This is a genomic window from Nitrosomonas sp. Is79A3 (genome assembly GCF_000219585.1).
Taxonomy (GTDB): Bacteria; Pseudomonadota; Gammaproteobacteria; order Burkholderiales; family Nitrosomonadaceae; genus Nitrosomonas.
This window is the reverse complement of record NC_015731.1, coordinates 230,687-346,029: the sequence shown is the minus strand read 5'-3', so window position 1 is coordinate 346,029 and position 115,343 is coordinate 230,687. Positions and strand designations below refer to the sequence as shown.

102 protein-coding genes, 2 tRNA genes, 11 pseudogenes and 1 other annotated feature (2 of these 116 running past the window's edge) are annotated in these 115,343 nt (G+C 44.2%); of the genes and pseudogenes, 39 read left to right on the top strand and 76 right to left on the bottom strand.

Annotated features, from left to right (window positions below; translation table 11 throughout):
* On the bottom strand, nt 1–27 hold the beginning of the coding sequence (locus tag NIT79A3_RS01555) for a peroxiredoxin (protein WP_013964508.1). It extends 576 nt beyond the left edge of the window; the window shows 27 of its 603 coding nt (coding positions 1–27); it begins with the start codon at nt 25–27; the stop codon falls past the left edge of the window.
* 189 nt (nt 28–216) lie between these two features.
* On the opposite strand from NIT79A3_RS01555, the gene NIT79A3_RS01550 reads away from it, so the two are divergent.
* The gene (locus tag NIT79A3_RS01550) at nt 217–849 is read left to right on the top strand and encodes a phosphoadenosine phosphosulfate reductase family protein (protein WP_013964507.1); all 633 of its coding nucleotides are present in this window, start codon (nt 217–219) and stop codon (nt 847–849) included.
* A 132-nt stretch (nt 850–981) separates the two neighbouring features.
* Here the strand turns inward: NIT79A3_RS01550 and NIT79A3_RS01545 are convergent, their stop codons facing one another.
* Nucleotides 982–1,662, bottom strand: coding sequence for a phosphoenolpyruvate carboxylase (locus tag NIT79A3_RS01545; RefSeq protein ID WP_041360052.1), 681 nt, complete (start codon nt 1,660–1,662; stop codon nt 982–984).
* On the bottom strand, nt 1,646–1,885 hold the full coding sequence (locus tag NIT79A3_RS19250; RefSeq protein WP_348225779.1) for a phosphoenolpyruvate carboxylase: 240 nt from the start codon (nt 1,883–1,885) through the stop codon (nt 1,646–1,648). Before NIT79A3_RS19250 ends, NIT79A3_RS01545 begins: the two co-directional genes overlap by 17 nt.
* A 269-nt stretch (nt 1,886–2,154) precedes the next feature.
* Here NIT79A3_RS19250 and NIT79A3_RS01540 point away from each other — a divergent pair, with 269 nt between their 5' ends.
* The 3 genes from NIT79A3_RS01540 to NIT79A3_RS01530 all read left to right on the top strand — a co-directional run bounded on the left by NIT79A3_RS01540 (nt 2,155) and on the right by NIT79A3_RS01530 (nt 7,019).
* A complete protein-coding gene (locus NIT79A3_RS01540; RefSeq protein WP_013964506.1) occupies nt 2,155–3,498 on the top strand; it encodes a dicarboxylate/amino acid:cation symporter in 1,344 nt (447 codons plus the stop codon).
* Nucleotides 3,499–3,927: 429 nt separating this feature from the next.
* Entirely contained in the window at nt 3,928–5,196 is a 1,269-nt protein-coding gene (locus NIT79A3_RS01535; RefSeq protein WP_013964505.1) for a cache domain-containing protein, read from the top strand.
* 20 nt (nt 5,197–5,216) lie between these two features.
* Nucleotides 5,217–7,019, top strand: a complete 1,803-nt coding sequence (locus NIT79A3_RS01530) for a response regulator (protein ID WP_013964504.1) — start codon at nt 5,217–5,219, stop codon at nt 7,017–7,019.
* A gap of 419 nt (nt 7,020–7,438) precedes the next feature.
* On the opposite strand, the gene NIT79A3_RS01525 is transcribed toward NIT79A3_RS01530, so the two are convergent.
* The 4 genes from NIT79A3_RS01525 to NIT79A3_RS18490 all read right to left on the bottom strand — a co-directional run bounded on the left by NIT79A3_RS01525 (nt 7,439) and on the right by NIT79A3_RS18490 (nt 9,248).
* Nucleotides 7,439–7,633, bottom strand: coding sequence for a hypothetical protein (locus NIT79A3_RS01525; RefSeq protein WP_013964503.1), 195 nt, complete (start codon nt 7,631–7,633; stop codon nt 7,439–7,441).
* 50 nt (nt 7,634–7,683) lie between these two features.
* On the bottom strand, nt 7,684–8,355 hold the full coding sequence (locus NIT79A3_RS01520) for a hypothetical protein (protein ID WP_013964502.1): 672 nt from the start codon (nt 8,353–8,355) through the stop codon (nt 7,684–7,686).
* A 211-nt stretch (nt 8,356–8,566) separates the two neighbouring features.
* Nucleotides 8,567–8,953: a hypothetical protein gene (locus NIT79A3_RS01515; protein ID WP_013964501.1), complete on the bottom strand. Its 387-nt coding sequence runs from the start codon at nt 8,951–8,953 to the stop codon at nt 8,567–8,569.
* 130 nt (nt 8,954–9,083) lie between these two features.
* Nucleotides 9,084–9,248 carry a hypothetical protein gene (locus tag NIT79A3_RS18490; protein ID WP_156796973.1) on the bottom strand — a complete coding sequence of 55 codons (165 nt, stop codon included), beginning with the start codon at nt 9,246–9,248 and terminating at the stop codon, nt 9,084–9,086.
* A 289-nt stretch (nt 9,249–9,537) separates the two neighbouring features.
* Here NIT79A3_RS18490 and NIT79A3_RS01510 point away from each other — a divergent pair.
* Nucleotides 9,538–9,866 (top strand): annotated as a pseudogene (locus NIT79A3_RS01510) (transposase); the annotation flags it as partial.
* 174 nt (nt 9,867–10,040) lie between these two features.
* On the opposite strand, the pseudogene NIT79A3_RS01505 reads toward NIT79A3_RS01510, so the two are convergent.
* The 12 genes and pseudogenes from NIT79A3_RS01505 to NIT79A3_RS01450 form a co-directional block, all read right to left on the bottom strand.
* A pseudogene (locus tag NIT79A3_RS01505) lies at nt 10,041–11,080 on the bottom strand (IS481 family transposase).
* A 194-nt stretch (nt 11,081–11,274) separates the two neighbouring features.
* Nucleotides 11,275–12,096 (bottom strand): IS21-like element helper ATPase IstB, encoded by an 822-nt coding sequence (istB, locus tag NIT79A3_RS01500; RefSeq protein WP_013964499.1) that lies wholly within the window; start codon nt 12,094–12,096, stop codon nt 11,275–11,277.
* Nucleotides 12,089–13,189, bottom strand: a pseudogene (locus NIT79A3_RS01495) (IS21 family transposase); the annotation flags it as partial. The gene istB and the pseudogene NIT79A3_RS01495, both read right to left, overlap by 8 nt.
* Before the next feature lie 159 nt (nt 13,190–13,348).
* A complete protein-coding gene (locus NIT79A3_RS01490; protein WP_013964369.1) occupies nt 13,349–14,311 on the bottom strand; it encodes an IS5 family transposase in 963 nt (320 codons plus the stop codon).
* A gap of 64 nt (nt 14,312–14,375) precedes the next feature.
* A pseudogene (locus tag NIT79A3_RS01485) lies at nt 14,376–14,813 on the bottom strand (IS21 family transposase); the annotation flags it as partial.
* A gap of 354 nt (nt 14,814–15,167) precedes the next feature.
* The gene (locus NIT79A3_RS01480; protein WP_013964498.1) at nt 15,168–16,208 is read right to left on the bottom strand and encodes an IS110 family transposase; all 1,041 of its coding nucleotides are present in this window, start codon (nt 16,206–16,208) and stop codon (nt 15,168–15,170) included.
* Nucleotides 16,209–16,445: 237 nt separating this feature from the next.
* Nucleotides 16,446–16,898: pseudogene (locus tag NIT79A3_RS01475) on the bottom strand (IS5/IS1182 family transposase); the annotation flags it as partial.
* Nucleotides 16,899–17,074: 176 nt separating this feature from the next.
* Nucleotides 17,075–18,130, bottom strand: coding sequence for a hypothetical protein (locus NIT79A3_RS01470; RefSeq protein ID WP_013964497.1), 1,056 nt, complete (start codon nt 18,128–18,130; stop codon nt 17,075–17,077).
* A gap of 169 nt (nt 18,131–18,299) precedes the next feature.
* Nucleotides 18,300–19,478 (bottom strand): trypsin-like serine protease, encoded by a 1,179-nt coding sequence (locus tag NIT79A3_RS01465; RefSeq protein ID WP_013964496.1) that lies wholly within the window; start codon nt 19,476–19,478, stop codon nt 18,300–18,302.
* Nucleotides 19,479–19,729: 251 nt separating this feature from the next.
* Nucleotides 19,730–20,662 (bottom strand): response regulator transcription factor, encoded by a 933-nt coding sequence (locus tag NIT79A3_RS01460; protein WP_013964495.1) that lies wholly within the window; start codon nt 20,660–20,662, stop codon nt 19,730–19,732.
* Nucleotides 20,641–21,933, bottom strand: a complete 1,293-nt coding sequence (locus tag NIT79A3_RS01455) for a cache domain-containing protein (RefSeq protein WP_013964494.1) — start codon at nt 21,931–21,933, stop codon at nt 20,641–20,643. Before NIT79A3_RS01455 ends, NIT79A3_RS01460 begins: the two co-directional genes overlap by 22 nt.
* Before the next feature lie 106 nt (nt 21,934–22,039).
* A complete protein-coding gene (locus NIT79A3_RS01450; protein ID WP_013964493.1) occupies nt 22,040–23,659 on the bottom strand; it encodes a response regulator transcription factor in 1,620 nt (539 codons plus the stop codon).
* A 551-nt stretch (nt 23,660–24,210) separates the two neighbouring features.
* Here NIT79A3_RS01450 and NIT79A3_RS01445 point away from each other — a divergent pair.
* The 5 genes from NIT79A3_RS01445 (at nt 24,211) to NIT79A3_RS18485 (ending at nt 28,798) form a co-directional block, all read left to right on the top strand.
* Nucleotides 24,211–24,960 carry a hypothetical protein gene (locus tag NIT79A3_RS01445; protein WP_013964492.1) on the top strand — a complete coding sequence of 250 codons (750 nt, stop codon included), beginning with the start codon at nt 24,211–24,213 and terminating at the stop codon, nt 24,958–24,960.
* 167 nt (nt 24,961–25,127) lie between these two features.
* Nucleotides 25,128–25,556 carry a hypothetical protein gene (locus NIT79A3_RS01440; RefSeq protein WP_013964491.1) on the top strand — a complete coding sequence of 143 codons (429 nt, stop codon included), beginning with the start codon at nt 25,128–25,130 and terminating at the stop codon, nt 25,554–25,556.
* A gap of 281 nt (nt 25,557–25,837) precedes the next feature.
* On the top strand, nt 25,838–27,877 hold the full coding sequence (locus tag NIT79A3_RS01435; RefSeq protein ID WP_013964489.1) for a carbon starvation protein A: 2,040 nt from the start codon (nt 25,838–25,840) through the stop codon (nt 27,875–27,877).
* 48 nt (nt 27,878–27,925) lie between these two features.
* Nucleotides 27,926–28,126, top strand: coding sequence for a YbdD/YjiX family protein (locus NIT79A3_RS01430; protein ID WP_013964488.1), 201 nt, complete (start codon nt 27,926–27,928; stop codon nt 28,124–28,126).
* Between the two features lie 396 nt (nt 28,127–28,522).
* Nucleotides 28,523–28,798, top strand: coding sequence for a hypothetical protein (locus NIT79A3_RS18485; protein WP_348225683.1), 276 nt, complete (start codon nt 28,523–28,525; stop codon nt 28,796–28,798).
* Here the strand turns inward: NIT79A3_RS18485 and NIT79A3_RS01420 are convergent.
* A protein-coding gene (locus NIT79A3_RS01420) for an IS3 family transposase (RefSeq protein ID WP_156796972.1) occupies nt 28,766–29,994 on the bottom strand; the annotation gives its coding sequence in 2 pieces (ribosomal slippage) (nt 28,766–29,706 and nt 29,706–29,994; 1,230 coding nt in all). The two genes, NIT79A3_RS18485 and NIT79A3_RS01420, sit on opposite strands and share 33 nt — an antisense overlap.
* Nucleotides 29,600–29,716, bottom strand: a sequence feature (AL1L pseudoknot). Its footprint overlaps the gene before it by 117 nt.
* On the opposite strand from NIT79A3_RS01420, the gene NIT79A3_RS01410 reads away from it, so the two are divergent.
* Both NIT79A3_RS01410 and NIT79A3_RS01405 read left to right on the top strand, forming a co-directional pair.
* A complete protein-coding gene (locus NIT79A3_RS01410; RefSeq protein ID WP_348225682.1) occupies nt 29,987–30,616 on the top strand; it encodes a tetratricopeptide repeat protein in 630 nt (209 codons plus the stop codon). The genes NIT79A3_RS01420 and NIT79A3_RS01410 overlap by 8 nt on opposite strands.
* A 171-nt stretch (nt 30,617–30,787) precedes the next feature.
* A complete protein-coding gene (locus NIT79A3_RS01405) occupies nt 30,788–31,225 on the top strand; it encodes a DUF2846 domain-containing protein (protein WP_013964484.1) in 438 nt (145 codons plus the stop codon).
* A 178-nt stretch (nt 31,226–31,403) separates the two neighbouring features.
* Here the strand turns inward: NIT79A3_RS01405 and NIT79A3_RS01400 are convergent.
* Nucleotides 31,404–32,354: pseudogene (locus NIT79A3_RS01400) on the bottom strand (IS1595 family transposase).
* A 164-nt stretch (nt 32,355–32,518) separates the two neighbouring features.
* Here NIT79A3_RS01400 and NIT79A3_RS18480 point away from each other — a divergent pair.
* Nucleotides 32,519–32,956 (top strand): annotated as a pseudogene (locus tag NIT79A3_RS18480) (IS1595 family transposase); the annotation flags it as partial.
* Between the two features lie 198 nt (nt 32,957–33,154).
* Nucleotides 33,155–33,334 (top strand): hypothetical protein, encoded by a 180-nt coding sequence (locus NIT79A3_RS01390; RefSeq protein WP_156796970.1) that lies wholly within the window; start codon nt 33,155–33,157, stop codon nt 33,332–33,334.
* Nucleotides 33,335–33,592: 258 nt separating this feature from the next.
* Here the strand turns inward: NIT79A3_RS01390 and NIT79A3_RS18970 are convergent.
* Nucleotides 33,593–33,764 (bottom strand): annotated as a pseudogene (locus tag NIT79A3_RS18970) (integrase core domain-containing protein); the annotation flags it as partial.
* A 64-nt stretch (nt 33,765–33,828) separates the two neighbouring features.
* On the opposite strand from NIT79A3_RS18970, the pseudogene NIT79A3_RS01385 reads away from it, so the two are divergent.
* A pseudogene (locus NIT79A3_RS01385) lies at nt 33,829–35,055 on the top strand (IS256 family transposase).
* Nucleotides 35,056–35,289: 234 nt separating this feature from the next.
* On the opposite strand, the gene NIT79A3_RS01380 reads toward NIT79A3_RS01385, so the two are convergent.
* Nucleotides 35,290–35,817, bottom strand: a complete 528-nt coding sequence (locus NIT79A3_RS01380; protein ID WP_013964481.1) for a hypothetical protein — start codon at nt 35,815–35,817, stop codon at nt 35,290–35,292.
* Nucleotides 35,818–36,866: 1,049 nt separating this feature from the next.
* On the opposite strand from NIT79A3_RS01380, the gene NIT79A3_RS01375 reads away from it, so the two are divergent.
* The 4 genes and pseudogenes from NIT79A3_RS01375 to NIT79A3_RS01365 all read left to right on the top strand — a co-directional run.
* The gene (locus tag NIT79A3_RS01375; RefSeq protein ID WP_013964480.1) at nt 36,867–37,127 is read left to right on the top strand and encodes a type II toxin-antitoxin system ParD family antitoxin; all 261 of its coding nucleotides are present in this window, start codon (nt 36,867–36,869) and stop codon (nt 37,125–37,127) included.
* Nucleotides 37,127–37,447 (top strand): type II toxin-antitoxin system RelE/ParE family toxin, encoded by a 321-nt coding sequence (locus NIT79A3_RS01370; RefSeq protein ID WP_013964479.1) that lies wholly within the window; start codon nt 37,127–37,129, stop codon nt 37,445–37,447. The genes NIT79A3_RS01375 and NIT79A3_RS01370 overlap by 1 nt, the downstream gene beginning before the upstream one ends.
* 215 nt (nt 37,448–37,662) lie before the next feature.
* Nucleotides 37,663–37,915: pseudogene (locus NIT79A3_RS18090) on the top strand (hypothetical protein); the annotation flags it as partial.
* Nucleotides 37,916–37,964: 49 nt separating this feature from the next.
* Nucleotides 37,965–38,314, top strand: a pseudogene (locus tag NIT79A3_RS01365) (transposase); the annotation flags it as partial.
* Here NIT79A3_RS01365 and NIT79A3_RS17650 read toward each other — a convergent pair.
* A complete protein-coding gene (locus tag NIT79A3_RS17650) occupies nt 38,278–38,685 on the bottom strand; it encodes an IS30 family transposase (RefSeq protein ID WP_049785323.1) in 408 nt (135 codons plus the stop codon). The pseudogene NIT79A3_RS01365 and the gene NIT79A3_RS17650 sit on opposite strands and share 37 nt — an antisense overlap.
* A 93-nt stretch (nt 38,686–38,778) precedes the next feature.
* Nucleotides 38,779–39,009, bottom strand: a complete 231-nt coding sequence (locus NIT79A3_RS17645; protein ID WP_049785322.1) for a helix-turn-helix domain-containing protein — start codon at nt 39,007–39,009, stop codon at nt 38,779–38,781.
* A 380-nt stretch (nt 39,010–39,389) separates the two neighbouring features.
* Between NIT79A3_RS17645 and NIT79A3_RS01355 the strand changes: the two genes are divergently transcribed.
* Both NIT79A3_RS01355 and NIT79A3_RS01345 read left to right on the top strand, forming a co-directional pair.
* The gene (locus tag NIT79A3_RS01355; RefSeq protein ID WP_013964476.1) at nt 39,390–39,851 is read left to right on the top strand and encodes a PA2169 family four-helix-bundle protein; all 462 of its coding nucleotides are present in this window, start codon (nt 39,390–39,392) and stop codon (nt 39,849–39,851) included.
* Between the two features lie 195 nt (nt 39,852–40,046).
* A protein-coding gene (locus NIT79A3_RS01345) for an IS3 family transposase (protein ID WP_156796968.1) occupies nt 40,047–41,215 on the top strand; the annotation gives its coding sequence in 2 pieces (ribosomal slippage) (nt 40,047–40,299 and nt 40,299–41,215; 1,170 coding nt in all).
* Between the two features lie 242 nt (nt 41,216–41,457).
* Here NIT79A3_RS01345 and NIT79A3_RS01340 read toward each other — a convergent pair.
* From NIT79A3_RS01340 to NIT79A3_RS01315, 6 genes are all read right to left on the bottom strand, one after another.
* Nucleotides 41,458–41,817, bottom strand: a complete 360-nt coding sequence (locus NIT79A3_RS01340) for a hypothetical protein (protein WP_013964474.1) — start codon at nt 41,815–41,817, stop codon at nt 41,458–41,460.
* Nucleotides 41,818–41,956: 139 nt separating this feature from the next.
* Nucleotides 41,957–42,265, bottom strand: coding sequence for a helix-turn-helix domain-containing protein (locus NIT79A3_RS01335; RefSeq protein WP_013964473.1), 309 nt, complete (start codon nt 42,263–42,265; stop codon nt 41,957–41,959).
* A 112-nt stretch (nt 42,266–42,377) separates the two neighbouring features.
* Entirely contained in the window at nt 42,378–42,569 is a 192-nt protein-coding gene (locus NIT79A3_RS19245; protein ID WP_348225681.1) for a hypothetical protein, read from the bottom strand.
* Between the two features lie 36 nt (nt 42,570–42,605).
* On the bottom strand, nt 42,606–43,847 hold the full coding sequence (locus NIT79A3_RS01325) for an integrase family protein (protein WP_013964472.1): 1,242 nt from the start codon (nt 43,845–43,847) through the stop codon (nt 42,606–42,608).
* Nucleotides 43,848–44,378: 531 nt separating this feature from the next.
* Nucleotides 44,379–44,978: an FxDxF family PEP-CTERM protein gene (locus tag NIT79A3_RS01320; protein WP_013964471.1), complete on the bottom strand. Its 600-nt coding sequence runs from the start codon at nt 44,976–44,978 to the stop codon at nt 44,379–44,381.
* Nucleotides 44,979–45,235: 257 nt separating this feature from the next.
* Nucleotides 45,236–46,401, bottom strand: a protein-coding gene (locus NIT79A3_RS01315) for an IS3 family transposase (RefSeq protein WP_156796967.1) whose coding sequence is annotated in 2 segments (ribosomal slippage) — nt 45,236–46,149 and nt 46,149–46,401 — 1,167 coding nt in all. Because the reading frame shifts where the segments join, the coding sequence is not laid out codon by codon here.
* A 1,139-nt stretch (nt 46,402–47,540) separates the two neighbouring features.
* Here NIT79A3_RS01315 and rpsU point away from each other — a divergent pair.
* The 7 genes from rpsU to NIT79A3_RS01275 all read left to right on the top strand — a co-directional run bounded on the left by rpsU (nt 47,541) and on the right by NIT79A3_RS01275 (nt 53,952).
* Entirely contained in the window at nt 47,541–47,753 is a 213-nt protein-coding gene (gene rpsU / locus NIT79A3_RS01305) for a 30S ribosomal protein S21 (protein ID WP_013964468.1), read from the top strand.
* A gap of 99 nt (nt 47,754–47,852) precedes the next feature.
* Entirely contained in the window at nt 47,853–48,299 is a 447-nt protein-coding gene (locus tag NIT79A3_RS01300) for a GatB/YqeY domain-containing protein (RefSeq protein ID WP_013964467.1), read from the top strand.
* A gap of 98 nt (nt 48,300–48,397) precedes the next feature.
* Nucleotides 48,398–50,197: a DNA primase gene (gene dnaG / locus NIT79A3_RS01295; protein ID WP_013964466.1), complete on the top strand. Its 1,800-nt coding sequence runs from the start codon at nt 48,398–48,400 to the stop codon at nt 50,195–50,197.
* An 88-nt stretch (nt 50,198–50,285) separates the two neighbouring features.
* Complete coding sequence (gene rpoD / locus NIT79A3_RS01290; RefSeq protein ID WP_013964465.1) at nt 50,286–52,526, top strand: RNA polymerase sigma factor RpoD; 2,241 nt, start codon at nt 50,286–50,288, stop codon at nt 52,524–52,526.
* Between the two features lie 12 nt (nt 52,527–52,538).
* Nucleotides 52,539–52,615, top strand: a tRNA-Ile gene (locus NIT79A3_RS01285).
* Between the two features lie 473 nt (nt 52,616–53,088).
* The gene (locus NIT79A3_RS01280) at nt 53,089–53,307 is read left to right on the top strand and encodes a hypothetical protein (RefSeq protein WP_013964464.1); all 219 of its coding nucleotides are present in this window, start codon (nt 53,089–53,091) and stop codon (nt 53,305–53,307) included.
* 36 nt (nt 53,308–53,343) lie between these two features.
* The gene (locus tag NIT79A3_RS01275; protein ID WP_013964463.1) at nt 53,344–53,952 is read left to right on the top strand and encodes a hypothetical protein; all 609 of its coding nucleotides are present in this window, start codon (nt 53,344–53,346) and stop codon (nt 53,950–53,952) included.
* Between the two features lie 60 nt (nt 53,953–54,012).
* Here the strand turns inward: NIT79A3_RS01275 and NIT79A3_RS01270 are convergent, their stop codons facing one another.
* The 18 genes from NIT79A3_RS01270 to recA form a co-directional block, all read right to left on the bottom strand.
* Nucleotides 54,013–54,210, bottom strand: a complete 198-nt coding sequence (locus tag NIT79A3_RS01270; RefSeq protein ID WP_013964462.1) for a hypothetical protein — start codon at nt 54,208–54,210, stop codon at nt 54,013–54,015.
* A 113-nt stretch (nt 54,211–54,323) separates the two neighbouring features.
* Nucleotides 54,324–54,848: a hypothetical protein gene (locus NIT79A3_RS01265; protein ID WP_013964461.1), complete on the bottom strand. Its 525-nt coding sequence runs from the start codon at nt 54,846–54,848 to the stop codon at nt 54,324–54,326.
* 154 nt (nt 54,849–55,002) lie between these two features.
* On the bottom strand, nt 55,003–55,404 hold the full coding sequence (locus NIT79A3_RS01260; RefSeq protein WP_013964460.1) for a hypothetical protein: 402 nt from the start codon (nt 55,402–55,404) through the stop codon (nt 55,003–55,005).
* A complete protein-coding gene (locus NIT79A3_RS01255) occupies nt 55,401–56,384 on the bottom strand; it encodes an AAA family ATPase (RefSeq protein WP_013964459.1) in 984 nt (327 codons plus the stop codon). The genes NIT79A3_RS01260 and NIT79A3_RS01255 overlap by 4 nt, the downstream gene beginning before the upstream one ends.
* Complete coding sequence (locus NIT79A3_RS17640) at nt 56,381–56,848, bottom strand: hypothetical protein (protein WP_013964458.1); 468 nt, start codon at nt 56,846–56,848, stop codon at nt 56,381–56,383. The genes NIT79A3_RS01255 and NIT79A3_RS17640 overlap by 4 nt, the downstream gene beginning before the upstream one ends.
* Nucleotides 56,849–56,921: 73 nt before the next feature.
* A complete protein-coding gene (locus NIT79A3_RS01245) occupies nt 56,922–57,491 on the bottom strand; it encodes a hypothetical protein (RefSeq protein ID WP_013964457.1) in 570 nt (189 codons plus the stop codon).
* Nucleotides 57,491–57,712 carry a hypothetical protein gene (locus NIT79A3_RS01240; protein WP_156796966.1) on the bottom strand — a complete coding sequence of 74 codons (222 nt, stop codon included), beginning with the start codon at nt 57,710–57,712 and terminating at the stop codon, nt 57,491–57,493. The genes NIT79A3_RS01245 and NIT79A3_RS01240 overlap by 1 nt, the downstream gene beginning before the upstream one ends.
* 138 nt (nt 57,713–57,850) lie before the next feature.
* A complete protein-coding gene (locus tag NIT79A3_RS01235) occupies nt 57,851–58,537 on the bottom strand; it encodes a hypothetical protein (protein ID WP_013964455.1) in 687 nt (228 codons plus the stop codon).
* Nucleotides 58,538–58,583: 46 nt separating this feature from the next.
* Nucleotides 58,584–58,886, bottom strand: coding sequence for an addiction module antidote protein (locus NIT79A3_RS01230; protein WP_013964454.1), 303 nt, complete (start codon nt 58,884–58,886; stop codon nt 58,584–58,586).
* Nucleotides 58,883–59,209: a type II toxin-antitoxin system RelE/ParE family toxin gene (locus tag NIT79A3_RS01225; protein WP_013964453.1), complete on the bottom strand. Its 327-nt coding sequence runs from the start codon at nt 59,207–59,209 to the stop codon at nt 58,883–58,885. The genes NIT79A3_RS01230 and NIT79A3_RS01225 overlap by 4 nt, the downstream gene beginning before the upstream one ends.
* Nucleotides 59,210–59,250: 41 nt before the next feature.
* Nucleotides 59,251–60,549, bottom strand: coding sequence for an integrase family protein (locus tag NIT79A3_RS01220; protein WP_013964452.1), 1,299 nt, complete (start codon nt 60,547–60,549; stop codon nt 59,251–59,253).
* Between the two features lie 442 nt (nt 60,550–60,991).
* Nucleotides 60,992–61,330, bottom strand: coding sequence for an SRPBCC family protein (locus NIT79A3_RS01215; RefSeq protein ID WP_013964451.1), 339 nt, complete (start codon nt 61,328–61,330; stop codon nt 60,992–60,994).
* A gap of 30 nt (nt 61,331–61,360) precedes the next feature.
* Nucleotides 61,361–62,296, bottom strand: coding sequence for a hypothetical protein (locus NIT79A3_RS01210; RefSeq protein WP_041360037.1), 936 nt, complete (start codon nt 62,294–62,296; stop codon nt 61,361–61,363).
* A gap of 257 nt (nt 62,297–62,553) precedes the next feature.
* Nucleotides 62,554–65,196 carry an SIR2 family protein gene (locus NIT79A3_RS01205; protein WP_041360035.1) on the bottom strand — a complete coding sequence of 881 codons (2,643 nt, stop codon included), beginning with the start codon at nt 65,194–65,196 and terminating at the stop codon, nt 62,554–62,556.
* Nucleotides 65,197–65,323: 127 nt separating this feature from the next.
* On the bottom strand, nt 65,324–67,921 hold the full coding sequence (gene alaS, locus NIT79A3_RS01200) for an alanine--tRNA ligase (RefSeq protein ID WP_013964450.1): 2,598 nt from the start codon (nt 67,919–67,921) through the stop codon (nt 65,324–65,326).
* Complete coding sequence (locus tag NIT79A3_RS01195; RefSeq protein ID WP_013964449.1) at nt 67,918–68,283, bottom strand: hypothetical protein; 366 nt, start codon at nt 68,281–68,283, stop codon at nt 67,918–67,920. The genes alaS and NIT79A3_RS01195 overlap by 4 nt, the downstream gene beginning before the upstream one ends.
* Entirely contained in the window at nt 68,280–68,738 is a 459-nt protein-coding gene (recX, locus tag NIT79A3_RS01190; RefSeq protein ID WP_013964448.1) for a recombination regulator RecX, read from the bottom strand. The genes NIT79A3_RS01195 and recX overlap by 4 nt, the downstream gene beginning before the upstream one ends.
* Nucleotides 68,739–68,743: 5 nt before the next feature.
* Nucleotides 68,744–69,808, bottom strand: a complete 1,065-nt coding sequence (recA, locus tag NIT79A3_RS01185; protein ID WP_013964447.1) for a recombinase RecA — start codon at nt 69,806–69,808, stop codon at nt 68,744–68,746.
* Between the two features lie 216 nt (nt 69,809–70,024).
* Here recA and adk point away from each other — a divergent pair, with 216 nt between their 5' ends.
* The 3 genes from adk (at nt 70,025) to NIT79A3_RS01170 (ending at nt 74,377) form a co-directional block, all read left to right on the top strand.
* Nucleotides 70,025–70,678 carry an adenylate kinase gene (gene adk, locus NIT79A3_RS01180; protein WP_041360033.1) on the top strand — a complete coding sequence of 218 codons (654 nt, stop codon included), beginning with the start codon at nt 70,025–70,027 and terminating at the stop codon, nt 70,676–70,678.
* 148 nt (nt 70,679–70,826) lie between these two features.
* Nucleotides 70,827–72,086, top strand: coding sequence for a 6-phosphofructokinase (locus NIT79A3_RS01175; protein WP_013964445.1), 1,260 nt, complete (start codon nt 70,827–70,829; stop codon nt 72,084–72,086).
* A 233-nt stretch (nt 72,087–72,319) separates the two neighbouring features.
* On the top strand, nt 72,320–74,377 hold the full coding sequence (locus NIT79A3_RS01170; RefSeq protein ID WP_013964444.1) for a sodium-translocating pyrophosphatase: 2,058 nt from the start codon (nt 72,320–72,322) through the stop codon (nt 74,375–74,377).
* Between the two features lie 184 nt (nt 74,378–74,561).
* Here NIT79A3_RS01170 and NIT79A3_RS01165 read toward each other — a convergent pair whose 3' ends face one another.
* From NIT79A3_RS01165 to NIT79A3_RS01075, 19 genes are all read right to left on the bottom strand, one after another.
* Nucleotides 74,562–74,888 (bottom strand): hypothetical protein, encoded by a 327-nt coding sequence (locus tag NIT79A3_RS01165; protein WP_013964443.1) that lies wholly within the window; start codon nt 74,886–74,888, stop codon nt 74,562–74,564.
* Nucleotides 74,889–74,901: 13 nt separating this feature from the next.
* Nucleotides 74,902–78,267 carry a TonB-dependent receptor gene (locus NIT79A3_RS01160; RefSeq protein WP_013964442.1) on the bottom strand — a complete coding sequence of 1,122 codons (3,366 nt, stop codon included), beginning with the start codon at nt 78,265–78,267 and terminating at the stop codon, nt 74,902–74,904.
* A 317-nt stretch (nt 78,268–78,584) separates the two neighbouring features.
* Complete coding sequence (locus NIT79A3_RS01155; protein WP_013964441.1) at nt 78,585–80,846, bottom strand: adenylate/guanylate cyclase domain-containing protein; 2,262 nt, start codon at nt 80,844–80,846, stop codon at nt 78,585–78,587.
* 114 nt (nt 80,847–80,960) lie between these two features.
* Nucleotides 80,961–83,012: a TonB-dependent receptor gene (locus tag NIT79A3_RS01150; protein WP_013964440.1), complete on the bottom strand. Its 2,052-nt coding sequence runs from the start codon at nt 83,010–83,012 to the stop codon at nt 80,961–80,963.
* Nucleotides 83,013–83,135: 123 nt separating this feature from the next.
* Nucleotides 83,136–83,459: a hypothetical protein gene (locus NIT79A3_RS01145; RefSeq protein ID WP_013964439.1), complete on the bottom strand. Its 324-nt coding sequence runs from the start codon at nt 83,457–83,459 to the stop codon at nt 83,136–83,138.
* Between the two features lie 69 nt (nt 83,460–83,528).
* A complete protein-coding gene (locus NIT79A3_RS01140) occupies nt 83,529–83,951 on the bottom strand; it encodes a transcriptional repressor (RefSeq protein WP_041360031.1) in 423 nt (140 codons plus the stop codon).
* Between the two features lie 754 nt (nt 83,952–84,705).
* The gene (gene queC, locus NIT79A3_RS01135) at nt 84,706–85,386 is read right to left on the bottom strand and encodes a 7-cyano-7-deazaguanine synthase QueC (RefSeq protein WP_013964437.1); all 681 of its coding nucleotides are present in this window, start codon (nt 85,384–85,386) and stop codon (nt 84,706–84,708) included.
* Between the two features lie 17 nt (nt 85,387–85,403).
* Nucleotides 85,404–86,060 (bottom strand): 7-carboxy-7-deazaguanine synthase QueE, encoded by a 657-nt coding sequence (gene queE / locus NIT79A3_RS01130; RefSeq protein WP_013964436.1) that lies wholly within the window; start codon nt 86,058–86,060, stop codon nt 85,404–85,406.
* Between the two features lie 100 nt (nt 86,061–86,160).
* Complete coding sequence (gene ybgF, locus NIT79A3_RS01125; protein ID WP_013964435.1) at nt 86,161–87,066, bottom strand: tol-pal system protein YbgF; 906 nt, start codon at nt 87,064–87,066, stop codon at nt 86,161–86,163.
* A 2-nt stretch (nt 87,067–87,068) separates the two neighbouring features.
* Complete coding sequence (gene pal, locus NIT79A3_RS01120) at nt 87,069–87,587, bottom strand: peptidoglycan-associated lipoprotein Pal (RefSeq protein ID WP_013964434.1); 519 nt, start codon at nt 87,585–87,587, stop codon at nt 87,069–87,071.
* 29 nt (nt 87,588–87,616) lie between these two features.
* On the bottom strand, nt 87,617–88,915 hold the full coding sequence (tolB, locus tag NIT79A3_RS01115) for a Tol-Pal system beta propeller repeat protein TolB (RefSeq protein WP_041360443.1): 1,299 nt from the start codon (nt 88,913–88,915) through the stop codon (nt 87,617–87,619).
* Between the two features lie 47 nt (nt 88,916–88,962).
* The gene (tolA, locus tag NIT79A3_RS01110) at nt 88,963–90,003 is read right to left on the bottom strand and encodes a cell envelope integrity protein TolA (RefSeq protein ID WP_013964432.1); all 1,041 of its coding nucleotides are present in this window, start codon (nt 90,001–90,003) and stop codon (nt 88,963–88,965) included.
* A gap of 10 nt (nt 90,004–90,013) precedes the next feature.
* Nucleotides 90,014–90,427 (bottom strand): protein TolR, encoded by a 414-nt coding sequence (gene tolR / locus NIT79A3_RS01105; protein ID WP_013964431.1) that lies wholly within the window; start codon nt 90,425–90,427, stop codon nt 90,014–90,016.
* 19 nt (nt 90,428–90,446) lie between these two features.
* Nucleotides 90,447–91,127 (bottom strand): protein TolQ, encoded by a 681-nt coding sequence (gene tolQ / locus NIT79A3_RS01100; RefSeq protein ID WP_013964430.1) that lies wholly within the window; start codon nt 91,125–91,127, stop codon nt 90,447–90,449.
* A complete protein-coding gene (gene ybgC, locus NIT79A3_RS01095; protein ID WP_013964429.1) occupies nt 91,124–91,534 on the bottom strand; it encodes a tol-pal system-associated acyl-CoA thioesterase in 411 nt (136 codons plus the stop codon). Before ybgC ends, tolQ begins: the two co-directional genes overlap by 4 nt.
* Before the next feature lie 308 nt (nt 91,535–91,842).
* Nucleotides 91,843–92,730 (bottom strand): cysteine synthase CysM, encoded by an 888-nt coding sequence (cysM, locus tag NIT79A3_RS01090; protein ID WP_013964428.1) that lies wholly within the window; start codon nt 92,728–92,730, stop codon nt 91,843–91,845.
* Nucleotides 92,731–92,860: 130 nt separating this feature from the next.
* A complete protein-coding gene (locus tag NIT79A3_RS01085; RefSeq protein WP_013964427.1) occupies nt 92,861–93,148 on the bottom strand; it encodes a helix-hairpin-helix domain-containing protein in 288 nt (95 codons plus the stop codon).
* 222 nt (nt 93,149–93,370) lie between these two features.
* A complete protein-coding gene (locus NIT79A3_RS01080) occupies nt 93,371–95,023 on the bottom strand; it encodes a membrane protein (protein WP_013964426.1) in 1,653 nt (550 codons plus the stop codon).
* A 40-nt stretch (nt 95,024–95,063) separates the two neighbouring features.
* Complete coding sequence (locus NIT79A3_RS01075) at nt 95,064–96,206, bottom strand: Do family serine endopeptidase (RefSeq protein ID WP_013964425.1); 1,143 nt, start codon at nt 96,204–96,206, stop codon at nt 95,064–95,066.
* A gap of 74 nt (nt 96,207–96,280) precedes the next feature.
* On the opposite strand from NIT79A3_RS01075, the gene NIT79A3_RS01070 reads away from it, so the two are divergent.
* Nucleotides 96,281–97,027 carry a Nif3-like dinuclear metal center hexameric protein gene (locus NIT79A3_RS01070; RefSeq protein WP_013964424.1) on the top strand — a complete coding sequence of 249 codons (747 nt, stop codon included), beginning with the start codon at nt 96,281–96,283 and terminating at the stop codon, nt 97,025–97,027.
* Between the two features lie 228 nt (nt 97,028–97,255).
* Nucleotides 97,256–98,458, top strand: coding sequence for a murein transglycosylase A (locus NIT79A3_RS01065; RefSeq protein ID WP_013964423.1), 1,203 nt, complete (start codon nt 97,256–97,258; stop codon nt 98,456–98,458).
* A gap of 15 nt (nt 98,459–98,473) precedes the next feature.
* Here NIT79A3_RS01065 and NIT79A3_RS18085 read toward each other — a convergent pair whose 3' ends face one another.
* The 3 genes from NIT79A3_RS18085 to NIT79A3_RS01045 form a co-directional block, all read right to left on the bottom strand.
* Entirely contained in the window at nt 98,474–100,108 is a 1,635-nt protein-coding gene (locus NIT79A3_RS18085) for a transposase (RefSeq protein ID WP_013964422.1), read from the bottom strand.
* Nucleotides 100,109–100,248: 140 nt separating this feature from the next.
* Nucleotides 100,249–100,965 (bottom strand): thioredoxin fold domain-containing protein, encoded by a 717-nt coding sequence (locus NIT79A3_RS01050; RefSeq protein ID WP_041360440.1) that lies wholly within the window; start codon nt 100,963–100,965, stop codon nt 100,249–100,251.
* Nucleotides 100,966–100,997: 32 nt separating this feature from the next.
* On the bottom strand, nt 100,998–102,167 hold the full coding sequence (locus tag NIT79A3_RS01045) for a UbiH/UbiF family hydroxylase (RefSeq protein WP_013964420.1): 1,170 nt from the start codon (nt 102,165–102,167) through the stop codon (nt 100,998–101,000).
* A gap of 268 nt (nt 102,168–102,435) precedes the next feature.
* Here NIT79A3_RS01045 and NIT79A3_RS01040 point away from each other — a divergent pair.
* From NIT79A3_RS01040 to NIT79A3_RS01030, 3 genes are all read left to right on the top strand, one after another.
* Nucleotides 102,436–102,511 (top strand) — tRNA-Met (locus tag NIT79A3_RS01040).
* Nucleotides 102,512–102,860: 349 nt separating this feature from the next.
* A complete protein-coding gene (locus NIT79A3_RS01035; protein WP_013964419.1) occupies nt 102,861–103,457 on the top strand; it encodes a PEP-CTERM sorting domain-containing protein in 597 nt (198 codons plus the stop codon).
* 318 nt (nt 103,458–103,775) lie between these two features.
* Nucleotides 103,776–104,147, top strand: coding sequence for a hypothetical protein (locus NIT79A3_RS01030; protein ID WP_013964418.1), 372 nt, complete (start codon nt 103,776–103,778; stop codon nt 104,145–104,147).
* 145 nt (nt 104,148–104,292) lie between these two features.
* On the opposite strand, the gene NIT79A3_RS01025 is transcribed toward NIT79A3_RS01030, so the two are convergent.
* From NIT79A3_RS01025 to NIT79A3_RS01005, 5 genes are all read right to left on the bottom strand, one after another.
* Nucleotides 104,293–105,774 (bottom strand): class I SAM-dependent DNA methyltransferase, encoded by a 1,482-nt coding sequence (locus tag NIT79A3_RS01025; protein ID WP_013964417.1) that lies wholly within the window; start codon nt 105,772–105,774, stop codon nt 104,293–104,295.
* A 314-nt stretch (nt 105,775–106,088) separates the two neighbouring features.
* The gene (locus NIT79A3_RS01020) at nt 106,089–107,147 is read right to left on the bottom strand and encodes a macro domain-containing protein (protein ID WP_013964416.1); all 1,059 of its coding nucleotides are present in this window, start codon (nt 107,145–107,147) and stop codon (nt 106,089–106,091) included.
* A gap of 15 nt (nt 107,148–107,162) precedes the next feature.
* A complete protein-coding gene (locus NIT79A3_RS01015) occupies nt 107,163–107,804 on the bottom strand; it encodes a DUF4433 domain-containing protein (protein WP_013964415.1) in 642 nt (213 codons plus the stop codon).
* Nucleotides 107,805–107,888: 84 nt separating this feature from the next.
* Nucleotides 107,889–109,565 carry a restriction endonuclease subunit S gene (locus NIT79A3_RS18965; RefSeq protein ID WP_013964414.1) on the bottom strand — a complete coding sequence of 559 codons (1,677 nt, stop codon included), beginning with the start codon at nt 109,563–109,565 and terminating at the stop codon, nt 107,889–107,891.
* The gene (locus NIT79A3_RS01005; RefSeq protein WP_013964413.1) at nt 109,565–112,378 is read right to left on the bottom strand and encodes a DEAD/DEAH box helicase family protein; all 2,814 of its coding nucleotides are present in this window, start codon (nt 112,376–112,378) and stop codon (nt 109,565–109,567) included. Before NIT79A3_RS01005 ends, NIT79A3_RS18965 begins: the two co-directional genes overlap by 1 nt.
* Nucleotides 112,379–112,729: 351 nt before the next feature.
* On the opposite strand from NIT79A3_RS01005, the gene NIT79A3_RS01000 reads away from it, so the two are divergent.
* The 3 genes from NIT79A3_RS01000 to NIT79A3_RS00990 form a co-directional block, all read left to right on the top strand.
* Nucleotides 112,730–113,098 carry a hypothetical protein gene (locus tag NIT79A3_RS01000; protein WP_013964412.1) on the top strand — a complete coding sequence of 123 codons (369 nt, stop codon included), beginning with the start codon at nt 112,730–112,732 and terminating at the stop codon, nt 113,096–113,098.
* Nucleotides 113,099–113,116: 18 nt separating this feature from the next.
* Nucleotides 113,117–114,445 (top strand): tRNA (N6-isopentenyl adenosine(37)-C2)-methylthiotransferase MiaB, encoded by a 1,329-nt coding sequence (gene miaB, locus NIT79A3_RS00995; protein WP_013964411.1) that lies wholly within the window; start codon nt 113,117–113,119, stop codon nt 114,443–114,445.
* Nucleotides 114,446–114,526: 81 nt separating this feature from the next.
* Nucleotides 114,527–115,343, top strand: partial view of a PhoH family protein gene (locus tag NIT79A3_RS00990; RefSeq protein WP_041360437.1) — the 5' portion only. It continues 173 nt past the right edge of the window; only the first 817 of its 990 coding nucleotides appear in the window; the start codon lies at nt 114,527–114,529; its stop codon lies beyond the right edge, outside the window.

Below are 115,343 nucleotides of genomic sequence, written 5' to 3'. Positions count from 1 at the left end.
AGCAAGATGCGTGACGAGTGTAGACATTATTTCTCCATTCTGGTTATGTTAAGGAATCTTTGAGTATTGAGTAAATCTAATTACATAATTACAAGCATGAAGACAAGAAAGTAACCTTTCTTTTTGCTTTTTTAGAATGATGTTCAACATGACTGTGTAACGATACAAGCAAAGAATTTGACAAGGTTTTTGCATGAAAGATCTGAAGTAATAGAAATGACAAATAATCAAATTGCAGCTTACAATGCGGTGTTAAAAAATGAATCTCCGCTAGAAGTAGTGCGGTGGGGCATTGAACGGGCAAACGGTCATGCCATAGTGTCAACGAATTTCCGTCCTTTTGAAGCAGTTGTTCTGCATCACTGCGTTCAGGTGCAACCGGATATTCCCGTGCTTTGGGTAGATCACGGTTACAATCGGGCAGCCACTTACCGGTATGCCGAGAAGCTCCGCGATATGCTCCATCTCAATCTCAAAATCTATGTACCCAAGCTAACGGCAGCCTATCGTGATGCAATTTATGGCCCCATTCCAGACATTGACGATGAGACTGAGCTGAAGAAATTCAGCGCGATGATGAAATTAGAGCCCTTTCAACGTGGTATGGAGGAACTTGCACCCACAGTATGGTTCACTGCATTACGCAAAGTACAAAATCCGCAACGCGCCAGACTGGATATCATTTCCGAGGATTTGACTTATAACACAATCAAAATCAGCCCTGTCTTTTACTGGACGGATGCCGACATGGAAAATTATCTGGAACAACATAACCTGCCTAATGAGTGGGATTACTTCGATCCCGCAAAAGCGGACGAGAAGCGCGAATGCGGGATTCATGTTAAATGAGTAAGCTTGTGCTATCAAATTCAGTTTTGAGCATGGGCTTAATTTATTACATTAAAGTGCATACTTAACGAACAGATTCTCTCGCTGCATAACCATTAAGTGGTCTGTTATAACTAACTTTAGTAAAATGAATTAGCCACTATTGCGTAATCCAGCAGCAATTCCATTAATGCTTAGATAAATTCCATGTTTAATCCAATCATCTTGTTGCCCGCTTCGATATCGCTTCATTAGTTCAAGTTGCAGATGGTTAAGGGGATCAAGATAAGCAAGGCGGTAATGAATCATCCTCGCCAGAACAGGACTATTCTCAAGCAAAGTGGTTTGTCCTGTAATGGCAAGTATTGCATTAAACGCGGCTTGCCATTCTTTTTCAATTTGTGGAAAAATTTGTTGACGCAGTTTCTCGTCATTAACTAAGTCTGCATAGCGTGAGGCGATAGCAATGTCACTTTTCGCCATAACCATATCCATATTTGAGAGTAGCGTATGGAAAAATGGCCATTCACGATACATCTCTTGTAGTAATACTAATCCAGTGTTGGGGTGCAACATATTCCAAGTCTCAATTGCACAGCCAAATCCATACCAAGCTGGCAGCATCAGTCGACATTGCGACCAACTAAATACCCACGGTATCGCACGCAAGTCTTCTATTCGTCGCGAGTTGGTACGGGAAGCGGGTCGACTACCAATGTTGAGCTCACTAATTTCAGAAATAACCGTAGATTGCCAAAAATAATCCTCGAAGCCAGGAGTTTCATATACAAGCTTTCGATATGCTGTGTAAGCAATCTCAGAGAGTTCTTCCATTGCAGCCGGCCTCCTTATTGCTGTCAGAATAACCAAGCATTACTTCCTGCGTGTGTTGTCGCGAGGCTAATAATTCTCGATACATTGGTTGGCTGAAAAGATTGTTCATTATCTCACTGCTACGGAGCAAATCATTGATGGTTTCAAATAAAGACGGAATCTCATGTATTCCATCTCCAACGTTATGTTTCGATAATAATTCTTCAAATAATCCATTATTAATTCATCAACAACTGCTGGCTTTGTAGACGGACGGTGTGTGTTTGCCATAATGTCAGGATAGTACGCCGCAGGGCTTCTTCTCAACCAGTAATACAATTCATTGATAAATAATAAGTTTATTTCAGGTATAACTACTTATATAGTCTTCTGCTGGGAATCCATATCATGCAATCGTCATATTTTAGAACAGTATGGCTTATGTACCGCACCTGATAGGTATTCAGAACCGGTACTCGAACTAGACAATTTAATTTTTTATTGGAGAAAAATATGATTACAGACATTCAAGCAGAAAGGCCACGGCAAGTATTGAAAAAAAAACGCCCCCAATGGATAGATATTCTAATCGCCATGGTATTGGGAATCGGTATCGGTTACATAGTTTTCTTAAATTATTCTACTGAAGAAGCAACGGAGATTTCAGAATATATTTCTTTGGTTTCTGATGTTTTTCTTCGTCTTATCAAGATGATAATTGGCCCATTAGTATTCTCCACTTTAGTCGTCGGTATTGCACACATGGGTGATGCGAAATCAGTCGGTCAAGTTTTTTTTAAGGCTTTCGGCTGGTTTGCAATTGCTTCGGTAGTGTCATTGTTACTTGGCTTGTTTATGGCAAATCTTTTACAACCAGGGCATAACCTTGGAATACCTCTGCCAAGTACCGATGCGGTAGCCAGTGTACAAACCTCATCATTTACGTTGAAAAATTTTGTAACTCATCTCGTGCCAAAATCATTTGTTGAGGCGATGGCGAATAATGAGATTTTACAAATAGTTGTCTTCTCTATGTTTTTCGGGGTAGCGTTGGCAACTTTAGGAGATATCGGGAAAACCTTAACTAAAGCAATTGACGAATTAAGTCATGTAATGCTAAAAATTACAGGCTATGTCATGAAGCTGGCACCGGCTGCTGTGTTTGCAGCGATGGCCGCCACTGTTGCTACTAATGGATTGGGAATATTGACGAAATTCGCTATATTCATGGTCGGATTTTATGGCTCTCTACTAATCCTGTTGTGCTTACTCGTACTGGCTGGTTTCATTTTCTTGGGGCCACGCATAATAAAATTACTGAAACTGATCAGAGAAGCCTTTCTGTTATCTTTCGCGACAGCAAGCTCAGAAGCCGCTTATCCGAAGATTCTCAGCGCGCTGGACCGCTTCGGTGTTAAGAGAAAGATTTCCAGTTTTGTGATGCCGATAGGCTATTCATTTAACCTTGATGGAAGTATGGTTTATTGCACCTTTGCTACGCTTTTTATTGCACAAGCGTATGAAATCCAAATCCCAATCGCCACACAGTTAACAATGATGGGAATCCTTATGCTAACAAGCAAGGGCATGGCAGGTGTTCCAAGGGCTTCGCTCGTGGTTATAGCTGCAACTCTTGGTCACTTCAATATTCCCGAAGCAGGTCTCTTGCTTATAGTCGCGATCGACGCGTTTTTAGATTCTGGGCGCTCGGCCACTAATGCAGTAGGGAATTCTATAGCTACCGCCGTCGTTGCCAAATGGGAAGGTGAGCTGTTGTCAGAGGCCGATGCTGCGGCCAATGAGAAAGTGCTTGATGCTGAATTGGCACTAAAACTTGATCCCAATCATAAGGACTGATTCAGAGTTTCTATAGTAGCAAAAGGCAGATTAAAGTATCAATCATAACCGATGTTCTGCACAAACTTTATTGTTTCCTAAGGGTTGAATCCCTTTGTTTTCTTCTCAAAGGGGATTCAATTTCCAATAAAAAGCGGAAGGAGAAATAAAAAAGAATAATATTATCTCTGTTTCTACAGAATTTCTAGAAAATGCTTACAGGCAGTGCCATATAAGGAGGGGGAACTGATACCCATAACATGCCTATCAGCAGCACTCCTAACGATGCCACAGTGTTAATAACAGATGAAAAAGGGGCGAGATTTTTGAAAGAAGAACGGCAACGAAATAAATACGTAGAAGTACCTACTGATTAGATATTGCAATACAGAGACAATGACCTTCTGGAACGGGAATAACATAAATCCTATCAAGAAAGAGGCTTCTATTATGAAAGAAAAAAGAAACTCAAAACTAATCTTCGCCGTTTTATCTTTTGCTGCAATAATTTTCATCATAATTTTGATGGCGGTACATCAAACAAAACAATTACGGCAGCAACAAGACGAAGTGATTAAGACTGCTTATCTTGCAAGTAAGCAAAATGAACTCATAAACTATATGAGACTAGCAGAGATCTCAATTGAGCATCTTTATTCAGCCGAATTAGATCCAATAGAAGCTCGAGAAGAAGCTATGAGGATTCTTGCAAAACTAAATTTTGATGGGGGCATGGACGGATATTTCTTTGCTTATACCGGGGATGGTATCAATGAAGCTGTCAATTTACTTCAACCGAATCAGCCTGAAAGAGTAGGAAAAAATGAAATAGACCGTACCGATGCAAGCGGAAAACATCATATTAAGGAATTAATTGATGTTGCTAAAAAAAATGGAAGGGGTTTTGTCAATTACACTGCCATAAAACCTTCCAATGAAGTAATTACTCCTAAACTTGCCTATGTAGTAGCAATACCTGAATTTCAATCCACAGTAATTGGCACGGGGTTGTATCTTGACAATGTCGATAATGTATTAGATAAGATTCACAAACAGTTATCTCAGCATATTTTTGAGTCCGTGTCATTGCTGATCATTACCGCCCTTCTCGGTTTAATAATAATCGGTTGGCAACAAAAACGTGTTGGTGAAGCCCTGGCACGATTTTCCTTTACAGTAAATTTGCATAATAAAATTTGTCATCGGCTCTCTCGCATTATTCGATCCCTAAAGGAAAATAAAACGCCAGATGTCTCTGCTACCAAAGATATATTGTCAGAGTTATATGAAACACTGCGGGAAGTGAGAATTTTAATGGGCAGAAAAAGGGATATAAACGCACTGTTTGATAGAGTGCGGGAGATTGCAGCAAGTTTCACAAATCGATTATTTATTGATTTGAAATGCGAAGGCAACGAAACAGATTTATTGGATAGTACGATTGACGCTCTGTGTAATATTGTTGAAGAAGCGCTCAATAATATCGAGAGATTCGCAGCAGCGGAAAAGGTCACGATATATCTTCTAGGTGAACCAACTAGCATCAAGTTGATTATCCAAGATAATGGCACGGGGTTTGACTTAACTAATATACAGCCACCGGAAGATAGTGGTCTCTATTTCATGAAAACGATCATATCCGACATTGGTGGAAAACTTACGATTGCCTCGTTACCGAACGAAGGAACAGTCATCACAGTTATTGCACCAAGAAAATAAATTACTAGGAAACATAAAAAATGAACACAAATCTAATATTCAAAAATATCTTGATTGTTGATGATCAAATGGGAGAGCGGCAAGAATTTAAAGAGAAATTGTTAAAACTTAATCCAAGTTTTCATATCACTGAAGCTGCTAACGATAGAGAAGCAGTAAACTGTTTAAAAACTCTAGCTAATAGTGAGGAAGGAATTGAATTGATTTTCATGGATTATTTATTACCCGGAAGTAATTCAGATGGAATTGGATTGGCGAGAAAAATTAGAACAAGGTATCCAAAAATAATGCTTTATTTCAGGACTGCTTATTACTTTACTGGAAATATTGAAATGATGAAAGAAGTCGCCGATGGTATTTTTTACAAGGATCTGACTGCTCTCGAAATCATGAATAGAGTCGGAAAAAATTTAAATGATGATATCAATCACAAAAAATTGACCGATCGGGAAGAAGAAATCATGAGATTACTAGCTGATGGAAATACGAATCAGACCATTGCAGATATTTTCTGGACTAATAATCAAATCGAGGATTATTTTAAGAAAAATTATGACTACCTATCTAAAAAAACCAACAATACATTGGAGTTATCCAATAATTTTAATTTTTGGCCAGATGACTTGGAGATACAATATTACTTAAGATTGGCAATTAAAAGAAAATCAGAACTTCTAGAAGAATTTAGTAATGAAGTTGGGCTTACAGTCAATGAAAAGGCTGTTGTATTCAGAAAAGCAGTTAGGTCACTGGGCTATAAATATAAGCAGAAATATCAAACTGTGCAATCAGAGTATTCTTTAGTCGACGAATTGCCGTCCCGAAGTGATGCGATTAAATTTTTATTTAATGAAGTGGATCTATGGGTTAAAGAACAGATTGAAAAAGAGTCGTACAATAAAAAAAATATTCTTAAAGAGGATCATCTAATTAAAAGATTTTATGAAGAAAACTATGGTGACAAAATAGTAATAGAATTCTATGAAAATATTCAAAAAATTGAAACCAGTCTGGACAAGCAAACTATTGAAAAAAATGCAGACAAATTTCTTAATAAAGTTAGGGATTCTGGATACTTATATCCAGAATCCCTAACGAAGCTCACCGAGAAATTAAGTGATTACATCAAATGTAATAGTTCTGAACTCGACAAACAACTCAAGGATAAAAAAATTGATAATAAAGTTATCAAAAAATTGAGAACAGAACTAGACAAAATCATAGTCTGGAAAGCTTCGCTTAGAACTGTAGAAAGGCACTGTTGTAATATCATAAAAGTTCTTGGCCTTGCCGGTAGAACAGAATTGGTCAATTATGCGACTGAAAATTACAAACCTATTAGAAAGTTCGTTAATCTACCTGACATTCTTCCAGTAATTCCTGATCATGTTTCTTTGGAGCAAGCGTTTGACAAATATATCAAATATGAAAGAGCAAATGAAAGGATCCCAGTCAAATTGAAGGTCAGAAATATTGACAAATATGAAGAATGCGATACTGAAGAATTTAACGAAAAGCTTACTGATTTGACTAAGTCAATGTTATTGCATATTGGATGTAAAATCCTGTCATATATTGAAAGACAAGGTGCTCATCAGACCGATAAAATTGATATATGTATCCAATTTGATACTTCCACAAGTGAGATTACACTGCTAATTACCGCCACAAAAAAAATTCCTATAAACTGTAGTTATCCCGATGCTACTGAGCTGGATCAGCTAATGAAAAAAATTGGTGGTGGTTTTCATTTAACACTTTTGCCTGAAGTAGTTACTTTTAAAGCTTTTGCACCTTTACATCCTACTAAAATATATTGTTAGAATAGCATACTCAGAACGCTATTAAATAACGTGTATCCCATCCTTTCTCATTGCTTCAATTGGATATTCAACTTTTACCAGCATTCTGATCGCTATACTTTGTATGGCACATCCGAAAATTGCATCAGGTCACATTGTTAGGGTGTTCAAAAGCATAACAGCGGCATAACAGCGCGGGAATTGGTTAAGTGGAAGCCGGATTTGAACGAGGTCTGTGGGGTGGCGAGTTTTAGACGGATGGCTATTATGTTGCAACTGTAGAGGAAAGAGTGGATTGGGGTGTGGTTGAGCGGTATGTAAAGAATCAAGATAAACCAAAAGAAGAACTGCGTCAACTTGAGCTTTTCTAATACCCGGTCTTGTCACGTGGTTGTTTATTCATTTTATGAAACTTCGGACTCCAAGAAAATCAGCAAATCTTAGTCATACCTACGCAACTGATCGTTGATTTGCCCACCCGGCACACCAAAATTGGTCAGCTTATTAAGTTTGAAAACGATTTTTAGTGAGTATGCGCTCAACAATGCTGGATTGTTGAGCGTAAAACAATGATAGCTCGCAATTCCAAGCTGTCGATCAATCGGCACACAGGCACGATTACGGTTCTGTGGCATTAACTAGTCTTTTATTATTCGCTGAATGCACATACACTCGTGTAGATATTTCAGAATCCTGCCGCGCTAGCTACTGAGTAGTAACTGTCAACTGATCCGACGAGTTCTATGGGACCATCACTGAAAGCAACATATATATTGCCATCTTTTTCGCCTACAGCGAATCCATCAGAGTACATTCTGGCGTAATATCCAGAAATATTATGGGACGGTTGGTGTTCAGAAAAATAGCTAGGAAGACGGTTTTCTGCCCAATTAAATACACTATCATCCTTAGATTCAAAAGGATTGACGGGTACAATACTTATAGAATTATCGGAGTATGCTTGAAAAATATTATTATAATCAGTTGATTTTGCATCAAGTACGTAGCCGTTATCACTAGATAAGTTATTTCCTGTGTACTCCGTTACTGCAAGAGTTACATAGTATGCTCCAGCAGGAGGATGGTTTAAATAACTTACAGTGTTATTTATATTGCTGAAAAATTGGTTTGGGCCAAGAGTGCCATTAGTTGGTCCAGTTAATTGGTCAACCGCTATTTCATAACCAATATTTGCAGCATAATCATTCCAAGGAGAAGTCGTTAGCCATAATTCAAGCTTTATAGTTCCTGTTGAATCAAAATACGAATTATTCTGTATATTACTTACACTAAGATTGACAGTATTAGCAGATGGCGTCACTGAATAGCTCCAGGAACCAAAAGATATATTGCTCATGATCTATCTCCTAAATTTAATGATTAATTTTTTCAAAACAGCCAAAGCATCATTACAAGCTAGTCTGTTACATAACGCGGACTGGACAAACCATTCGTACTCATACTCTTTAATAGTAAGTTTATGGCAATTTATCAGCGCTTTATCCTTGTGCACGACAAAATTCGAAACCCATTGAAGCTTAAACGTTATAAATGACGTGTAATAGTTTTCAATGTGCCATTCCAGATTTGACCACTACCTCTGATTCTTTCATTGTATATTCAGAAACAACATGTTCCTTATTGAACATAATCACCAACTCTTTCTTGGCTACGTCAGCACCGCTGCTAACTAAGCGAACAAATGGAATAAAACTAATGGCATGGGGGGTTGAGCGCGCGTAATTGTACCTCCATATTTCATTCCCAGAATCAGTAAAGCTGGTGCTTGTGGCAATTCCGAAACGTGCAGTAACTTCTAATTTTGTTGTTTTTCCTTTTACAATAAATTGTGAAATCGAGCCTTCGGTCTGGTTTTCCATTTGTTTATTGCCCACAGTTGTGCAGGCTGTAAGTATGGCAACCATAAATAATGACACTGCATGACTTATCTTCATTTCTATTCCTCTTCTAAATTAATAAGTTTCAGGTTAAAAGAACCCTTCCGACTAGTGGACACTTTGATCTCCATCTAATATTAAAGTGCACCGACATAAATACATAAACTCAGACGGTGCGCCAATTTTTTCAGTCAATTCCAGATTCCACGATTGAAATTTTGTTGTCTGTTTGTGGAATCAAATAAATACTTGATGAGCACGAAAACAACCAAGGTTGTTGTTGTGGTTCAATAAAGCTGGATAATCCCAATCCACCGGCATTGCTGGTGGTAATTAGAATAACTTTGTGCATGGACTGTACTTTCCCAGGTCAGTCTTATAGCTGCGGCTACGATAAATAGGTTTTTCATTAAGTGGTTCCTTCGTAATTAGTTCATAGAGTTACAATCATGGGCTTATACAAGATTCATGTACAAGCTGAATGCATTGTAAGCAATCATGCTGGCAACTCTAATGCGTAGTTCTACTTATTGCCTATCGCTTATCATTCAAAGAGAGGGGGAATAATGCAATCACTATGACGTGGTCTAATAGATCCGGACACTCCAGTTAAGAGAAAATAATCTTAATGGGAGGAAGAAATGGAAACGAGGAAACAATATACAAAGGAATTCAAACTGGATGCAGTCAGTCTGGTACTGGATCAGGGGTTTACGATAGCGGAAGCGGCTAGAAGCTTAGAAATTAGGGCTAACATACTTGGGCGATGGATCAAAGAAAGCCAGGCGGATAATAATGGTCAGGCATTCCGAGGTAATGGGAAACTGACGCCGGATCAGGAAGAAATTCGACGGCTTAAGATAGAAAACAAACAATTAAAGCTTGAGCGACAAATATTAAAGGAGGTGGCGGTCTTCTTTGCGAAAGAAACGAAGTGAAGTATTCGTTTATCACCCAAAAGAAGAAGACCATCCTTCTTACTCCGCCATTGACAACTCAAAAAAAAAAATTTGTGCGATTTTGCAAAGATCTCGAAGGATATGGCCATCATAGGGATTACCGAGGAAAATTTTTGCACCAACCATCAGGTGTACTAGCTCAGATCAGATCGTACAGTTACCGAATTGATTGGATGCCTGTCAGATTAGATTTGGTTCAGATTTTTGCTGTTCCAAATCGTTTTCCCACTGAACAAAGTCTCCATAGGAGTTTTTCCATTGCAGATTTTGCCCTGATGAGTTCTTTCATTATTATAATAATCGATCCAGCTGTCTAGGTCCTTTTGCAGTGACTCCAAATCGTGATACAGCTTCTTGCGGAAAGTCACTTGATAGAATTCCTGTAAGATGGTTTTGTGGAATCGCTCACAGATACCGTTGGTCTGGGGTGACATGGCTTTTGTTTTGGTATGGTCGATATCATTGATGCCAGGTATAGCTGGTAATCATGCTGTTCAACCCGCCCGCAATACTCCGTACCCCTGTCCGTTAATATCCGCAACATGGGTAAACCCTGTGTCGCATAGAATGGCAGTACCTTGTCATTTAGGATATCGGCTGCAGTAATCGGTGTTTTGGCCGTATAGAGCTTGCAATGCACTACCTTGGAGTAAGTATCAATAAAAGTTTGCTGATAAATACGACCAACACCTTTTAGATTTCCCACATAGAAGGTATCCTGTGCGCCCAAATAACCAGGATGCATCGTTTCTATTTCACCGCTGGCAATATCATCCTGTTTCTTTTTCTCCAATGCTGCGATTTGTGCGTCATTCAAAATGATGCCTTCACTGGCGATCTTGGTTTCCAGTGCAGCAAGGCGATCTTTGAAGTTTGCTAGCTGGTGGCGTAACCAGATTGAGCGCACGCCACTACCTGATACATAAATACCGCTTTTGCGTAATTCGTTGCTGGTTCGATGCTGGCCATGTGCTGGATACTCTACTGCATAGGCCACCACCGCCTGTTCAGTGGCTTCATCCACCCGATTCTTAAAATTAGGAACACGACGATCCTGATTGATCAATGCTTCCAGACCGTTTGTCTCAACTAATTCCTGGTAGCGATAAAATGTATCTCTCGAAACTCCCATTATCTTGCAGGCTTTTGAGACATTCTGGAGTTCTTCGGCAAGATTGAGCAATCCTGCTTTATGTTTAATGATTGGATTGTTAGTATGCAACATGAGCGTTACCTCCATTTATGTTTGATTTTAAATTTCAACACCCACTGTCAATGGCGGAGTAAAAGGGTACCAAATAGCGCGCGAAGAGTGTACCAGTTAGGTTAATAAAAAGAGGGCTTTAACCTCTGGTTTTGCGCCTCTGATTTTTTATTTCTTGGGTTTCAGTAAAGGCGCAGTGTTTTCCCTAAAATCTTTTATATTGGTCTGGCATCCTCCTTTTCTATAGGCTTGGCTGGTACTGTCTGCTTTTGCCGTTTCTTGCTTTCAGCCAGGCGATACGATTCCCCATTCATTTCCAGAATATGCACATGATGGGTTAAGCGATCCAGCAACGCACCGGTCAATCGTTCTGATCCCAGCACACTCGTCCATTCATCAAACGGCAGATTTGATGTGACTAGAGTGGATCCATGTTCATATCGTCGGCTGAATACCTCGAACAAGAGCTCTGAACCCACTGCAGTAAATGGCACATAACCGAGCTCGTCTATAATCAGCAACTTGACGTTAGCCAACTGCTTTTGCAAGGTACGCAGTCGCTTCTCATCACGGGCTTCCATTAACTCATGCACCAGGGCTGCAGCTGTCGTAAATGTTACACTTATGCCTTTCTGGCAAGCACCCAACCCTAAGGCCAAAGCCACATGAGTCTTGCCAACACCTGAAGGCCCCAGCGCAATAATGTTCTCGCGCTTGTCGATCCATTCGCAGCGCATCAACTCTAGTACCAACGATTTGTTCAATTCAGGAATTGCAGCAAAGTCGAACGTATCCAGGCTTTTAGTCACTGGGAACTTTGCCTGACGTATGCGCCGTTCGGTATTGCGTCGTTCACGATCGATACATTCCAGTTCGCATAGCCGCAATAAGTAACGTGCATAATCGATACCTTCACGTGCGCATTCGAGTCCCACTTTCTCATATTCTCGTGCAAAGGTCGGCAATTTTAGGGTCTTGAAGTGATTGACCAGCAAAACCTGTGGCGCAACCGTGGTAGGTATAGACGTGTCAGTCATAACGCACCTCCATAGGCTGCTGATTTGCCTGAGGTCTTTGCAGCAAGCTTAAGTACGCTCGTGGTTCGGTGGATTTTACACTGGCATTCGGTAGATACGGATAAAGCGCCAAGTCTAGCTTGGCAGGTCGTTGTTCGATCGCACATAGGATCAAATGTTTAATAGCATCAAAACCCACTACACCCAAACCCATCGCTTGTTTGATCGCCTGTTCAACCTGCGCTTGACTGAAATTCTCCAGCAACCGCAAAACCTGGATATATTCCTTGCGACCGCGCCGTTCCATGCGGACTTCCAGCAGTCGACGCAGGCGATCGAATGCTTCGGGCAGTACCCAATCGTGCAAGGGCGCTGCTTGATCAAGCGCACGCGGTTTCTGTTCCAGCAACGCCAGGTAGTGTAATGGGTTGTATATGAATTCTTCCTGACCGTAGCTGCGCACATGGCGTGCAATCGTATCAGCACCCAGGCAAATATCGACGTGATCTACATAGCCTTTGACCAATACTTCCCGGTGGCCGTATTGGGTAGGTACTGAGTAGTCGTTGGTCCGATAACGCACGAGCGATAGTGAAGATACACGCGTGGAAATCTTGTGGCAGGCATCAAAAGCAACCGCAGGTAAAGCCATCAGCGCAGCGGCATCGCGTTTCATACGCTCAGCGATGGTTTCTGTTTGACCCCGTAGTTTCGCTTGGCTTCGTTTGATGCATCCATCCAGCAGTTTGGCATTTAAAGCATCAAAGTCAGTGGCAATGGGTAGCGGCACCATGAAGTGCCGGCGACTATAACCGACCATGCCTTCAACATTGCCCTTGTCGTTACCTTTAGCCGGTCGCCCAAACTTGTCTTCAAACAGGTAGTGACTCTGCAACTCACTAAATGCCTTGGTACGTTGGCGCTTACCATCACCCAATATCTTCGCTACTGCAATCTTGGTGTTGTCATACAAGATCGATTGCGGCACTCCACCAAGAAACGCAAATGCAGCGACGTGCCCATCCAGAAAGGATTCAGTATCTTCAGTCGGGTAAGCTTTGACAAAACAACCATCTGAATGCGGCAAATCAAGGCAGAAATAATGGAATCTAATTAGGGAAGCTCTGATTAAGTTATTTATTCCAGTTTTGTCGACAAAGCTATCGGTAAAGTAGCTAATATAGGCATTATTGTGCGATTAATAACTGTAATTTTTAGCAGATTGCATACTATTCTGTCCCCTGATGCTGATTTTCAGGGATATTGGACGGAATTATCCCGTGGTTGGCATCCACACCTTACGGACATGGTAAAGATTAGCCAAGGCAAACAACAGATAAAGCTGTTGTGCATTCTTGAACAATCCTCGGTAACGGACTTTGGTATAACCAAATTGTCTTTTGACAATACGAAACGGATGTTCAACCTTTGCGCGTAGTGAAGCTAGCATACGATTGAGCACGGCATGTTCTGCTGGCAATTCCTCACCGCGCTTGCGTTTGAATGGCATACCCCAGACCGGCTCTTCCGGCTGTCGTTGCGCTTCCAGATTGCGATCATTACGAGTATAAGCCCGATCACCCAATACAATTGCCTCTTCGCCATGTACCAGCGCATCAATCATGTTGCCATCGGCCACTTTGGCCGTGGTAATTTCCAGGCTATGCACCAGGCCGGAATCGGCATCTACGCCTATGTGTGCTTTTAATCCAAAGTAATAGTTGTTGCCTTTCTTAGTCGAACTCATCTCGCCATCACGTTTGCGTTGCCGGTTCTTGGTCGATGGCGCAGCCGCTATCAGCGTGGCGTCAACTATCGTGCCCTGACGCAGCAATAATCCCTGTTGCGCTAACCGCCCAGTTGTTTCAGCAAACAGGCTTTGTGCCAAGTGATGCTTCTCCAGCAGGTGGCGAAACTTGAGGATCGTCGTCTCATCAGGCATAACATCTTCTCCCGCATCTAGTCCTGCAAATTCACGTAGCATCGGCACATCATGTAACGCTTCTTCCATTGCCGGATCTGAATAACCAAACCATTGCTGCATCATATGAATCCGCAGCATCGCTTCCAACGCAAATGGCTTGCGTCCCAAACCTGCTACCGGATAGTGCGGCGCGATCCGATTCGTCCAGTCTACCCATGGAACCACTTGCTCCATTTCTTCGAGAAACTTTTGCCGGCGAGTTACTTTTGGTTTCTTGATAAATAATGGAATCGACAATACTAATTGTTTCATCAATGCATTCCCTTGCAGTGGTTACAATCTACCGCGTATTTTACAAGTTTTTGGGACTTAATCAGAGTTTCCTTAGCTTGCCGCCAATATAGCCATCAGCTTCTCCAAAATCTACCTGGGCATGACCAGGTAGATGTACCAACGGCATAAACATTTCTTTCTGCCGAATCGCAGCCTTGTAGACATAGTTACGTACGATGGTATAACCACCGGTAAAACCATTTTCATCGCGTAACCGCTCCAATATCCGCACTGCAGTATGGCGTTGTTTGGCATGAACTTGCTTATCAGCTTCCAGAATGGCATCAATAATGCCAGTGAAAGGGGCAAGCTTGGGAGATACGGGTTCGCTCTTGCGCCGGTAACCCGGCGGTGCTGCGTATTGGCACATCTTCTTCACAGTCTTGCGGTGAATACCAAAATAACGCGCAACTTCGCGTTCGCTTCGGCCTTCTACCATAACCGCTCGTCGAATCTTTACATATAGTTCCACTGTATACATCCTCATCGCCTTTCACTTGATGCTAATTGCATCAGCTTACAGGCTTCAGACTGGTATACATGGACGCCCACGTTATGCCAAGCTTTCAGTCGATGATTTTGAGAAGGTAAAGATTGCAGCCATACATCCGGACTTTATGTGAAGCTCATTGCCTCTGTCCCTGATGGAATACGCTGATTGGGGCTCTATCACTTTTACGCACTTGGTGTGCTTGTACCAGAACGAGCTTTCCCAACCACGGTCTGACCTATCTTGCCATCATGTCATGATTGCCTGTGCAATCGGTGAAAGTTTTTCTCCTTAAATTCCTTTTTGTTGCAACATTACCGATACGTTTCTATTCAGCCGCCTCGATCAGGCTCCGGTAGCAGGCGCTGCCGAAGTGTGTTTGGGGTGGAATGTAGTGCCTTTAGCGAGTAGCGCCCAGATGATTCGTGCGTTCTTGTTCGCCAGAGCAACGGCGGCAACGTTCTTATTGCGCCGTGCCATTAGCTTGCGCACCCAGCTCTCCGGTTCAGTCTTGTTCTCAGCAAAACGAATGACCGCTCGTGCTCCGTGGATCATTAAAGTGCGCAAGTAAGTGTCGCCACGTTTACTGATACCAAGCAATATCTGCTTACCACCACTGGATCGTTGCTTTGGGACCAATCCAAACCATGCCGCGAGTTGCCTGCCGTTCTTGAATTCCGCGGCACCTCCCACGGTTGCCACAATGGCACTTGCTGTGATCGGGCCCACACCGGGAATGGCTTCCAGTTTCTGGCTGGCTTCGTTCTGTTTATGCCACAGCTTGATCTGAAGCTCCAACTCTTCCACCTGGCGATTCAATTCCTTGAGGTGGTCGTTCAGTCTTTCCAACAGCTTGCGCAGGGTACCTGGTAAACCATTCTCGGCATCTTCCAGTATATCCGACATACGTTTGTTGATGGATCGGATCCCCTGAGGCATCACGATACCAAACTCAGAGAGCAAACCACGCATCTGATTTGCCTGCGCGGTTCTGGCTTTAACAAAACCCTGTCTGGCGCGATGTATCGAGAGGATTGCTTGTTGTTCAACGTTCTTGATCGGTACAAAGCGCATATTCGGTCGGTTAACTGCTTCGCAAATCGCTTCTGCATCCGCCATATCATTCTTATTGGTCTTCACATAGGGCTTTACGAACTGGGGCGACATGAGTTTGACGGTATGCCCAAATTCGCCCAACTTTCTCGCCCAGTGGTGCGAGCTACCGCATGCCTCCATACCAATCAGGCAAGGCTCAAGATTGGCAAAGAACCTCGCCATTTCGCTGCGGCGCAGTTGCTTACGCAACACGGCCTTACCATGTACATCCACACCGTGAATCTGAAATACTTCTTTTGCCAAATCAATGCCTATCGTTGTAATCTTCATGTCGGACGCTCCTCTCTTGTTTAGTGGGCTTTACTGCACCACTACTTTGGCACTTCGATGCCGTTTAGGGTAGTGGGCGTCCATTCCATTACTTTTATTCCGAGATTCCCGCGAAATTCAGTGCGCCTCAGTGGTACATTTTTACACCGCTATTTACAACCCACATCAAACTCGGTAATGCTCTCGATTTCAAGCGCTTTGTACGATTAGATCTGAACTAATACACATCAGGCTGTTTTTGTGCGTGACCACAATGCTGGTCTTGACACCGAATTCATATGGTTTACGCGCCTTGCCCTTGCCGATGCATTCGACTTCCGGGGCATGCAGTGCGTAGAGTTTGTGTTTGTTTTTCGGTTGCCGCTGGTGAATCCGTTGTGCTCGCCCCAGCAGCGTGTTCAGATATTGTAGCAATGCGGAACACTCCAGTTCCGCCGTTGCCAGTTTTCTCTTGATCTCTCGCAGCACGATACCAAGGATCGTGCGTTGGTGTTTAAAGCTTTTGCGCATGTGACGAAATTGCTTGGCATGGGCATAACCACCGGCTTTGCGGCGCACTTCCTTGCCTTCCTTGGCATAACTCTGTTTCAAGGGAATGCCGCTTCGCTTGGAAGCCTGTACGATTTTACTACGCGCAATTTCCAGGAAGCGACTATCCACTGGATGCGCGAACGCTTTTTCTTGGACTGTAAGCATATGAAGCAAATGTGATGCTTTCTTATGTCTACAACTCTAATGTTCAAATTTTAGAGCAAGCTATCCGAATAGCCTTTAAGAAACCAGGAATGCGAAAATTAAGTGATGTACTTTTGTGAGGTATTCAGGGTTTGTAAGTAAGTGAGTTATTTTCCAACCTAAACAATCTCTCAAGAAAATCCAGCATATGTGTCAGTCCTTCTCATTGCTTCAATTGGATCTTCATCTTTTACTAGCATTCTGATCGCATCAATGTTCGGAAGTACGGCTATTGTCCTTGAATATATCGCTGCTCTGATTACAATCTCGTTTCTTCTTATATCATCAGCAAGATCACAACCATATACCGTAATTGGTGGCAAATCATTTCCGGATTCCTTTACTTGTTCTCTTAAGAAATGATCAATTTCATATGTAGATGTTATTACATCTGGTGTCACAAATATTCGGGGGGTGTCCATAAGTATTTTTCTAATATTTTTTTTAGTCACTTTCTCCTTTAGTACCAGATGTAATGACATACTATAATAGTCTAGACTTGGAACTTGGTAAAGATCAGATAATCTTATGTTTTTATAAGGAAACAGAGATCCCAGCTCCTCATTCATCTGTAAAAATAGTTCGTCAGCTAAATATGTTGAATGAATTCTTTGGTTTGTCGGTATGTCCACTAATAATTTTCCCGTATATTGCATTATCACGTTTATTTTTGCACTCTCTATCATTTCATCTAATGCATAAAATATGGGTGATAATGCTGAGATTATGCAGTTCCCTTGACGAAAAAACTTTTCTCTCTTATCTTTAATAAGATAAGGTGGCGTAATTAGTGATCCATCTGGGAATGCTCCTGACTGAAAGACTACATATTTGCCAAAAGCTGCATATCTATCTCGCCATGCCTTTCCATTTCCAGATGGCGTTGTATCTATAACTATATCGCAAACATCGGACAGATTAAGTTGCTCGATATGTTCAAATTTCACTCTTGATTGCGATTTGTTAAGTGACTTTACAACGTCTTTCCCAGCATCAAGATATATGTGTTCAGGTAATCTATTGGTAGATGCAAAACCATTTAATATTTTATCTAGATGTACACCATTCCTGACTATCCCGGCGGTAAGCGTCATATCTTTCTGTTTATCTAGACAAATTGCCAGCCTGTTTCCTAGCATTCCTGACATTCCACGTATACATATACGTATTGGTTCTCCAGTATGCATTTTCCCATTTCTCCCTATTTAATTTGATTTCCAGATTTAACCGCGATCAGAATTTTTATTCTTCTGCCGTGACAATTGTCAGATGACGATTAATGGAATGGACATACATGGCAATAAAGCAAGATAATCCCAATCCACCGGCATTGCCGGTGGTGGTTAGGATAGACTATTAACAATTACCCACTTTATGAGCGCATGCCACATCAAGAATTCCGGTTTTTGAACTATTAGTAAACTGATTATCTAGAATACTAGAGCCCGAATAACGTAAGGTAGTATCAACGGGACCATAAGATGTCAAACCCACGATAGCAAGCCAGTAACCAGGTGATACGGATTGACCATTGGCAAGAGTTCCGAAGTTTTCAACCCATGGGCCTCCGCTGGCACCATTGGTCATTTCGGATCCATATTCCACAGTGTTATAGAGTGTAGTTTTATATGACTGAGAATCGACTCTATGCATCCAATCACCACTATCAAAAGCACTAGGATAGCCAAGCATGGTGACATGGTTAGGACTTAAAGCAAATGTTCTGTATCCATAATAACCCGTAATACTTCCAATTTTCTGACCAATGGAATTATCCTGAATTTCTATTACGGCGTAATCTCCTGAATTAGGAACTTTCCCACCGCCATTTGCCCAATTGTTAGTAGTAGTCGCCCAACTCCAGCTCCACTGCCCATAGGGAGCGCTTCCATTATGGTAAGCAGGAATAAATATAAAATTTGTGTTCCATTGTTTTTTTACAGCATCATAAACGCAGTGACCTGCCGTAAGAATAATACGAGGCTTAATAACAGAGGCAGAGCATGTATAGTGATTTCCGGATACATCACTAAAATATAATCTACCTGTTGCTGTAAACGGCCAGAAAGGAGTAGCCGGGGTAGCCCTTGAGCCGGTGAAAGAGGCGCCGACCGTTCCAGAAGCGTAAGGAGTAACATCCTGTACGTTATAGGACTGTATTTCATTCTCACTGTCCTGATTAATTTCGTTTTTAATCGGTTCAAATAGCTTGGTTTTATTACGTTTAACTTTGATAGTAGGAGCTTGGCCTGGCTCACTAATTCGTTCCCCATAATCATAAGAATCAAGAATCTCAGAACTTGAGTTAGATTCCGTTGCTCTTGGTAGATCGATTTGTTTAGCATTTCTTAAACGCTCCGCAGTCCAATATTCAGATGTATGCTGTCCCTGCATTGCTGAATTTGGGGTAGGGGCCATAACTGCAATCGGTTGTCCTTGCGCTTGATTCGATGCGGCCCATGAATAACTTTGTGCATTGACTGTACTTCCCCAGGTCAGACTTATAGCTACGGCTATGATAAGGTGGTTTTTCATTAAGTGGTTCCTCCGTAATTTGTTCATAGAGTTACAATCATTGGCTTATTAAAGATACATGTATAAGCTGGATGCATTGTAAGCAATCATGCTAGCAACTCTAATGCGTAGTCCTACTTATTGCCTATCGCTTATCATTCAAAGAAAGGGGAATAATGCAATCACGATGTCATATTTAAATACATCGTTTTATTCATATTTTCAGGCTTAACGGGGAAATGACATGTAGATTATGTCGAGACCAATACAGACTAGTTTTGGGTGTTGCAGCGGTGAGCTATCGCCTCTTCGGTTAATTCAGCTCGCGAACTAAGTTTTAGCTTAGCCATTATGTTTGCATAGTGTCGTTCTACTTTTCTAAGCTTATTATCAATCACATATTTAGTTACATCCTTACTATCACAGTGCTTTGCATTTTCATATTGTTCCTCGATCCAGTAATCCAGTTCAGCAGAAATCTGCGCCATACCATCACCTATTGAGGATGGTTGTATACTTTGAAGGTCTTGTACTTCGAGTCTGACAGGGCATTCTTTTTTGAATTGATAGCCTGAGGATCTAATTTCTTTTTTGAATAGATCAGCTTCCTTTCTTGTGTTTCTTATATCCTCATTCAGTGCTTTTATTTGATTTATCTTCCTTCTATTTTCTAGATAGAAATCTATAATCTGATCGTCTATCCAGAGAATCCAGGCAATTTCCCTATTTGTTTTCCCTTCAGCTAAGAATTTCATTATTTCCTCTTCCTGGTCTGTCAATTCTCCAAAGTCAATCCGAGTTTTAGGCGTAGGAGTTCCGTCGCTCATAACACTAGTTATTGCAGATAGAACTTCTTCCTTATATGCTTCTTTGAGTAAATAACCATTTGCACCAGCTTCTATTGATTTTTTCACGTCTATTGAACTATCGCGTATGCTCCAAAATAAAATTTTGGTTTGCTCGCCATATTGTTTTCGAATTATTTTTGTAAGATCGACTCCATCGAGATCATCTCTTTCTAATTCGTAATCCATGATAATCAAATCAAAGTCTTGTTTTTGCAAATGATCAAGTGCTTGCTGGGAGTTCTCAGCTTCCGCAGTGATTTGCAAATCATGGTTATCTCTTAAATGTGCATGAAAAATTATGTGATTTCTTGGATTATCATCGACCAGAAGAATATTCACAGGAGATTTCGCACCCATTGTATACATTTCCATAATTTATTTTTTCTGGGCATTGTTGCTGTGATAGTTGTTCCCTTGTCTGGTGCAGTAACGATGCCGAATGTACCACCCAGTATTTCCATGCGTTCTCGCATGTTCTTAATTCCACTGCCTAGTTCGAATGAATCCAGGTCAAATCCTATCCCATCATCTTGGACAGTCAACCTGATATTATCTGCTTCCACCCGAAGGTGGAGATACACTTGACTTGCAGCCGCATGCTCGCCAATATTGTTCAGCGCATCCTCTGTTAACGAGCACAGTTCTTCATTGGCAACTTTAGGCAAATCATCTGTTTTGCCTTCCAGTGTAAAAAGAACAGGTGTGCGATAGCTTCTTTCGAAACTCTTTTTAATCTCGCGTAGCTCATCTTCCAATAAGCCCATAAGCTCATACCTTTTCCTTATCTTTCGCACTAAATCAAGTGCTCCTTTCGTTTCTACTGATATGGATTTAAGCAGATTCCGAGTCGGAAGATCATATATTCTCGCTCTTTGATACATTACGTCACGCAATAAATTCATAATGAGAACCAATTTTGGACCAACAGATCTATGCAATTCATCGTCTATTTCTTTGCTCGCACTTGCTTGGCCTAACCGTTTATGTGCTACCGCTATAACTATAAGGCCGATTAATGCAATAATGCTAATCCAACGCATGGTTTCAAAGATAAGATGAGATATTTGCCTATCAATCGTGCCTAGCACACGATCAACATCATTCATATAAATTCCTGTGCCAATCACCCATCCCCAGTTTGGCAGTACCGTGACATAAGAGCGTTTACGCTCTATTTTGCCGTTAGAAGGTTTTGGCCACATATAATCGACATATCCTCCCCCTTCGAGTGCTCGACTGATTAACATTTGAATTATTGGGTCTCCGTTAGCATCTTTTAGTTTCCAGAGATTCTCTCCAATCAATTCAGGTTGACGAGGGTGCATCAACAGTGTCCCATCAAGATTATACAAAAAGAAATAACCATCTGATCCGAAACTCAAATTCTTCAGAGTGCGTTTGGCTTGACTTCTTTTGCCAGTTTTATAGAAACTTTCAATGGATTGCACAGCTAAATCAGCATACCCTTTTAATTCAGTATCCTTACTTTCCTTATATGCTTGTTCCACTAAAGCGTGTTGCGATATTTTCAATTGTATTATCTGAAAATACATCGTTAGTGCAATTGCACCTATTACAGAAAACAAAAGCCCTAAAGAAAAAAAGAATATCTTTCGTCGTGAATTCAAAATAGCCTCTTAGGCGGTGAGTTGATCTTGTATGATTGTGCCGAGCAAATACTGGAGGAGCCGGGTGGGGTAACCTTCTCTCGTTTGAGTATTGATTTCCTTGGTTTCAAATATCCGGTGATTCGTCGTTTTCCCCTGAATTTAAGAAAGTTTGATAAGCGCTGAAGCTATCTAACAATTGCTGAGCTATTCTTGCCTGTTCAACCCCGGGGGATCCAAAGAAAATCTGCGATGCTCTAATCAATTCTGAATGATTAAGGTTCAATTTTTTTCCTAGATTTAGCAAATCTCTGTTTATTTTATCATTTCTTATTACTGGATCGATCTCAGTCTCAGTTATTTCTTTAATTTCACCATCATAGTCATCAGCATCTTTATACTGTTTCGCTTCTTCTTCAAACGATACATTGTTATTGCTCTCTTTATTCTTAATTTGTTTCTCGATCCAGGAATCCAAATCTTTTAGCTTCAAATCTCTTACGTCCGCTCTTTCTAGTCTTTCTATGTAACTTTCATTTTTATATTTATAGCCTTTTGATCTGATATCTTTTAAGTGACCCTCTGCTTCTTCCAAATCATCTTTTGAAGCGTCATTAGGGTCTTTTTTAAGAAAATCCTCTATATAGAAATTAATGATTTGATCATTAATCCAAACTTGCATTTCGTAATAGATATTTTGTTTTTCTTTATAACTATTCTTAGATTCAATCCATTCAGCTAAGGCTTTAAACTCATGTTTATCTGGGCAAGTTTTTACCCACCCACTCAGGGTAACTGGATCAGTTGATTCGTTGTTGCAATTCTTCTCGTACTTCTTATATTTAAGATACTCCTGCAGATTTTTTTCTGCGCATTCTTTTGCTTCTTTCCTGGGCCTTGAAAATTGTTTTGTATAAAACTCGGTCAGTAGCGATTTGATGTATGTCTTTTCCTGCTCATCCTCATACCGTTTTTGAATCCATTGATTCAGCTCAGCGAATGTCTTTGACATGCCATCATTTGTTAATGAGATTAGTACTTCTGGTGAGTATCGTACTGCTAAGTTTTTAGTACACTCTCTTTTGAAGAGATAGCCTGAATATCTAATATCTTTTCTAAAAGATTCTGCCGCTTTTTTTGCATAGCTTGTCTCTTCTCTCGATACTTTCTTTAGGTCTATATTTAATCGTTTTTCGATATAAAAACTTTCAATTTGCTCATTGACCCAGAAAATCACATTTATTTCTTTACTTGATTTTGCTTCTCCTACCAGTTTAAATACTTCCCCTTCCCGTATTGTTAGCTTATCCATAATAGAATCAGGAACTTCGAGTTGAGTCGATGGGAGGCCCATAATTTTTCTGATCTCGGCTATAATTATTTCAGGCTCAGTCTCTTTGGCAAAATAGCCATTTGCACCTGCCTCTAATGCCCTTTTCTTGGTTAGTGGGTAATTATATATACTCCAAAAAACAATCTTTATTTCAGGATACTGTTTGCGAATTGATCTTGTTAGATCGGGGCCGTCGACGAAATAGCTAAAATCGATTAAAACATAATCCATGATGATCAAATCAAAGTCTTGTTTCTGTAAATGATCAAGTGCTTCCTGAGAACTCTTGGCTTCCGCAATAACTTGAAGATCAGGGCTATTTTTCAATATGTCATTACGCATCATTTTTCTTGACGGAGGCTCATCGTCAATCAGCAGAATTTTTACGGGTGTTACAGATGATTTCGTATCCATTGTGTGCATCTCAAAAATTTATTTTTTCGGGGCATTGCTGCTGTGATAGTCGTTTCCTAATCTGGCACAGTAATGCTGTTGAATGTGCCACCCATTATTTTCGTGCGTTCTCGCATGTTCTGTTTCGTATTAATCCATGTCAAATCCTATCATGGGCAATTAACTTGATATAGTTTTGAAGCCCCACCTCTTTGCTGGCTAGATAAGCTGAATCAACAGCTTTTCTTCAATCTGCCTGTTGTAGATTCATCCAGATAATGACAGACGACATTGCCAGAACATGTGGCTTCGCGACAAAAGTTATCCTTCCATTTATTAACTTAATGATATTAATGATAATTATTGCTATATGACTAGATCAGCACAAGGTCTAGTCATATAGCGCCACCCAATGTGTTCACATTGTACCGGGTACAGCATCCAATCCTAAGACGCGTAGCTCTACGCAAAAAAACGCTGGGAAAATTTAGGCATACTCAAATGCAGTTTGATAATGAAAATTACGTTAATAATTAATTTCTGAATTAGCGCCTAATCTGAGGAGGGATGAAATGAATGATCATGAAAAGTTAAATACAAATGCAGCAATTCTATTAGACCCGTATTTGCTCAAACCTAAGATGGTTTCGTTCTATGAAACAGGCTTATGTAAGTTCATGGATTTTTATCTCATATTCATTGTCTTCGCGCTTCCTTATGCATACCTTGAAAAAAGTCTGGCAGCTTTTTTAATATGTATCTTACTTACCGCTCTGTTTTTCTGGTGTAACAAGGTGAGGATTAAACAAAACAAGCAAATTGATTTCATTGAGCAGTATAAGTTTCCTCCGACAGTCAAGGAATGTGTCAGTAAACATTATCCTTGGTTATCTGAGGATCAATTGTCACTGGTCATGCAAGGGCTTCGGCAATACTTTCAATTATGCAGAATCACTCCTAATTTTATTTCAATGCCATCACAAGTGATAGATGTAGCCTGGCATGAATTCATCGTATATACAAAATCATACGCTACATTCTGCCAATACGGAGCCGGTCATTTCGTTCACCACACACCCAAACAGGAAATGATAGACGTATCCGTACTTGAAGAAGGCATGAAAGAAGCATGGTATCTGGCTTGTGAATGGGAAGGAATAGACCAAAAATCACCTTCCAGACTACCCTTCATTTTTGCTCTAGATGCGGCATTAACTATCCCAGATGGATTTTATCACCAGTTAAAAAATGACTACGCAAAAAACATTATTACAGGAGGAGGTTGTGGTGGAAATGGCTGTGGCGGATGTGGAGGTTGTTAATAAACACAATTGAGAAACCTAAAATGGAGCTACTGATGTAGCTGCACCTTATAGAAAATAGCTTAAGTAATTTAATCCGAACAGGATCCAAATTCTTCGGATCAATAAGAACAGTGCCTTACCGCAGGGTTGCGTTTACCTGAAACGCGTTTGAAAAAGGAATGAAAATGGAAACCACTAAGACCGCAAGAACCATCATATGGCTGGCTATGGTTGCTGTATTGAGCGCTTGCACAACTGCGGGACATATAAGCATAGCGAAACAGACCAAATCCTCGGTTTCTAAACAGATTACCGAGGGGAAAACGACAAAAGCTCAGATTATCTCTGAATTCGGAAATACTGGAAGTATCAACTTCACTGATTCTGGCGATGAGGTATGGACTTATAAATTTAGTCGAGTAGTCCCTTATTTTACAAATTTTATTCCACCTTTTGGTTGGTTCTTTAGAGGCGCCAATGTAACCACTAAAGAAATTGTGGTGATATTTAATCAGGATGGGGTTGTTTTGAAATATGCGATGGATGAAACGAAAAATAGAGTCAAATATGATTTTAAATTCCCGAATGACATGCCAAAAGAGGGCGATTATTGATGAAATTTCAAACGACAGCAATGAATGGAACGAAAAATAGAGTCAAATATGGCTCCGTGAAATGATCATCATTCAACAAATTCTTACACAGTTAAATTTTGTTTATTCAATTTAACCTAATGGAGCAAATGGTATGTCATCAAAATTCTTATTAATAGTCACTTCATCTTGCATCATTGCCGGAATCGAGAGTGCTTCACCTGAAGTAATCAGAACATCGCAGCCTACCGAGCGAGCTAGGAATGATCGTGAGAAAAAGCATTTTATCTTAGGAGAAAATAATGACTAGCTTCCTCTCCAAGCTCGGCTGGCTGATGCTCTCTCTCTCTGGCGCTTGTGCTTTTGGTGTCATTGCATTGCAGCAGGGTGATTCAATCGGTGCAATCTGGATCGTCATTGCGGCGGTCTGCGTTTATATTATCGCTTATCGTTTTTACAGTCTGTTCATTGCAAATAGAGTATTAAAATTAGACGCCACTCGCATGACACCTGCCTACAAACTCAATGATGGCATGGATTATGTGCCTACCAATAAGTATGTTTTGTTCGGTCACCACTTTGCCGCAATTGCCGGAGCAGGCCCCCTGGTTGGGCCAATCCTGGCTGCTCAGATGGGTTACATGCCTGGTATGTTGTGGCTGCTAGCTGGTGTTGTGTTTGCCGGGGCAGTCCAGGATTTCATCGTACTATTCATATCCATCCGACGTGATGGCCGCTCATTAGGTGATTTGATCAAGTCCGAACTCGGGCAATTGCCTGGCATGATCGCGATGTTTGGCGCGTTCTTTATTATGCTGATCTTGCTAGCGGTATTGGCATTAATTGTCGTTAAAGCCTTGGCCGAGTCACCCTGGGGAACTTTTACGGTTGCCGCTACGATACCTATTGCTTTATTCATGGGGATTTATTCGCGCTATTTGCGTCCTGGTTCCATTGGTGAAGTATCACTCATTGGCTTTGTTCTACTCATGCTGTCGATAATCGGCGGGCAGTATGTACAAGAGATTCCCGCGCTAGCGGCTATTTTCACCCTGACAGGCGAACAATTGACTTGGCTGCTCATTGCTTATGGTTTTATTGCTTCCGTCTTGCCGGTTTGGTTATTACTGGCACCCCGAGATTATTTATCCACTTTCTTAAAGATCGGTACTATTGTTGGGTTAGCTATCGGTGTGATCTTCATTTCGCCTGAACTTAAAATGCCGACTTTCACACAATTCGTGGATGGTTCCGGTCCAGTTTGGTCGGGTAGTCTGTTCCCTTTTCTGTTTATTACCATCGCTTGTGGTGCGATATCCGGTTTTCATTCGCTGATCGCTTCTGGTACCACACCGAAAATGATTCAAAATGAAACCGATGCGCGTTTCATCGGTTATGGTGCGATGTTGATGGAATCATTTGTCGCGATTATGGCGCTGGTAGCCGCGTCAACGCTTGAGCCAGGTATCTATTTTGCTATGAATAGTCCTGCGGCAATCATCGGCACAACGGCTGAATCGGCTGCACAAACTATCTCGCAATGGGGTTTTTATGTCACGCCTGAGATGATTACCCAGACTGCGCAGAATGTAGGAGAACATAGCATCATTTCCAGAACAGGAGGCGCCCCAACCTTGGCAGTTGGCATGGCACAAATTCTATCGGAATTTACCGGTGGTACCGCAATGATGGCTTTTTGGTACCATTTTGCGATTCTGTTTGAAGCACTGTTCATTTTGACAGCCGTAGATGCCGGAACCCGCGCCGGGCGTTTTATGTTGCAGGATTTGCTAGGTTCTTTTATCCCTGGGATGAAACACACAGATTCGTTGGTTGCTAACCTGGTTGCAACAGGTCTTTGTGTCGCTGGGTGGGGATATTTTCTCTACCAAGGGGTGGTTGACCCATTAGGTGGTATAAATACGCTTTGGCCGTTATTTGGTATTTCCAACCAGATGTTGGCGGGTATTGCGCTGATTTTGTGTACCTGTGTACTGTTTAAAATGAAGCTTGGTCGCTTTGCCTGGGTGACCATTATTCCACTAACGTTAGTTCTCGTCTGCACGCTTACCGCCGCGTGGCAAAAGATTTTTGATGCTAATCCGCGTATCGGATTCCTGGCACACGCGAACCAATATAAAGATTCAGTCGTGGAAGGCATTGTTCTGGCACCAGCTAAATCACTTGAGCAAATGCAGCAGGTTATTTTTAATGACTATATGAATGCATCGCTAGCTGGCCTGTTCATGGCAGTACTCATCAGCATGCTATTTTTTGGTATTAGAACAGTACTGCAAGTACGTACCATAAACCACCCGACTGATAGAGAAGGACCCTTTTAGTATTGCCAGCCCATGCCACATCAGAAAAATGAACAATGGAGAATAGCTATGTATTACAAAATTACACAAACCATACGCCATATTTCAAAAACCATGCGATTGATGGTTGGTATGCCTGACTATGGCACGTATGTGGAACACATGAAAAATACGCATCCGGATCGTCCCGTCATGTCTTATTCGCAGTTTTTTCGGGAGCGTCAGGAATCGCGTTACAGCGGTAATGGAAAAATCAGTCGGTGCTGTTAGGAAATAATGAAGAAATTGTATTCTGTGAACTCATAGCTTTTGTTATGAGTTGAACATATCTCGGCGATGGAAAATTCCCATTGCCATTAATCTAGCGTACTTCACACGGCATCTATCGCGAAGTATGCCATTGCATTTTTAGGATTTTACTACTCCACTTTAAGCCGTACGTTCTCAGCACGTAACTTGATAGATTAGATGCACGGGCTATTACACCCAATGTCAAAATATAGTCAGTTAAAAAAACAAAAACTGAGAGACAATAAGCAATTGAGTTTACGCATATATATTTTAGAATAAATCAAAAGGAGATTAATGATGCAGAAATGACTAGTATTATTGGTTCTTACTACATTGGGTTGTGCAGCGCCTAATGTAAATACAGATCCCAACGTTGTGGCTAATAAAGACTATTATTTGACTGCGCTAAAATTCGCAAAACAGGGAGACGCTTCAGCTCAATACAATTTAGCGATGATGTATCAACTCGGTAAGAGTGTTCCTCAGGACTCTGCACAAGCTAGATCATGGTATCGTAAAGCAGCTGAGCAAGGACATACCAGTGCACAATTTACTTTAGGAAACATATATTACCTAGGCAATGGTGAATCACCCCGGGTTCTCTGGAGGCTGTTTGGTTTAAGTAACTTTGGCAGAATCCAAGTTGGCTAACTGCCGGTAGTATTGTGCCTCAGCTTCCGCCGGCGGTATATAGCCGATGGGTCCAAGCAAACGCTGGTGATTGAACCAGAACACCCAGTTCAACGTCGCCAATTCAACGGATTCCCTGTTTTTCCATGGCCCCTGCTTGTGAATCAATTCAGCTTTGTAAAGCCCGTTGATCGTTTCGGCTAGTGCGTTATCGTAGCTATCTCCTTTACTGCCAACCGACGGTTCTATTCCAGCCTCGGCAAGCCGCTCCGTATAACGGATAGAGACATACTGGGAACCCCGGTCGCTGTGGTGAATCAAGGCACCCAGCTCCGGTTGCCGGGCGTATAAAGCCTGCTCCAGCGCATCCAGTACGAAGTCCGTGTGCATGCTGGAACTGACCCGCCAACCCACGATGCACCGGGCAAACACGTCGATGACGAACGCGACATATAGCCAGCCCTGCCAGGTGGAAACATAGGTGAAATCCGACACCCATAACTGGTTTGGGCGATCCGCCTTGAATTGCCGGTTTACGCGATCCAGCGGGCACGGCAGCGCCTTGTCCGGAACCGTGGTTCGCACAACCTTGCCGCGCCGCACACCTTCCAGCCCCAACCGTTTCATGAGCCGTTCAACAGTGCAGCGAGCTACCTGCATTCCTTCGCGCTTAAGTTGCCGCCATACCTTGTCGGCACCATACACCTGCAGGTTAGCCTGCCACACACGCTGAATTTCTGGCATCAAAACCTCATCGCGTTGGGCACGAGTGCAACGCAATGCCGGATTGCGCCGCTCGGCCGCGTGACGCCGATACCCTGACGGGGCGACCTGCAATACCTTGCAGATCGGCTCGACCCCGTGGGTGTCACGATACCGGTCGATGAACGACCTCAGGATTTGAGTTTGCGGTCGAGCTCCGCCTGGGCGAAAAAAGCACTGGCCAGTTTCAGAATTTCATTGGCGCGACGTAATTCCTTGACCTCACGCTCCAGTGCTTTGATGCGTTCGCGCTCTTCACTGGTGATGCCATCTCGTAGGCCTGTGTCGATCTCGTGCTTCTTTACCCAATCATGCAATGTCGGCGGCGCGCAGCCGATCTTGGGCGCAATCGATTCTATCGTCGCCCACAGCGAAGGGTACTCACTGCGATGCTCTTGCACCAGGCGGACTGCTCGTTCTTTTACTTCGGGGGAATATTTGTTTGTTTTGTTCATCGCTCCATTCTCTCAAGATTTGGAGCCTCCTCAAAACCCGGGGCGATTCAATGGTGTCTCCAAGGACTACGCACAAGCAGCTTCGTGGTATCGTAAAGCAGCTGAGCAAGGACATACCGGTGCACAATTTAATTTAGGAAACGCATACTATAAAGGTGAAGGCGTATCCAAGGACTACGCACAAGCAGTTTCGTGGTATCGCAAAGCAGCTGAGCAAGGACTTGCCGTTGCTCAGTATAGTTTAGGAAATGAGTACTATCGGGGTAAAGCTGTCCCCAAAGACTATGTTCAAGCAGCTTCGTGGTTTCGTAAAGCAGCTGAGCAAGGATATGACAGAGCTCAATATGATTTAGGAATGTTGTATGTCAGCGGTGAGGGTGTTCCTCAGGACGATGCAAAAGCAGCTTCGTGGTTTCGTGAAGCAGCTGAGCAAGGACATGCCGGTGCTCAATATGATTTAGGGTTGTTTTATGAAAGCGGTAAGGGTGTTCCTTATGACTTAGTACAAGCTAAATCATGGTATCGCAAAGCAGCTGATCAAGGGCATGTAAAAGCTAAGGGAATTTTAGAAATATTAGGAAGATTGGAGAAGTTATCCCGAGAGACAAAGGGAAAGTTCTAAGAAGAAGCATGAGATGCATTAATCAATTAATCTCTGCGGGTTTAATTCCCCGTCTATTTGAACGAAACTTGTTAAAAGTCAGCTGCTTTATTTTTAAAAACTCAGAATTGGTTCTGATGATAATTCAAAACTCAAAATATAAATTTCAAATACAACTAATAGGGAAAGAAGATGAAAACTAGAGTACTTAAAATGATTGCTGTATCTTTGCTTGTCGCAATATCAGCGGGCTGTGCGACTTCAGTAAAAACAACAGGAAATTATGAAGGTCTAACAAACACCGACAAGAGTAGAGCGGCAATATATGTTTATCGCGAGAGCGCAATGGCTGGTATGATAAATCAATATGATGTATTAATTGACGAAAAATTAGTCGGCTCCCTACCTAATGGGTCTTTCTTTGTAGTAAATACTGATGCCGGTAATAAAATGATAAGAGCAAATACCGGGATGGGCGAGGGCAGCAAGATTGCGGTTAAAAGCGGAGATATTTACTGCATGAAACTTGATCTAAATTTCAATGTTTTAATGAAAAGTGCAAATATTAATCCCGTTAGCAAAGAGCAATGCGAAAAAGAAATACGGTCTCTTCGAGAAGTACAGCTATAATAATTTCTATTCTTTAAAGAATAGTAAAGATATTTAATGCATAAGCAACTTTATAAAAATATTACTCTTATGCAATTATTTCTCTTTCTATTGAGAATAAACAACCCGTGGCAAGACCACGGGGAATTGCAAGTTCATTCAAATAAGTAAGGCATCCCTGTTCCATTTATCATCCTGATTAGAAAGATTCTTTAGCTTGCCGAAGCCAACGTTCTGGGCGAGGCCCGATAGTGGCTGCGGCGACGAACAGACGCAGAGGAAGCACTTCAAGATGGAAGCGTCGGTTGAAACGGTAAACAAATGCACCGAGGTAACGGGTTCCATATTTGGCGAAATCGAATGCATGATAAGCGCCGCCCAGGCTGGTTTTGAGGTTGCCAAAAACCGTATTGATCCAGTTGAATTCTGGCAAATCCCTAGGATTGCGATCGTCCGCGATGATTGCCCGGTGCTGGCTGCCAGCATCAGTAACCCCGACAAAACAACCCAATCCATCGGAAGTGACTATACAACCTGGCGCGAGGTCAGCGGTAGCCCAGTCAAAAACCGCTTTGCGCGTAAAACCAGGGACCAGTACCATTTATATACAAGGGACGGCCTTCGGCGCCGAGCGAAATGGCCGCCACAAAAGGCACCTTGTTCTCGGAACCCCGGCCTGCATTGCCGCCAGCCAATCTCCGCCAAGGTAAGCGTCATCCGCCTGGACATTACCACTCAGCGTATACTTGGCATCCCGTTCGACCATCGCCTGCATCAACTTCTGCTGAATCAGCCAAGCCGTGGGCTAGTTCACGCCCAGCTGCCGCTTAAGGTCGAGTGCCGACAAGCCGGGCTTGGCTTGGCTGATCAGATAAATTGCTAAGAACCAAATGCTTAGCGCCAAGTGGGTGCTTTGGAACAAGGTGCCTGCGATCAGATATGTCTGCAACCGGCAGCACTTGCATTGGAAGGTCTTATGTTTTCCTACCTTGAGCATATAATAATCCGTGGTGTTGAAGCCTGGGCAGCAGAATCCTTGCGGCCAACGGGACACTTCCAGCGCATCCGCGCATTGCTCATCTGTGCCAAACTGCGTAAGGAATGCAGGTAAGGACAAGCCTGCTTGGAATTGGGTACGGTTCATGGCCATGGCAATTTGTCTTTGATGGGTTTGTTTGGGTCAGTATGCGCCATATAATAGAAAAAATCGGGTTTGGCTGAACAATCTTCTAATCAAGTTTATCATTGGAATCAGTTTCCAGAAATATTTATAACAAATGGTAAATTCTGAGCGCTGATTAACATATCACAACCAATAATAAAATAAATGGCATTGCTGAAGCTGACGAAATGTATTTTCTAGAATCTTTTAAGGGACAACATTATTTGCCGAGAGTCGCACGCAAACTAGGCGGCAAAGCTGCCATTCTTTGCACAGATGGAATGTCCGCCTACAAACAGATCACCAGGAATGCAAAAATTGTTCATCGCCCAGTCAACATTGCCGCAGGTCAATGAGTTATCAACGATGCTTACCACATTCAGAATGCTAATGTTTATGGTAGCCGCTTCAGACAATGGATGGGGAAATTCCATTATATAGCAACACGTTATCTTGCGAGTTAACTGGGGTGGCTTAGAATGATTGATCATCTCGGTCAGAACGTTACACCAACCTTTTGTTTCCTAATGTCACTTGGAAAAACAAGACAATTTAAACAGTTAATTACTACATGGCCATTATTAACTTAACCGGCGCACCTTTGGCGCACTACTGGTGTTTTCCTCACTCTCTTCATTGATACTAATTTTAGCACTAACACAATTATCTGCAGAAAAATTCATTGTTGCATATGATTCTTTTTTTCTTAGTAGAAGAGGTGCTAAATGTTGGATAGACACACAATCATGATTCCTTGCCAGGAATGTAAACGTACGGGGGTTGAATACTTGGTAGAAGCCGATGTTCAAGATGACGTGTTAGAGGAATACAAAGTGGAACGTGCTGATGAACTTGAACTATCTGACGGAGAACTAAATTTACTTCTTGCAGAGGAACGTATCTCTCCAGAACATACATGCAGTCATTGTGGTAGCGACAGCAACAGGGAAGGTGAAGAGGACGACTAAAGTTAAAATTCCGAGAAATACAACCTTTAGTTCACATTCTTTCACCATGCATTTTACAGCCAAATATGCACATGCCAGATGAACCGAAAATTTAGCTGAGACTGGAACTGTCGAAGAAGAAAAATCTGGAACTAATGGCTTGGGTAACAAAAAACCATCCAGAAATGAACCAAGAATGGATACCTGGTTAGTAAAATTGCTCGGCATCGCCGTCGATCAAACCGCAGAAGACGATGGCTGGCAGTATCTAGGGCAACCACCGCAGACAAATATCTTACCTTGGTGAGTTCGCTCGTTGTTGTAATACGTCATCCAGATCGACTTGTAACTCTTCAATGGACCTGTAAATCTTGCACCGGAATGCCATCTAGTAGAACTCCTGCAGGATGGTTTTGTGGAAAAGTTCGCAAATACCGTTAGTCTGTGAGGGTGTAAGAAATTTTGTGTAAGTGGTCATTTTGCAGGAAACTGCTACTTTCAGAAATGGATAAGAAATGACGACAACAAGAACTTTACCCAACGATTTAATTGACCAACTGTTATCAGGCTATAAAAAGCCAGAAGACCTAATTGGAGAGAATGGCTTACTTAAGCAACTCACCAAGGCGCTGATTGAACGTGCGTTACAAGCGGAAATGACTGAGCACTTGGGTCATGACAAACATGCTACTGTCAGCAACCTCACTGGCAATGCCCGCAACGGCAAAAGCAGCAAGACCCTTAAGGGTGAATTTGGTGAGTTGCCGATTGAAATCCCTCGTGATCGCGAGGGCGGCTTTGAACCACAACTGATCTCTAAGCACCAAACACGCTGGACTGGCTTTGATGGCAAGATCATATCACTGTACTCGCGTGGTATGACGGTACGCGAAATCCAGAGTCACCTGATCGAGATGTATGGTGCGGAGGTTTCGCCTACACTGATCTCATCCGTTACCGATGCAGTGATGGAAGATGTGAAGCAATGGCAGTCCCGCCCGCTGGATGCAGTCTATCCCGTCATTTATCTGGATTGCATCCACGTCAAAGTCCGTGATGCCGGTGCGGTGCGTACCAAAGCCGTATACCTTGCCATTGGCATAAACATGCAAGGCGAAAAAGAAGTGCTGGGTTTATGGGTCTCACAGACTGAAGGTGCTAAATTCTGGCTGGGCGTTGTCACTGAACTTAAGAACCGTGGCATACAAGACATCTTCATCGCCTGTGTGGATGGCTTAAAAGGCTTTCCTGAAGCCATTGAGGCGGTCTAACCGCAAGCCACGGTACAGCTTTGCATTGTGCATATGGTGCGTAATAGTTTAAATTACGTGGGCTGGAATAAACGCGGTCTGGTTGCAACTGATTTGAAGCGCGTTTACAGCGCATCAACAGCAGACGAGGCAGAGCAATATCTCACTGAATTTGAAGTGAAATGGGATGATGCTTATCCGCCAATTGCTAAATCCTGGCGTAACAATTGGATGCGTATTATTCCGTTCTTCGATTACCCCCCTGAAATACGCAAAATCATTTACACCACCAATGCCATTGAGTCGGTGAACATGAGTTTACGTAAAGTTAGTAAAAATAGGAGCTCATTTCCAAATGATGAAGCTGTTACTAAATTGTTCTATTTGGCACTGATCAATATCAGCAAGAAATGGACGATGCCACTGCGCGATTGGAAACCTGCGTTAAACAGGTTTACTATTCAGTTTGAGGAAAGGATGCCTCAGCAGTAATTACCGCCACTTACACAAAATTTAGGATACCCTCTAGTCTGTGGATGATTGGCCTTGGTTCTGGAATGCTCAATATCGTTTAGTGCCAAGTAAAGCTGGTAATCGTGATTCTCCGGCTTGCCACAGTGCTTCATTAAAATCAGTCTGATCCGATGATAACTTTTCCTCGATTAAATGATTCCCAGGGCTATGTCACAATTAACGGTGACATAGTTCTTTCCGAATGTTAATTAATTAATTGATTGGCTGCATCTTCTCACGCAGATGAGCAGGTACTTGCTCGATGGACATGACCGTAAGGCCCCCGTCAATTGACTTGTTATTATGAGAAGTATTCTTTGCTGAAGCATTTAACGTTACGCTGATTTCCTGTTTATCCAACTTCCACATGGCTCCAGTTGCAGGATCAATAATTAGGTATCCAAGCAATCCTCCAAACACTAGATTCCCACCGACATACCAACCATTCACCTCTGTATCTACGATGACAGTTTGCTCTACATGGCCTTCTTTTTTGATATTTACAAAATATTTCTTACCGCTAAAAAAGCTTTTCTTTTTCTCCAAAGGCAACGAAGTAGGGGTTTTCCCTTCAAATACTTTGACTCCTGCTTCATCAGTAATTACAACATTTGCTTGATCAGGGGCACTTCTAACATTTAAAGTTTCAGCGGCACTTTGACCCATAATGGTGGCGCAACCAGTAAGAATCCCTAGAGATGACGTTGTAACAATCATCAAGGCAATATTTTTTGCTTTCATTTTTTCTCCATCTACTGTGTTATTGAGAATTGGATTTCTTTGAGAAGAAAACAAGGAAAACCAATTATTAATAGCAATAACTTTTTGAAGAAAATGTATTTAAGACATATTCTCCGGTTTATTGCCGTGGATGAAATTTACCACTATATGAAAATTCATTAAGTACGTAAAAATACGTGGGTATTAATAGTATTGAGTTGGAGGGTTATTTGAAGCCGATCAGGGAAGTCGAGTAGGACAATCGAGACTAGATCGTGAGCGGCTCAAGCAACTGGAACGAGAATATCTAGAAACAAGTATGCAACGAGATATCGCGCAATGCATAGGCATATTTTATGCAAGCGGAGCTCGGTAATTACGTGAAATGATGGTAGTATTTGTCGATCGAAACAGAGCAGAACACGGGGTCGAGTCAATACGCAAGGAAATTCGGATTGCTTTGTCGAGCTACTACGAACACGAAAACTGAGCACGAGATCCCGATCGATTATCTGTTTGCATTGCTAAATGCATCTAACCACAAGAATGTGGCCGATATAAATAGCTGCCTATTTTAGAAAATTTGCTACGTATTTCTAGATTCGAATCCGTACTTAAGCTATTTCTTCTATTCGATGGGCCATAGGTTAAGGAATTTTTAAAGGAAAGACGGAAGGAAAGACGGATTTGATTTATTTATGATATAATTATTATTAATCAAAAACTTCAATATTATTATCGTCAGACATCCTCTCCGCCAAAGATCCATTATCCACGCGGATTTGCAGTATATAAAGTTGAAATTACCATCAATTATCCCATCAAAAAGATTTTGATTTAATCATCTGATTTTGGCGATAGTTACAAGTAATCGCTCGATCCAAGCCTGATATCAGTAATATCATTTAGGTGTGCCACATTTAATTTGCAACCATTTATATTTACAAATTCCAGATATCCAGTGTCAATAACAATTTCATTTAATTTCAATTGACATCCTTGTTATGGCAATAATTGCCATTTTGTGTTATTAATTACACATTATGCGGCAAGATAAGGAGGATTTACCTATGCAAAGTATGAATATTTCTCTGCCTGATCCCTTGAAACAATTCGTGGATGGGCAGATCGCCCAGGGTCGTTACAGTAGTGCCAGCGAATATGTGCGCGAATTGATCCGCGCTGATGAGAAACGCAAAGCGGAAGAACAGCTTGAAGCTAAGTTGCTGGAAGGATTGAGTGGCCCAGAAAGCGAACTAACATCGGCGGATTGGAGTGATATTCGCAAAGAAGCCTTAGCCAAGCTGGAAGCACGAAAGAAACAACGCTGATGCCTAAAATCTATCAACGCGCAGCAGCCAGGCGCGATCTGGTAGAGCATTTCGTTTATCTTGCGGAAAATGCGAACCTAGAGACAGCTGAACGCTTTCTGGCACAGACAGAAGCCAGCTTCAATGTTCTGGCTGAACAACCCCTGATCGGTGCACCATTAACGCTACGCGATCCAACATTAGCGGGTATGCGCAAGTGGCGAGTTAAAGACTTCGACAATCACCTGATCTTCTATCTACCACATCATGAAGGTATATCGATCGTGCGTGTATTGCATGCGGCACGTAACTGGTGGAGTTTGTTGGGGATCGAACCTTAGTCGAGTAGTGGTGCGATACATAAAACCGCTGTCGACCATGCATCAAGAATTAGAAGGGCTCTAGACTAGCAGAAACAATTTTTTAGTTTAGTAAGATGTTAAGAAACAGCAAATTAGGTGATTATTACATTAGAAAAATAATTCAATGCTTTTGCATTGATATACCTGCCAGCAAAACAGCTCTGTTATTATAGAGTCGGCCATTAAATAGTTCGATTTGTCATAGCGGCGAAAGCCGGAATACGGAGATTCTAATCAATCTTTTTAATGGCCGGATCAATAGGTAAAAATCGTAACACGATTAATCGTTGGTATAGCATTTTCAGGCAAGTAATATATCGCCATCAGACTGCCCTTAAAGACAAGTTGGTAGGTAGAGTGGAAGTTGATGAAAGCTATTTTGGTGCGAAACGGCATCGTGGTTATCATGGCAAACTCAAACGCGGTCGCGGCACATTAAAACAACCTGAATCGCCCCGGGTTTTGATGAGGCTCCAAATCTTGAGAGAATGGAGCGATGAACAAAACAAACAAATATTCCCCCGAAGTAAAAGAACGAGCAGTCCGCCTGGTGCAAGAGCATCGCAGTGAGTACCCTTCGCTGTGGGCGACGATAGAATCGATTGCGCCCAAGATCGGCTGCGCGCCGCCGACATTGCATGATTGGGTAAAGAAGCACGAGATCGACACAGGCCTACGAGATGGCATCACCAGTGAAGAGCGCGAACGCATCAAAGCACTGGAGCGTGAGGTCAAGGAATTACGTCGCGCCAATGAAATTCTGAAACTGGCCAGTGCTTTTTTCGCCCAGGCGGAGCTCGACCGCAAACTCAAATCCTGAGGTCGTTCCTCGACCGATATCGCGACATGTCGAACGTCATGGTGTAGCACTTGCCTTTATGGGGGCGCAGTAGCCGCGTTACTGCCGCCGTCACACCCGATGCATGTTTGTCGGGCACTTGCGCTGCCAGAATGTAGCGCGACTTCCTCTCGGCCAATGTGACCAATGCGCCTCGGTGGCTCTTGCCGATCACGGTGTCGCCTTCCCAATCGCCTATGCGGCTCTTCTGTTCCACGATCGCCGGACGTTCGTCAATGCCGACCCGGTTCTTGATTGTACCTCGGCGCTCTTGACCACTCGCATATCGTTTCCTGCGCGGCTTCTGGCAGCGTAAGTGCCGCCACAGGTCCCCACCACGGCGCTTATCTGCATAAATGTGCAAGTAGATCGCATTCATGACTGATAGGCAGTCCGCCTTCCAGAGCAAGCCGCTGAGACGCTTGTTCCGGACTCATGTCCTGTCGAATCAATCGCTCAACTTCCGTCCACTTCAGCAATGAGTGACACTGTGCATTGGTGCAATCCTTTCGACGCTCGTCCCGTAATTCCTGAGCCTGCTTGGAATGCCAGCCACGTCGACCCTTGTTCCGTCTGAATTCCCGAGAAATCGTCGATTTGTGTACGCCACTTCATCCGCAATTTGTGATTGGTTCAAACCTGCCTTCTTCAAGCCAGAAATCTGGTATCGTTGCTCACTGGTAAGCTGCTTGTAGTGCTTCATCTGCGCTCCTTTTACTTGGTCGTTTAAGTAGCTCCGATACTACCGCAGCTTGCCTATAAACTTCCTTACAAAAGTTGCACTTCAAAGTTGAATCCGCCATTGATTTTCCTAGCGGCTGGCTTCTATTCCGGTATGCTCTATAGCCACAACTTGAATATGCTGACTTCATTTTAAATACCTCCTGAAAAATAATTGATTTGAGGAAATGTGTCCTAGCGTACGGACTAATGAGCAATTTTCATTAATCATGACATCTGCAAAAGATTGATGAAATTTCACAAAACATTTTTAATGCATGAAATGATTAGATTAGTTAACCCTACTCACAAGGTTTAGGCTACACATCAGGAAATGTAAAATTTTATTTTCAGGAGAATTACATGAATAATGAAAAAAATATAACTTTATTAAATGGATTAATTGAGACTTCACGCGATGGTGTGGAAGGTTTTAAAAAATGCGCAGAGGATGCTCATGACCCACAATTAAAAATATACTTTCAAGATCGTGCAAAAAGTTGCGAAGAAGCGGTTCGGACATTAAGTGTGGAGGTCAGGCAATATGGAGGCGAACCGGATAAGAGCGGTACTACAAAAGGAGCTCTACATCGAGTTTGGATTGATTTCAAAACTGCCCTTACCAATAAGGATAATTTAGCTGTCTTAGAAGAATGCGAAAGGGCAGAAGATGTTGCTCTTGCCGCGTACGAAGATGCACTAAAGGAAGAACTGCCTGAAACACTTCGTTCACTTATTACTCAGCAATTAGAAGGAGTAAAAAGGAATCATGATCGTGTTCGGCAGCTCAGAGATGAAGCAGAGAATAGCCCTACTAAAGCGTAAATTTTTCAATGAGCAATTTGTTCAATTCCCGCCAGCAAATTAGCTATGAGAAGAGGCAAATTGCCCTTATATACATCACAAGTTGATCATGACGCTTCGCAATTTAGAACAAGGTAACAAGCTATATTGAGCTTCCCCCGAAAAATAGTCTCCCAAGGGTGACGTACAATTAACGTTACTATTGAGAGGAAGACGATGAAGAAGATACCGAAGCAGGAATACACGACCGAGTTCAAGGAGCAAGCGGTCAAGCAAGTGAAGATGGGAAAGTCGATTGTTCTGGTAGCGAAGGAACTGGGACTGGTAGAACAAACACTGCGCAACTGGGTAAAGTTGGCGGAGGCAGGCAAACTTAACGGTAAGGGTACCAAGGTTGTCACACCGGAACAAATGGATCTATCCCGGTTACGTGCTGAGAACGTAAGGCTGAAACGGGAGTGTGAGATCCTAAAAAAAGCAACGGCGTACTTTGCGAGAGATGTTGTGTGAAGTACGCCTGGATTGATAAGCAACGGGAGTTTTCTCTCGCCGAGATGTGTACGATATTAGATGTCAGCGTGAGCGGATACCGGTCGTGGAAGCGTGGTAGCAAACCGGATCGCAAACGCCTCACCGACACTCAAATGCTGACGCTGATCCAATCTATTCATGCCGAACTCAAGGGGATCTACGGTAGTCCGAGAATGGTCAGAGAATTGCGTGACCGTGGGTTTCCAGCTTCCAAGAAGCGGGTTGAACGTCTAATGCGAGAGAACGGCATTCGTGCAAGGCACAAGCGGCGCTACAAGATAACGACGGACTCCAGGCACAATCTGCCGATTGCACCGAATCTGCTGGATCGGAATTTCAGTCCAGCCGCGCCTAATCAGGTCTGGACATCCGATATCACTTACCTATGGACAGATGAGGGCTGGCTATATCTGGCTATCGTGCTTGATCTGTTTAACCGTGAGGTGGTTGGCTGGTCGCTGAAACCGCGCATGACTGCAGACATCGTTACAGATGCACTAACGATGGCATGGTTTCGCAAGAAACCTGCAGCAGGATTGATGCACCACTCAGATCGGGGTAGCCAATATGCCAGCAAAGAATTTCAGAGAAGGCTCAAGAAATACGGCATGATCTGCTCAATGAACCGTAAAGGTAATTGTTGGGATAATGCCCCAACCGAAAGTTGGTTCAATAGCTTCAAGAACGAGCGAGTACATGGACTGCGTTATGAAACACGCGCAGAGATGGCTGCCATGAGCTTCGAGTACATCGAGGTACTTTACAACCGGAAACGGCAGCACTCAACGTTAGGCTATAAATCGCCAATGAGGTTTCTAAATGACTGGCTAATCCTCAACAGAAGAAAAAGCTGATAGCATAAAACTGTTCGCCTGTTGGAAGACGAAAAACAGAGGGAACCTCAGTTTCCGTACTGTTTCATTATGGGATGATTACGGATTTGATCATAAGACTGGTTTGGGTTTTCTTCCCATAACCTTCTGGCCAGTTCAAGACAACCAGTTATCTTCCTGCGTCTTTCGGTCAATACGTCGTACCAACCTTTGTTTTCATCATCGATATCCGCAGCTTCGGCAGATTGCAGCTTTGTTGTCGCCTAGCAAGGTGGAGGATCAAGCCGAACTACATCAATACACCAATTGATAACTTCGTTTCGTTTTACATAAAGACTATCCAGGTAAGCTTTGTTAAATTTGTTGTTGATGAAACATTGAATGAATCTTAAATAATGGAAAGAATCAAAAACTGATGAGATAAATGAATCGTCGATAAAGATTCGCCATCCCTTCCATCTGGCCGAAATCTCCCGGCTAGACATTGCATGCATCAAGCGATGAATAGCGGTTCTAAGCTCAGGTGAAATTGCGTTGGGATCTGTTTTGTCCGGGTCGGCGCCTATCCAGTCATGCGCCAATCGCCAGACGGTCTTAAAATCAGGACTGTTTTCAACAAGCATGGAAATTTATTCATGGTGATTAGTCAATATCTTGAATTGACGGATAATAATTTCCACACTTGAGGAAATTGTTTGTTGTTAGCCGGGCTGATGCGCTGTTCAAGACAGGCTGCTACACCGTTTGATGGTAATAGGGTGGTTATGCAGCGATTTCCTTCAATACGTCAGGGCGGCGCTCGGCAATCGCAATCAATGTTTTTGCTGCACCACTAGGCTGGCGGCGGCCTTGTTCCCAATCTTGCAGGGTGCGCACCGAGACACCTAGAAGTTTTGCAAAATCAATTTGTGACAAACCGGACTTAATGCGCGCAGAGACAGCAGGAGAAACTTCAACTTGATGAATTCTTCCAGCACGCCCAGCTTTCATTTGGCGCACAGATTCCAGTAATTCTGCACCAAGATCACGTTGGGCATCGCGTTTCTTTAATTCTTTCTCAGTCATCGGCATATTATTTCTTCCTTAATTGCTTTCAAGATATGAGCTGGAATATTCTCGTGTTCATTTTTTGCATAGATCAATAGTAACCAGATGGTTCCATCTTCAAGTGTGTTGTAATAGATTACACGTAACCACCTCTTTTACCGCGACCTTTTTGATTCCAGCGCACTTTTCGACAGCCACCCGAACCGCGCACAATATCGCCCGCATCATAATGCTCTGCAATCCATACGGCAAATGCCGCACGTTCTTCTTCCGTCCAATAGTCGCTGACATAGCGGCTAAAAACTTCTGATTCTGCAATGGTGTACATTGAGCTTATATTACGGCAATGCCGTATCTTGTCAAGCTATTTGATAGCACCTCTTTTAGACAGCTTAATAGCTTTTATTGGCGGCTTCACGCCTGCACATTTGAGGATGTAGTCTGTGATTTTCTGCATGGGATCTCTCAATCGCTCAACATCGGCAATGATGTATCCTGCGGTAATATCGTTGTTCATTTTGTGGTTGACTAAACGTTTCACCGCATAGGCTGAAATATCTAGACTTTCAGCAATGGTCATGAAGGTGCGGCGTAAGTCGTGAATGGTAAAAGATATGCCGGATTCTTTAATGACTTTGGCCATTTGCTTGCGTTGTTCAATAATATGCCCTACTCCACCTGCTCGCTGAAAAACATATTCATTCACTGCATTAGCTTTTCTTTGCTCCAATAAATCGTAGAGAAAATTCGATAGTGGCAAAGTATGATCTAAGTGATTCTTGGTATCGGTCACTTTTAGGGTTTTAGCTTGTAAATCGACATTATCCCAAGCCATGCTGGCGGCCTCCTCCCTTCTCAATCCAGTAAAAAGCACCAGCAGCAAATAATCACGGATGGTTTCACGGTTCTGGCTGATTGCATCATTCTTTAAGTTCATGACTGATTGAAACCAGGGTTCAAGTTCAAGGGGCTTGATAACCGTTTGACGACGTTCCACCCGATACCAGGCGCGCGTTTGTGAAAGACGCTTGACGGGATTATCAGGAATCAGTGTTTGACCTTTGCTATCTTCATATTGCCCGGCAGCAAAATTAAACAATGCACGTAAAAAGCGCATGGTCAGGTTGGCTTGTGCCTGACTGGTTTCGCCCAGTTCAGTGTGTCGCTTTGCAATCATGTCCTTGGTAATTTCAGCAATGGCTTTGTTGTTCCAGGTGGCCAGATAAGTGCCCATGATGCGTTTGTAATCGTAGATGGTGCGAGGTTTGAGTGCTTTGCGGGCTATCAGAAAATCTTGGAATACATGTTGCAATGTCATGCCACGAGTTTTCTGTTCACGGGCTTCATCATTGGGGTTGATCCCTTTGGACATCATGAGCAGAATTTCTTTGGCTTGGTTCCGGGCTTGTTCAGCCGTATAAATGCCATGTTTACCAATGGTCACCCGAACACTTTTTCCGTTAACTTTGCTTTCTGCAATATAAACTTTGCTGGTAGCGCCAACACGTAAACCAAAACCTTTTATTTCGCTGTCACGATAAAAAGTCTGCCCATTCTCAGGATATGAAATGGAATCTACAATTGTTTTGGTAAGCTTTTGGGTCATCTCATATCTCCAGTCTACTAATAGAGGGTTCGGAGTCTACTATTCGAATTAGTAGACCTATAGTAGACCATAAAAATAGAACTGCGTCAAAGTTAAAGCGGGAGTTTCAAACAGAGGATAGTAATTTAACTATTTGTTAATATGAATATTAATTGAATATTAAAACAATTTAAAGCTTATTCAAGGAAGGTAAAAATGCCTCAAAAAGAACATATATTAGAACTGTTAATCCGCGGGTCCAAGGTTCGAGCCTTGGTCGGGGAGCCATTTAGGTACAAATCTGGGCACTCTATCAAGGGAACCAATTTTTGATTCATCTATCGCGTGAGCAAACGCAGAATAACTGCCAGTTATCTAAGCTTGATGGCCGTTAATACGAATTCACTTACCAGCAATTTCAAATATTCCTTTCCGAAGCCGCTAGACCTGCCTAATAGCTTGAAACGTTCATGGGAGCCATTTCAATTCTTCGTTATCCAAAAAACAAAACGGGAGCCTAAGCTCCCGTACCGGATCGAATCTACGCCTTATTTAAACTGCTGATTCTTTTCTGCGACGTGCCATGAAACCCAGTAAACCTAAACCAACCAGCAACATGGCGTAGGTTTCTGGTTCTGGAACGGCCGAAACAGAGACGTTATCGAGCAAAGCACCTACATTGTCGCCGCCAGCGTTCTGGAAGATCAATGAGTAAATACCGGTGGTACTGGGGGAAAAAAGAAGAGTATGGTTTGAAAAACCATCGCCACTATTTACTGTCAGATTGTCAACCGCGCTGCCAAAATTGACATTCACATTTTCAACGCTACCACGCTGACTCCCAGCCAAGTCAAAAGCAAGTATATATTGCAGCCCTCCCGTTAGGGAAAGATCTTTATGGAATTCCCCTGCTTGACTTGAAGAACCATCAAGATCCACATAACGTCCATTCCCTGGAAGAAAATCATAGAAAGCAGGATTGCCGATCAAATCAACAGTGCCACCGCTGACCACCCATCCGCCATTAAATGTTGTTTGATTTGTAGCTAGCGTATCGGCATCAAAGTTATCTGAGAAAACGGGCGCTGCCATTGCAGAAACAGAGAACACGGAAACAACCGTCGCTGCCATAATTGCTAATTTAATCTTCATGCTAAAACCTCCAATTTAACTAATCTTTCATAAACCACTTTTAAATACTTCTTATTTTTCATTATTTTACTTTAAAGATCATTATGACTGCAAATAGACTTCTTTAATATAGGATGCTTATCCTATTGATGCACTGATTTTGTCCTGCAGTGTATCAGACTGATCAGAATATCTAGATTCCGGTCTTAGCGGTATGACAAAACACAATGAGGTTCCCTCTGTTTTTCGTCTTCCAACAGGCGAACAGTTTTATGCTATCAGCTTTTTCTTCTGTTGAGGATTAGCCAGTCATTTAGAAACCTCATTGGCGATTTATAGCCTAACGTTGAGTGCTGCCGTTTCCGGTTGTAAAGTACCTCGATGTACTCGAAGCTCATGGCAGCCATCTCTGCGCGTGTTTCATAACGCAGTCCATGTACTCGCTCGTTCTTGAAGCTATTGAACCAACTTTCGGTTGGGGCATTATCCCAACAATTACCTTTACGGCTCATTGAGCAGATCATGCCGTATTTCTTGAGCCTTCTCTGAAATTCTTTGCTGGCATATTGGCTACCCCGATCTGAGTGGTGCATCAATCCTGCTGCAGGTTTCTTGCGAAACCATGCCATCGTTGCATCTGTAACGATGTCTGCAGTCATGCGCGGTTTCAGCGACCAGCCAACCACCTCACGGTTAAACAGATCAAGCACGATAGCCAGATATAGCCAGCCCTCATCTGTCCATAGGTAAGTGAAGTCGAACGTCCAGACCTGATTAGGCGCGACTGGGTTGAAATTCCGATCCAGCAGATTCGGTGCAATCGGCAGATTGTGCCTGGAGTCCGTCGTTATCTTGTAGCGCCGCTTGTGCCTTGCACGAATGCCGTTCTCTCGCATTAGACGTTCAACCCGCTTCTTGGAAGCTGGAAACCCACGGTCACGCAATTCTCTGACCATTCTCGGACTACCGTAGATCCCCTTGAGTTCGGCATGAATAGATTGGATCAGCGTCAGCATTTGAACGTCGGTGATGCGTTTGCGATCCGGTTTGCCACCACGCTTCCACGACCGGTATCCGCTCACGCTGACATCTAATATCGTACACATCTCGGCGAGAGAAAACTCCCGTTGCTTATCAATCCAGGCGTACTTCACACAACATCTCTCGCGAAGTACGCCGTTGCTTTTTTTAGGATCTCACACTCCCGTTTCAGCCTTACGTTCTCAGCACGTAACCGGGATAGATCCATTTGTTCCGGTGTGACAACCTTGGTACCCTTACCGTTAAGTTTGCCTGCCTCCGCCAACTTTACCCAGTTGCGCAGTGTTTGTTCTACCAGTCCCAGTTCCTTCGCTACCAGAACAATCGACTTTCCCATCTTCACTTGCTTGACCGCTTGCTCCTTGAACTCGGTCGTGTATTCCTGCTTCGGTATCTTCTTCATCGTCTTCCTCTCAATAGTAACGTTAATTGTACGTCACCCTTGGAAGACTATTTTTCGGGGGAAGCTCACAATATTTGATAACTGATACTATAAGCTGTTTAATTTTAAGTAACCTGATTCTTCTAATATGGTGGCTTTTATTTCTTGTTGCATCGCTTAATCTTGAAGTGCAATGAAGTGCAATCGCAACAATAGCTGAATTACCAGGGAACCAATGAAGATCAGATAACTCTAATTAAATATAAATCGACTCTCCTTTAGCTTGATTTAACCGCATCAATCAGTGCTTATAGAAAATTTGCATAGTCGGATGGTTGAATAGAATCCTTTGCCAGCGCTCTTCAGATGCTGGCTTTTTATTGTTTGTTGTTTCTCTGTATACCTCCAAACTCAGGAAAAAATGGAATTACATTTTAAAATGTGAGTAACTTATACTTCACAAGTATAAATATCCTTAGGAATGAATAGTTTCAAACGATGGTATGAACCCTATCCTCTGATAATATAAATGTTTTAAACCATTTAATACTCAACTGGAGGGTTTATATCGTGGCACTAGTTAATTGCAAGGGATGCGGCCATAAGCCACGACGAACCGGCCTATTGACTTTGTTTGTTACAATCTTTGTTGCTATACCTCTCTTTGTTGGAAACTACATAAAATCATCAAATCAGACGATCACACCTGCAACACCAGAGACCCTAGAACAAACCTCAACCAAGGAAAAAAAAGACTAACAGGTCCTTGAAAAACGTATTCGAGGCAGCCGACACAAGTCAAAAACTGGCAAAAGAATGCAGTTTATACATGATATGATAAACGAGCATTTTGAGCCTATTCTTAACCCCGCAACGGCAATGCAGATAATTTTCAACGGACAGCTAATATAGGAATCAATTTTTATCTACCTTTGTATAGCGATAAGGTACCTCATTCAGAGCTTCTCTTAGCCGATCTTGGTATAAGTTCAATTGTTTCCTATAGTTCCGACTGTTATCACCGACGCAACTTTCTCTTTTATAACAATCTTCTTGGTGTTATAATTTAAAGCTTTTGTTGCGCCCTGTTGCTGGGTGTGGGGCAAATTAGAATTCAATTGTATTATTTTATATAACTAACCAAAGGGTTTTGCTTATTTATGACGACGATCAAGCTTAAGGAAAATGAGCCATTTGAAGTTGCTATGCGACGCTTTAAACGTTCCATTGAGAAAACAGGAATACTGACAGAATTACGCGCTCGTGAGTTTTATGAGAAACCAACTGCGGAACGTAAGCGGAAACTGGCAGCGGCTGTAAAACGTAACTACAAGCGTTTGCGAAGTCAATTGTTGCCTCCTAAGCTTTATTAAGTCACAGTAAATAGAAGCAATATAAATTTGAATGCAGCTTAATGCTATTTTCGAGTATTCTCGGAATGATCAACTAACAACCCCTTGTGTCAATGCACTATGAGTCTGAAGCAGAGAATTACTGAGGACATGAAAGCGGCTATGCGCTCGGGTGATACCAAGCAGCGCGATACTATTCGCTTATTACAAGCCGCTATCAAACAGCGTGAAGTTGATGAGCGCATCGTGCTTGATGACGCTGCAGTGATTGCGGTTATTGAAAAAATGCTCAAGCAACGGAAAGATTCTATCGCGCAGTATGAAGCTGCGCAGCGGTTGGATCTGGCCAATATTGAAAAAGATGAAGTCTCTTTATTAAGTGCATATATGCCGCAAGCGCTTGATGATTCTGAAATAGACGCGTTGATTACCGAAGCGATTTCAGAAACAGGAGCAAAAGGCATGCAGGATATGGGCAAAGTTATGGCCATTTTAAAACCGAAACTTGCTGGGCGCGCGGATATGGCTAAAGTGTCAGCGCTGATTAAAGGAAAAATATCAGCCTGAGATTACCCAACTACTTTGGGATTGTTTTTTTAAACGAAGCCATAGTTGATGTAATTTATTTATACTTGAAGCTGGGTGTTATTGATTGCTTTCGGTAAATGATTCCTCAGCCTTTTATATATGACTTGCTCAATCGTGTAGATATTGTTGATGCGATTGATCGTCATGTTCCACTCAAAAAAGCAGGTGCAAACTTTGTTGCTTGCTGCCCTTTTCACAGTGAAAAAACTCCTTCATTTACTGTCAGCCAGACTAAACAGTTTTATCATTGCTTTGGTTGTGGGGCTCACGGGAATGCGATTAGTTTTTTGATTGAATATAGCGGATTGAGCTTTGTTGAGGCCGTGCATGATCTCGCTGCTTATGTTGGAATGCAGGTGCCTGAGCAGCAGACGGATGCGCCTTCCAAACAAACCGCTCCGGATGATTTATCACAATATCCAGCAAACGGCCTGGGCAGCAGTGATCCGGAAATATCGCCGCAGGATCTGTTAAGTGCGCTGCAAGTCGCCACCCGCTTCTATCGGGAGCAGCTCAAGATTTCAGAAAAAGCCATTGCCTATCTCAAAAAACGCGGCTTATCGGGAAAGACAGCGGCAAGATTTGCCATTGGTTATGCACCTGCTGGCTGGCAAAATCTCGAAACCGTTTTTTCTGATTATAAATCCGAGAGAACCCGGAAAATATTGCTGCTAGCCGGATTGGTAGTAATCAACGACGAAGCCAAGCAATATGATCGATTCAGGGATCGTATTATGTTTCCGATTCTGAATCAAAAAGGTCAAATAATTGGCTTTGGCGGCCGCGTATTAGCGCAGGAAGAACCGAAATATCTAAATTCTCCGGAAACGGCTTTATTTGAGAAGGGACGGGAGTTATACAACTTTTTTTCTGCACGGCGCGCCATTCGTGAAGCGAATTGTGTGATTGTTGTAGAAGGGTATATGGATGTCATCGCACTCTCACAGTACGGAATCGATTATGCAGTGGCTGCATTAGGTACAGCTACCACCAGCTTCCATATACAAAAACTTTTACGTCAGACGGATAATATTATTTTTTGTTTTGATGGCGATAAAGCAGGCAGAAAAGCAGCCTGGCGTGCGCTTGAGAATAGTTTGGCACTACTTTCAGATGGAAAGTATCTGAGTTTTCTTTTTTTGCCCGAAGGAGCCGACCCAGACAGTTATGTGAATCAGTATGGAAAAGAATCCTTTGAACAGCAGCTTAAACAAGCAATACCCTTGTCGGAATTTTTATTTAGAGAATTATGTTCGGGGGCAAACCTTCAAACCAGCGAAGGCCGTGCCAAGTTAGTCAGTGATGCGAAACCGCTATTGCAGCAAGTAGCAGCGCCAGCACTATCTGTGATGCTGGTAAGACGCTTGGGAGAATTGAGCGGGATTAATCAAGGCGAATTAGAGGGATTGTTGCAAATAAAACGCGCACCCAGAACTCATTCGGTAAAGAATACTTCAAGAAAACAACCAATTACTCCTTATCGACGATTAGTTAGGATGCTATTATATAGCCCGAGCCATATCGCTAAACTAGATAGATATTTACTTGTCCAATCTAGTGAAAATAATGAAGAAGTTGCTGCGTTAAATGCTCTTGTTGATTTTCTTGATACGCACCCACATTTGATTGTAAGTAAATCCGCGCATTCAATACTGACTTATTTACAAAATAGCCCATATAGAGCATTACTGGAAGATATTGAAAGTGAGACGTTGGAATGGGACAGTGCAATTGATTTAGAAGAAGAGTTTTTCGAAGTGTTAGAAAAATTACAGCAAGCTCAACGTAAGAAACGTATGACTGAATTACATAGCAAATCTTTGGATAGATTAACCGACGAAGAGAAGCGAGAGCTCCAACGATTGGCTATGAAATGAAATCAGCTAAAGGTGTCAGTAATATCGAATTTTGATATAATCGAACACTTTCAGCTTTTAATTTATCCAATATTATTGGGAATCCAATATGCCAAAGACAAAAGCGGTCGAGTCAAAAGAAAAAGATAATGAAGTTACAAATAAATTAACAATTAAAAAAGTAAAAAATACCAATAAAGACATGGTAGAAAAAGAAGGGCCTAATAAATTAGTAGCTAAAACTGAAAAAAAGGCAAACGAAAAAACAACCAGAGAAGATACTGCTGATACAAAAGTATCCGTTAAAGCAGCTTATGCTGCTGCCGAGATTTCTCAAGCACTCATTGGAGAAAATGATATGGAATCCAGTGATGGCAAGAAAACCAGAGGTAGAACGCCAAAAAAGAATAAAGCAACATCCGGAATAGATCAAGCAATTGATGTAGGAGCGGTTTCTGTTATCGAGAGTGGTAATTCACTGCCACAAGATATCGAAGCACGTCGCATGCGCCTGAAAATGCTTATCGGATTGGGCAAAGAGCGCGGGTACCTGACCTATGCCGAAATCAATGATCATTTGCCTGATGATATGCTGGATGCGGAGCAGATAGAAGGCATCATCAGCATGATCAATGATATGGGTATATCTGTGCATGATGAAGCACCGGATGCCGAAACATTGCTGATGTCGGATGCAGCAACAACTGTCGCTGATGAGGATGTGGCGGAAGAAGCTGAAGCGGCGCTCTCTACTGTGGATTCTGAGTTTGGACGTACAACCGATCCTGTCCGCATGTATATGCGGGAAATGGGCTCAGTTGGTTTGCTAACGCGCGAAAGCGAAATTGAAATTGCAAAACGTATTGAAGGTGGTCTGCGCCATATGATTCAGGCAATTTCTGCCTGTCCTCCGATCATTGCAAGAATTGTAGATCTGGCTACTGAAGTTGAAAAAGATATTATACGTATTGATGAAGTTGTTGATGGACTGCTGGATGCAAACGCTCAGGATATTATTAATGAAGAGTTTTCTGAAGAATCATTAGAGCAAGAATTAGCTGCCAGTGATCTCGGCGATGAAGATGAAGATGAAGATGGAGACAGCGCAGCTATTGCCAGCGCAGATTTATTGAAATTAAAAGCTGATGCACTGGAACGTTTCTCAGTTATTCGTGAAATATATTCCGAGATGCAAAACCTCCTTGAAAAGAATGGGCCATATCATCAGGAATATGTTGAGTTACAGGATAAAATTTCATCCGAATTGATGGCTATCCGCTTCTCAGCAAAAATGGTGGAGAAGCTTTGTGATACTCAGCGCGAATTAGTCGGCGATGTACGTAACTATGAGCGCAAAATAATGGATTTATGCGTTTCCAAAGCAAAAATGCCAAGAAACCATTTCATTAAGACTTTCCCCGGAAATGAAACAAACCTTGAGTGGGTAAAGCAAGAAATAGAAGCTGGAAAACCCTATAGTCAAGCACTCGAGCACTATAGACCTTCAATTCTGGAAGAACAGCAGAATCTATTGGCGCTCAAAAATAAGATTGGTATCCCAATCAAGGATTTGAAAGAAATCAATCGTAAAATGTCGACTGGTGAAGCAAAAGCGCGCCGAGCCAAGCGCGAGATGACCGAAGCAAATTTACGTTTAGTGATCTCTATTGCCAAGAAATATACCAATCGAGGATTGCAATTTCTTGATTTGATTCAAGAGGGAAATATTGGCTTAATGAAAGCGGTCGATAAATTCGAATACCGGCGCGGCTATAAGTTTTCAACTTACGCAACCTGGTGGATTCGTCAAGCGATTACCCGATCTATTGCCGATCAGGCACGCACTATCCGGATACCGGTGCATATGATCGAAACAATCAATAAAATGAATCGCATCTCACGCCAGATTCTGCAGGAAACCGGACAAGAACCGGAACCGGCTATTCTGGCGCAGAAAATGGAAATGCCCGAAGAAAAGATTCGCAAAATTCTTAAAATCTCCAAAGAGCCAATTTCTATGGAAACGCCGATTGGGGATGATGAAGATTCGCATCTTGGCGACTTCATCGAGGATGCGGCAACGATGGCACCAGCCGATGCAGCAGTTTATGCTAGCTTACGTGGCGTAACAAAGGATATACTTGACTCTTTGACGCCGCGCGAAGCCAAAGTACTACGTATGCGTTTCGGCATTGAGATGAATACTGATCATACTTTGGAAGAAGTAGGAAAACAGTTCGATGTCACACGTGAGCGCATTCGTCAGATTGAAGCCAAAGCATTACGCAAGTTACGCCATCCAGCGCGTTCTGAGCGTTTACGCAGTTTCCTGGATACTGGTAATAACTAAAACAATAATTAGGGGTCTGTAGCTCAGTTGGTTAGAGCAGGGGACTCATAATCCCTTGGTCGCTGGTTCGAGTCCAGCCAGACCCACCAACAAATCAAGCACTTAGTGGCTTAAAACCTTAAGTGCTTTTTCTTATGTGTTTTTCGTGTAAGGCTGATGTAAGGAAATCCGATTAATACTAAGCAACCGCATAGGCATCCAACCTCCACATCAGGTTTGCTACAAGCAATTAAATAAATCACTTAGTGACTAGAAATTCTAAGTGCTTTTTCTTTCCTAAATAATGTCACCGATATGTCACTGCGATAAATCAACAGTCTGACATGCTTCTGGCCGGGCTGGGGTTTGTTGGAGCTATGAGGGCGTGGTAGTAACACAACAAAGGTGTAAACTATATCGGTTTATGTACGTTAATACACACATCATACTATTCAAAGTAGTATAAGATGTGGTGTCACTTATTGACGTAGTTGTCAATATAATTGATAATTTATAAGTTGTTGATGTTAAGAAAGATGTAAATAGTTAAATACGTAATCGAATCTATATGTAGGGAGCAAAAATGGATGCAACAAATGAATTGACATTAGATGCCGTTCAAAAAAAACTTACTGAAAAAGGTGTTAAAGACGTCAAGTTTTTTCTTACTAATGCGGTTGGGTCAACCCCAAAAAGTGTCTTAGAGAAAGAAGTAACATATCTTCTAAGCACTTATTTAGATGGATACAAAACGAAGTTAGGACTGTTAGGTGATACTCCGGACAGGCTTAATCCACAATAACAGTTTATTTCATAGCCTCAGCTATGAATTCCCTTTATGCTAATTAGTGCTGAGTTTCTAAAAAACACAATAGATACGGTAAAGCATGTAAATGAACTTTATAATTTATACGCCATAGATTCAAGAACGAATGTAAAGTCTACTGATTATCTAAGATTGGTTTGTAGTGGGAATCTTGAAAAGAATATTGAATTTTATTGTCATCCCAATCCCGCAAGTGATGATAGCGGTATAAAAGGATTTTATTTTTCCAGAGCCGATGGATCTTATGAAATAGCACTGCTTTCCGGTTTAAATTTCTGTTGGCAAAGGCTTGTATTATGCAAAGAAATATTCCATGTTATTTTAGATGAGGACAGAACAAGACATGAATCTGTTAATCAATTATTGGATGATTTGTCGGCGCAACTTATACTAGAAAATGGGGTCCGCAAACAGTCGGATATTCCGTTTCAAACAGAATTTATGGCAGAAATTGCAGCAATGGAATTCTTGTTCCCATACAAAGAAAGATTATTTAAAGTAAATAATGGCGCTCCAGATTTTGCACAAATAGCAGAACAGTATAAAGTTCCCAAAAGGTATGTGGAGATGTATCTGTCAGACTCTTACATGATCCCTTTAAAGGATTTCTGTTTAAACTAATATCACAGTAATGAGATTATAAACCCGCTTCGGCGGGTTTAGTTTGTGTGCTACTTCAAGTTATTTAGTGGTATATGTTCGGCCGCTATAAATATCTTCAACCATAAAAACAGCAAGCGAATGATTCATGCTCTTAGCTTTTTTCTCAGCATCATTTAAAGTTTTATGTGTGGATAAGAATTGTCCTTTCGCTCCTAGCCCGCAATGCTCGCGAAGCTTTAAGATATAACCATTGGGAAGAGTTTGTGAATTTAACATTTTGAATCCTTATTATGAAAATGATAGTAATTGATTAGAAAGTTGGGGGCTGCGTTTTGTGTTGTGTCCTGAGAATCTCCTGTCAAAAATTAAAAATAATCGTCTGTAGTTGATTATGTGGCGTTGTCTTCGCTCAATATCCGATTCAATGACGCGATCAATGAGGGGTAAATTTCGTCTCCTGGTTTCGCCATTAAACTTGCTGGAGCTGTGTAACGTCCCTCCGATTTAAGAAGATCATCAGCCGTTTCCATGTAAATCAAAAACAGTATGCTTTGAGCTCCAATCAATTGCTCTGGGGTAACTTTTACGCCTTGCTCTCTTAGCGCTGTAGCTAACCAGCCAATCTGAGAAAACCACAAGTTAGGGACAATTTTCCTTAAAGCCTTTGTAACGCCAGAGATTTCTTCGGCGCAGTAAACTTCATCTGATGCAATTGCACTTTTGTTAATCTGAGCTGATTGATATGGTTTCCCGCTATTGCCGCCGATCCTTGTGGATTTCATGCGAAACGGCTGTAAATTGCTTTTACGCCATGCAATCGCCAAATCCAGATCACGCGGCATGCCCTGCTTAATTAATCGGTTGGTCATTTGTACCGATATTCCCAAACCGCTCGCTAGATCAATCGTTTTCATTAAAATGTCGCCTTATAAGTAATTGTTAGAAACTTGAAACCAGAAACCAAAAACCAAGTTTAAAAAATCAGTAGCTAAAAAATTCACGAGGTGTTAATTACCCTCGCGCTCATACCCCCAGCAAGTACCTTAATACGAATGATTATCATTAGCATTAATATATCGTTTCATACTCCCCTCTCGCATGTTTCAAAAAGTATTCCATCGCATCAGGATCGTTCCGGCATTTGTTCAGCACGATGTCATGATCCTCTTCTGGTTCGCCAATCCTGAAAAGCCATGCCCGAATGGCTTCAATTTGCAATTGAATGACTGCCTGTTGTTGTGCTGTTGTTGCATTGGTTTTTGGCGTTTGTTGCATAGTCGTTGCGTAGGGCGTTGCAGCAAACCCCGCATCATTACTGGCGTTTCCATCATTTGTTGCATGATTTGTTGTGCCTAGTGTTGCGTGTTTCGGTGAATTTGTTGCGTTGTTGCATTCTCTAGGGCGTGCAACAGTGCAACACTTTTCTTCTGTGGAAACGACCGCTTGTTTTAGCAGGTTTCGTAAGCTCAAAATGCCGCTCCTTTTCGATTAATCATTCCCGCTTCTTGCGCCCTGCGGTAATGACGGTTCACTGTCGAACGATTAACTTCAAGCTCGCGCGCAATATCTGACTGACTCAAACCTTCATTAGCAAGATCGATAACGCGCTGATACGTGCTTCCTTCCAAGGTTGCCCAGCTCCACGAAGCGCAGCCGTCCGAATCTTCGTTCAAAATGACTTCCAGTCCTTCTGCGGCGTCTCCGTGCAAGTTCCGCGCTTTTGTGAACTCCATTTCAAATCGTGCGCCTTGCTTTGGGTCGTAATCGATCGGTCGGGATAGCTTGATTACACAATCAAGCAAATCTTCTTTTTTGCTTGTGCCCCGCTGCTGCCCGCCCTTGGCTGCATGGTGAACAATAAGCACAGCGATTCCTTGACGGCGCAGCGATAAAATCCAGCTCGCAAGCGGTAGCCAACTTTCTGCATCGTTTTCCGAACGTGAACCTCGCGCCCATGCGGACAGGTTATCTAGTACGATAAGTGCTGTATCTGTCTCAACCATCGAGTTAATAACGGATTGACCTTCTGCCGTTGCTAAATCCGGCATCGCGTCGTCCATGCTCATCAGATCGGGTGTAAACACGCGAAAATAACCGGGCTGCGGCTCTTTTTGTGGAAGGTGCGTTAAAAGCCGCTGCTGCATAACGGTACCGGGTAATTCGCCATCAAGATAAAGAACCTTTCGTGGTTGATCGGCTCCCCATGCTAAAAACTTTCCTCCCGTCGCCACTGCGTAACTGATCGCCAAAGCGAAGTGGGTTTTCCCAATGCCACGCGCCGCAAACAACATACAAAGGTCTTGAGAGTTTAGCCAGGGCGAAAGTAATGGTTGTCTTGGTTTAAATTTCATGTTTGCGAGCGTGTGTAGATCAACGGCTTTTAAAGCAGATGGCGTTCGTTTTGAATACGCATCTGTTATCGCGGCTTCCGCTTTTTCTCGTAGACTCATTTCGAGCTCTCCAAGTATGAAAGGCTGTCGTTAATTCGCAAAACTACTTCGGAAATAAATTGACTGTCGTCAGCGGATAAAGCATCAATCTGTCTCAGATAGCTGCTGATGATTAATAAGCGGGTCAAATCTGCGTGTATAGCTCGCAATAGCTGCCACGCTGAAAACCCGCTGCGTGCAGTTTTCTCATAGCGCGGATTATCGCTTGGCGGGAAAAGATCGGCAGGATTCAAGCCGATTGCGCCTGTGATTTCGTGGATATTGCAACCAGCGAAACAGTGAAGCAAAATTTGATTCTCCCGGCCTAAGCTAACCGCAAGGCTGCGGCCTTTTTTATCATCGTGGCTCGGACAGAACGCCAGAATGCCGCCGTTATCCCGTTTAACAACGCCTTTTAATCTGCTGATAATTTCAGTTAAATTGTCGTTAAAATGATTCGATTTTGTGCTAAGATTTAAGTGCATTCTTAATTGCTCCAAAGAAAATTTGGATGTTTAAAACCCCGGCGGTTTTGCATGGACACCGGGGTTTTTCTTCTTAAACTTCTAGGTCGCTCTCTTTTGTGAACTTCTCGGTGGCTATCCGCACTTCGTCTTCACTGATCCCTGGCAAGATTTGCGTCAAATTTTGTTCAACAAACCGGTGTACGCTGAACGTGTGATGATATTGACCGTTCGCTGCGAATGCGGCCATAGATGCTAAAAGCAAATCCCGAAACTGTTTGTTTTCCCTGATTTTTTGGAGACTCTCGTTGCTGATTTCGACACAGTAGTCCCGGCGGGCAATCCGTAGGTTTCCGGCCGCTGCTGCAATTTTGGGAGCAAGCTCATTTCTTGCAGCGTTGATTAATTCAACGCGTCGATTAGTGGTTGCAAGTTTCGCTTCCAATGTGTCGCAAAGCTTCTGGGCTGCGGTTACTTCTGCCTCGCTTGCCTGATCCATGATATGACGCTTCTCAATCGCGTCACGGTTCGCGGTAGCACCGTCAAGCTCTTGGCGCTGCGAAATTTGCTCGCGCTCAGCAGATACAAGTTTTGTGGAAAATGCGTCATCTTTTTGCTGAAGATTTACAAGGTCGTTTTTTGCGGTGGTCAGATTATTCATCATTACACGCCTCCGCTCAATAATTTAGCAATCGGCGCTACCGGCCATAGAAGCCGGTTGCCAATTTTGACTGGCTTGATTCCGTAACATTCACCGGTTAAACAATAGCCTTTTCTTAATGTTTGCGGCTTTTTGCCTGTTGCGTGTGCGAACTCATCCGTTAAGATGTGGTCGCGTCCGGCGGCGATCTTGGCAAGCTGATCTGGTATTGAATTATTTTGCATCATCATTTCTCCAATTGAAGAAATTCGCCTTGGCGGGATTGCCGTAGCGGCGAATTGATGCAAATTTACAGGCTTAGACTGAAAGGAAAAACGAATATAAAAATGTTTAATTGCGGGAAATTAAGGAGCGATGGTAGCTTAGCTAACTAGTTCTTTAAAACAATCATCCAGTGATGTTGGTGGGGATATTCTGATTTTTCTTCTTTCACCAGAAGGAAACAGACTTAAATAAGAATCTAAGTGTTTTTGTTTTTTTTCATCGCTCCACAAAACCATACTTTGTGCAGCATTTCTTTTGGCTTCTTTATAAATTTTGGAATATGTTGAGTTTCTTTTTTCCCAAATATTTTTCTTAATGGTATCCAATGTTATTGCATCACATGCCTCTGAGTCGCCGTTCTTTCGGCCTGAGTTATTAGGTTTTAGCCATCGATATTTTTTGGGGTTTGCTCTATATTGTTTGCACAGCCATAAATAAGCCGCTTCAGCCGCGTGTGTCCCATTTAATCCAAGCGCAATTAGCTTTTCCATAATATTGAATATGATTAAGGCGCGGCTTTCAGTCCATGTATTTGTTAGAACCGAAGTATGCCCGCTACATCCCGGCTTAAGCCCAAAAATATCATCAAGCCCCTTTCCTTTTCTGCCGTCATGCTTCCCCCATTCTACAAACCCTTTCTCAATAGCGTCTAGTATCACTTCGGGTATTGGCAAGCCATTAGCGCGGGCCCAGCAAAACACCTGCATTGCATAAGGAAAAAAACCTGTTTCGGTAAATTTATCGGTGTATATTTCGATATTATTCAAAACTTCAAAACGATCCATACGCACCCCTTTCAGCTTCCTTTGCTTGATCCAGTCACGCAACGCATCATCGATGCACGGATAGCTTCAAACCTGCTGCATTGATTACAGCAAGAAGGGTTTTTATAGTTGGGTTTCCTTTGGTGGATAATGCCCGATAAAGGCTTTCTCTCGGGATTCCTGCGCGTTCTGCTACGGTAGCCATGCCTTGCGCTTCCGCGATATGACGCAACGCCGCCAATAAAGCTTCGCGTCCTCCAGGTTGATTTGCTTCATCAAGTGCAGCGGTAAGGTATTCATCAGCAAAAGCCGGATCATTTTGCAGCAATTCCACTACAACTTCATCATGTGGGCGGGATGATTTAATCATGCTTTATTTTTCCTCTTCCAGTTATTCCAATATTCAAGAGCGGTTTCAATGTCAGCTTGCTGTCTCCGCTTATCGCCACCTGCTAGGATTAAAATCAGTTTTTCTCCGGCTTTGGCGTAATACACCCGATAGCCTGCGCCATGATCTATTCGCAATTCCCAGATACCTTCGGCAATCGGTTTGCAATCCCCAAAGTTTCCGGCTGCTAGTCGTTGTATTCGCACCAAGATACGCGCTCTGGCTTGTCGATCTGACAAGTTTTCCAGCCACTTCTTAAAAGGATCATAGCCATCATCAGAAATGTAATCGGAAACTTTGAACATTCTGTGAATTATAAGTTACATCCTGACAAATACAAGTACTATTACTTCACTCTATGAAGCGCGGTTATTGTTGGCGAGAAATCGATCCCGGCTTGCTCTAATATCCATAACTCAATCTTGACATGCCACATCCGCAACAGATCAAGCGGGCGGCGTATGTAGTGCTTCTCCCTTACCCCTTGCGGCTTGTGTCCTTGAATCTGCGCGGCTATCCCGGCAGGCGTCTCTATCCATTCGCACAGGCTCGCAAATGATCGCCGTAACCCGTGTAATGTCACATCCAAGCCAGCAATAGCGCACGCCTTATCATGAGCAATACGCGGCTCGACTAAGTGCCCGCTTGCTGAAGTCAGGCTACTGAATACCCATTCATTACGGCGTGGTAAGGCAATCATCAGGTGTGCTGTATACGGGGTTAATGGAATCACCCGTAATCCTTCGATCTTGTCTCTGATGGTCAAAGTGCTCCATTGAAAATCTACATCTTCCCATCGAACAGAAATTAACTCATTAGGACGTGCGCCAGTTAGTAGCAAGGCTTGCAGATATGCAGATATAACAGGATTTTGAATTTGTTTGACTGCACTAAACCATGCGGGCAGCTGTTCACGCTGCAATGCGTCATTTTTGGCAATAGGTTTGCCTAAATGCTTCTTAATTTCTTTATTCTGCGCGGCGTTATTCGTAACAATTCCACCGTAGACAGGATGCGCTATACACCAATTCAGAAATGTGCTTAATAGTGTTCTGGCATTACGGGCGCGAGCCGGTCTTTTCATCCCCTCTACTTTCGCCCATGCTGTTATACGCTCAGTGGTCAAATCAATAAGCCGAATCTCCGCCAGCGATGCAAGTGTACCCGGCTCAGTTAGTTTTTTACTTCGTGTTCTTTGCTCCCCTCCTGATTGCATAGAGCGTATATGGTCATGCAAGTGAAGCGCTCCCCATGTAGATTTCATAGCTGAAACATATTCAGCCCATGCCATGCCTACTGTCACAGTTTCGCGCGCTTCCTGCGCTTTCTTGGCAATGGTGGCGGCTTCCTTCGCGGCGGCTTGATCGGCTTTTACTTGGCGCGGATCTATGCCTTGATTGACCATTACCTTAAGCCGTGCTGCTTCGTCCTGTGCTTTAGCAAGCGTCCACGATCGAACATTGCCAATAGTAAGGCGTAGGGTTTTGCCATGCAATTCGGTTTGGAATATGTAAGACTTTGCGCCGCTGGCTGTGACTCGCAGTCCTAAGCCGGGTGTTTTTCCATCCCAAAAGATAGATTGCTTTGCGCCCGGTTTGCACTTGAACGATGCGACACGCTCAGAAGTGAAGTTATCCCATTTCATTTTTGACTATTTCCCGTGTAAGGCTGGTGTAAGGAAATAATATCAAAATAGTGGAATGTAGATCAACACCAATAATAAGTGATATTATTTAAGTTACTTGTTTTGAAAGAAATCATATGATTTTATGAATAGCAATCAACACTAAGAAATGTATATTTTCGGGGACTCATAATCCCTTGGTCGATGGTTCGAGTCCAGCCAGACCCACCAACAAATCAAGCACTTAGAGATAAAATTTCTAAGTGCTTTTTCTTTTTAATAAATCATCTCCGCTCGCCCTGCGAAAAGACCATGGGTAATTGCAAGTTAAAGAATATGACCAGTTACATCAGTGCATGGTTTTTGGTTTTATTTGACCGTAATGCGGGACATGGCTTGCGGCAATGGTTTTGTATTATTTCTTTTTTCGGGATGAATCGACTCCGTTCTGCGCTTCGAAGAGCTACATGAAGTGAAGCTTAATCAATAAAATTGAAAATGATACTGATTGGATGATTTCCATACGCCCCTGCTGGCCGATATCCCTATTGCCTTGCCATTCATAGATGGCACCATTGCCACTCTCAGTGCCACGATAATTCCTCTGAATTTCCGGATCTATTTTTTCCCAAGGCGACCATGCTTCCCATTGATGAAAATCGTTAATATGAGGAAATATTTTATCTGGCGATGCACTGATACTGATTGAACGCTCAATGCGGAAAGTATCCGGCTGCATTGCAGCGTAGGTAAGAATTATTACGATGAGAGTGATACTGATAAAAGCGATTTTTTTGTACATAATTCCTACAGTGAATTTATCAAATGAACCTTATCTCGCATTCCATTTCCGCTTAATCTCAATTAGTCTTTCGTCTGAATTCAGGCTCTCATCCGCCTCGCATATGCGCTGAATATATTTTTCTATATCCCATGGCCAATCTTTAACATTATCTGGTAGAACTTTATGCAAGAGAGTCAGGGTTTCGGAAGGATATAAATCTACAATTTTTTCTTTGGATTCCTTAAGGTGCGGGAGCATAAGATGGTTGCGACCAATAGGAGTCAATAAAAGTTGGATAACTTCAACTCTTTCTTGAAAACACTCAGCATTTGAAAAGGCAAGGGCAAATAACTTTGCAGAAACAGTTGGAGTCCTAACTGATATTTGACGCGGCCAAAGATCTCTAAGGAACGGTAGCAACATTCCTGACCATTTATAATCTGAATCGTTTTCTTTAGTAGACCATTCTTTGATTATTTCCAAAATATGGCAACGAAAACTATCATCTGTATGCACTAGAACATCTCGTATTTCATTATCCGATACCAAGCGCTCTTGAGTTTCCTTATTTTTAGTTCCCCATCCTGCAAGAATTATTGCTGCAAGTACTCGGCTGTATTCTTGCTTCGCTAAACTTTTTTCCTTCGCAATCGCGAGAAAATTTGGCTTCATTCGTATATACAGTTTCTGATCGGGCGTTTTTGTACGCCAAAAGAATCCATCCCAGAAAGCATCACAATTATCTGTATCATTGCTATTGAGTACTGAAAGCAAATTTATCTCACTCCAGCTTGGATCGATATGATTAAACCAATCAATATGGTAGCAAAAAATTGCAATGGCATGGCAGCGCATATCGCCATCCAATGACAGCAGTTTCTCCACGTATGCTAACCATTGAGGGGGAAAACCAGCATCTGCTTTCTTCGGATCGTTAAGAAGGGCTTGGGCTACTTTACCTACAGGGGCATTGAGTGCCGTCAATCTCCAACCTGGATTTTTACTACTTCGAACAATTGAGGTATTACCGGCATTCGGCTGTGATCGAAAAATATCAATAAATTTAGATATCACTTTATAGAACGACTTAGGATACCTTAGTGCCAGTTGTTCACTTGTTTTTAAAAGCCAATCTGATGCAGAGTAGATAAAATCAGCAACATTTTTATCTTCATAGCGGGAGATGCGTTCCGCAATAAGTGTTGAAAGCTTCGGTTTGTCTTTTCCCCGTGTTTCAGAATTTAGAAATGTCTTCCATGCCCATTTGGGGTATTCATTGCGCGAGCTGCGTGACTGAGTGCTCGGAAAGCGAGAGTTGGTCGTTGCTTGGATAATCCAGAAAATGGATTTTTCTCCACTAAAAAATCATCAGTCCTCTCGTTTAATTCAAGGGTTTTGGAAAGTATAGAGTCTAGCGGTTCGTATAGAAGCAATGAATGTTCAGTATCCGTTCTGACATAACCAACGCTGCCTCCTACTAACGATTCAGCTGCTTTCATTGCGCACTCTGGTTTCCAGTTGGTTGCAATCTGACGTAGTTCGTTAGATTCGATTTCTAAATTAAAAGAAAAATCACAGTTATTGTTTTTTAGCCATGTAATACGATTTAAAGTTTGCTGAGCTCTTCTTTCTTCAAACTCATTGTCATCTTCTTCGATATCGTATTTTGTTGGGCCTTTGAGTAATCGCTTTTCGATTTCTTTGTGTGTATCAGGCTGCAATTCATGCCAACGCTTGGCCAGAACCAATAAGAAATCTCTTTGGTGATAGATATCCCAGAAAGCCGTATCATTCAAACCCATGACAATCTGGCCAACTATTTGCGGTGAAGTTAACCCACTTTTCCCACAAGCCCAGATCCTTAGTCTACTGAAAATTGTGTCATCAGTAGTCGGCCAAGCAACAAATTCCTGATGTGCTGTATCAGAGTCAATTTCTATCAATCTTTCGAAAAGGTGTGCAAAAAAGATAACAGTTCCAGAAAGCCCGTGCGTACGTTCGTAGTTATCTTCGTTTGGTTTCTCATAGGGAATAATAGGATTGACAATACTTAATCCAATGCTACCGAGCTCAGTCTCCAGTTGAAGCGCATATTCAAGATTTTTGCGTAATTCGCACACTATCGGCGAAAGCCATTCATTTGGAATATTTGCATCATTGGGTATCTCTGGATAGTGAATTTCCAAATTAAGTAGCTCATTTATTTCTGCATTTTTATTTTCTAGAGGAGGTATAGGATTATTCCAAAAAGATTGCTTGATACTCAGATAAGCTCTATGGATTGCTGCAAATTTTCTGACAATACTATTATCCCATCCCTCTTTGTTAATTATATCTACTAGGTCATACCAATCTTGTTGATAGTCATAAATCTTGTGCTCCCAGGATTCAAACAAGTATCGCCATGATTTACGAATTGCGAGTGAAGTATCATTCTTAGAATCGTTTATTTGATATTTTATTTTCTGTTGAATATCAGGGTGTAAACCAGCTCTGTTTGCTGCCCACCATATTGAAGCGGATTGATTGGCGACCTTGCTGATCCATGCGCCAATCTGATACATGCGTGGTGGGAGAACGGCGGCATTAATTGCCCAGTGTCCATGAATAGCTGCAAGATTATTTTCGCTAAGATTCTGATGATCTAATCTGTTTGCAATAAATGCATCCCATGCATCTGCAGGTACCTCACGTTTAGCAGAATAATCGTCTGGATCATATTTGTTTGGTGTGATATCTAAATCCAATCCGTACAGATCGAATGGATCGACAAATTGTCTTTGTGAACCCAATCGGCCGATATACCCAGGTTTGGCGTACCGGCGATATGGATCAAAAACACAAAGCCATTCGGCTGGAGGGGATGGATCGCTTTCAGAAAATCTTCGCGCTCCTTCAAGGGTTGAAATAATATGCCCGACTTGGCCCCTTTCATAAGGTTGCAAGCTTTCCGGTCTACTTCTGGCGAGATTCATGATTGATTGATGCCATTTTTCTGGATCTTTAGCTCTTACTGACCATGCTTCCAAGGTGTTCCATAATGCGCAATGACTATTATTTGCATCTGAGTAAGTGATAGCTTCAACACCTTTATGACGCCATCTTGCAGCGGCTGCATCTGTTACTCCCGACTGAAAAGCGTATACGCCACTCAGTTGGCTTGCTTTCTTATTCAGGGCTTCCAGAAGATATTGTATGGGCGGGTCATCTGCAGAATAGCCAATGAAGACGACGATATATCCATCAAGAATGTTCTTGAAAAATGTGGTCGCCCATCCTTCCGATAGATACGCGCGGCCAAAATCGGAGCTGGAAAGAATGAAGCCGTCGCCATCTGAATCGCTATAGTCTTTGTTTGTGCAGCCGTGCAAATAAATGACTCCATCCATTTCATTGGGGCGTAATGGATCAGGCAAACCAGGCGGATGCCAAACTTTAAGATTTCTATTGCAGTCTTCGAACAAGCGGTCAAAATTTGTGGTAACAAGGCGAACTTTGTTATCTGCTGTAGTGGCCAAGTCAAGCAAGATATGATGTGCTGATAAGTCTATACCAAAGACCGGTTTTAATACTTCAGCAACAGCGGATTCAATATCACTAATTTCAAAGTCACGCTCAAGCAATCCAAAGACACGGTCTACCGAAATTAAACCGGCAATACCAGTGCGATCTTGTATTCTTTCTGCTTCAATGAGTATTTTATTTACGGGATCGTCTACAGGAACACCAAGTTTCTGTATGACTTTTTTAGCAAGGTTGAAAAAATTTGGTAGCCTTGCCCGTGCCATTGAAACACCAGCACCGCAAAAGAAGACTACCCGTCCTTCATCGCGAGCGATGAGTAATTCATCAGGTATGGAGGGGCCGCTTTCAATGAAGCGCATGTGAATTCAAAGTTTGAGGTTCTAGAATCTATTGAATTCTTCTGCGATAAAACCGTTAAACATTATCGTTCATAGGTTATTTCAGTTTAGGTAATAACAGTGTAGGGTTAACAGGCGCTACTATCTATTAGTTCAGTTTCTCTCTAACCCAATCCATAACGCTTGCAAGCGCGGCAGGGAGTTGGTCCGGTTGTGTACCCCCTGCTTGGGCCATATCCGCCCGCCCACCGCCTTTGCCACCGACTTGTTGTGCAACAAAATTCACCAGCTCACCCGCTTTGATCTGACTGGTCAGGTCAGCACTCACACCGGCAATCAGCGTTATTTTCCCGTCTTCAACGGTACTCAGTACGATGGCACAGGTTTTCAGTTTATCTTTAAGCTGATCCAGCGTTTCGCGCAAGGTTTTAGCATCGGCATTTTCCAGATTGGCGGCCAAAACTTTGATGCCTTTTATATCCTGTGCTTGCACAGCCAGATCATCGCCTTGTGAGCTCGCAAGTTTGGTTTTTAACCGCATCAGTTCTTTTTCGGTTTGCCGCACATTGTCGATGATTTGGGCGATTTTTTGTGTGACTTCCTGAGGGTTGGTTTTTAAGCTTTGCGCGATTTCCAGCAATTGTGCTTCGCGTTGCTGCACATATTCAACGGCTGCTTTTCCGGTGACTGCTTCAACACGCCGGATGCCTGCGGCCACGCCCGATTCCGTTACAATTTTAAAGAAACCGATTTGTCCGATTTGCGATACGTGCGTCCCGCCACATAATTCCGTAGAAAATTCACCCATACCAATGACGCGCACGACATCCGAATATTTCTCGCCAAACAGCGCCATGGCGCCACGTTTGATCGCATCATCGTATTTCATGGTTTCAGATGCAACGACCCAGTTGTGTCGGATCTGTTCGTTGACCAGGCGCTCTGTTTCGCGTAACTCATCCACTGTCAGCGGCGCATTGTGGGAAAAATCAAAACGCGCGCGATTGGCATCCACTAATGAGCCTTTCTGCGTTACATGATTTCCCAGCACCTTGCGTAGCGCAGCATGCAATAGATGCGTAGCTGAATGATTGTTGGCAGTGCTGGTGCGGGTTAACGGATTAACCTTTGCCAGCACAGTATCTTTGATCACCAACCGCCCGCTGCGTAATAAGCCCTTGTGGCCAAACACACCCGCTTGTATTTTCTGGGTATCCGCTACAGCAAAGGTACCATTGGCTGCCAGCAACTCGCCACTATCGCCGACTTGTCCGCCGGATTCTGCGTAAAAGGGTGTCTGATCCAGAACAACTAAAGCCTCGTCACCAGCTTCGATAAAATCTACCGCGCTGCCCTGTTTATAAATGGCCAGAACTTGTCCTTCATGCTGCAGGGACTCATAGCCATAGAAAGTGGTTTGACTGCCATTGTATTCAATACCACCCTCTTGCATGGTGAACTTGTTAGCTGCACGCGCCTGTTCACGCTGACGCGCCATAGCCTGCTCAAATCCAGCATGATCGATGGTAATGCCGCGTTCACGGCCTATGTCGGCAGTCAGATCCAGCGGAAAACCAAAAGTATCGTAGAGCCGGAATGCTGTTTCGCCATCGAGTACTTTTATTTTACGGCTCAATGCTTCTTCCAAAACTTGCATGCCGTGTTCCAATGTTTCAGCAAAACGTTCTTCTTCTTGTTGTAATACGGCTGCGACACGTGCCTTTGCTGCAACTAATTCTGGATAGGCTTGGCCCATGACTTTACTTAAATCTTCTACCAGCTGATAAAAGAAAGGCTGTTTCTGTCCCAATTGATAGCCGTGGCGAATGGCTCGGCGGATGATGCGCCTTAATACATACCCGCGACCTTCACTGCCTGGAATGACGCCATCAGCAATCAGGAATGAACAGGCGCGGATGTGATCGGCAATGACTTTTAATGAGTTATCGGCAAGATCTTCCGTGTTGGTTGCACGCGCAGCGGCTTTAATCAGGCTTTGGAATAAATCAATCTCATAGTTACTGTGAACCTGCTGCATGACTGCAGAAATCCGCTCCAGTCCCATGCCGGTATCCACTGACGGCTTGGGCAGCGGGTGGAGTGTGTCCGCGCTGTCACGGTTATACTGCATAAACACCAGATTCCAGATTTCAATGTAACGATCACCATCGGCATCGGCAGAACCAGGCGGCCCGCCTTTCACCTCTGGGCCATGATCATAAAAAATCTCGGAGCAAGGACCACAGGGACCGGTATCGCCCATTTGCCAGAAATTATCCATGGTAGCAATACGTACGACTCGGGACGGATCGACACCGATTTCATTCAACCAAATATCTGCAGCTTCATCATCTTCTGCATATACGGTTACCCATAGTTTTTCGCGTGGAATTTTGAGTGAAACGGTGAGAAATTCCCAGGCAAATTGAATGGCATTGCGCTTAAAATAGTCGCCAAAACTAAAATTGCCCAGCATTTCAAAGAATGTATGATGCCGTGCGGTATAGCCAACATTTTCCAGGTCGTTATGTTTGCCGCCCGCTCGGACACAGCGTTGCGAACTGACTGCACGGGCATAAGGCCGTTTATCCTGACCTAGGAACACATCCTTGAATTGCACCATGCCCGCGTTGGTAAACAAAAGTGTCGGATCATTACCCGGCACTAAGGGACTGGATGCGACGATGGTGTGGCCGTGAGATTCAAAAAATTCAAGAAATTGTTGTCGTATTTCGCTACTTTTCATATTTTTTGCTGTTGCTCGTATCGTTCCAATTCGGTAACCGTCAAACCCATAGCTTCGCCGTTGATGATCGCCAGAATTTTGACTCTAACCCGGATAGTGATTTCCTCGTTCATCTTGGGCAAATCGAATTCTGTCAGAACTGGAATTTCCCCGCTTTTATCTTCCAGCACATAGGATTTTAGATTGACCAGCGGCAGGCGCGTGGGGTTTTTTGCAATGCCTCTCAATTTGACTTCCTTTCCGTCAAAATTCACTGGCGATGTATTGATATCGTTAATGGATACTATTTCATTCGCACTGGCATGATTACCTATCAATACGATTGCCAGTATGAGCGTCATCTGCACAAGCAGCTTTTTCATGAATTCTCCTCTTCAGCTTGCGATAAAACTTGTTGTATTATTTCCATTGAGAAGCCTCTACTCATCATGAAACGCATTTGCTTACCCCGCTCTTCTCTTGTATTGGGTAATTGGTCAAATTTCTTTTGCCAGATTTTAAACGCTGTATCCAATTCAGTTTCCTTAAGAACTGGCAAAATATTGTCAATCAACTGTTCGTCAATGCCTTTTTCTTTCAACTCGTAAACGATACGTTGACTGCCAAACCGCGATCTGCGCGTGCGTATAACTTGTTCAACCACTCGTTCAGCCGATAACAAACCGTTTCGTTCTAGCTTATCCAATACGTTGGATATAGCTTCCGGTGTGGAAAATCGCGCGTAAGCAGAAAGTTTTTGTTCGAGCTCTGAACGAGAGTGTTCTCTTTGTGCCAGATAACGTAACGCACGCAATTCTAGAGGAGACCGGGTATCCACACAGTTTATTTTTCTTTATCTGCTTTTTCTTTATCTGCTTTTTCTTTCTCGACTTTCTCTTTTACAGGTCTGGCCTGATCCACAATGCCTACAATCGAACGGATCTTTTGTTCAATTTCATGGGCTATTTCTTTATGTTCCTTCAGGTATTCACGCACATTGTCCTTGCCTTGGCCGATTTTCTCACCTTTGTAGGCATACCAAGCGCCCGATTTGTCGATGAGCTTATGCAATACACCCAATTCGATAATTTCACTATCACGGGAAATACCTTCGCCATACAAAATATCGAAATCAGCTTGTTTGAACGGTGGAGCTACTTTATTTTTAACCACTTTAACGCGCGTTTCATTGCCAATTACCTCTTCACCTTTTTTGATCGACCCGGTGCGGCGAATATCAAGGCGGACGGAAGCATAAAATTTTAATGCGTTGCCACCCGTCGTTGTTTCTGGGTTGCCGAACATAACGCCGATTTTCATGCGAATTTGGTTAATGAAAATAACCATGGTATTGCTGCGTTTGATATTTGCGGTCAGTTTGCGCAAAGCTTGTGACATTAATCGTGCTTGCAATCCCATTTGAGGATCACCCATGTCGCCTTCTATTTCTGCACGTGGCGTGAGTGCTGCGACTGAATCCACCACGACAATATCAACTGAGCCGGAACGCACCAGCATGTCGGCTATTTCTAACGCTTGCTCACCGTTATCGGGTTGAGAGATCAACAATTCTTTGACATTAACACCAATTTTCTGCGCATATTGCGGGTCCAATGCGTGCTCTGCATCAATAAATGCTGCGGTACCACCCATTTTTTGCATCTCTGCAATGACTTGCAATGTCAGCGTAGTTTTACCCGAGGATTCAGGCCCATAAATTTCAATAACCCGGCCACGTGGCAACCCTCCCACACCGAGTGCAATATCAAGTCCCAACGAACCGGTAGAAACAACCTGTATATCATAGGCGACATCGTTTGCGCCCAGTCGCATGATTGAGCCTTTACCAAACTGTTTCTCAATTTGGGCTAGTGCAGCATCAAGCGCTTTACTTCTGTTTTCGTCCATGATTTTTCCTGTTAAGAGTCAATCAAATTATCGCATAACCTGCACTGGTTCAACGTAACTTGTTACAAAGTTGTTTAGCTCCGCAAAAATTACCGCAGTAAAAAACTCGAGTATCTGGCCAGCCTACGATATAATCGCATGATGTCTTTGAAGTGGCAGATATAAATACGTCTCTGCATTCAATAAATTTTAATTGGTAACAAAGGGAGAATAGCTATCCGAGTCATTTTATTAGGTGGCCCTGGTGCAGGGAAAGGCACTCAGGCCAATTATATTAAGGAACATTTTGGTGTTCCACAAATTTCTACAGGCGACATGTTGCGTAGCGCTGTTAAAGCAGGCACTGAATTGGGTGTCATGGCAAAAAAAATAATGGATTCAGGCGGATTGGTTTCTGATGATATTATCATTAATTTAGTCAAAGAGCGTATTGCGCAACCCGATTGTGTAAATGGTTTTTTGTTTGACGGGTTTCCACGCACAATCCCTCAAGCCGATGCCATGAAAGCGGCTGGTGTCCCGGTCGATTTTGTGGTTGAGATTGATGTTGCAGATGCTGAGATTGTTAAGCGTATGTCGGGCCGCAGAGTCCATCCAGCTTCAGGCCGCACTTATCATGTGGATTTTAATCCACCTACAGCACCCGGTCGGGATGATGTCACAGGAGAGCCGCTCATACAACGCGATGACGATAAGGAAGAAACAGTCAGGAAACGGTTAGAAGTCTATCATCAGCAGACTGAACCCTTAATTGACTATTACTCAAAGTGGTCGGCAAATGGCGAGAAAGGTTCGCCGCACTATATCAAAATAGCTGGAATAGGTACGGTTGAAGAAATACGTGATCTAATTTTTGCAGCATTAAAGTAAAAAATAAAATATAACCAACCTCATTCTTTGGTTCAAATAACAGAAATGGAAACTCAGGAGAGCGATAAGTCGCGCCTGAGTTTTTGTGCGTACAGATGAGTAGAATCCAAATAGTTTACTTACGATTTGATCAATCAGGAGAAAAAATATGGCAATTAAAAATGCATTTTATGCCCAATCCGGCGGCGTAACGGCTGTAATCAACGCTTCGGCCGCGGGTGTTCTAGAAACAGCGCGCCAGCACTCTGATAAAATTGGCAATGTCTATGCAGGTCGCAATGGGATTATCGGTGCGTTGACCGAAGATTTGATTGATACCAATGCTGATTCAGCAGCAGCGATTGCTGCGCTACGTCATACCCCGTCAGGTGCATTTGGATCGTGCCGCTACAAATTAAAGAGCTTGGAGCAAAATCGACGCGAATACGAACGTCTGATCGAAGTATTCAAAGCGCATAATATTGGTTATTTCTTTTATAATGGCGGCGGTGATTCTGCGGATACCTGCCTTAAGGTTTCACAATTATCCGATACGCTCGGCTATCCCCTTCAGGCGATTCACGTTCCCAAAACGGTTGACAACGATTTGCCAATCACAGATTGTTGCCCTGGTTTTGGCTCTGTCGCCAAATATATCGCGGTATCCACACGCGAAGCGAGCTTTGATGTAGCCAGCATGTCTAAAACATCAACTAAAGTTTTTGTTCTGGAAGTGATGGGCCGCCACGCAGGATGGATTGCCGCAGCGGGCGGATTGGCTTCGAGTCCAGATTGTGAAATTCCAATAATCATTTTGTTTCCAGAAATTACATTCAACAAAGAAAAGTTTCTTGCCAAAGTGGATCGCTATGTCAAGGAATATGGCTATTGCTCAGTCGTCGTATCTGAAGGTGTTAAGGGGGAAGATGGTAATTTTCTTTCCGACCAGGGACTGCGTGATGCCTTTGGGCATGCACAACTAGGCGGCGTTGCACCGGTGGTAGCCAATATCATCAAAGATGGTTTGGGATTGAAATATCATTGGGGTGTTGCTGATTATCTACAGCGTGCTGCACGGCACATTGCTTCCAAGACCGATGTGGAACAAGCTTATGCAATGGGTAAAGCGGCAGTGGAATATGCTATTGCAGGACATAACTCAGTCATGCCAACGATAGTTCGTCAATCCAATGCACCTTATAGCTGGACGGTGGGCATGGCTAAGCTTGCTAATGTAGCCAATGTCGAGAAAATGATGCCGGCTGATTATATCAGTGAAGACGGATTTGGCATTAGTCAGGCTTGCCGCAAATACTTATCGCCACTGATTGAGGGTGAAGATTATCCACCTTATAAAAATGGATTGCCAGATTATGTGCGGTTAAAAAATGTAGCGGTTGAGAAGAAATTGGGCGAGTTCAAAATTTAAGGAATAATTTGGATTGGGAGCGACGGGTGTTGTAATGGAGTCAAACAATAGCGCACAAGTCGTATAACAATCTAAATTTCATTAATATTTGATACATTCTGGGGGCAAGAACATATAAAATACGTCCTCATTGTATTTAGGTTTTGAATAAGTGAAGTGTTTAATAATGTGGGATTAATTAGGCCAATATTCCACATACGATTTTGATGGTCTGACTTTAATTGGAGTTCTTTATGGCTAACGGTTTTATTATCGCAATAGGTAGCGCGATTATAGCCCTGATATTCAGTGGTATCTGGATTAGGGGTATTTATGTTCAATCAACTGGTAATCAGCGTATGCAAGAAATTGCTGCTGCTATACAAGAAGGAGCATCTGCATATCTTAAGCGCCAATACATGACTATTGGTGCCGTGGGTGCGGTTTTATTTGTTGCCCTTGCAATAGCGATCAGTTGGGATACAGCCATTGGTTTTGCTTTGGGTGCTGTGCTCTCTGGTGCTGCCGGTTTTCTTGGTATGAATGTTTCAGTTCAATCGAACGTACGTACAGCGCAAGCTGCAACTGTCGGTTTGAATGAGGCGCTTGCCATTGCCTTCCGTGGCGGCGCTGTCACTGGAATGCTGGTAGTCGGTTTAGGCTTACTGGGTGTTGCAGGTTACTGTGCCACATTATTTGATGGTGCGGATCCCAGTCAACCGATTAGCGATGTGATTAAACCTTTAATCGGTTTTGCATTTGGCGGATCACTGATCTCTATTTTTGCTCGTTTGGGTGGCGGTATTTTCACTAAAGGCGCTGACGTAGGTGCTGATCTGGTCGGAAAGGTAGAAGCCGGTATTCCGGAAGATGATCCACGGAATCCAGCGGTTATTGCCGATAATGTGGGCGATAATGTCGGTGATTGCGCAGGTATGGCTGCTGATTTGTTTGAAACCTATGCGGTAACAATCATCGCCACCATGATTTTAGGTGCCCTACTGTTTTCAGCGAATACAATTGATGCTGTGATTTATCCATTAATGTTAGGCGCCGTTTCCATTATCGCGTCAATTATTGGTTGTTACTACGTCAAGATGCGCGAAGGTGGCAAGATCATGAATGCGCTCTATCGTGGCTTGGCAGTAGCGGGAGGCATCGCTTTATTTGCTTATCTCCCTGTAACTGTTTGGTTCATGGGCGATATGTCTCTTGATATTGATGGCACTGAAGTAGCTGGTGGCATGCTGGTTATGCGTATATTCCTGGCTGCAACGATCGGGCTGGTGCTTACGGGACTCATGGTTGTCATTACTGAGTACTACACTTCAACGGATTATCCACCGGTACAGCATGTTGCTGAAGCATCAACTACCGGACATGCGACTAATATTATTGCTGGTTTGGGTGTTTCAATGCGCTCAACCGCTGCACCTGTATTAGCTGTTTGTATCAGTATATTGCTAGCCTATTCTCTAGCAGGCTTATACGGTATTGCTATCGCTGCAACAGCGATGTTATCCATGACGGGTATTATTGTAGCGCTTGATGCATACGGTCCAATTACTGATAATGCTGGCGGTATTGCCGAAATGTCAGAAATGCCAGATTCAGTTCGCGCTATTACTGATCCACTGGATGCAGTTGGCAATACAACCAAAGCAGTTACCAAAGGTTATGCAATTGGTTCTGCTGGTTTAGCCGCTTTGGTATTATTTGCTGATTATACGCATGCACTAGAACATGCTGGACATACAGTAACCTTCGATTTATCCAATCACATGGTGATTATTGGTTTGTTTATCGGCGGCATGATTCCTTATTTATTTGGTGCCATGTCGATGGAAGCTGTCGGACGCGCCGCAAGTTCAGTGGTTATTGAAGTGCGTCGTCAGTTCAAAGAAATTCCTGGCATTATGGAAGGTACAGCCAAGCCGGATTATTCGCGTGCAGTGGATATGCTAACCCAAGCAGCAATTAAGGAAATGATGATTCCTTCATTATTGCCTGTACTGATTCCACTCTTAGTGGGTGTGATTCTGGGACCGCAAGCTTTAGGTGGCGTACTGATGGGTTCTATCGTAACCGGTTTATTTGTGGCAATTTCCATGACAACAGGTGGCGGTGCTTGGGATAACGCGAAGAAATATATCGAAGATGGACACTTTGGCGGCAAAGGTAGTGACGCCCACAAAGCATCAGTAACGGGTGATACAGTCGGTGATCCTTATAAAGACACTGCAGGTCCAGCAATTAACCCGCTGATTAAAATTATTAACATCGTGGCACTATTGATTATTCCACTGTTATAAATATACTTTTCAAGTTTCAGGTAATCTTAAAAGTTAAAAGCACACCAGTTTTTCTGGTGTGCTTTTTTTATTTGATAGAACTTACTTAAATTCTTTGGAATCTGGAAGCTAGCTTAAGCATATTCTTTCATCTGAGGATTCGAGAAACCAGTTCATACCATACTAACGGCCTCAAAGAGAATTTTTACTTGCAGAATGTAACGGGGATACCTCCAATCATAATTGTTTTACAAATAGTGGCCGTTGCCTTAGCAACCTTGGCAGATGGAGCAACTGATTTAGTAGTATGATCCTCCACATGTTCAATCATGCTGATTGTTATTGTTTGAATTCCTGTAGCTGTAGTAGTAATAGGATGAGCAGGATCCCGTTTACTATCAGTGACGCCTTCCCCTTTCAGTTGATGAATTTTGCCATCTGCATCAATGCAAAGCATTACCATGACGTCACTGATACCGGCTTCTTTCAGAGCATCTGATGCTGCGGATGGAATACTTTTTAGTTTAGACATTTCAAGGTTCCTTTTAAAAATTTAAAGTAAGACGTACAAAGAAAGTACGAGTCGGAATGAAACGGGAAGAAGTTATCATTTCATTTACCTGAAAATTGTAGCTGCGGTAAAAGAAGTTTTCATCGCTGAGATTTCTGCCTTCGAGGCTAAGGATACCTCTTCGATTTTGCAGTCGATAACCAAGAGCTGCATCAAACAACACAAAACCATCGTTCCCTTCTTTAAGTGAAGAGCCCGCTAAACGTTTTAGGTCTTGCTGCACAAAAGTTGTGCTGAATCTGCTGAAAATACCATCCGGGTGGAAATAATTAATCGTGAGCGGCGCGCTTAACGTATGAATCTGATATGGTTTCTCACTACCCCCTATTTCAATTGCGGCGCGTGAGAATTGCTCAAGCTGAAATTCCCCATTAACTGCCCAGCGTGCATGTGGTAACCAGTAAAGATAAGAGCGATACAGTCTTTCCTGTTGCTGCTCATTTGCCAATATTCTCATATCACTATTTACGAAAGAAACTTTCAAGTCCCGATCAGAAGCTTCAATACCACCATAAATATTTTTGCTAAAACTGGAATCTAATCCAACACCCATTCTCCGTGATCGTGTTCCATTCGGATCATCGAACATTTGATTAAACCCGGCCACTTGCGTTGGTTCCAGTGTTTGATTAGCAATCAAGGCAGATTTAACGGTCTCAAACCAAGCAAGCCGCAAACGAAGCGCATCGGTGATATTCCACTGCAATCCAAATTTTGGATTAAATGCATCAAATCTATAATCGATACCATCTTTAAAAGCATCGTAGCTTAAACCGAAGGTAGTATTAATCTTTCCATAATAATTCATATTCGAGTAGACATAAGCATTCTCTCGTTCGCGCTTAAAGGGTATTACTGAAGAACATACCTCTCCATTACATCGCTGTTTAGCATCAATTTGATAAGTTCCTCCGCCAGTTATTAAATTGATATACTTATCTTTGAATAAATATTGTCCTTCTATCTGATAGCCTTGATCTTTTTGGTTTACATTAAATGCGGGAAAAGTGGTATCAAGAAGAGGATAAAACTGAGCTGGCATCGCTTGACCTTCGCGACGATCTATATAAATACTTGAAACCAGGAAATCCTGCTTGGGAGACAATGAATAGCGTGCGCCCACGCGTGCAGAGTCCTGCTCCAGGCTTCTCCGGTCTTGTGTATGAATTTTCATATCAAAATCAAGTAATAAGTCCCCCTGCTCCGTGTTGCGCCGACGGATTTCTGCTTGCATATTCAATTTCGGAGTTACTGCAAACTGTACAAAAGCATTATAGATATTGTGCTTTTGGTCATTATTCGGGCGAAAACCATCAGATTGGAAATGATATTGACCGACACTGACCGAAGCACGGTCATAGACTGCCGAGAGCGTCGCTTCATTACCAAATGTACTGTTACTGCCGGCAATACCGGAAGCAACCAATTGGGGTCTGTTACGCTCCATCAGTGGCGCAAACTCATTAAAACCAGTCCTTGCCGGACCGGTGCCGGTAATAATGTTGAGATCTGCTACCGCCAGATGGGGCTGCACAGGATTGACATTGACTGGCTGTAATAGCTGGGCCTGTAACAACTCACTGACACGCGCCACTTCATGCCGAGGAATATTTGCATAGGCATCCGAAAGAAAACGATGCGCTGAATGATTGGCTGGATCAATGCTCAGTGACTTTGCCGTTTCCACCAAAGCGCGTTTTTCAAAACCCAGGTTATCGTAAATCCTTGCCAGACTCGAGCCGCGCGCTGCCTCATCTTGATCCAGCAAAAATTTTGACCGGTATACTGCACGATTGTTATTGAGTTCTATGGACTTTTGTAAATCTTTTAACGCTTCGATGGGCCTGTTTTGTGTTTGTTTTTGAATGGCATCATAAAACCAGGGAGTTGGATCATTGGGATCTTTCTCTTTTGCTAGATCAAATTGTGTACCAGCAAGCGGATAACGTTTTTCCTCAAAATAGGCTTTGCCAAGATAACTGCGAATCAATGAGCTGGCTGGATCCAAACTGACTGCAATTTCCAACTCAATACGACCGGCTTCAAGTTTGCCTTCACGAATTAACGTTAAACCCATACCCAGTCTAGGCATAGGATCGGCCTGGTCTAGCGTAATAGCTTCAGAAAACATGATTTTTGCTTGTTGCGTATGAATTTGCAGTAAGTGAGCAAAACCTAATACCGTCTTTGTCCTCGCCAAGTCAGGATTCAGAGCGACTGCCTGATGTGCGGCTTCCAGTGCGCGATCCAGGTCACCTACGGACATTTGCAACTTGGCTAATCTTGCCCATACCAGCGCATTTCTCGGATCTATCGCGACGGCTTCCTGAACGCTTGCCAATGCTTCTTCAATCTTAAAATGTGCCTGCTGTACGTAGGAAAGCGCAAGTTTGGCTGAAGGAGAGCTTGTATCCAGAGTGATTGCACGTGTGGCAAGCTCAAGTGCATGTTCTTTGTCATTCTGGACGATTGCGATCATTGCTAATAAGGCATACGCATTACTATTTTCCTGTTGTATTGTGAGCGCTTCTGCGATACTTGTTTTGGCTTCACTGGCTTGACCAACTGCGAGCAAAAGCCCGGCCCGGTATAATAGAAGATTAACAGAGTAATCATGTGCTGAAATGGCATCGAGCAGGGATAAAGCCTCAAAAACATTTCCTTGCCGGTAGAATTCAATCGATTGCTTTAATTCCGGCTGCACTGTTTGCGTTGTTAGTCCATCAAGCTGATAATTGATAATGATTGGATAGTACAAAGCCCACTGGACGGAATCAGTCGGATTAATGCTGCCTACTTTCTGTGGCGCGGCGTTGCGGATGGTAATAGCTGCTTCATGATCGGAAAGAGTAAGATTGCCTTGCTCATTACTGGCGGTCACTCGTCCCTCATAAATGACCAGTTTTGTGCTGTTCTCATCCACGCCTACAAAAAACTCAGTGCCATCAACGCCTGCATTAACAAATGGCGTTCTAACCTTGAATGGCTTGGGAGTGCGTGTAATGATGTGAATCGCGCCGGAAAATAAATCCAGAAGCGAAGCCGCTTCGTTGTCTTCCGATTTTGGGAAAGTAATGCTTGTTTTTTGATCCAATCTCAGCACACTTGCGTTGCTTAACAAGAGTGCTGCCCGGCTATGTGAGCGCGCACGCACGGTATCCCCCGGACAAATGGCAGTATGCATCGCCGTTTGTTGCCAGGTTGTCTCATGGGCACGGCGCAATTCAATAATTCCTTGCGCTGAAATGACTTTTGCCGCCGCTGACTGACAGAATTCTGTTGCATAGGTTTTATCAATACAACCCCAAAAGATGAGTAAGAATAATACAATCAGTGGCATCGCTGAAGTATTCTGGTCGCTTAGGTTGTTGTGCTCAATTCTCTGGCAAATTCTCATTTTCTTATTGTTCTTCCAGATTCTGGAGTGCGTTCTGATGCGCGATTCTCAGTCTGAGGGAAATCGTATTTAGAATTTTGATTCAGACAGAGTTTTTATTATACGAGAGAAATAACCTTGGAGCTAGCTTGGATATCTATTGATTGATATAAATCAAAATGATATGGGATTTAGAAAATTAATTTCCACCTCTTTCTCAGATTAGGGTGCAAGAGTGCATTGAATAAAATATTGCAAAACGCTATTTATATTAATCCTGGTTATTTATTTTCAATGCGTATGGTTGGATCCCAAGAATCTGATGGTGGAAACAATTTATTTTGCTGACAAATTTTTAAAAAATAATGCGCCGGACCGTCCTCTGGAATTATGTTGAGAATTTCCGAGAAACCATTGCAGGCCTCGATCCATTGTTGGTTTTTGTAAGCGTGTAATGCACGGGCAAACACATTACATAGCCACAATTGCTGCTGACTCGCTGACTGCTTGCGAGCAACCAGTTCAGACAAGCTGACAGGTGAAGATTTTCCAACCAATAAAAAATCTCCTAGCGGGCGTATCAAGAATTCATTTAATCCAATTACAACTTCACTGGATACCAGCAAACGGGTGCCCAGGTATTTATTTACCCCTTGAATGCGGTTGGTTGTATTCACAATGTCACCGACTGCACGGTATTCATAATGTTGGAGTGCGCCGATATTGCCTAATAACATTTCACCAAAATGCAATCCCATGCGCGTGGGTAATTCTGGCTGGTTACCGGTGCGGTTGAATCGCTCAACGGCTTCAGCAATATCCAGACATGCTTGACAAGCCTCTTTCCTCAGGTCAGCAGTTGCAGAAGTCTTAGCCCAGATCGCCAGCATCGCATCACCGACGACATCTGAAACCGTGCCATTATGTTGCCTGACCGGTTCAAACAAGACGGCATAATATTCATTCATTAACTGCCCCAGTTGCCTTGGTTCAAGCTTTTCCGCAAGCGCTGTATATTTTTCAGCATCTGTGGCCAGACAAGCACCATAAACCAGTTGATTATTGAATGCCATAACGCCTGCATTTTTGGCGATATCATTGACAACACGTTCAGGCAAGAAGTACCCAAATGCTTCTTTTAGCTGCTGGCGTTCATGTTTTGCCTCGTAGTATTTAAGTATTACTGCGCCAAATAGAGCCACTGGCAACTGCAGGAAAAGTGGATTAACTAATGGTAACCAGATACTGGTTTCTTTGAAGTAATAGTATGTGCTCCCTGTATAGAAGAAAAGCAGAATGATGCTGGCAATGGCTGCTGTTTGATTAGGTAAGATCATGAAAATGATACCTAATCCGAGACCCAATAGAAATAAAACGCCTGCACTCCCTGTTAGCGGAAAAGATCTAATAGGCTTGTTCTCCAGCAAATTGGCAAATGCTGTGGCGGCAATTTCGACTCCACTGATGTAAAGTCCATCAGAATTGGAAAATACGGTGTGATAATCATCCCGTACAATATCCTGTTCAGGTTGAGTCGCTGCAGAGAAACCAACAAATACGATCTTATCCTTAAAATCTGGCCATTCTTCGGATTGTTTCTCCGTAATAGCATTTTCATTGCGTTGTAGCACTTGATGATAAGGTATTGTTTTAACGCTCCGTGGCGGGCCATAGAAATTCAGGTATCGCGTATCGCTTCCCGAATAGAGATTCAGCAGCGCTTGGATAATGTGTTTTTTTGTGGAATCCAGGCTCACATCACGGTTTAATTCTGTTTGCAGATTTTGAACTATCTGGGGTTGCTTAATAAATAGACTGCGCAGTGTGAAAATTAAATCCTCAATATCTAATGCCTCTTCACCGGTAGGCAAGTCTGCGGTATAAGCTGGATTTACAGTATGGAGTAGCCGGATAAAGTCATCATAAACCGGTAACGCATAGGTCTGTAAAACAACGGCTGGGATCGTTGGGATATCTCCTGCATCGGCCTTGAAAATCCAGTAATCATTGACTCTTTCTGTTTTAGGCAAAGGAAAGGGTGCGCGCGCCTTGATGGCATCAGCAATGATCGGCAGAAGCTGAATAGGCCCTTCTTTGATAATACGGTTATTACGCTGCCCGGTTGCATCTGTGTGTAGTGCGGTATCTTCATAAACCAATCGTTCAACCAGCACAACATTGCCCGCTGTACGCATACTTGAAGCCAGTCTCACATCATGCGCTGCTTCCATGCCCGGCGTGTCAAAAATTAGATCGAAAACAATGATGCGGGCCCCGGATTGGGTTAATTGCTCGATCAGCTGCGCGTGTAAGTCACGCGGCCACAAACGCGGGGTCATTGGTAAACCAAGCTGGGCTGCAGATGGCTGATCGATGGCAACAACCATCACATTGTCAGGTGCTGTCATGGCACCGCGTAAATGGAAAAGCCAATACAAGCCAAACTTCTCTTCCAGCCATAAGCCCGCAGGTGACAGGTGAACGATGACACCCAGTAAACCGATAAAAACGCCAAGAAGAAGGTGTTTAAGCCAACGGGTCATAGTTCCTTACTTACAGACATGCTTTTAATGAAGTCATCTGAAATGATTGTTATAGCAGATTAGCATTAAAAGACTATTTTGCAATAACCTCCGTTCTTTTTACTTGAAATGCTGTTAGAAAGACCCTCTAATTCCCGCAACAATAGCTCGCCCTGGCAAAGGTGCTGCATCTTTCAGAAACGAGGTATGTACACGCATATCGCTATCCAGCAAATTTCTGCCCTGAAGGAAAAGCGTATAGTGAACGGATTTAGCAAGTTTCATGTGATAGCCCATTTCGGCGTTCATCAGCGTATAACCGGAAGTTTCAGTTTCCAATACGGCTACGCGATCCTGGCGGGTCACACGTGTCAGATTGAAATTGGCTTGCCACGCATTTTTTCTGTAATCCAGATCAAAGCCGAAGCGTTGCGGAGTCAAGCGTGGGATATTGCCGTTATCCTTTAGCCTGCCATAAACGATATCGGTAAATAACCGCAAATTAAGCGTATCGGGTAATAGTGCAATGATAGCTTCGGCTTCCAGACCATAAAATTTTGCGCGCGTTTGTGAAAAATCCTGAACCAGAAAAGCACCATGCTTATCCAACAATCCTTCATCGTTAACCCTGTCCGCGAAACCGTCGCCATTGCTATCGCGGCTTTGCTGAAAAATATAATCATTGACGTAGTTATAGAATAAATTTACTTTCCCGGTAATCGTTCCTGTGGTTTTTTGCAGTGCAATGTCAAAGTTATTCGAAGTTTCTTTTCTCAAGGCTTGATCCCCTTGCTCAAAAGTATTGGTGGCTACATGCTTACCATTGGCATACAGTGCGACAGTATTCGGGGCACGTTGTCCGCGCGTGGCGGTCAAGTCGATCTGATAACCATCCATAAATTTCCAGGCACTTCCTGCGGATACGCTATACAAATTAAAGTCACGCGTTTGCAGCTGCGTGGCTTGCGGGTTATGGGCGGTATGTTCAAAACGCCCGCCCGCTTCAAACCGCCATTGCTGCCATTCACGCTTCTCAAGCATAAATAATCCGGCCGATTGCGAGAGGCTGGATGGCACGAAAGCTTCTTCGCCTTTGGCGGAAAAATTGCGATTCTGTAACTGAATGCCCATGACACCTTGCCACTGAGCGATCGGGGAATGGATTAGTTCGGCTCGGCTATCCAATTCGTTATTCTTAAAACGGCTGCCAGCATCACCGCTCTGTTCAAGCTCCTTGTGCTGGTAATCATTATAATTAAAGCGCATTTTGAGTTGCTGGAATCCTTTTAATGGATTATCCAGATCACCAGCCAAACCATAGCGGGTCTGACTCATGTCAATTTTTGCACCTTCCGGGCCGGGAATACCGTAAAAATTCTCCAGCCTTGAAACCGACATGCCCACAAAGCCGCGGTCACCCATATAGGAACTGCCCACCGATAAATTACTCGAATTGATCGCACTATTTCTGACAAAACCAATTTCACTGTTTGGATCATTGGGATTCGCACGGCCAGGAATATGAACATCATTGGTTTTTCTTTTGGCGCCTTCAATATTCCAGGACATTCTGCCCAAGCTGCCTGACGCATTGAGAGCGCCGTTGCGTTCTTCCAAGGCAGAATTGAAGCGTCCTTCAAAGTTTGCTTGCGGTGTCTTAAACAGGCGATCAGGTATGCGATCGTTGACGACATTCACCACGCCGCCGGACACACCGCTTCCGTACAACAATGTGGATGGTCCGCGTAGTATTTCGATGCGTGATGCATTTAAGGTTTCTGTTGCCACGGCATGATCCGGGCTAATGATCGACAGATCACCCGTACCAACGCCATTTTCTAGGACCTGTACACGAGGTCCGTCCTGCCCTCGAATAATTGGGCGGCCAGCCCCTGGTCCAAAGCTGCTGGAAGTCACTCCCAGTTCATGCGATAGCGTATCACCCAGATTGGTTTCCCGTTTCCGGCGCAGACGATCGCCTTGCAATATGATATCCGCCTTGATCCCAGACGATTCAGCCGAGCCTGAAGTTGGCGCAGTAATTTGTACACTCGGTAATTCGACATTCTTACTGACACCTTGTGCAGACGTACTGGATATCTTCAACAGGAAAAATACCAGGATAACCACTGTTGATTTAGATGCCAGCCATTTTGCATTAATTAATTTATGATCAGAATAATCCATACAGCTTTCCTAATTAAATAGGTATTTGGTGTGCAACTGAGTTGCATCAATGAAACTGATCAATCACATGCAATCAATAGATTGCTTAGCGACTGATTCAGATCAGGATTAGCCGTTTAAGAATCAGATGAAATGAAATGGAGGGGCACGTGAATGATAGGAAAGGATTCTGTTGTCAGAGTGATGCCTAACTGTCAGTAATGACAAGCGGTGACGTGCTATCGGACCAGCAAGGGAAAACCCGGAAGCAGCTAAAAAGATATTTAATGCAGTAAGGGCAAGACAATCCAAGCAGATTTCATCAAGGTCACCGCCATCATCAGTCTCGGCTCCAGTGACATCGAGCACATCGGCTTGTGCAAAATGTGTGAAAGCGTGCGCCATTGAAAAGACCGGCACAGACAATAATGCTAACGTCAAAATCAGAAATAAGCTTTTGCGTATCATTAGAAATTCAAACTGGTTTCCTAACCATAGAAGACCACTCGACCTTTTTTACTTTGTAAAGTGAATTTTTTAACTACAATCGGCACAAAGACCTTTTACCGTTAGCTCAATCTCCTGAAATCGATAGCCGATCGGTAAAGGCCAGCTTCGCTCAATCGGCAAAACATCCAGACAGATCATCTGCGAACAACAGGTACATTTGAAATGCGCATGTTGATGTGAATGCAACTCCCGGTTGGCATGATAACGCCAAACCCGGTCATCACTGGTTACTTTATGGATCAGATTTTTCCCGGTTAGCCACTCGAGCGCGCGATATAAAGTTACCCGATCCAGTCTCAATGTTCCCAGCAAACGCTGTTCAATTTCCCGGTGCGTAATCGCTTGTTGTTCTGCCAGCAAAACAGCCAGAATCCCAATTCTGCCTCCCGTTGCTCGTCCACCGCTATGCCGAATCAACTCTTCAGCGGTTCTATGAAACTTATTAAACATAAACATACTTAAATAAATGCAACAATGTTGCAACTATTGTATTGGAATGAACCGCGCGGCGCAACAAGCAATTTGTGTATTTCCGCTCATTTTTTGAATATTTTATGCCGCGTATTGCCACTTTGCTTCTGCCTTAATGGTCGCTCTTTTGATACCGAATGTCTAAACTTGAGCTAGCGCCTAATCACCAATGGATATTATTTCTCTACACGACTTTAAAGCCAAAACCTTAATCGGTATCTACCCGTGGAAGCGCATCGTTTTCCGCAAACGATTTCAACCTAAATTCCTCAGTTGAAGGCTCTTAAATCGCTCAAGAACCCTATTGATTAAGGTTCTTTGAAAGATACATGGCATCACCAATCAGGTGAGATTTTAGTGAAATAATCAAAATCTGCTGAAAGTGTTTTCATGCCTTGCTCTCAGCTTGTTTTCTGTAACTGAGGAGCAGTTAACATTTTTAGCCGGGAACCATTGATAGTATTAGATTACAGCCATTTTTATCCTAAATTACAACTAAGGAAATTAGGATTAACAAAATTATTGCGACCAGACCGAAAAATTCACAGATCCTCGGTTTCCCTCTACCCTCTTTGGCCATTGGAGTGACCTAACAGAGGAATTTAGGTTCAGTAACGATCAAGCCCAATCTGAATCTTTACACAACCACTAGACTACAAGAAGTAGTAAGAATAATCCTCAGAAGAAATAGCAGTTTGATACGCCTAAATGACTTCAGATCATTTGTAATAATTTATGGAGTAATCAGATAATATGTTGTATCGATTGTACCTGCCGCAGCAAATCCAGCACGCCGGATACGACAGGAGTCACAAACTCCACAAGCCCGTCCCAACTCATCAGCCTGATAACAAGAAACGGTTAAACTGTAATCAACACCCAGAGCGATTCCTTCCTGGATAATTTCTTTCTTGGATAAATACATAAGCGGTGCATGAATGGTCAGTTTTTTGCCTTCAATGCCTGCTTTGGTTGCCTGATTCGCCATATTCTCAAATGCCTGAATATATTCTGGGCGGCAGTCCGGGTAGCCGGAATAATCAACGGCGTTCACACCGACGAAGATATCCTGACTATTCAATGTCTCAGCCCATGCCAACGCCAACGACAGCATGATGGTATTTCTGGCGGGCACATAAGTGATGGGGATATTTGTACTCTCTCCTGAAGTTGGAATTTCAATTGAGCGATCTGTGAGTGCTGATCCACCAAAAATTGTCAGATCAAGTTTGATAATTTGATGGGTATGAGCACCTAAAGATTGTGCGACTTTCTTTGCTGCTTCTAATTCTGATCGATGCCGCTGGCCATAATCGACACTTAAAGCATAACATTCAAATTGTCTGTCTCGAGCTATCGCCAGCGTAGTCGCGGAATCCAATCCGCCGGATAGCAATACCACTGCTTTTTTCATAGACTAATCGGCATGTTTCATCTTCCCGGCCCTTCGCCCCAAAGCAATTTATGCATCTGAATCTGCATCCTTACCGGCAGGCTGTCGCGCAGTATCCAGGATGCCAGTGTCGCGGGATCCAAGCTACCATAAACGGGTGAAAGCAGGATTGGGCATGTTTGCTGCAACTGCCTATTATGAATGATTTCGCAAGCCCATTGATAGTCTGCTTCATCGCACAGTACAAACTTGATTTCGTCGTGTTGTTTCAGGTGAGCAAGATTCGACCAGTTATTTTTAGCCACTTCACCCGAACCCGGGGTTTTGATATCCATAACCTTGCACACACGCACATCCACTTTGGATAAATCCAATGCGCCGCTGGTCTCCAGTGACACGGAATACTGCGCATCGCATAATGCAGTTAACAAATCCAAACAAGCTTTCTGCGCTAAAGGCTCACCCCCTGTCACTGTCACATAATTCGTTTGATAGTGAGCCACTTGATTCAGGATTTTTGCTATCGATAGATTCGCTCCGCCGCTAAAAGCATAAGCGGTATCACAGTAACCGCAACGTAAAGGACAACCTGTCAAACGCACAAAAACCGTCGGCAAACCAACTCGGCTGGTTTCACCTTGTAAAGAATAGAAAATTTCACTGATACGCAAGGTTGCAGTCTCTAACGCTTGCATAATTGATGATCGCCTGGAGGAAGAAAAAGAAACAGATTATATTACTTTGAAGGTAATGCAGAAAACAACAATTGACTGGCTATTTGTTCAAGCGAGGAATTTATTTGATATTAACCAAGCGTTGCTTGGCTTTTTTTGCTGCTTCACTATTCGGATATTTTGCCAGAATATTTTCCAGGGTTTTCTTGCTTGCTTTGCTATCGCCCATTTCATGTTGGCTGCTGGCAATATTCAGGAAGGCATCCGGTACTTTACTGCTATCCGGATATGTGCTTATCAATTTTCTCTGAGCGTCAATTGCCAGTTGATAATCCCGCAGTGCATAACGGGCATTGCCAATCCAGTAAGCAGCCCCAGGCGCCAAACTGGACTGCGGATAATTCTCCAGGAAGCTTTCAAATTGTGCGATAGCGTTTGCATATTCACCGTTCTTAAATAGGTCATACGCTTCTTTATAGGCACTATTCTCTGCCGGGCCTGCAGGTGCCAATTCATTTGCTGATACCCTACCCGAATCAAGCGCACCGGAAGAAGCAGTTCCATCAGAAGATGAAGTTTCCGGTATTACTGCGCCAGCTGCTGGTGGCGCTGCTGTTTGTTCTTTGACTGAAGGCGTTGCCGTGGGAGTACTATCCGATATACTTGCTGGCGCTGCAGGGGCGGAAGAACCCTGTTTACCTGGCTGTTCAATCTGGCGCAGCCGATTGTCCAAATCAATATAGAAATCCCGCTGCCGCTTCTGTAACAAGGCATTATCGTTACTCAGCATTTCTATTTGTCCGTTCAGTTTTCCCAACTCAAGTCCAAGCGTTTCAACTTGGGCATAAAGCTCAAGCAACGCCTGGCTGTTCAGTGCTTGCTCCATCTTAGCAATACGCGCTTCCATTTCACTGACTTGCTTTCGTAATGCGGCAATCTGTTCGCGTGCTTCATCATCGCCAAACAAAGCTGCATGACTTACATTGCAGCCCAGCAGTAACAACAGTAAGAAAGCGCGTATCAGCATGTTTATTCACCCCGGTAAAGAATATCAGTGCGGCGATTCTGACTCCATGCCGATTCACCATGCCCCAATGCACGCGGTTTTTCTTCACCCAAACTGACAGATTCAATTTGTTCATCGCGCGCACCTGCTAAGGTCATCATATTTCTGACGCTATCGGCACGACGCTGCCCTAAAGCGAGATTGTATTCACGACTGCCGCGATCATCGGTATTTCCTTGCAGGATTACGCTGGCACTTGCATTGTCGCGCAAGAATCTGGCATGCGACAATACCAGCTCTCTGTATTCACTTTTAACGGTGTAGCTATCATAATCGTAATAAACACTTCGTTTGGACAAAATACTATTAGGATCCTGCAATTGACTGAAATAGCTGGGTCTAGCGGAGCCTGATCCCATCAAATCACTGCCCCCTGAACCGGCACCCGCGCCTGCTGTGAGATCATCAACCTCAGGTTGCGTGGTTTGACTTGCGCAAGCTGATAACAGCACAATCAATGAAACTCCTAATAATTTCCTCATTTATAACTCCTTTTCGTTAAAAATATGCATTACTTCCATACTGGCAAAGGGCCCCATGCCGGCTCTCTAATATCACCTGTTTGTACTGATAGATGCTGTCTTGTCTGCCCATCCCTGGAAACTGCGGATAATATACCATGCCCATCAATCTCAGTTGCATATAAGATCATCTTACCGTTAGGCGCAAAACTAGGTGATTCATCAAATTTTGAGTTTGTCAGTATCTGTACCTGACGTGAGCCAACTTCCTGAACCGCTACGTTAAACTGATTATTGTTCCGGTGGATAAAAGTGAAACTTTTGCCATCCTGACTATAATCCGGACTGACATTGTAGCTACCTTCAAAAGTAAGCCGTTCTGCATTACTGGTTTCAGTATCGGTTACGGGCATCCGATATATTTGCGGACTGCCGCCCCGATCGGAAGTAAATAAAATATATCGGCCATCAGGTGAAAAGTTCGGCTCAGTATCGATCCCAGAACTTCTGCTTAATCTTTGCAAACCACTTCCATCTGCATTAATCAGAAATATTTGCGACCCGCCTTGTCCGGTTAATACAACAGCCAGCTTCTTTCCATCAGGAGACCACGCTGGTGCGCTGTTACTCCCTTTGAAACTGGCAACCGCTCGACGCTCACGTGTCGCTAATTTTTGTACGTAAACAATTGGCTTTTTATTCTCAAATGAAACATACGCCAATTGACTGCCATCGGGTGACCAGGCGGGAGAAATAATGGGCTCTGTATATTCAATGATGGATTGTGCATTATAGCCATCCGCATCAGCGACCTGAAGCGCATATTTATTGCCGCGTTTCAGCACGTAAGCAATACGGGTACTGAATACCCCAACATCGCCCGTCAATGCTTCATAGATAACATCCGCAATCCGATGCGCCGCCATACGCAATTGTGCCGTTGGAACCGTGATTGCCAATCCGGTCAATTGCGATTTTTTAGCGACATCCATTAAACGGAATTGAATTTCCACCTGATCACCGGATATGGCTACCACACGACCAATTACCAGTGCATTCGCGCCACGATTGGCCCAGTCCGCATATACGACTTCCATAGGTGCGTGTGGCGACAATCCAGCAGGATCAACCAGTTTAAACAAACCAGTCCGTTGCAAATCAGCACTAATCACTGGCGTAATACTTTGCTGAAGTTTATTTTCATCAGCAAAAGGAACAATAGCAATGGGAATGCGTGACGCCCCGCCACCAAAAATCTCGATATTCAGTTGAGCGTACACAGGCGCACTGATCAGACATAAAAGCAGAACCAATGCACTAAAAATAGGTTTAGACCGATGTGATGACATAAGTATTAAATTTTCACAAAGCAAGAAATTCCCATTGATTATAACAATCATTCGCGATAATGCACTGTAATATTCAAATTACGAAATTCATTAAATAATGCAGGATCAGGCGGCAGCGGTAATGGCTTTGACAAAAAGATTGCACGTTCAACCGCATTATCAAAAGCCGCATGTCCACTACTCTTGCTTAACCTGACATCGAGGATGTCACCGCCTGGCAGCAGCGTAACGTTAAACTCAGCGACCGGATTACCCGGCAAATCCGGTGGCATCACGATTCTGCTCTTTATCTTGGCAAGAATCAGGGCTTTATATTTGGAAATTTCATTCGTTACCTGATTCCTTGCTGCAGCCTGCTGCGTAGCGCGTTGCGCTTCGGCTTCCCGCTGCGCTTTTGCTTCTTGTTCACGTTGCCGTTGAGCCGCCAGATCTTTTTCTTTCTGTTTCTGCAATTCTTTCTGCTTTTCCAGTTCTTTTTGCTTTTCTAGTTCCTTTTGTTTCTCCAATTCCTTCTGCTTGTCTAATTCTTTCTTCTTTTCAAGCTCTTTCTGTTTATCTAATTCTTTCTTTTTCTCAAGTTCTTTTTGTTTTTCCAGTTCTTTTAATCTTTCCTGCTCTTTAATTTTTTCTTGCTCTTTTTTCTTTTGTTCTTCCAGATCCGGCTTAGTCTCTTTAATCGGCTCAGGCTTCTGCTTCAACGCGATATCGGGTTTTTTTACAGGCGGTTCCACAACTGCTTTCTGTGGCGCGGGTTTGGCCGGCTCAGGCTTAACCGGCTCCGGTTTCGCTGGTTCCGGCTTGGGCGGTTCTGGTTTAGGTGGCTCCGGTTCCGGCTCCGGTTTAGGCTTGATAGGCTCTGGAACTGGTTTAGGTTGTTTTGGTGGCGGTTGAGTTTTTACTGGCTCCTGAATAGGTTTAGGTAGCTCAGTCCAAATATCCACAACCATACCTTCCGGCGGAAGATCTTTCCAGCTCAAACCAAAAATCATTATCGCCACGAAAACAAGATGCACCAGAACTGCCAGCACACCCGCCAATAATGATCTAGGCTCTGAATGGGGAGAATTGCGTAAGACGCTCGCACTCATTACATATCGTTCATTTTTGTTGGGCCAGCAAACCCACTTTCTGTACTTGATTCTGCTGCAGAATATCCATTACTTTAATGACTTCTTCGTAACGCACATTTTTGTCCGCTGCAATCACTACCGGTTGCTCAGCATTTTGCGCTTGCTTTTGTTTAATGGCTTCAATCAATTGGTTTCTGTCTACTTTCTGTTCTACAGCTGATTTAGCGCGATCACGCAAGGTAAGACTGCCATCGGCCTTGATGATCACTTCCAGTGGCGCCACCGGTGTCGCTAATGATTTGCCAATTTGCGGTAGCTCTATCTGCCCATGGTTGATCATCGGCGCTGTTATCATAAAAATGATTAACAGTACCAGCATTACGTCAATGTATGGCACTACATTGATCTCATTCATTAATCGATGTTTGGCACGACGCGCCATAAAATCCTCTCAGTCCTTTCTATTCGGCTGCTCGCCGTTGCAACACATTGGATAATTCTTCCATAAAGCTCTCAAACCGCGTTGCCAGTTGATCGGTTCTGCTGGCATAACGGTTATAAGCAACTACCGCCGGAATTGCTGCAAACAGCCCCATCGCCGTTGCTATTAAGGCTTCCGCAATTCCCGGTGCAACATGTGCAATAGTTGCTTGTGTAACGCTGGATAAGCTGCGGAAAGAGTTCATAATCCCCCAAACAGTACCTAGCAAGCCAATATAGGGACTGACTGATCCAACTGTAGCCAGGAATGATAAGTGCGACTCCAAATAATCCATTTCCCGTTGATAAGTAGCACGCATGGCTCTGCGGGTGCTTTCCATCACCGCATCAAGATCAGATCCGGCAGGATGCTTGTTAAATTCACCAAATCCAGCAGCAAATATTCGTTCCAAACTGCCTGATTCATAACGTGAACTTATGATGCGCTGATGCAATGCATTCAAATCGACACCACGCCAGAAAATATCCTCAAATTCATCAGTTTTCTTTATTTCATAGCGGATGACGAATAATTTACGAAAAATAAACCACCATGATGAAAGTGAAATCAATACCAAAATCAGCATCACCAGTTGCACCAGCAAACTGGCGCTACTGATCAGATGCAGAAATGACATATCTTGTGTTACTGTTGTACTCATGCGAACTTCCCAATTTTTTCACGTAATGGCCCAGGAATACTTACTGGCTTGAGTTTTTCTGCGCCGACACACACCACATGAATCGTGGCACTCACTAGCTTGACATGGTTGCATAAGATTCCTTGAGACAACGTGATACGACTCCTGCCTATCTCTGCAACTGCTACTGTCACGTTCAACAAATCATCCAGTACCGCGGGCTTAAAATACTCAATTTCAAGCGAACGCACCATGAACAAAATTTTATGAATTTCAATCAATGAATTGACATTAAATTCCAACTCCCTGAGCCATTCATAGCGTGCCCGCTCCATAAAATTCAGGTATGTTGAATGATATACCACGCCACCCGCATCAGTATCCTGATAATAGACACGAATAGGGAGTGAAAAGCTATTGTTTAACATTCCGCGCTCGATACCTAAATTGTACTGATACTTTGCGTATCTATTAAGAAGCTAGCAGAATCTGAATTCTGTGCATTATTAACCTGCTCCAGTGTCATATTAACCTACAAGACAACAGGCAGTTTGGTGTAAATCCTGGATATTTTATTCTAATAACGTTGTAATAACGAACTCTGTCAATTCTCTTCTATCCTGTGTAAACGATATAAATTATAAATTATAAACGTTACCTGATTGAACTTTATTGCAAAAAACTCCTTGCCACTTACCTGAAATTGAAAATACCTTCAATTATCATGCAAATTTCTCTAAGCAGGAAAAATCCCGGTCGACAAATAACGATCGCCCCGGTCACAAACAATAAACACAATCACCGCATTCTCAACTTGAGCGGATATCCTTAATGCTGCTGCCAAAGCGCCACCTGAGGAGATGCCTGCAAAAATTCCTTCTTCACGAGCCAACCGTCGCGTCAGGTCTTCAGCTTCATTTTGAGAAACATACAGCAATTCATCAACCCGTTGCGTATCATAGATTTTCGGCAAATAAGCCGGAGACCATTTACGAATACCCGGAATCTGCGCTCCCTCCTCCGGCTGCACGCCAATAACCTTAATTGCTGGCTGCTGTTCTTTAAAGAATCTCGAGCAACCCATAATCGTACCGGTAGTTCCCATACTACTGACAAAATGGGTAATCTTTCCTTGGGTATCCCGCCAGATTTCCGGCGCTGTGCCTTCATAATGCGCCAATGGGTTATCCGGATTAGCAAATTGATCGAGAATAATCCCCTGCCCTTCGGCGCGCATTTTCTCTGCCAGATCTCGCGCTTGCTCCATGCCACCGGCTTTGGGGGTCAGAATAATTTTTGCGCCGTATGCGCTCATGGATTGCCGTCTCTCTATAGTCAAATTCTCCGGCATGATCAATACAATACGATAACCCATAACGGCAGCAGCCATTGCCAGAGCTATTCCGGTATTGCCGCTGGTTGCTTCAATCAGCGTATCGCCCGGTTTGATTTCGCCGCGCTTTTGCGCATGAAAAATCATCGACAATGCCGGCCGGTCTTTTACCGAACCGGCCGGATTGTTACCCTCGAGCTTGGCAAGAATAACATTACTGGTTGTTCCAGGCAGATGCTTAAGTTTTACTAAAGGGGTATTACCAACAAAATTCTCAATCGTTTTATACATGAGCGTAAATCTTATAATAGATCGATTTAGATTATCACACATGAGACCTGCAAAGAAACACTGCAATCATTCAAATAAAAACCCCCTCTGAATTTTCTTCAGAAGGGGTTTTTAATCTACAACAAAAACATTACTCCGGTTTGGCTGGAGCCTCTGCGCTTTTCTCACTCTCTACGGTAACCGCATCACGCAGTTGTTTGACGGTTCCCGGACCAATACCGCTCACCTTCGCTAAATCATCTATCGAAGCAAAAGCACCGGTTTTCTCGCGATGCTCAATGATCGCTTTTGCTTTAGCAGGACCAATTCCTTGCAGAGCTTCCAGCTCAGCTTGCGAAGCGGTATTGATATTAACAGCTGCGAGAGCTGCACCCGTAAACAGAAATAATAAAGTCATCATTAAAAAAAGTTGCTTCATAATATCTCCTTTATCAAAAACAAATACTGATGCGCACAATCAATAAGCGCCACAATTTTTGTTGATTAAAAAATACCCGCATACATAACTCAAAACAGCTCTATGCACACAAGTTAAAGTGATAACGGATACAGAAGGAATTAATTTAGTTCCACATTATATTTCTTTCTTTCATATACTTATAAATAAAATAGCGAAAAACCAGATAAGAATTCGAGTTAATCAAGCATTCCGAAAACGCGACTGTTTAACTATCAGAATCGTAATCAGCGGCAATACAAAGCCAATAATTGTGACGGTAATCAACAGATGCCCTAACTCGCTATAGTCTGCCGGAATAGTCACTTGACCTGTGACAACATCCTTCACCTCACGTTTAACTTCATAAAATTGATTGAGATACTTGGTTCCCAGTTGCGAAGCTGACAAAGCCAGATTGGTGAACGATGCCATCACCGCAAAAAAAGTAGCTTTAAGCTTTTCCGGCGCAGAGTTAGCAATCCAGGCCAACATCGGGATCATAGCAATCTGGCCCAGCGGTGATTCCAGAGCGGTATCAATCAGCACAATGAAACGCGCATCGACTACACCCCCCGTTACTGAAGCAGTCCACTCATGCAGACCAAAATACATGCCAATAATCGGCGCCGAAAGGAAGGTACCGACGATGGTAAGAAAGCCGATGATGTAAGCAATCGAGCGTTCGGCCATGAAGCGGCGGAAAATAAACATGCCGAATAGCGTCAGTACGGCACCAACCAAAGACAATACGGCAAGGAACTGCTGGTCAAAGCCCAATGTATCAATCATCCACCAAGTGGAACCGGCACCCGGCCCGGGAATCGCTCGGAATACGAATATCAAAACTGCTGTGCCGACCAGCACGTTACGCGCATCCGGCTCAAGCTCTCCAGTCAATCGCCACATTAGAAATACAATAATGGCCATGGAGATAACAAATACGATTTCTTCTCCACCGGATATACGGCTCAAACCAACGCCCAATGACAATACAGTAAAAACTAATCCACCTCCCAAAATCCACCAGTTAATTGGTGGCGGTTCCGAATGAAGACCCAGTAATACACTCGCTTCCTGCCGACTATGACCTTGCGCAAGAAAACGTTTCATATCACGCCGCTGCAACCAGGATGCGAAAACCACGCCAAAAATAGAAACCAATGGAATAATCAACGCCAATTGATAAACAAATAAGTAGACAGCTGCTTTTTCAGCTTCTGGCAGCACACCCGCATCGCGCAGTAAGAAAACATTAGCGATGGATACCAGCACCCCCCCGCCGATGATGGCAACACGCCCCAAGGTTTGCATGGTGACATGCATCAATTTCCGCTTATCCGGGTCCAGCTTCTGACCATTGTCATCGACACGCGGCACGGCTTCAACGGTCATGGCATCAGCGACCACATCCTGTAAAACATAACCAATCGGTGCCAGTAAAGCCGATATCACAAACCAAGTTTCAACCGAAGCCATGGCTGCCATTGCCTCAGTATGCCCTAGCAATCCAATCATGATCAGTAAGCTCAGCATGATCAAGCTGGCTCCTAAATACACCAGCAAACCCTTCCAGCGCCACACCAGATCGACCAAATGACCTAAAGGCATCTTAAGCGCCCACGGTAACATCATCCAGAATCCAAGCATGGCTAGAAATTCGGCGGAAAGACCAAGCTTTTCCTTCACGTAGAATGTGCCAACAATACCTGTCAGACCGGAAATACCTGCGGCAACATAAACCATCAGCGGCGGCAGATAAGACAGCCGCATCTCACGCCCCAATGCGAGAATATTTGCGCTAAACCACTGGGCAATTACGGATAAAAATCCGGTAGCTGGTAATAGATTCTTCATAAATTTTATTTTGCTTCGGATTTGAATTTTTTAAATGCGATTATTGTTGTTTAGGCCGCACACCCACTTTGACTTGAATTGTTTTTTCCTGCTTGTTACGAATCACGGTGACCGTCACCGTATCATTAGGCGACAATGCCGCGACCCGATTAAGCATTTCTGATGAATTTTTCACCGGCTTACCTTCGACAGCTATTATGATATCGCCTGGTTTGATACCCGCTTTGTCTGCCGGACCATCGTTGAGCACACTGGCTACCAATGATCCCATGAGATTATCCAGGCCAAATGATTCTGCCAGATCCTGCGTCATATCCTGCATGCTGACACCCAACCAGCCTCGAATCACGCTGCCGGACTGGATAATTTGTTCCATGATCTGTTTAGCAACATGAATAGGGATTGCGAAACCAATGCCGAGCGAGCCGCCGCTACTGGAATAAATCGCCGTATTAATACCGATCAAATTGCCCGATGTATCCGTCAGCGCCCCCCCGGAGTTGCCCGGATTAATCGCCGCATCGATTTGAATAAAATCTTCAAAGGTATTAATCCCAACCCGGCTCCGGCTCATTGCGCTGACTATGCCCATGGTAACACTTTGCCCGACGCCGAAAGGATTTCCTACTGCAAGCACAACATCGCCCACTTTGACCTGTTGTGACTGGCCAAAAGTGATAGCAGGTAATTCTTTCAGTTTTATCTTTAGCACTGCCAGATCCGTTTCAGGATCCGAACCAATAACACTCGCCTTGGCCTTTCTACCGTCAATTAAAGCAACCTCGACTTCATCCGCTGCTTCCACCACATGATGATTGGTCAATATATAGCCATTAGGACTGACAATCACGCCAGAACCCAAGCTAGATGTACGCCGCGTTCTGGATTCAAATTGTTCTCCAAAGAATCTGCGAAACATGGGATCATTCAGTAGCGGGTGAGCGGGTTCTTCTTTGATTTCTTTACGGGTAAAAATATTGACAACGGACGGCATGGCTATCTCAGCCGCCTTGGAATAACTGTCTGGTCTTTCCGTTTCAACGATAGGCGCAGCCTCTTTGACTGTCACGATTTCTCCCCGGGGTTTCCAGGGTAGCAATTCAGGCCGTAGCGTGGAGACCACAAAAAAAATAGCCAGTAATACTGTTGCCGTTTGTGCAAAAATCAACCAGAGTCTGTACATCAAAGCGTATTACTCCAAAATTAAAATAACTGCGGTACTATTGAGTAGTAGTATATGCGCGAAGGAGAAAATCAATGCATCGAGATGAATTGGAAAATCATCTGAATCAATTACTGGATATACCCCGCTTTCATGATTATTGCCCAAATGGCCTGCAAGTGGAAGGGCGTAGCGACATTCTTACCCTGATCAGCGGTGTAACGGCTTCGCTAGATCTTCTGCAAGCGGCTGCTGCAGCCAAGGCAGATGCCATTCTCGTTCATCATGGCTATTTCTGGCGCGGAGAAGATGCACGCATAACCGGCATGAAAAACCGCCGCATTGCGTTGCTTATGCACCAACAAATCAATTTATTCGCCTATCATCTGCCGTTAGACGCGCATCCGCAGTTTGGCAACAATGCACTATTGGGAAAGAAACTGGGATTTATCGAAACAGGTCATTTTGGCGATCAAGATATCGCAGCACAGGGAGAATTAGCCCAACCTACGACCCTGGGTGCATTGGGAGAAAAAATAACACGGACTTTGTTACGCAAACCAATGATGATCGGTGATCCCAATAAAACTATCCGATGCATCGCATGGTGCACTGGTGCGGCGCAAGGCTATTTTGAAGCAGCGATCCAGCAAGGTGCCGATGCCTACATCACCGGTGAAATCTCAGAGCACAATGTGCATGCCGCACGTGAATCGGGTGTTGCATTTATCGCTGCGGGACACCATGCAACGGAACGTTATGGTGTGCAAGCATTGGGTGACCACCTTGCACAAAAATTTGGTATCCAGCACCAGTTTATTGATATAGAGAATCCCGTGTGACGAGACATAATCTGGTAATATTTAAAGCAGAATATATAAAAACGCGCTGAATGACCGCTGCTATCAGTCTTTGTTTTCATCATCTTTCTTTTTTTTACCTGAAAACATGGTCCACCAGATAATAAAAGCTAATAAAACCAATACCACAGCTGCTTCGACTGCAAGTAACCACATAATTTAAGTTTGCTATCAAGTTAAAAACCAAGCTGACACTTTAACCAAAATTTAATGAAAAACCAATTAAGTTTTATTGTAGCTGCCTCGTTTTTATTACTCATTGCCTGTACTACCGGGACAATCAGCCCTACTCTGCCACCCAGTCAGCCGGCTGAAACCGTCACGCCACCGCCCCCCGAGAAACCGTTGACAAAATCCATCCATAAACGCGCTCAATGGTCTGCACTAACTGGCTGGGCGGATGATGACCTGTTACCTGCATGGCAGGCTTTTTTGAAAAGTTGTACAGTTTTAAGCAAGCAGCCAGTCTGGAAAGAAAATTGCAAAATGGCTGCTTCACTGCAAAAACCTAATAACAAAACGCTGAGAAATTTTTTTGAAAGCTATTTCACCCCCTATCAGATTATCAGCACCGATAACAGTGAAGAAGGGCTAGTTACGGGCTACTACGAACCGCTGCTCAAAGGCAGCCGGATACCTTCCAAACGGTATCGCTACCCGATTTATGCTACACCCAGCGAACTTCTGACCGTTGATTTAGGCGCAGCCTATCCGGAGCTAAAAGACCTGCGTCTGCGTGGCCGGCTGGATGGGCGCAAAGTTGTCCCCTATTATAGCCGGGCAGAAATCATGAGTAATCCGAAAATATTGAACGGCTATGAGATATTGTGGGTGGAAGACGAAGTGGAATTATTTTTTCTGCATATCCAGGGATCAGGGCGTATCGTTTTCGATAATGGAGAAATGGTAAAAATTGGCTTTGCCGATCAAAACGGTCACCCGTATAACTCAATTGGCAAATACTTGGTACAGCGCGGTGAATTACCGCTGGAAAAAGCATCCATGCAAGGCATCAAACAATGGGGACAACAAAACCCTAGTAAATTGCCTGAGTTGTTGCAGCAAAACGCACGTTACGTATTTTTTCGTGAGTTGCCCGCCGATTTATCCGGCCCAATCGGCGCTTTGGGTGTGCCGTTGACAGCCGGCAGAAGTATCGCCATCGACCCGCTTTCAATTCCACAAGGCGCGCCGGTATTTCTTGCAACCACCTGGCCAAACACCAGCAAGCCATTGAACCGGCTTATGGTAGCGCAGGATGTCGGCAGCGCCATCAAAGGCGGAATACGCGCGGATTTCTTCTGGGGATTTGGCCATGAAGCAGGAAATCAGGCCGGAAAAATGAAGCAATCGGGAAGAATGTGGGTATTGATGCCCCGCGGCTATACGGTGCCCGCATTAACGAAGCAATAAACCTAAATTCCTCTGTTAGGTCACTCCAATGGCCAAAGAGGGTGGAAGGAAACCGAGGGGCTGTGAATTTTTCGGTCTGGTCGCAATAATTTTGTTAATGATATAGCGTACAAGTACGCCCCAATGATCCGCTTTGGTCAACTGAGGCGCATTTGCCAGAACATGATCAAGACCTTTTCGTATATTGGAGATCATCGACTTGATATGATCTCCGGCTGCGTGAGTCAGAGTGAGCAGCAATCGGGATTGACCGGCATGCTGGGTCAGGCGGGCAATGCCGCTGAGCAACATGGGACGGCTAGTGATTGCCTCCAGGCGTGTCTTCGGGTGTGCCAGTCTGACATACCAACTCCACCAATTGTAGATGAGCGCGACTGCTCGCGCTGAGAGGTTGCAACGTTCCAGGTCTTGCGTGGTATAGCCACCCCAGCCCCATTGGTTTTTCAGCTCATCGAAGCCGTTCTCGCAGTCGGCCCGATCCCGGTATAACTGGCCAATGGCGTCGAGGGAGTAGTTTGTATTGGTCACCAATATAGCGTATTCCCAGAGTTTAACCTTGTCTGAATGGTCAATGAAGTGGAGCATCGGCTGCTGGTTCTCATTGCTCGTCTCGGCTGCCGCCATGCTGTCTTTGATTCGCCGCCGCAGTACCACTACACGCCGCGCACCACTCCAACCCGTCAGCCGAAGCTTGCCTTCCACCGCGTCAAAGCCTTGCCCCGCGTTCTGCCAGTCGCCTTGCTGCCATTGCCGCTCGATCAGGCGCTTAACTCCGGCAGTTTGCCGTAGCTTGAAGAGGTAGTGCTGTTCAATTCGCTCCATCTCGACCATTACCCCCTGATTGCCAAAGGCACTGTCACCGCGCACCAGGGCGGGGCGTTCCTCGGCAGCGAGTCGCTCAATTAGCCGGCACAGGCGCGGTAGGCTATGTTTCGCCGCACTGGCTTTACCGCTTTGTACCTCGACATCGAGCACCAGTCGAATGTTGCCGATCCAGTAGGTGTGCAAAGTATGGCTCGGCCGTCCCGGCTTGGTTGGGTTGTAGCCAATCTCGGCACCTGCCTGGTGACCATACAACAGTTTGACGCTGGTGTCGGCATCGAGTATCCAGGGCATGCGTAAAGATTCTTGGGTGCTCTCGCCCAGGGCTTTATCCATCCATGCTGTGCTCTTCGCCAGTTGGACTGCGTGGGCAGCGCGTTCTGCTTCGCTACCATACTTGCATGGGGTCGGTGCCAAGTGCGCCAGTGCGCGACGCAAACTCTCGTCACTGATGATCTTGTTCATGCCGAGTATCCGGGGAGCAACTTCATCGCCGCGCAGCCCGGCAACATGTGCATAGCGCCGCTGTCCATCCAAGATCGATAATAGCCAGGTGCCAAGCACATCAACTACCTTGGGTGCGTTGGGACTGGTGTAATCCATTGGACATCCATCCACCCAGCGGGTGAATAACCCAGAAACTTCCAAAAACTCGGCAAAGAATGGTAATTGCCCCAGTGCTGTGGCGCTTCCGCCTTCGTCCCAGCGAACGTGAAACCGGCCACCAGGAGTGGCTACGCTTTGTTCAGCCGTCGTTTGTTCCGTCTCCTGCAAAGTAGTATTGATCGCCTCGACCAGTGTCTTCTTCTCAAATTTAATTTCACCCATTGGGTGAGCCTCCTATTCTGTCGAAAACCCTTACCAGAAATACATTCGTGGCAATTTTACTGGAATCAACTGAGGAAAATAGGATAAAAAAGCTTACTGAATTACTCCAGCAAGCTTTTTTTATTGCCTAACTGGAAATTTTATTTGCTCTTACTTGCGTTCTCCAGTTTTTCCTCAATCACTGTTGCCGGAATCATACCGCCCACAACTGAGCCATCAGCAAAAATCAGTGTTGGCGTACCGCTCACTTTATTCTCATGACCAGACTTCACCAGTGCGTCCAGAGGCGTTTCGCAATCTTTACTCGATGGCGCAACATTCTTCAGCATAAAATCATCCCAAGCTTTAATTTGATTATCTGAACACCAGATCTTTTTGGATAATTCCATAGATCCTTTGAGCACCGGATAGAGCAAGGTATAGATCGTCACATTCGTCACATTGAGCAACTCTTTTTCCAATTGCTTGCAGTATGGGCAGTTAGGATCGGTAAAAATCGCCACCCGCCGCTTGCCATCGCCTTTCACGACCTTTATAGCCGATTGCAACGGCAAAGAATCTAGCGGAACTCGTCGAGCAGCCTTGATCTCCTGGATCCGTTCATTGGTCATGCTCGTCCGGGTCTTGGTGTCGATCACATGACCAAAGAAGAAATAATCGGCCTTATCATCGGTATAAAATACCTCATCACCGACAACCACTTCATACAATCCCAGATAAGGCGTTTTCTTCACGCTCTCAATTTTACTATCCGCAAAATGAGGTTGAATGGCCTTTCTTAAAGCTGCTTCATCAGCCCAAACAGCTCCAGAAAAGAAACCAAATACCAAGATTGAAATGAAAAGCTTCAAGCGCATAGTCATGATGACTCCAGTTTTAAAAATGAAATTTAATTCAAAGCATGCTGCATCAGTTGATTCTTGATCAGCGGCAAACGATTGGTTATCTCAAGCCCAAGATTCCGTAACCGGGCCAGTGTAGGATTGGAATTGTTGAATAGTTTCTGCAAGTTATCGGTCACTAACTCTAAAGCCAATATGTCTTCCTTGCGCGCCAGCTCGTAACGCCGCAACAACATAAAATCACCACAATCTGTTTGCAATCCCCGCGCACTGAGTACCGCTGCAAGTTCCCGCGTATCCCGCAAACCCAGGTTAACACCCTGCCCGGCCAGCGGATGAATGCCATGCGCTGCATCACCGATCAGCACCAGCCGTGGCTTAACTAATTTTCCCACATGCACAAAATTTAACGGAAAACCCACTGGCGGTGTAATCAGTTGCAATGCCCCCAACGTATGCGAAGCTGCCTGTTCCACACGGCGGCAGAGCTCTTCCGCCGGTAAATTGCGCAGGATCTCCGCCTGCGCTTCACTGGTAGACCAAACCATGGATACTCGCTTATCCGGTAACGGCAACAGCGCCAACACACCATCCCGCCTGAACCATTGATGCGCAATATGACGGTGCGGCAGTTCCGCGCTAAAATTTGCCACCACACCAATCTGGTTATAGGCATGTTGTTTTACATCAATTTCTGCTTGCTTGCGTACCCAGGAATTTACGCCATCCGCACCCACCACCAAGGCGGCTTGAAGCTGACTGCCGTCCGCCAATTGCACATCGACATGCGACTCCTGCCAGACAAGTGCAGTACATTTTGCTGGACAAAGTATTTGTATATTCTCGTTCGAGGATTTAAGCACTTCCCAGACAGCCGTTTGCAACTGGCGATTTTCCGCGATGAATGCCAGCTCCGGTATGCCAATCTCATACGCGCTAAAATTAATGCGCGCACTATTGTCATCGCCAAATACCGCCATCTCATACACCGGCGCAACACGCTCTGCTTCCATGCGCTGCCATACGCCCAGCTTTTGCAGGAAAGCGGCGCTGCCTGGGCTAATCGCATAGACACGGCTATCCCAACTCTCATCGCGCGGCAATGGCATGGACTCATGCGGCTCTATCAGCGCTATTTTCAAGCCGCTATCCTTCAGCGCAGCCACCAGGCTTGCTCCAACGAGCCCTCCGCCGATCACTATCATATCGAATTTCATACAGCGGATTATACAACCGCTTTGCAACGGACGGTTAACACAAACTGCACACCCGCTGAACACAAGACTTTATTTATTAATTCGACGAATCCGGCACCCGTGCAACTTAGTCAACAAACTTTAATCATAAACTCTGAATTAAAGCGTGAATGAACTGGCCCCAATCCCATGAAAACACGCATAAACCCTTGTCAAGTCACATTTTTGAACTTGACAAACCATCCCCTCAAAGGCAGAATGCCGCCTCTTGCGTCTATACTATACATATGGCGAATTAGCTCAGTGGTTAGAGCAGCGGAATCATAATCCGTTGGTCCCCAGTTCGAATCTGGGATTCGCTACCAATACAAACAAGGGGTTGGCTTAAATAACCAATCCCTTGTTCTTTGTCCGTACCAACGGATAGCCTTAGCTGGTTATCCCAACCAAGTTTCACCAAAAGATAAAACGCTTGGAGATTAAATTACCAAGTGTAAGTACATTTTTATTTCCACATTCATGCAGGAGCTGTGCGGTGAAAACTAATGTACTTTTACAGGCTTATTTCCTAATGACTTTCGCGTGTGACTTTTGTCACAGAATACTGCGTATCTCAGTGATACAGTGATACATTCCGCAGCCGTACAAATCAATGCATACCTCTATTCTATTTGACCAAGAAAAGAGATTGGCAAACATGCCTACTCAAATCAAATGGAAGAAGCTTTTTTGAACTACTACACGCAAACAAAAATGTTGATGCTTAAGAAAATTGCAATCTCATGCACTATACTCGCTACGTTAACCAGCACTAATGCCGTCATGGCCGATACGGTTTTCACAACTGGCTTTCCATTGCGCGCGGATCTTCCATCCGGTGATTTGCTAAGCTTACTTTCTTTGAATCTTAATTTAACCATTACTGACACACCTAGCACCATCGATCTGCAAACCGGCATTTATAATGCAGATTTATCACTCATACCGGATCAGAACAGCTCGCTCATTGTCAATCAGGATACTACAACGAGCGCTGGCCTCACACATTCGACAGCCTTCAGTTTCGATGCCTTGATTACCAGTGCTTCGGACCGCCTGAATCAGCGTCCTGGTGAAGTGACAAGGTTTGACAACGTGAATTACACCTCTACGGAAAATATGGATACCCCCAAAGCTGGCGCCAAAAATTTCAGCGTGCAGACACATGTAGCGACTTCACCAGAACCTGAAACCTACGGTATGATTCTGGTCGGACTGGGACTATTGGGTTTTTCCGTTCGTAGCAGAAAAAAACCTCCAAATAACCCATGATCCAAATTTCGCAGGCCGCTGAAAAACGTATGTGCCTTGATTTCCGCAGTCTGATTTTTTCTGGATAATCCTTATAACTTGCTGAGAGTAGATTTTTCAGGTGCTCTTGTTCGATCGAATTATCGGCAGTTATAATCCGCAGGTCCGGGTTCAAGTCCCTGATTCGCCACCCCCCGCCTGATTGCAAGTTATGGCTTGGCGTTTTTTTGATTACCTTCAAAAAACCGCCCTATCTGCCAATATAAAGACTAAAATGGAAAAATTAGCTGAAACAAAGGAACAAGGCCACAATTTGATTATCACTGGATTATTTTCTCGATGAATAAAAAATTCCCTATTACATTAATAGCAGCAATCCTACTGCTAAATGGATGCGGATCAGTCAGAGAAAATAGAATCAGACAAGATGTATTATCTGACACCAGCATGCCGGAAGAAATGCGCAGGGCAATCGATCTTAAGCAATTAGTCGTTGGTATGACACAAGAACAAGTGATAGCTTCCTGGGGACTACCTTGTAAATGGTGTTATGGAACGCGCAAAAGCCCAAGTGGAGACACATGGGAATACCATCTTCCTGGCGCTGATTTTTTAGTTGTTGGCTCTGATTTTTTAGGCATTGGAACCGGAACGTATCTGTACTTTGACAGCAGCAAGAAACTTAAGCACTGGTCCCAAAAACAGAACTGATATTCCGTGCCAGAAAACCGCCCGAGAACCCTTTCCCTGAGTTACTTTATTAGTGCAATCCATTAAATTGAGTTTAAGGAGCCTTCGAATAGCTGTCATTTCGAGCATAGCGAGAAATCTATACAGTTGATTCCCAAAGATTCCTTTAATCCGACAGCGCCGCTGCAATTTCTCTGAAGCTGTTCAGCCCGGCTTCCAAGTTCTCGATGATTTCACCCGCCAGCACATCCGGCTCGGGCAGATTGTCTAAATCGGCCAGGCTTTTATCTTTTAGCCAGAAAATATCCAGACTGGTTTTGTCGCGTGCGGCAATTTGATCAAAACTGAATTTGCGCCAGCGGCCTTCCGGGTTGCTCTGTTCGCTCCAACTCTCCTTGCGCTCGTGGCGGTTGAGCGGGTTATAACAAGCGATGAATTCCTGCAAATCCTCAAAGCGTAACGGTTTCTTTTTTAACGTGTGATGAATATTGGTGCGGTAATCGTAATACCAGACTTCTTTCGTCCACGGTTCTTTGCTGGCTTCGCGGTTATCGAAGAACAACACGTTTGCTTTCACGCCATTGGCGTAGAAAATGCCGGTAGGCAATCGCAAGATCGTGTGCAAATCGGTGGTTTCCAGCAGTTTCTTGCGCACCGTTTCCCCCGCTCCGCCTTCAAACAGCACATTATCCGGCACCACCACCGCAGCCCGCCCGGTGGTTTTCAGCATGGTGCGGATATGCTGCACGAAGTTGAGTTGTTTGTTGGAAGTCGTCGCCCAGAAATCCTGCCGGTTATAGGTCAGATCGTCTTTTTCCTGTTCTCCTTCATCGTTGGTGAAACTCATCGCGCTCTTCTTGCCGAACGGCGGATTCGCCAGCACGTAATCAAAGCGGCGGCCGGAATCCGCCACCAGCGCATCATTGGGCGAAATCATGCTGTCGCCGTCGATCTCGCCAATGTTATGCAAGAACATATTCATCAAAGCGAGACGGCGCGTGCTCGCGACAATTTCATTACCGAAAAACGTTTCGTGTTTCAGAAATGCTTTTTGTGTTTTATCCATCGGATGCTCGGCGACCAGAAAATCATACGCCGCCAGAAAGAACCCGCTTGTGCCGCATGCCGGATCGGCAATGGTCTTGCCGGGTTCCGGGCGCACGCATTGCACCATTGCCCGGATCAATGCGCGTGGCGTGAAGTATTGCCCTGCGCCGGACTTGGTATCTTCCGCGTTGCGTTCCAACAGCCCCTCGTAGATATCGCCCTTCACATCCGCACCCATCGTCACCCACTGGGTTTCGTTCACCATATCGATCAGGCGGTACAACTTGGCCGGATCCTGGATTTTGTTCTGCGCCTTGGTAAAAATCGTCCCCAGCATTCCCGGCTTTTTGCCCAGCTCCATCAGCAGCGTCACATAATGCACTTCCAGTTCCGCGCCACGCTTGAGTTTAAGGCTTTGCCAGTTGTACTCGGCAGGAATATCCACGGTGCGGTTATACGGCGGCTGGCTGTATTCATCCGCCATTTTCAGGAAAATCAAATACGTGAGTTGCTCCAGATAATCGCCATAGCCCACCCCGTCATCGCGCAACGTGGTGCAGAAACTCCAGACTTTGGAAACGATGGATGCGGTTGTGTTCATAGATATTCTCTAACAATAGATACTTCATCCCGGTTATGGATCGACAAATTTAGCCGTGGAGGTTTCATGAAGAACTCTGGAAGTATAGGGGTGGAGCTCTGGAGATATAAGGATCGAGCTGTGGAGGTATCGCAAAAATTAAAGCCCATAAATTTATACGTTCTGGCGCATAAACTGACTCGCAATATAAGCAACAACTCTATTAACACTTTGTTCTATTAGTCGATTATTCATTGAAGAGATACTTAAGAAATTTATACGCCTAGATCAGCATCTAGCGCCAAAACTAAGTAGCGTACTTCTACACCGCTTGCTCAATTTGCGGGCGATTGCACTTGAGCCACCCAACCCTTACTGGCCAATACTTGCATTGCAAGCTCAATTTGGCGCAGAGTGAATTGCCGTTTACGCTCACTCCAGGCATAGGTATGTTTTACCACATCATTTATAGAGCTAACGGTTTCATTTTTCATAATCCAATGAACCGTGGACAACAATTCCAAACCAAAAGGCGACTCGAAGCCCTCGACCAGCGCTGATACTTTGTCGAAACGCTCACGAGTATCGGGGTGTTGCTGAAGAAATGCGGCAGCATCCTCCACGGCTCCAGGCACCAATTGCAGTGTTTTATCCGGCGCATCGCCACCATCCGCATAGCCCGACACAAGATGCCCCTCAATAGCATTAAGTACATGACGCAGATTTTCGGCATAGGGACCGTAAGATGCTTTCTGATATTTCAATTTAAGCGGCTCACCCGCTGCTTGCATGAAATACATCAGTTTGTGAACTTCCAGCAAAGTAACGTAAGGGTCCAGCAAGCCGCCGAGGTAACGTCTCATCAGCTCGACCAATGCAGCTCTGCCGGCAGTCATTTTAGGCACTTCCCGGTTATATACCATCTTTTCAGCCGCTGGCGCACTTTGGGGGCCGTAGATCATCACACGCAAATCTGTTAGTGGTTGCAATACAGCCTCAATACGTGGTTTAACATCAGTCCAATCGAGACCACCCAACCCACTACCCAAAGGTGGAATAGCGATGGACTTAATGTTATACCGTTGTATGGTTTCAACCAGTGCCCTGAGTCCTGCGTCAATATCTTCCATACGGCTTGCACCGCGCCAATGGCGCTTGGTAGGAAAATTGATGATATATCGCGGATTCGCCAACTGTCCGGTTTCAAACACAAACATCTTGCCGGGTTGAACTTCTTTCTTTTTACACGCCGCTGCATAAGCCAGGAAATTCTGCGGAAAAGCCTTCTTGAATTGCAGCGCGATTCCGCGCCCCATCACACCGACACAATTCACAGTGTTGATAATAGCCTCGGCATTCTCGCGCAAAATATCACCTTGTTTATATTCAATCATCTTGGATTGTCCCTCTTAGTAATACCAATCGGTCTTGATGTTGACCTGTGGCCGATGGCCGACAGTGGGCAATGCATTGACTACCTGTTGATAAACACCTCGTGTTTGGACGCCAATACATTCAACCAGATGCCAGGGAAAATTGTTTTCGAGCAAAAATTCGGCCTGTTTTCCCTCCTTGCAGGATTGCCAATCTCTGGCCTGAACTGCTTGCCAGTTTATATCATGTAAGTGACTCAAATCGCAACGATCTTCAAAGTAACGCGCCCCCGCATTGGAAAGCGTAAAAGCCCAACGTTTCTGATTCTGCTCTGCCCATGCCACACAGTCGTGAAGATCAGCCTGTAAATGAAGAATCGGCTCTTGCCCGCCGCGATAATCCAATTCCGGATGGTTTCCCTGATAAATCAGATACAACATGACCGAACGCGGGCAAAAATAAAATGGAACGCAGTCGCCCACGTGCAAATCCGGATAACTGGTGAGTGTTAACTCTGTGAGCCGCCGCTCTTTGATACGACTCATGCCAATAGCGGTTCCCGCCGGTACCCGCACAAGCACCTGAGCATCGCACCACAGACAACCATCCGCGACGATTGACGGCAAACGGTCAAGATGCACGATATGGTAAATTTTGGGGTGTGTGGGCATTGCCATTTCACAATCTCCGTAGTTACAGAATCAGCAACAGCGTCACGGGGTGGATCTTCCAAGCCTTTGTAACGATGAACACGGTTGCGTTCATAGGCGGCCTTTTTTGTTGTTTTGTTGCACCGCTTTTTCCGTTCGGATACGCGCCAGCAATTCCGAAGCAGGTTCGTCATTCGGGTCTTGCGGCACCAGTTGACCGGAGAAGGCTTTTTTCAGGATGGATTGGCGCAGGGCTTCGGCTTGTTGTAAGGAGGTAGTGATGGTTTGGTCGAGTTGATCAACTTCGGATAGTTTGGACTCTAATTCTTGAACCAATACGTTCTGTTCCTCAACGCAAAAAAACGGTAAGCAAATTGTTTTAAAGCGCTCCACGCTAATTTTTTTCTGTGCCACTCCCTTTGTTATGAGCCCAAGCTGTCGCTTCACAAAGTTTGAGTTAATACAGTACTTGTATAGCTTTCTACTGGCGAACTCATCCCACAACCGGAATTTCAAACAATCAGCTGTAAGAACAGCATTAGGTGAACCCTCTGGATAAATTTCACAGTCACCAGGAGGATCGCCCATTTTTGTAATGAGTAAATCTAGTGCTTTAACAGAGTGAGGCAATAACTCCCTATACTTTGCTTCATCAATATATTTGAGATCTTTAATGAAGTTTGATCTCGTAATGTTTTTTACGAAGATTAGAGGTATTCCACTTTCTCGGTAATCGCTGACTTTTAGATTGCTTCCAAATGGGCCAATACCTATTGAATATGGTTCCTGAATACAAATTTCTTCTGGCCGTGCCCACCCCCACCCCTCCGGCAGTTCAGGCAATTCGGCCAGTTCTTCTGCGGTGAGTGGCGGCAGGGATTTCGGGGGTTTGGGTTTTGAAATCCCCCCATTCCCCCCTTTTTCTAAGGGGGGAATGGGCGCGGTGCTGGTTGGCTTCCCCCTTTGTAAAAGAGGGATAGAGGGGGATTTCTCCCACTCGGCGAGTTGTTGCTTGAAGCGTTGCGCGCGCTCTTGCTGGATGCGTTTCAGCAAGGCTTCGGCGGTTTCGAGGGGTTTGTCATTCCCGCCCCCTACTTCGTCATTCCCTGTCACCCTCGCGAAGGCGGGGGGCAGGCGGGAATCCATATCGTTCAAAGGCTGGCCCCCCACCTTCGCGGGGGTGACGTTCCGCTCCGCGCGCCACTGCGCGGTGAGTTTGCCTTCGAACGCATGTTTCAGCAGCGCTTGGCGATACACTTTGAGCTGTGATTGGGCGGTTTTCAGGTTTTCGACACCCTTGTCCAGCTCGGAAAACAGTTCTTCAATTTTAGCGACGATGCGGTGTTGTTCTTTCGGAGGAGCCAGATTAACAGGTATCCGCCGCATCGCGGATTGAGTAAGTTTTAGTCGCGTTGTGCCATTGGCATAACCACGATAATCAGTTTGATTGAGTGCATAAAGTAGGTAACGATTTGAGCAAACTCCCTCTTTTCCTTTCAACACATGGGCATGATTATTGACCCAACACTTTCCTGATACCAAATAGGCTTTATCTTTCAACCAATCAAAGAATGGTGCTCCATCTTCACCTAGAAGAACGTATTCACCATTTTGGCGATAATCATCAATCCAACCAACTTGGCCCGTAGCGCCATAGTATGGATATGGGCCATGACGTTTTGCACGCTCTACTGAATTCACTGGCTCACGAAGATTATCGTGAATATCAGCAACATCCTCCAAAGTGAGGAAAATCCAACCGATAGGTAGCTCAATATCTTTCCCCATCACCCGACCAGCACCTCATTCAACTCATCCAACAACGGCTCCATCCTTGCCCCAAACAACTGATGCATTCTGCCCAATCCGCCTTGCGCATCGAACGGCGACATTTCCAGATCATCGCGTTCAATGTGAAAGGAGTTTGCCACATGATCTCGGATCATGTGCAGCCAGTTCATTTGTTCTTCGTTGAATTTCTCACCGCTGCCGGCGTGGCGTTGCATGATCCAGCTTTGGAAGTTGCGGCGCACGGTGTCGTCGAAGGGGGTTAGGGTTTTGTCCCAACCGCATACACGACGAATCAGTGCGACCAGTGTGGTGAGCTCATTGACTGGATTTCCGCCTACCCCCCGCCTTCGCGAGGGTGACAGGGAATGACGGGATTCCAGTTGTTGATACGCTTGCCACACGCGCAGTGGCGCGAGTTTGGGTTTGTCGGTTTTGAGTTTATCCAGCACTTGGCGGATCAGCGCGTAGCTGAGTTCACGCCTGCGATACGGCTGGCTGAAAAAGATGGTCAGTGCGGCAATGCTGTCTTGATTCGCTTTCAGGTAACCGGCAAATTCATCGGTTAAAGCTTGCGCATTATTGGCGGCGTCTTTGTTCCATTCGGCGCGCAACACGCTGTCGATGTTGTCGTGGTCGATGGTTTGTTCCTTGTCGCGGCGGATGGATTCGATGAGTTCGACCAGTTCGCCGTTCAATACTTTCGCGGCTTCAGTTACTAATTGCTGTTGCGCCTGCTGGCGTTTGTCGTCGCCGGGGTCTGAGCCGATGGGGAGCCTAGCCAGTTCCAGCGCACGGGCTTCGATGTTGTCGGCGTCGATTGCGCTGAATAATTTGCCGGCAAATTGGGTGAGTTCCATACCGCCAGAGAGTTCGCGGATGCGGCGCTGGTCATCGGTATCGAGTTGTTTGTTGAGCCGCGCCAGTCGACCGGCGAGCGAGCTGACAGTGTCTTCATCGGTTGCGCCCATCATCACGCTCATCGCCAAATCCTTGAGCGGCACGCTGGGCTTGGTGATCAGCGGCTGGCTGGCGGTCTTAAGCGATTGGGTGACGCCGATGGCATCGACGATCACATAGTGCGTCTTGGCGCTGACGGCGGAGGGCGTGACTTTTTTCAGGTCGTCTTTATCCAGCGTGCGCGTGCCACGGCCTTTCATTTGCTCGAAGTAGTTGCGGCTTTTCACGTCGCGCATGAACAGCAGGCATTCCAGCGGCTTGACGTCGGTGCCGGTGGCGATCATATCCACCGTGACGGCGATGCGCGGGTAATATTCATTGCGGAATTGCTGCAACACGGATTTGGGGTCTTCCTCGGTTTTGTAGGTGAGCTTCTTGCAAAAGGCGTTGCCCTCACCGAATTCCTCGCGCACGGTCTGGATAATGTCGTCAGCGTGGCTGTCGGTTTTGGCGAAGATCAGCGTCTTGGGCACCTCGCGGCGGCCGGGAAAAATCTCCGGCAGCTTGTCGCGGAAAGTACGAATGACGGTGCGGATCTGATCAAGATTGACAATGTTGCGATCCAATTGCGTGGCGGAATAGGCTTCGTCTTCGTCCTGCATTTCCCAGCGCTTTTTGCGCGTGAGCTTTTCACGTTTTTCCACCTGTTGCTTGGCTGCGATCTGCGCGCCTTGCTGGGTGATCTGTGTTTCGATCACGTAGACTTCATTGCCAACGTTGACGCCATCGGCCACGGCCTTTTCATGGCTGTAATCGCTGACTACGTTTTTCTTGAAGAAGCCGTAGGTGCGATTGTCCGGCGTGGCGGTTAAGCCGATCAGGCTGGCATCAAAATAGTCGATGACCTGTTGCCACAGGTTGTAGATGGAGCGGTGGCATTCGTCGATAAAGATGAAATCGAAGAATTCCGGCGGGACTTTTTCATTATACACCACGGGAATCGGCGTTTTGGGTAGCGCCAATTCTGCGGGGTTGATTTCTTCGGCGGCATCTTCGAGCGGCGTATCTTTCAGGATGGAATACAAGCGCTGGATGGTGCTGATGCAAACCACGCTGTTGCCGGGAATATATGACGATTTCAAGCGCTGCATAGCGTAGATTTCGGTAAATTTGCGGTTGTCGTCGAGCGGCACGTAGGACATCATTTCCTGTTCAGCCTGCTCGCCAAGATTTTTAGTATCGACCAGAAACAGAATGCGCTTGGCATCCGCATATTTGAGCAGGCGGTAAATAGAGGTGATCGCGGTATAAGTTTTGCCCGCGCCGGTTGCCATTTGAATCAGGGCGCGTGGACGATCCGCCTTAAACGAGGCTTCCAGATTGATGATGGCGATTTCCTGGCAATCGCGCAGGCGCAATTCCCTGGCGAGCAAATGATCGGGATTGAGCAGCGGAATATGGTGCAAACGTTCGCGCAGACTTATACCTTGCGCCATCCATTCCTTCAGCGTTTCCGGGCGATGGAAGCAGAACACTTCACGCGAGCGGGGCTTGGGGTCACGGCCGTCGGTGAAACGGGTGATGATGCCGGTGCTTTGGTAGAGAAAAGGTAACGGTTTTTTGTTATTGATCCATTTGAGCGTGGCCGCCGCGTAGTCTTCAGTTTGTGCTTCATGGGCAGTGAGCCGCTGACCTTCTTCTTCCCGCTTGGCTTCGATTACGCCGATTGCTTTTTTATCCACGAACAGCACGTAATCCGCCGGACCGGCATCGGTTTGGTATTCACGCACCGCCTGGCCTATCCCAACATTCAGATCGATTTTCTTGGCTGATTGAACAACCCAGCCCGCTTGCCTAAGCAATGCATCAATGTTGTCACGGGCTTTTTGTTCCGGATTCTGGTTTTCAGTCATATTCACAACACAAACTTGCTCTACCTATTCATTCAACACATGATAGCGCACAGCGTTTAAAAAGCCACGAAGTACCATGCTGTCAAATCTTGTACTGCGAAAACCTTAAGGAAACTCTGATTAAGTCCTTCGACAGGCTCAGGACGAACGGTAATATATTGATTACGTTCGTGGTGAGCTTGTCAAACCATGAATGTAATCAACTTAATCAGAGCTTCCTTAACAGGCCGTTAAATTCGTTGATACGGAATTTCGCTTTAGCGTATCATAAGACCTTCAGAAATATCAGGTATCGATCAAGATTCAAGCCCCTGTTTCGTACCGTTTATCCGATTGCCGTTCAGTAAAATTATGAAAAAAACACAGGTAATGCAATTGTTGCTGATCATTGTATTGATCACGCTATCCCATCCTGTTTTTAGTCAACTGCAAAGAAATTTCCCGCCCGATAGCAAACTGGGTAAACTTACCGCAGTTACTTTTCCGCAGTTCACCATCAATGATCAGCAAATGATCATGGGGGCGGGCGGGCAGATCCGCGGTATCGATAATATGATTATTCTGCCGTCAACGGCGAATTATGTCGGTTTGATTCGCTACCAGTTGGATATCATGGGCTATCTGCACCGGATTTGGATTTTGACGCCGGACGAAGTAAAAGCGGCGGAACATGAAGGGCAGCAGATACCCGCACCGAAAAAACGTTTTTTCTTTTTTTAACATAGCACTAGACAATTTGTGAGTAACAAGCTTTATATTAAAACCTTTGGTTGCCAGATGAACGAGTATGACTCGGACAAAATGGCCGATATCCTGCACGCCGCCTATGGCATGGAATCCACCGATGATCCGGCAGAAGCCGATATCATTCTGTTCAATACCTGTTCAGTGCGCGAAAAAGCACAAGAAAAAGTATTTCATGATTTGGGCCGTGTCCGGCATCTGAAAGAAAACAATCCCAATTTATTGATTGGCGTAGGTGGCTGCGTGGCCAGCCAGGAAGGCAAAGCGATTGTCAGCCGCGCGCCGTATGTGGATGTTGTTTTTGGTCCGCAGACGCTGCACCGGTTGCCGCAACTCATCGAAACCCGTAAGGCAACCGGCCGTTCACAGGTTGACATTTCGTTTCCTGAAATTGAAAAATTCGATCACCTGCCACTCGCTCGTACTGAAGGCGCCACAGCTTTTGTTTCAATTATGGAAGGCTGCAGCAAATATTGCAGTTTTTGCGTGGTGCCGTACACGCGCGGCGAGGAAGTTTCGCGCCCGCTGGATGACGTGTTGACAGAAATTGCCATTCTGGCGGATCAGGGCATCAAGGAAATCACGCTGCTGGGGCAGAATGTTAACGCTTATCTGGGTGTGATGAATGACGGCGAGATCGCTGACTTTGCCTTACTGCTTGAATACCTTCACGAAATACCGGGAATTGAGCGCATTCGTTATTCTACTTCACATCCGAAAGAATTCACCGCCCGTTTGATTCAGGCTTATAACCATTTACCCAAACTGGTCAACCACTTGCATCTGCCCGTGCAATCCGGTTCCGACCGGGTGCTGGCGGCGATGAAACGGGGATATAGCGTATTGGAATACAAATCGATCATCCGCAAAGTACGCGCGATACGCCCGGATATTTCAGTAACTTCTGATTTCATTATTGGTTTTCCCGGAGAAACTGAGGCAGATTTTGCAGCAACCCTCAAATTGGTTAAAGATATGAATTTTGATGATTCCTATAGCTTTATTTACAGCCCGCGTCCGGGCACACCAGCTGCTGATTTGCCCGATGACACGCCGCAGGAAGTCAAACTGGAAAGATTGCATCGATTGCAGGCGCAAATTAATCAGCAATGCGGAAAAATCAGCCAGCAAATGATCGGTTCGGTACAACGGGTACTGCTGGAAGGCGTATCCAAAAAGAATGCGGATGAATTTTTTGGACGCACGGACAATAACCGTGTCGTCAATTTATCGAGCAATCCCGAGCAGGTCGGCTGTTTTGTGAATGTACGCATCACCGAAGCACGATCGCATACGTTGCGCGGTGAAATAGTGCATGAATAAGAGATACCCGCAGAAGGGTTTTACTTGCAAAGTATCCCGCCCGCTGAGAGAATTGCAATATCGTAACAGCATCACTTGACATTGAAACCTACACCCCTCGAAATTTCTTTCACGCCAGCCGATAATCAGCGACTCGCGAATCTTTGCGGCGCATTGGATGAAAACCTCAAACAGGTTGAAACCGCATTGGATGTAGCCATTTCACGTCGCGGCGAACATTTCAGTTTATCGGGAAAATCCGGCCAGACACAACTGGCGGCACAAGTGTTACGCAATTTCTATAATCAATCGCAACAGCATCTGAGTCTGGAGCAGATTCAACTCGGCCTGATCGAAGCATTGAATCCACAGAACATACCAGGCCAAACCGATGATTCGGACAAGGCCGCAACCCTCAAGCAGCCCGCACTGCTGACACGCCGCAGCAATTTATATGGCCGGACCCCGCGCCAGGCGCAATACCTGCAACAAATTCAGGAACACGACATCACTTTTGCCATCGGCCCGGCCGGTACCGGCAAAACCTATCTCGCTGTGGCCAGCGCAGTGGATGCGCTGGAACGCGGTTTGGTCTCGCGCCTGATTTTGGTCCGTCCTGCCGTTGAGGCGGGCGAGCGTTTAGGGTTTCTACCCGGCGATATGACCCAGAAAGTTGACCCTTATTTACGCCCGCTGTATGACGCATTGTATGATTTAATGGGATTTGAAAAAACCTGCAAGCAATTTGAGCGCAATACGATTGAAATCGCACCGCTGGCTTTTATGCGCGGACGCACGCTGAATCAGTCATTTATTATTCTGGATGAGGCACAAAATACCACACCGGAACAAATGAAAATGTTTTTGACGCGTATTGGCCTGGGTTCCAAAGCAGTGATTACCGGCGATGTGACACAAG

Bases quoted from the DNA above. Each gene is read 5' to 3' on its own strand.
- NIT79A3_RS01145 (WP_013964439.1), bottom strand. From the start codon at position 83,459: ATGATACGCAAAAGCTTATTTCTGATTTTGACGTTAGCATTATTGTCT.
- NIT79A3_RS01175 (WP_013964445.1), top strand. From the start codon at position 70,827: ATGGCAATTAAAAATGCATTTTATGCCCAATCCGGCGGCGTAACGGCT.
- NIT79A3_RS01440 (WP_013964491.1), top strand. From the start codon at position 25,128: ATGGAAACCACTAAGACCGCAAGAACCATCATATGGCTGGCTATGGTT.
- NIT79A3_RS01230 (WP_013964454.1), bottom strand. From the start codon at position 58,886: ATGATTAAATCATCCCGCCCACATGATGAAGTTGTAGTGGAATTGCTG.
- NIT79A3_RS01240 (WP_156796966.1), bottom strand. From the start codon at position 57,712: ATGCAAAATAATTCAATACCAGATCAGCTTGCCAAGATCGCCGCCGGA.
- queE (WP_013964436.1), bottom strand. From the start codon at position 86,060: ATGCAAGCGTTAGAGACTGCAACCTTGCGTATCAGTGAAATTTTCTAT.
- NIT79A3_RS01460 (WP_013964495.1), bottom strand. From the start codon at position 20,662: ATGGGTGCGAAATCTCCTGTGAATATTCTTCTGGTCGATGATAATCCA.
- NIT79A3_RS01150 (WP_013964440.1), bottom strand. From the start codon at position 83,012: ATGGATTATTCTGATCATAAATTAATTAATGCAAAATGGCTGGCATCT.
- recA (WP_013964447.1), bottom strand. From the start codon at position 69,808: ATGGACGAAAACAGAAGTAAAGCGCTTGATGCTGCACTAGCCCAAATT.
- NIT79A3_RS01035 (WP_013964419.1), top strand. From the start codon at position 102,861: ATGGAAGAAGCTTTTTTGAACTACTACACGCAAACAAAAATGTTGATG.
- NIT79A3_RS01300 (WP_013964467.1), top strand. From the start codon at position 47,853: ATGAGTCTGAAGCAGAGAATTACTGAGGACATGAAAGCGGCTATGCGC.
- NIT79A3_RS01015 (WP_013964415.1), bottom strand. From the start codon at position 107,804: ATGGCAATGCCCACACACCCCAAAATTTACCATATCGTGCATCTTGAC.
- NIT79A3_RS01265 (WP_013964461.1), bottom strand. From the start codon at position 54,848: ATGAAAACGATTGATCTAGCGAGCGGTTTGGGAATATCGGTACAAATG.
- NIT79A3_RS01205 (WP_041360035.1), bottom strand. From the start codon at position 65,196: ATGCGCTTCATTGAAAGCGGCCCCTCCATACCTGATGAATTACTCATC.
- NIT79A3_RS18965 (WP_013964414.1), bottom strand. From the start codon at position 109,565: ATGGGGAAAGATATTGAGCTACCTATCGGTTGGATTTTCCTCACTTTG.
- NIT79A3_RS01140 (WP_041360031.1), bottom strand. From the start codon at position 83,951: ATGTTTAATAAGTTTCATAGAACCGCTGAAGAGTTGATTCGGCATAGC.
- NIT79A3_RS01270 (WP_013964462.1), bottom strand. From the start codon at position 54,210: ATGTTAAATTCACAAACTCTTCCCAATGGTTATATCTTAAAGCTTCGC.
- tolQ (WP_013964430.1), bottom strand. From the start codon at position 91,127: ATGAGTACAACAGTAACACAAGATATGTCATTTCTGCATCTGATCAGT.
- NIT79A3_RS01375 (WP_013964480.1), top strand. From the start codon at position 36,867: ATGCAAAGTATGAATATTTCTCTGCCTGATCCCTTGAAACAATTCGTG.
- NIT79A3_RS01005 (WP_013964413.1), bottom strand. From the start codon at position 112,378: ATGACTGAAAACCAGAATCCGGAACAAAAAGCCCGTGACAACATTGAT.
- NIT79A3_RS01255 (WP_013964459.1), bottom strand. From the start codon at position 56,384: ATGAGTCTACGAGAAAAAGCGGAAGCCGCGATAACAGATGCGTATTCA.
- rpsU (WP_013964468.1), top strand. From the start codon at position 47,541: ATGACGACGATCAAGCTTAAGGAAAATGAGCCATTTGAAGTTGCTATG.
- dnaG (WP_013964466.1), top strand. From the start codon at position 48,398: ATGATTCCTCAGCCTTTTATATATGACTTGCTCAATCGTGTAGATATT.
- NIT79A3_RS01275 (WP_013964463.1), top strand. From the start codon at position 53,344: ATGCTAATTAGTGCTGAGTTTCTAAAAAACACAATAGATACGGTAAAG.
- NIT79A3_RS01520 (WP_013964502.1), bottom strand. From the start codon at position 8,355: ATGAGCAATATATCTTTTGGTTCCTGGAGCTATTCAGTGACGCCATCT.
- NIT79A3_RS01335 (WP_013964473.1), bottom strand. From the start codon at position 42,265: ATGCCGATGACTGAGAAAGAATTAAAGAAACGCGATGCCCAACGTGAT.
- NIT79A3_RS01235 (WP_013964455.1), bottom strand. From the start codon at position 58,537: ATGGATCGTTTTGAAGTTTTGAATAATATCGAAATATACACCGATAAA.
- pal (WP_013964434.1), bottom strand. From the start codon at position 87,587: ATGAGGAAATTATTAGGAGTTTCATTGATTGTGCTGTTATCAGCTTGC.
- NIT79A3_RS01030 (WP_013964418.1), top strand. From the start codon at position 103,776: ATGAATAAAAAATTCCCTATTACATTAATAGCAGCAATCCTACTGCTA.
- NIT79A3_RS18490 (WP_156796973.1), bottom strand. From the start codon at position 9,248: ATGCACAAAGTTATTCTAATTACCACCAGCAATGCCGGTGGATTGGGA.
- rpoD (WP_013964465.1), top strand. From the start codon at position 50,286: ATGCCAAAGACAAAAGCGGTCGAGTCAAAAGAAAAAGATAATGAAGTT.
- NIT79A3_RS01405 (WP_013964484.1), top strand. From the start codon at position 30,788: ATGAAAACTAGAGTACTTAAAATGATTGCTGTATCTTTGCTTGTCGCA.
- NIT79A3_RS01170 (WP_013964444.1), top strand. From the start codon at position 72,320: ATGGCTAACGGTTTTATTATCGCAATAGGTAGCGCGATTATAGCCCTG.
- tolA (WP_013964432.1), bottom strand. From the start codon at position 90,003: ATGAGTGCGAGCGTCTTACGCAATTCTCCCCATTCAGAGCCTAGATCA.
- NIT79A3_RS01355 (WP_013964476.1), top strand. From the start codon at position 39,390: ATGAATAATGAAAAAAATATAACTTTATTAAATGGATTAATTGAGACT.
- NIT79A3_RS01535 (WP_013964505.1), top strand. From the start codon at position 3,928: ATGAAAGAAAAAAGAAACTCAAAACTAATCTTCGCCGTTTTATCTTTT.
- ybgF (WP_013964435.1), bottom strand. From the start codon at position 87,066: ATGCTGATACGCGCTTTCTTACTGTTGTTACTGCTGGGCTGCAATGTA.
- NIT79A3_RS01085 (WP_013964427.1), bottom strand. From the start codon at position 93,148: ATGAAGCAACTTTTTTTAATGATGACTTTATTATTTCTGTTTACGGGT.
- NIT79A3_RS01320 (WP_013964471.1), bottom strand. From the start codon at position 44,978: ATGAAGATTAAATTAGCAATTATGGCAGCGACGGTTGTTTCCGTGTTC.
- NIT79A3_RS01490 (WP_013964369.1), bottom strand. From the start codon at position 14,311: ATGAAACAATTAGTATTGTCGATTCCATTATTTATCAAGAAACCAAAA.
- NIT79A3_RS01075 (WP_013964425.1), bottom strand. From the start codon at position 96,206: ATGTACAGACTCTGGTTGATTTTTGCACAAACGGCAACAGTATTACTG.
- NIT79A3_RS01470 (WP_013964497.1), bottom strand. From the start codon at position 18,130: ATGCATACTGGAGAACCAATACGTATATGTATACGTGGAATGTCAGGA.
- NIT79A3_RS01020 (WP_013964416.1), bottom strand. From the start codon at position 107,147: ATGATTGAATATAAACAAGGTGATATTTTGCGCGAGAATGCCGAGGCT.
- NIT79A3_RS01435 (WP_013964489.1), top strand. From the start codon at position 25,838: ATGACTAGCTTCCTCTCCAAGCTCGGCTGGCTGATGCTCTCTCTCTCT.
- NIT79A3_RS01025 (WP_013964417.1), bottom strand. From the start codon at position 105,774: ATGAACACAACCGCATCCATCGTTTCCAAAGTCTGGAGTTTCTGCACC.
- NIT79A3_RS01370 (WP_013964479.1), top strand. From the start codon at position 37,127: ATGCCTAAAATCTATCAACGCGCAGCAGCCAGGCGCGATCTGGTAGAG.
- NIT79A3_RS18085 (WP_013964422.1), bottom strand. From the start codon at position 100,108: ATGGGTGAAATTAAATTTGAGAAGAAGACACTGGTCGAGGCGATCAAT.
- NIT79A3_RS01545 (WP_041360052.1), bottom strand. From the start codon at position 1,662: ATGGAAGAACTCTCTGAGATTGCTTACACAGCATATCGAAAGCTTGTA.
- NIT79A3_RS01050 (WP_041360440.1), bottom strand. From the start codon at position 100,965: ATGCGCTTGAAGCTTTTCATTTCAATCTTGGTATTTGGTTTCTTTTCT.
- NIT79A3_RS01280 (WP_013964464.1), top strand. From the start codon at position 53,089: ATGGATGCAACAAATGAATTGACATTAGATGCCGTTCAAAAAAAACTT.
- NIT79A3_RS01195 (WP_013964449.1), bottom strand. From the start codon at position 68,283: ATGAAAAAGCTGCTTGTGCAGATGACGCTCATACTGGCAATCGTATTG.
- tolR (WP_013964431.1), bottom strand. From the start codon at position 90,427: ATGGCGCGTCGTGCCAAACATCGATTAATGAATGAGATCAATGTAGTG.
- NIT79A3_RS01245 (WP_013964457.1), bottom strand. From the start codon at position 57,491: ATGATGAATAATCTGACCACCGCAAAAAACGACCTTGTAAATCTTCAG.
- istB (WP_013964499.1), bottom strand. From the start codon at position 12,096: ATGACTGACACGTCTATACCTACCACGGTTGCGCCACAGGTTTTGCTG.
- NIT79A3_RS01380 (WP_013964481.1), bottom strand. From the start codon at position 35,817: ATGAAAGCAAAAAATATTGCCTTGATGATTGTTACAACGTCATCTCTA.
- alaS (WP_013964450.1), bottom strand. From the start codon at position 67,921: ATGAAAAGTAGCGAAATACGACAACAATTTCTTGAATTTTTTGAATCT.
- NIT79A3_RS01080 (WP_013964426.1), bottom strand. From the start codon at position 95,023: ATGAAGAATCTATTACCAGCTACCGGATTTTTATCCGTAATTGCCCAG.
- NIT79A3_RS01450 (WP_013964493.1), bottom strand. From the start codon at position 23,659: ATGGATACGAAATCATCTGTAACACCCGTAAAAATTCTGCTGATTGAC.
- NIT79A3_RS01525 (WP_013964503.1), bottom strand. From the start codon at position 7,633: ATGCCACAGAACCGTAATCGTGCCTGTGTGCCGATTGATCGACAGCTT.
- NIT79A3_RS01155 (WP_013964441.1), bottom strand. From the start codon at position 80,846: ATGACCCGTTGGCTTAAACACCTTCTTCTTGGCGTTTTTATCGGTTTA.
- NIT79A3_RS01000 (WP_013964412.1), top strand. From the start codon at position 112,730: ATGAAAAAAACACAGGTAATGCAATTGTTGCTGATCATTGTATTGATC.
- ybgC (WP_013964429.1), bottom strand. From the start codon at position 91,534: ATGTTAAACAATAGCTTTTCACTCCCTATTCGTGTCTATTATCAGGAT.
- NIT79A3_RS01515 (WP_013964501.1), bottom strand. From the start codon at position 8,953: ATGAAGATAAGTCATGCAGTGTCATTATTTATGGTTGCCATACTTACA.
- NIT79A3_RS01550 (WP_013964507.1), top strand. From the start codon at position 217: ATGACAAATAATCAAATTGCAGCTTACAATGCGGTGTTAAAAAATGAA.
- NIT79A3_RS17645 (WP_049785322.1), bottom strand. From the start codon at position 39,009: ATGAAGCACTACAAGCAGCTTACCAGTGAGCAACGATACCAGATTTCT.
- NIT79A3_RS17650 (WP_049785323.1), bottom strand. From the start codon at position 38,685: ATGAATGCGATCTACTTGCACATTTATGCAGATAAGCGCCGTGGTGGG.
- NIT79A3_RS01465 (WP_013964496.1), bottom strand. From the start codon at position 19,478: ATGAAAAACCACCTTATCATAGCCGTAGCTATAAGTCTGACCTGGGGA.
- NIT79A3_RS01540 (WP_013964506.1), top strand. From the start codon at position 2,155: ATGATTACAGACATTCAAGCAGAAAGGCCACGGCAAGTATTGAAAAAA.
- NIT79A3_RS01160 (WP_013964442.1), bottom strand. From the start codon at position 78,267: ATGCCACTGATTGTATTATTCTTACTCATCTTTTGGGGTTGTATTGAT.
- NIT79A3_RS19245 (WP_348225681.1), bottom strand. From the start codon at position 42,569: ATGTACACCATTGCAGAATCAGAAGTTTTTAGCCGCTATGTCAGCGAC.
- NIT79A3_RS01325 (WP_013964472.1), bottom strand. From the start codon at position 43,847: ATGACCCAAAAGCTTACCAAAACAATTGTAGATTCCATTTCATATCCT.
- NIT79A3_RS01045 (WP_013964420.1), bottom strand. From the start codon at position 102,167: ATGAAATTCGATATGATAGTGATCGGCGGAGGGCTCGTTGGAGCAAGC.
- NIT79A3_RS01070 (WP_013964424.1), top strand. From the start codon at position 96,281: ATGCATCGAGATGAATTGGAAAATCATCTGAATCAATTACTGGATATA.
- NIT79A3_RS01220 (WP_013964452.1), bottom strand. From the start codon at position 60,549: ATGAAATGGGATAACTTCACTTCTGAGCGTGTCGCATCGTTCAAGTGC.
- NIT79A3_RS01215 (WP_013964451.1), bottom strand. From the start codon at position 61,330: ATGTACAAAAAAATCGCTTTTATCAGTATCACTCTCATCGTAATAATT.
- tolB (WP_041360443.1), bottom strand. From the start codon at position 88,915: ATGTCATCACATCGGTCTAAACCTATTTTTAGTGCATTGGTTCTGCTT.
- NIT79A3_RS01165 (WP_013964443.1), bottom strand. From the start codon at position 74,888: ATGTCTAAACTAAAAAGTATTCCATCCGCAGCATCAGATGCTCTGAAA.
- NIT79A3_RS01340 (WP_013964474.1), bottom strand. From the start codon at position 41,817: ATGCTTGTTGAAAACAGTCCTGATTTTAAGACCGTCTGGCGATTGGCG.
- NIT79A3_RS01225 (WP_013964453.1), bottom strand. From the start codon at position 59,209: ATGTTCAAAGTTTCCGATTACATTTCTGATGATGGCTATGATCCTTTT.
- cysM (WP_013964428.1), bottom strand. From the start codon at position 92,730: ATGTATAAAACGATTGAGAATTTTGTTGGTAATACCCCTTTAGTAAAA.
- NIT79A3_RS01430 (WP_013964488.1), top strand. From the start codon at position 27,926: ATGTATTACAAAATTACACAAACCATACGCCATATTTCAAAAACCATG.
- NIT79A3_RS01480 (WP_013964498.1), bottom strand. From the start codon at position 16,208: ATGAAGATTACAACGATAGGCATTGATTTGGCAAAAGAAGTATTTCAG.
- NIT79A3_RS17640 (WP_013964458.1), bottom strand. From the start codon at position 56,848: ATGCACTTAAATCTTAGCACAAAATCGAATCATTTTAACGACAATTTA.
- NIT79A3_RS01065 (WP_013964423.1), top strand. From the start codon at position 97,256: ATGAAAAACCAATTAAGTTTTATTGTAGCTGCCTCGTTTTTATTACTC.
- NIT79A3_RS01445 (WP_013964492.1), top strand. From the start codon at position 24,211: ATGAATGATCATGAAAAGTTAAATACAAATGCAGCAATTCTATTAGAC.
- NIT79A3_RS01530 (WP_013964504.1), top strand. From the start codon at position 5,217: ATGAACACAAATCTAATATTCAAAAATATCTTGATTGTTGATGATCAA.
- queC (WP_013964437.1), bottom strand. From the start codon at position 85,386: ATGAAAAAAGCAGTGGTATTGCTATCCGGCGGATTGGATTCCGCGACT.